Origin of the sequence: Streptomyces pinistramenti, from assembly GCF_020564935.1 — a bacterium.
In the GTDB taxonomy this organism is placed as follows: Bacteria; Actinomycetota; Actinomycetes; order Streptomycetales; family Streptomycetaceae; genus Streptomyces; species Streptomyces pinistramenti.
Genome location: NZ_JAJCXB010000011.1, coordinates 1 through 112,061, shown reverse-complemented (window position 1 = coordinate 112,061; position 112,061 = coordinate 1). Strand labels below are relative to the sequence as shown.

The 112,061-nt window shown below is 71.0% G+C and carries 111 protein-coding genes, 3 tRNA genes and 2 pseudogenes (1 of these 116 running past the window's edge); 37 read left to right on the top strand and 79 right to left on the bottom strand.

Going from position 1 to position 112,061, the window contains the following annotated elements:
- Positions 1-489, top strand: partial view of an adenosine deaminase gene (locus LIU39_RS11100; protein WP_227046471.1) — the final stretch only. Its footprint begins 531 nt before the window's first position; the window shows 489 of its 1,020 coding nt (coding positions 532-1,020); the start codon falls outside the window, past its left edge; its stop codon occupies positions 487-489.
- Positions 490-549: 60 nt separating this feature from the next.
- Here LIU39_RS11100 and LIU39_RS11095 read toward each other — a convergent pair whose 3' ends face one another.
- From LIU39_RS11095 to LIU39_RS11070, 6 genes are all read right to left on the bottom strand, one after another.
- Positions 550-1,605 carry a UDP-N-acetylmuramate dehydrogenase gene (locus tag LIU39_RS11095; RefSeq protein ID WP_227046470.1) on the bottom strand — a complete coding sequence of 352 codons (1,056 nt, stop codon included), beginning with the start codon at positions 1,603-1,605 and terminating at the stop codon, positions 550-552.
- Between the two features lie 61 nt (positions 1,606-1,666).
- The gene (locus LIU39_RS11090; RefSeq protein WP_227046469.1) at positions 1,667-2,101 is read right to left on the bottom strand and encodes a MaoC family dehydratase; all 435 of its coding nucleotides are present in this window, start codon (positions 2,099-2,101) and stop codon (positions 1,667-1,669) included.
- A gap of 1 nt (position 2,102) precedes the next feature.
- Positions 2,103-2,558 (bottom strand): MaoC family dehydratase N-terminal domain-containing protein, encoded by a 456-nt coding sequence (locus LIU39_RS11085; protein WP_227046468.1) that lies wholly within the window; start codon positions 2,556-2,558, stop codon positions 2,103-2,105.
- An 86-nt stretch (positions 2,559-2,644) separates the two neighbouring features.
- The gene (gene rpmG / locus LIU39_RS11080) at positions 2,645-2,809 is read right to left on the bottom strand and encodes a 50S ribosomal protein L33 (protein WP_006604855.1); all 165 of its coding nucleotides are present in this window, start codon (positions 2,807-2,809) and stop codon (positions 2,645-2,647) included.
- Positions 2,810-2,897: 88 nt separating this feature from the next.
- Positions 2,898-2,970: transfer RNA gene (locus LIU39_RS11075), tRNA-Met, on the bottom strand.
- A gap of 48 nt (positions 2,971-3,018) precedes the next feature.
- Positions 3,019-3,091: transfer RNA gene (locus LIU39_RS11070), tRNA-Thr, on the bottom strand.
- A gap of 181 nt (positions 3,092-3,272) precedes the next feature.
- On the opposite strand from LIU39_RS11070, the gene LIU39_RS11065 reads away from it, so the two are divergent.
- Positions 3,273-4,538, top strand: a complete 1,266-nt coding sequence (locus tag LIU39_RS11065; RefSeq protein ID WP_227046467.1) for an amidohydrolase family protein — start codon at positions 3,273-3,275, stop codon at positions 4,536-4,538.
- Positions 4,539-4,627: 89 nt separating this feature from the next.
- Positions 4,628-5,290, top strand: a complete 663-nt coding sequence (locus LIU39_RS11060; RefSeq protein ID WP_227046466.1) for an NAD(P)H-binding protein — start codon at positions 4,628-4,630, stop codon at positions 5,288-5,290.
- A 29-nt stretch (positions 5,291-5,319) separates the two neighbouring features.
- Here LIU39_RS11060 and xylB read toward each other — a convergent pair whose 3' ends face one another.
- The 4 genes from xylB to LIU39_RS11040 all read right to left on the bottom strand — a co-directional run bounded on the left by xylB (position 5,320) and on the right by LIU39_RS11040 (position 8,882).
- Positions 5,320-6,723 (bottom strand): xylulokinase, encoded by a 1,404-nt coding sequence (gene xylB, locus LIU39_RS11055; protein ID WP_227046465.1) that lies wholly within the window; start codon positions 6,721-6,723, stop codon positions 5,320-5,322.
- Between the two features lie 41 nt (positions 6,724-6,764).
- Complete coding sequence (locus LIU39_RS11050) at positions 6,765-7,766, bottom strand: zinc-dependent alcohol dehydrogenase family protein (RefSeq protein WP_227046464.1); 1,002 nt, start codon at positions 7,764-7,766, stop codon at positions 6,765-6,767.
- Between the two features lie 43 nt (positions 7,767-7,809).
- Entirely contained in the window at positions 7,810-8,619 is an 810-nt protein-coding gene (locus LIU39_RS11045) for a DeoR/GlpR family DNA-binding transcription regulator (RefSeq protein ID WP_227046463.1), read from the bottom strand.
- A gap of 181 nt (positions 8,620-8,800) precedes the next feature.
- Positions 8,801-8,882 (bottom strand) — tRNA-Tyr (locus tag LIU39_RS11040).
- Between the two features lie 199 nt (positions 8,883-9,081).
- Here LIU39_RS11040 and LIU39_RS11035 point away from each other — a divergent pair.
- Positions 9,082-9,570, top strand: coding sequence for a YajQ family cyclic di-GMP-binding protein (locus LIU39_RS11035; protein ID WP_227046462.1), 489 nt, complete (start codon positions 9,082-9,084; stop codon positions 9,568-9,570).
- Between the two features lie 118 nt (positions 9,571-9,688).
- Here LIU39_RS11035 and LIU39_RS11030 read toward each other — a convergent pair whose 3' ends face one another.
- The 22 genes from LIU39_RS11030 to LIU39_RS10925 form a co-directional block, all read right to left on the bottom strand.
- The gene (locus LIU39_RS11030) at positions 9,689-10,081 is read right to left on the bottom strand and encodes a YccF domain-containing protein (protein ID WP_227046461.1); all 393 of its coding nucleotides are present in this window, start codon (positions 10,079-10,081) and stop codon (positions 9,689-9,691) included.
- Positions 10,082-10,165: 84 nt separating this feature from the next.
- Complete coding sequence (gene htpX, locus LIU39_RS11025; RefSeq protein ID WP_227046460.1) at positions 10,166-11,032, bottom strand: zinc metalloprotease HtpX; 867 nt, start codon at positions 11,030-11,032, stop codon at positions 10,166-10,168.
- Positions 11,033-11,226: 194 nt separating this feature from the next.
- On the bottom strand, positions 11,227-12,885 hold the full coding sequence (locus LIU39_RS11020) for an NADH-quinone oxidoreductase subunit N (protein WP_227046518.1): 1,659 nt from the start codon (positions 12,883-12,885) through the stop codon (positions 11,227-11,229).
- Between the two features lie 8 nt (positions 12,886-12,893).
- Positions 12,894-14,579: a complex I subunit 4 family protein gene (locus LIU39_RS11015; RefSeq protein ID WP_227046459.1), complete on the bottom strand. Its 1,686-nt coding sequence runs from the start codon at positions 14,577-14,579 to the stop codon at positions 12,894-12,896.
- A 3-nt stretch (positions 14,580-14,582) separates the two neighbouring features.
- Entirely contained in the window at positions 14,583-16,499 is a 1,917-nt protein-coding gene (locus LIU39_RS11010; RefSeq protein ID WP_227046458.1) for an NADH-quinone oxidoreductase subunit 5 family protein, read from the bottom strand.
- Positions 16,496-16,870 (bottom strand): NADH-quinone oxidoreductase subunit NuoK, encoded by a 375-nt coding sequence (nuoK, locus tag LIU39_RS11005; protein ID WP_227046457.1) that lies wholly within the window; start codon positions 16,868-16,870, stop codon positions 16,496-16,498. Before nuoK (LIU39_RS11005) ends, LIU39_RS11010 begins: the two co-directional genes overlap by 4 nt.
- On the bottom strand, positions 16,870-17,472 hold the full coding sequence (locus LIU39_RS11000; protein ID WP_227046456.1) for an NADH-quinone oxidoreductase subunit J family protein: 603 nt from the start codon (positions 17,470-17,472) through the stop codon (positions 16,870-16,872). Before LIU39_RS11000 ends, nuoK (LIU39_RS11005) begins: the two co-directional genes overlap by 1 nt.
- Entirely contained in the window at positions 17,469-18,062 is a 594-nt protein-coding gene (locus LIU39_RS10995; protein ID WP_227046455.1) for a NuoI/complex I 23 kDa subunit family protein, read from the bottom strand. Before LIU39_RS10995 ends, LIU39_RS11000 begins: the two co-directional genes overlap by 4 nt.
- The gene (gene nuoH, locus LIU39_RS10990; protein ID WP_227046454.1) at positions 18,062-19,024 is read right to left on the bottom strand and encodes an NADH-quinone oxidoreductase subunit NuoH; all 963 of its coding nucleotides are present in this window, start codon (positions 19,022-19,024) and stop codon (positions 18,062-18,064) included. Before nuoH (LIU39_RS10990) ends, LIU39_RS10995 begins: the two co-directional genes overlap by 1 nt.
- Complete coding sequence (locus LIU39_RS10985; RefSeq protein WP_227046453.1) at positions 19,021-20,214, bottom strand: NADH-quinone oxidoreductase subunit C; 1,194 nt, start codon at positions 20,212-20,214, stop codon at positions 19,021-19,023. Before LIU39_RS10985 ends, nuoH (LIU39_RS10990) begins: the two co-directional genes overlap by 4 nt.
- Complete coding sequence (locus LIU39_RS10980; RefSeq protein ID WP_227046452.1) at positions 20,211-20,870, bottom strand: NADH-quinone oxidoreductase subunit B; 660 nt, start codon at positions 20,868-20,870, stop codon at positions 20,211-20,213. Before LIU39_RS10980 ends, LIU39_RS10985 begins: the two co-directional genes overlap by 4 nt.
- Complete coding sequence (locus LIU39_RS10975) at positions 20,861-21,265, bottom strand: NADH-quinone oxidoreductase subunit A (protein WP_227046451.1); 405 nt, start codon at positions 21,263-21,265, stop codon at positions 20,861-20,863. Before LIU39_RS10975 ends, LIU39_RS10980 begins: the two co-directional genes overlap by 10 nt.
- Positions 21,266-21,419: 154 nt before the next feature.
- Positions 21,420-22,922, bottom strand: coding sequence for a DUF6177 family protein (locus LIU39_RS10970; RefSeq protein ID WP_227046450.1), 1,503 nt, complete (start codon positions 22,920-22,922; stop codon positions 21,420-21,422).
- Positions 22,919-27,058, bottom strand: coding sequence for a type VII secretion protein EccCa (gene eccCa, locus LIU39_RS10965; RefSeq protein WP_227046449.1), 4,140 nt, complete (start codon positions 27,056-27,058; stop codon positions 22,919-22,921). Before eccCa ends, LIU39_RS10970 begins: the two co-directional genes overlap by 4 nt.
- Entirely contained in the window at positions 27,055-28,203 is a 1,149-nt protein-coding gene (locus LIU39_RS10960) for a hypothetical protein (RefSeq protein ID WP_227046448.1), read from the bottom strand. Before LIU39_RS10960 ends, eccCa begins: the two co-directional genes overlap by 4 nt.
- 737 nt (positions 28,204-28,940) lie before the next feature.
- Complete coding sequence (gene eccD / locus LIU39_RS10955; RefSeq protein ID WP_227046447.1) at positions 28,941-30,293, bottom strand: type VII secretion integral membrane protein EccD; 1,353 nt, start codon at positions 30,291-30,293, stop codon at positions 28,941-28,943.
- Positions 30,287-30,577 (bottom strand): hypothetical protein, encoded by a 291-nt coding sequence (locus LIU39_RS10950; protein ID WP_227046446.1) that lies wholly within the window; start codon positions 30,575-30,577, stop codon positions 30,287-30,289. Before LIU39_RS10950 ends, eccD begins: the two co-directional genes overlap by 7 nt.
- Before the next feature lie 503 nt (positions 30,578-31,080).
- The gene (locus LIU39_RS10945) at positions 31,081-31,368 is read right to left on the bottom strand and encodes a hypothetical protein (RefSeq protein ID WP_227046445.1); all 288 of its coding nucleotides are present in this window, start codon (positions 31,366-31,368) and stop codon (positions 31,081-31,083) included.
- Positions 31,369-31,382: 14 nt separating this feature from the next.
- Positions 31,383-33,773 carry a hypothetical protein gene (locus tag LIU39_RS10940; protein WP_227046444.1) on the bottom strand — a complete coding sequence of 797 codons (2,391 nt, stop codon included), beginning with the start codon at positions 33,771-33,773 and terminating at the stop codon, positions 31,383-31,385.
- A gap of 18 nt (positions 33,774-33,791) precedes the next feature.
- On the bottom strand, positions 33,792-34,256 hold the full coding sequence (locus LIU39_RS10935; RefSeq protein ID WP_227046443.1) for a DUF6507 family protein: 465 nt from the start codon (positions 34,254-34,256) through the stop codon (positions 33,792-33,794).
- A gap of 73 nt (positions 34,257-34,329) precedes the next feature.
- The gene (locus LIU39_RS10930; RefSeq protein ID WP_227046442.1) at positions 34,330-34,641 is read right to left on the bottom strand and encodes a pore-forming ESAT-6 family protein; all 312 of its coding nucleotides are present in this window, start codon (positions 34,639-34,641) and stop codon (positions 34,330-34,332) included.
- A 97-nt stretch (positions 34,642-34,738) separates the two neighbouring features.
- On the bottom strand, positions 34,739-35,071 hold the full coding sequence (locus LIU39_RS10925; protein WP_227046517.1) for a hypothetical protein: 333 nt from the start codon (positions 35,069-35,071) through the stop codon (positions 34,739-34,741).
- A gap of 161 nt (positions 35,072-35,232) precedes the next feature.
- Between LIU39_RS10925 and LIU39_RS10920 the strand changes: the two genes are divergently transcribed.
- From LIU39_RS10920 to rarD, 6 genes are all read left to right on the top strand, one after another.
- Positions 35,233-36,414 (top strand): sensor histidine kinase, encoded by a 1,182-nt coding sequence (locus LIU39_RS10920; RefSeq protein ID WP_227046441.1) that lies wholly within the window; start codon positions 35,233-35,235, stop codon positions 36,412-36,414.
- A 201-nt stretch (positions 36,415-36,615) separates the two neighbouring features.
- Positions 36,616-37,929 carry a sensor histidine kinase gene (locus tag LIU39_RS10915; protein ID WP_227046440.1) on the top strand — a complete coding sequence of 438 codons (1,314 nt, stop codon included), beginning with the start codon at positions 36,616-36,618 and terminating at the stop codon, positions 37,927-37,929.
- Positions 37,930-38,151: 222 nt separating this feature from the next.
- Positions 38,152-38,811, top strand: coding sequence for a response regulator transcription factor (locus LIU39_RS10910; RefSeq protein ID WP_227046516.1), 660 nt, complete (start codon positions 38,152-38,154; stop codon positions 38,809-38,811).
- A gap of 295 nt (positions 38,812-39,106) precedes the next feature.
- Complete coding sequence (locus LIU39_RS10905) at positions 39,107-41,059, top strand: 2-oxoacid:acceptor oxidoreductase subunit alpha (protein ID WP_227046439.1); 1,953 nt, start codon at positions 39,107-39,109, stop codon at positions 41,057-41,059.
- Complete coding sequence (locus tag LIU39_RS10900) at positions 41,052-42,146, top strand: 2-oxoacid:ferredoxin oxidoreductase subunit beta (RefSeq protein ID WP_227046438.1); 1,095 nt, start codon at positions 41,052-41,054, stop codon at positions 42,144-42,146. The genes LIU39_RS10905 and LIU39_RS10900 overlap by 8 nt, the downstream gene beginning before the upstream one ends.
- A gap of 126 nt (positions 42,147-42,272) precedes the next feature.
- Complete coding sequence (rarD, locus tag LIU39_RS10895; protein WP_372463841.1) at positions 42,273-43,304, top strand: EamA family transporter RarD; 1,032 nt, start codon at positions 42,273-42,275, stop codon at positions 43,302-43,304.
- Between the two features lie 124 nt (positions 43,305-43,428).
- On the opposite strand, the gene LIU39_RS10890 is transcribed toward rarD, so the two are convergent.
- The gene (locus tag LIU39_RS10890) at positions 43,429-44,667 is read right to left on the bottom strand and encodes a LolA family protein (RefSeq protein ID WP_227046436.1); all 1,239 of its coding nucleotides are present in this window, start codon (positions 44,665-44,667) and stop codon (positions 43,429-43,431) included.
- 273 nt (positions 44,668-44,940) lie between these two features.
- Complete coding sequence (locus tag LIU39_RS10885) at positions 44,941-45,954, bottom strand: polyprenyl synthetase family protein (protein WP_227046435.1); 1,014 nt, start codon at positions 45,952-45,954, stop codon at positions 44,941-44,943.
- Between the two features lie 238 nt (positions 45,955-46,192).
- Between LIU39_RS10885 and LIU39_RS10880 the strand changes: the two genes are divergently transcribed.
- From LIU39_RS10880 to LIU39_RS10855, 6 genes are all read left to right on the top strand, one after another.
- Positions 46,193-47,665 (top strand): peptide MFS transporter, encoded by a 1,473-nt coding sequence (locus tag LIU39_RS10880; protein WP_227046434.1) that lies wholly within the window; start codon positions 46,193-46,195, stop codon positions 47,663-47,665.
- Between the two features lie 90 nt (positions 47,666-47,755).
- Positions 47,756-49,768 carry a CocE/NonD family hydrolase gene (locus tag LIU39_RS10875; RefSeq protein WP_227046433.1) on the top strand — a complete coding sequence of 671 codons (2,013 nt, stop codon included), beginning with the start codon at positions 47,756-47,758 and terminating at the stop codon, positions 49,766-49,768.
- 168 nt (positions 49,769-49,936) lie between these two features.
- Positions 49,937-51,148, top strand: coding sequence for a fumarylacetoacetase (fahA, locus tag LIU39_RS10870; protein ID WP_227046432.1), 1,212 nt, complete (start codon positions 49,937-49,939; stop codon positions 51,146-51,148).
- On the top strand, positions 51,145-51,870 hold the full coding sequence (locus LIU39_RS10865; RefSeq protein ID WP_227046431.1) for a GOLPH3/VPS74 family protein: 726 nt from the start codon (positions 51,145-51,147) through the stop codon (positions 51,868-51,870). Before fahA ends, LIU39_RS10865 begins: the two co-directional genes overlap by 4 nt.
- A gap of 236 nt (positions 51,871-52,106) precedes the next feature.
- On the top strand, positions 52,107-52,826 hold the full coding sequence (locus tag LIU39_RS10860; protein WP_227046430.1) for a DUF4232 domain-containing protein: 720 nt from the start codon (positions 52,107-52,109) through the stop codon (positions 52,824-52,826).
- A 148-nt stretch (positions 52,827-52,974) separates the two neighbouring features.
- Positions 52,975-53,466: a hypothetical protein gene (locus LIU39_RS10855; RefSeq protein WP_227046429.1), complete on the top strand. Its 492-nt coding sequence runs from the start codon at positions 52,975-52,977 to the stop codon at positions 53,464-53,466.
- Positions 53,467-53,563: 97 nt separating this feature from the next.
- On the opposite strand, the gene nuoN is transcribed toward LIU39_RS10855, so the two are convergent.
- From nuoN to LIU39_RS10785, 14 genes are read right to left on the bottom strand one after another with little or no spacing between them, the layout of a single operon-like run.
- Positions 53,564-55,216, bottom strand: coding sequence for an NADH-quinone oxidoreductase subunit NuoN (nuoN, locus tag LIU39_RS10850; RefSeq protein ID WP_227046428.1), 1,653 nt, complete (start codon positions 55,214-55,216; stop codon positions 53,564-53,566).
- Complete coding sequence (locus LIU39_RS10845) at positions 55,213-56,871, bottom strand: NADH-quinone oxidoreductase subunit M (RefSeq protein ID WP_227046427.1); 1,659 nt, start codon at positions 56,869-56,871, stop codon at positions 55,213-55,215. Before LIU39_RS10845 ends, nuoN begins: the two co-directional genes overlap by 4 nt.
- 3 nt (positions 56,872-56,874) lie before the next feature.
- Complete coding sequence (gene nuoL / locus LIU39_RS10840; RefSeq protein WP_227046426.1) at positions 56,875-58,758, bottom strand: NADH-quinone oxidoreductase subunit L; 1,884 nt, start codon at positions 58,756-58,758, stop codon at positions 56,875-56,877.
- Between the two features lie 13 nt (positions 58,759-58,771).
- Positions 58,772-59,071 (bottom strand): NADH-quinone oxidoreductase subunit NuoK, encoded by a 300-nt coding sequence (gene nuoK, locus LIU39_RS10835; protein WP_227046425.1) that lies wholly within the window; start codon positions 59,069-59,071, stop codon positions 58,772-58,774.
- Positions 59,068-59,925: an NADH-quinone oxidoreductase subunit J gene (locus LIU39_RS10830; RefSeq protein ID WP_227046424.1), complete on the bottom strand. Its 858-nt coding sequence runs from the start codon at positions 59,923-59,925 to the stop codon at positions 59,068-59,070. The genes nuoK (LIU39_RS10835) and LIU39_RS10830 overlap by 4 nt, the downstream gene beginning before the upstream one ends.
- On the bottom strand, positions 59,922-60,539 hold the full coding sequence (gene nuoI, locus LIU39_RS10825; protein ID WP_308409365.1) for an NADH-quinone oxidoreductase subunit NuoI: 618 nt from the start codon (positions 60,537-60,539) through the stop codon (positions 59,922-59,924). Before nuoI ends, LIU39_RS10830 begins: the two co-directional genes overlap by 4 nt.
- On the bottom strand, positions 60,532-61,929 hold the full coding sequence (nuoH, locus tag LIU39_RS10820) for an NADH-quinone oxidoreductase subunit NuoH (RefSeq protein ID WP_227046422.1): 1,398 nt from the start codon (positions 61,927-61,929) through the stop codon (positions 60,532-60,534). Before nuoH (LIU39_RS10820) ends, nuoI begins: the two co-directional genes overlap by 8 nt.
- Positions 61,926-64,433 (bottom strand): NADH-quinone oxidoreductase subunit G, encoded by a 2,508-nt coding sequence (locus LIU39_RS10815; RefSeq protein ID WP_227046421.1) that lies wholly within the window; start codon positions 64,431-64,433, stop codon positions 61,926-61,928. Before LIU39_RS10815 ends, nuoH (LIU39_RS10820) begins: the two co-directional genes overlap by 4 nt.
- A complete protein-coding gene (nuoF, locus tag LIU39_RS10810) occupies positions 64,430-65,785 on the bottom strand; it encodes an NADH-quinone oxidoreductase subunit NuoF (protein ID WP_227046420.1) in 1,356 nt (451 codons plus the stop codon). Before nuoF ends, LIU39_RS10815 begins: the two co-directional genes overlap by 4 nt.
- Positions 65,785-66,714 carry an NADH-quinone oxidoreductase subunit NuoE gene (gene nuoE / locus LIU39_RS10805; protein ID WP_227046515.1) on the bottom strand — a complete coding sequence of 310 codons (930 nt, stop codon included), beginning with the start codon at positions 66,712-66,714 and terminating at the stop codon, positions 65,785-65,787. Before nuoE ends, nuoF begins: the two co-directional genes overlap by 1 nt.
- A 26-nt stretch (positions 66,715-66,740) precedes the next feature.
- Positions 66,741-68,099, bottom strand: a complete 1,359-nt coding sequence (locus LIU39_RS10800) for an NADH-quinone oxidoreductase subunit D (RefSeq protein ID WP_227046419.1) — start codon at positions 68,097-68,099, stop codon at positions 66,741-66,743.
- Positions 68,099-68,821, bottom strand: a complete 723-nt coding sequence (locus tag LIU39_RS10795) for an NADH-quinone oxidoreductase subunit C (RefSeq protein WP_227046418.1) — start codon at positions 68,819-68,821, stop codon at positions 68,099-68,101. The genes LIU39_RS10800 and LIU39_RS10795 overlap by 1 nt, the downstream gene beginning before the upstream one ends.
- A complete protein-coding gene (locus LIU39_RS10790) occupies positions 68,818-69,372 on the bottom strand; it encodes a NuoB/complex I 20 kDa subunit family protein (protein ID WP_227046417.1) in 555 nt (184 codons plus the stop codon). Before LIU39_RS10790 ends, LIU39_RS10795 begins: the two co-directional genes overlap by 4 nt.
- Positions 69,373-69,381: 9 nt before the next feature.
- Positions 69,382-69,741 carry an NADH-quinone oxidoreductase subunit A gene (locus LIU39_RS10785; RefSeq protein ID WP_030262580.1) on the bottom strand — a complete coding sequence of 120 codons (360 nt, stop codon included), beginning with the start codon at positions 69,739-69,741 and terminating at the stop codon, positions 69,382-69,384.
- A gap of 722 nt (positions 69,742-70,463) precedes the next feature.
- Here LIU39_RS10785 and LIU39_RS10780 point away from each other — a divergent pair.
- The 3 genes and pseudogenes from LIU39_RS10780 to LIU39_RS35240 form a co-directional block, all read left to right on the top strand.
- Entirely contained in the window at positions 70,464-71,285 is an 822-nt protein-coding gene (locus tag LIU39_RS10780) for a C40 family peptidase (RefSeq protein ID WP_227046416.1), read from the top strand.
- Positions 71,286-71,628: 343 nt separating this feature from the next.
- The gene (locus tag LIU39_RS10775) at positions 71,629-72,450 is read left to right on the top strand and encodes an ATP nucleotide 3'-pyrophosphokinase (protein WP_227046415.1); all 822 of its coding nucleotides are present in this window, start codon (positions 71,629-71,631) and stop codon (positions 72,448-72,450) included.
- A 199-nt stretch (positions 72,451-72,649) separates the two neighbouring features.
- Positions 72,650-73,393, top strand: a pseudogene (locus LIU39_RS35240) (Scr1 family TA system antitoxin-like transcriptional regulator); the annotation flags it as partial.
- A gap of 107 nt (positions 73,394-73,500) precedes the next feature.
- On the opposite strand, the gene LIU39_RS10765 reads toward LIU39_RS35240, so the two are convergent.
- On the bottom strand, positions 73,501-74,784 hold the full coding sequence (locus tag LIU39_RS10765; protein WP_227046514.1) for a geranylgeranyl reductase family protein: 1,284 nt from the start codon (positions 74,782-74,784) through the stop codon (positions 73,501-73,503).
- Between the two features lie 145 nt (positions 74,785-74,929).
- Between LIU39_RS10765 and LIU39_RS10760 the strand changes: the two genes are divergently transcribed.
- Complete coding sequence (locus tag LIU39_RS10760) at positions 74,930-75,454, top strand: GNAT family N-acetyltransferase (RefSeq protein WP_227046513.1); 525 nt, start codon at positions 74,930-74,932, stop codon at positions 75,452-75,454.
- Between the two features lie 73 nt (positions 75,455-75,527).
- Here LIU39_RS10760 and LIU39_RS10755 read toward each other — a convergent pair whose 3' ends face one another.
- The 4 genes from LIU39_RS10755 to LIU39_RS10740 all read right to left on the bottom strand — a co-directional run bounded on the left by LIU39_RS10755 (position 75,528) and on the right by LIU39_RS10740 (position 79,082).
- Positions 75,528-76,226, bottom strand: coding sequence for a demethylmenaquinone methyltransferase (locus tag LIU39_RS10755; RefSeq protein WP_227046413.1), 699 nt, complete (start codon positions 76,224-76,226; stop codon positions 75,528-75,530).
- Positions 76,227-76,279: 53 nt separating this feature from the next.
- The gene (locus tag LIU39_RS10750; RefSeq protein WP_227046412.1) at positions 76,280-76,882 is read right to left on the bottom strand and encodes an amidohydrolase family protein; all 603 of its coding nucleotides are present in this window, start codon (positions 76,880-76,882) and stop codon (positions 76,280-76,282) included.
- 4 nt (positions 76,883-76,886) lie between these two features.
- Positions 76,887-78,086, bottom strand: a complete 1,200-nt coding sequence (gene mqnC / locus LIU39_RS10745) for a cyclic dehypoxanthinyl futalosine synthase (RefSeq protein WP_227046411.1) — start codon at positions 78,084-78,086, stop codon at positions 76,887-76,889.
- 105 nt (positions 78,087-78,191) lie between these two features.
- Positions 78,192-79,082: a menaquinone biosynthetic enzyme MqnA/MqnD family protein gene (locus LIU39_RS10740; protein WP_372463840.1), complete on the bottom strand. Its 891-nt coding sequence runs from the start codon at positions 79,080-79,082 to the stop codon at positions 78,192-78,194.
- 249 nt (positions 79,083-79,331) lie between these two features.
- Between LIU39_RS10740 and LIU39_RS10735 the strand changes: the two genes are divergently transcribed.
- Positions 79,332-79,535, top strand: a complete 204-nt coding sequence (locus LIU39_RS10735) for a cold-shock protein (protein ID WP_227046410.1) — start codon at positions 79,332-79,334, stop codon at positions 79,533-79,535.
- A 208-nt stretch (positions 79,536-79,743) separates the two neighbouring features.
- Here LIU39_RS10735 and LIU39_RS10730 read toward each other — a convergent pair whose 3' ends face one another.
- Positions 79,744-80,946: a C45 family autoproteolytic acyltransferase/hydrolase gene (locus LIU39_RS10730; RefSeq protein WP_227046409.1), complete on the bottom strand. Its 1,203-nt coding sequence runs from the start codon at positions 80,944-80,946 to the stop codon at positions 79,744-79,746.
- Positions 80,947-81,056: 110 nt separating this feature from the next.
- Here LIU39_RS10730 and LIU39_RS35235 point away from each other — a divergent pair, with 110 nt between their 5' ends.
- Positions 81,057-81,248 carry a hypothetical protein gene (locus tag LIU39_RS35235; protein WP_308409364.1) on the top strand — a complete coding sequence of 64 codons (192 nt, stop codon included), beginning with the start codon at positions 81,057-81,059 and terminating at the stop codon, positions 81,246-81,248.
- 53 nt (positions 81,249-81,301) lie between these two features.
- Positions 81,302-81,520: pseudogene (locus LIU39_RS35535) on the top strand (MurR/RpiR family transcriptional regulator); the annotation flags it as partial.
- Between the two features lie 272 nt (positions 81,521-81,792).
- On the opposite strand, the gene LIU39_RS35530 reads toward LIU39_RS35535, so the two are convergent.
- Complete coding sequence (locus LIU39_RS35530; protein ID WP_372463842.1) at positions 81,793-81,894, bottom strand: hypothetical protein; 102 nt, start codon at positions 81,892-81,894, stop codon at positions 81,793-81,795.
- Between the two features lie 385 nt (positions 81,895-82,279).
- Here LIU39_RS35530 and LIU39_RS10715 point away from each other — a divergent pair, with 385 nt between their 5' ends.
- Positions 82,280-82,633, top strand: a complete 354-nt coding sequence (locus LIU39_RS10715; protein WP_227046408.1) for an SAV_915 family protein — start codon at positions 82,280-82,282, stop codon at positions 82,631-82,633.
- 14 nt (positions 82,634-82,647) lie between these two features.
- Complete coding sequence (gene lysA, locus LIU39_RS10710; protein WP_227046407.1) at positions 82,648-83,982, top strand: diaminopimelate decarboxylase; 1,335 nt, start codon at positions 82,648-82,650, stop codon at positions 83,980-83,982.
- A 94-nt stretch (positions 83,983-84,076) separates the two neighbouring features.
- Here the strand turns inward: lysA and LIU39_RS10705 are convergent, their stop codons facing one another.
- The 3 genes from LIU39_RS10705 to LIU39_RS10695 form a co-directional block, all read right to left on the bottom strand.
- On the bottom strand, positions 84,077-84,448 hold the full coding sequence (locus LIU39_RS10705) for a VOC family protein (protein WP_227046406.1): 372 nt from the start codon (positions 84,446-84,448) through the stop codon (positions 84,077-84,079).
- 211 nt (positions 84,449-84,659) lie between these two features.
- Entirely contained in the window at positions 84,660-85,091 is a 432-nt protein-coding gene (locus LIU39_RS10700) for a hypothetical protein (RefSeq protein ID WP_227046405.1), read from the bottom strand.
- Positions 85,092-85,178: 87 nt separating this feature from the next.
- The gene (locus tag LIU39_RS10695; protein ID WP_227046404.1) at positions 85,179-85,796 is read right to left on the bottom strand and encodes a TetR/AcrR family transcriptional regulator; all 618 of its coding nucleotides are present in this window, start codon (positions 85,794-85,796) and stop codon (positions 85,179-85,181) included.
- 191 nt (positions 85,797-85,987) lie between these two features.
- On the opposite strand from LIU39_RS10695, the gene LIU39_RS10690 reads away from it, so the two are divergent.
- Positions 85,988-87,211: an MFS transporter gene (locus LIU39_RS10690; protein WP_308409362.1), complete on the top strand. Its 1,224-nt coding sequence runs from the start codon at positions 85,988-85,990 to the stop codon at positions 87,209-87,211.
- Positions 87,212-87,266: 55 nt separating this feature from the next.
- On the opposite strand, the gene LIU39_RS10685 is transcribed toward LIU39_RS10690, so the two are convergent.
- The 8 genes from LIU39_RS10685 to LIU39_RS10650 all read right to left on the bottom strand — a co-directional run bounded on the left by LIU39_RS10685 (position 87,267) and on the right by LIU39_RS10650 (position 91,587).
- Positions 87,267-87,734, bottom strand: a complete 468-nt coding sequence (locus LIU39_RS10685; protein ID WP_227046403.1) for a P-loop nucleotide/nucleoside kinase family protein — start codon at positions 87,732-87,734, stop codon at positions 87,267-87,269.
- 50 nt (positions 87,735-87,784) lie between these two features.
- Positions 87,785-88,363 carry a hypothetical protein gene (locus tag LIU39_RS10680; protein ID WP_264482633.1) on the bottom strand — a complete coding sequence of 193 codons (579 nt, stop codon included), beginning with the start codon at positions 88,361-88,363 and terminating at the stop codon, positions 87,785-87,787.
- Positions 88,364-88,439: 76 nt separating this feature from the next.
- Positions 88,440-88,670: a DUF397 domain-containing protein gene (locus LIU39_RS10675; protein ID WP_227046402.1), complete on the bottom strand. Its 231-nt coding sequence runs from the start codon at positions 88,668-88,670 to the stop codon at positions 88,440-88,442.
- A 41-nt stretch (positions 88,671-88,711) separates the two neighbouring features.
- Positions 88,712-89,593, bottom strand: coding sequence for a helix-turn-helix domain-containing protein (locus tag LIU39_RS10670; protein ID WP_227046401.1), 882 nt, complete (start codon positions 89,591-89,593; stop codon positions 88,712-88,714).
- Entirely contained in the window at positions 89,566-90,096 is a 531-nt protein-coding gene (locus LIU39_RS10665; RefSeq protein WP_227046400.1) for a DUF6879 family protein, read from the bottom strand. Before LIU39_RS10665 ends, LIU39_RS10670 begins: the two co-directional genes overlap by 28 nt.
- Positions 90,080-90,226 carry a hypothetical protein gene (locus tag LIU39_RS10660; protein WP_227046399.1) on the bottom strand — a complete coding sequence of 49 codons (147 nt, stop codon included), beginning with the start codon at positions 90,224-90,226 and terminating at the stop codon, positions 90,080-90,082. The genes LIU39_RS10665 and LIU39_RS10660 overlap by 17 nt, the downstream gene beginning before the upstream one ends.
- A gap of 226 nt (positions 90,227-90,452) precedes the next feature.
- Entirely contained in the window at positions 90,453-90,749 is a 297-nt protein-coding gene (locus tag LIU39_RS10655; RefSeq protein ID WP_227046398.1) for a DUF397 domain-containing protein, read from the bottom strand.
- On the bottom strand, positions 90,730-91,587 hold the full coding sequence (locus LIU39_RS10650) for a helix-turn-helix domain-containing protein (RefSeq protein WP_227046397.1): 858 nt from the start codon (positions 91,585-91,587) through the stop codon (positions 90,730-90,732). The genes LIU39_RS10655 and LIU39_RS10650 overlap by 20 nt, the downstream gene beginning before the upstream one ends.
- A gap of 111 nt (positions 91,588-91,698) precedes the next feature.
- On the opposite strand from LIU39_RS10650, the gene LIU39_RS10645 reads away from it, so the two are divergent.
- Together LIU39_RS10645 and LIU39_RS10640 are read left to right on the top strand one after the other, a co-directional pair.
- Positions 91,699-91,920, top strand: a complete 222-nt coding sequence (locus LIU39_RS10645) for a hypothetical protein (RefSeq protein WP_227046396.1) — start codon at positions 91,699-91,701, stop codon at positions 91,918-91,920.
- Entirely contained in the window at positions 91,917-92,375 is a 459-nt protein-coding gene (locus LIU39_RS10640; protein ID WP_227046395.1) for an ATP-binding protein, read from the top strand. Before LIU39_RS10645 ends, LIU39_RS10640 begins: the two co-directional genes overlap by 4 nt.
- 110 nt (positions 92,376-92,485) lie before the next feature.
- Here LIU39_RS10640 and LIU39_RS10635 read toward each other — a convergent pair whose 3' ends face one another.
- Positions 92,486-93,202, bottom strand: a complete 717-nt coding sequence (locus tag LIU39_RS10635) for a TetR/AcrR family transcriptional regulator (RefSeq protein WP_227046394.1) — start codon at positions 93,200-93,202, stop codon at positions 92,486-92,488.
- 140 nt (positions 93,203-93,342) lie between these two features.
- Between LIU39_RS10635 and LIU39_RS10630 the strand changes: the two genes are divergently transcribed.
- Positions 93,343-94,227, top strand: coding sequence for an alpha/beta fold hydrolase (locus tag LIU39_RS10630; protein ID WP_227046393.1), 885 nt, complete (start codon positions 93,343-93,345; stop codon positions 94,225-94,227).
- Positions 94,228-94,287: 60 nt separating this feature from the next.
- Positions 94,288-94,653: a DUF6624 domain-containing protein gene (locus tag LIU39_RS10625; protein ID WP_227046392.1), complete on the top strand. Its 366-nt coding sequence runs from the start codon at positions 94,288-94,290 to the stop codon at positions 94,651-94,653.
- Between the two features lie 96 nt (positions 94,654-94,749).
- On the opposite strand, the gene LIU39_RS10620 is transcribed toward LIU39_RS10625, so the two are convergent.
- The 5 genes from LIU39_RS10620 to LIU39_RS10600 all read right to left on the bottom strand — a co-directional run bounded on the left by LIU39_RS10620 (position 94,750) and on the right by LIU39_RS10600 (position 99,316).
- The gene (locus LIU39_RS10620; protein WP_372463839.1) at positions 94,750-96,087 is read right to left on the bottom strand and encodes a dicarboxylate/amino acid:cation symporter; all 1,338 of its coding nucleotides are present in this window, start codon (positions 96,085-96,087) and stop codon (positions 94,750-94,752) included.
- A gap of 460 nt (positions 96,088-96,547) precedes the next feature.
- Complete coding sequence (locus LIU39_RS10615; protein ID WP_227046390.1) at positions 96,548-96,838, bottom strand: DUF4229 domain-containing protein; 291 nt, start codon at positions 96,836-96,838, stop codon at positions 96,548-96,550.
- Between the two features lie 106 nt (positions 96,839-96,944).
- A complete protein-coding gene (locus LIU39_RS10610) occupies positions 96,945-97,469 on the bottom strand; it encodes a GNAT family N-acetyltransferase (RefSeq protein ID WP_227046389.1) in 525 nt (174 codons plus the stop codon).
- Between the two features lie 65 nt (positions 97,470-97,534).
- Positions 97,535-98,701: an aminofutalosine synthase MqnE gene (gene mqnE / locus LIU39_RS10605; protein WP_227046508.1), complete on the bottom strand. Its 1,167-nt coding sequence runs from the start codon at positions 98,699-98,701 to the stop codon at positions 97,535-97,537.
- Between the two features lie 156 nt (positions 98,702-98,857).
- Complete coding sequence (locus LIU39_RS10600) at positions 98,858-99,316, bottom strand: Lrp/AsnC family transcriptional regulator (protein ID WP_227046388.1); 459 nt, start codon at positions 99,314-99,316, stop codon at positions 98,858-98,860.
- Positions 99,317-99,439: 123 nt separating this feature from the next.
- Here LIU39_RS10600 and LIU39_RS34875 point away from each other — a divergent pair, with 123 nt between their 5' ends.
- A complete protein-coding gene (locus LIU39_RS34875) occupies positions 99,440-99,571 on the top strand; it encodes a hypothetical protein (RefSeq protein ID WP_264482662.1) in 132 nt (43 codons plus the stop codon).
- Here LIU39_RS34875 and LIU39_RS10595 read toward each other — a convergent pair.
- Positions 99,568-100,290, bottom strand: a complete 723-nt coding sequence (locus LIU39_RS10595) for a UbiX family flavin prenyltransferase (protein ID WP_227046387.1) — start codon at positions 100,288-100,290, stop codon at positions 99,568-99,570. The two genes, LIU39_RS34875 and LIU39_RS10595, sit on opposite strands and share 4 nt — an antisense overlap.
- 113 nt (positions 100,291-100,403) lie before the next feature.
- Here LIU39_RS10595 and LIU39_RS10590 point away from each other — a divergent pair, with 113 nt between their 5' ends.
- Complete coding sequence (locus LIU39_RS10590; RefSeq protein WP_227046386.1) at positions 100,404-100,994, top strand: rhomboid family intramembrane serine protease; 591 nt, start codon at positions 100,404-100,406, stop codon at positions 100,992-100,994.
- Positions 100,995-101,072: 78 nt separating this feature from the next.
- Entirely contained in the window at positions 101,073-101,669 is a 597-nt protein-coding gene (locus LIU39_RS10585; protein WP_227046385.1) for a DUF4870 domain-containing protein, read from the top strand.
- A gap of 110 nt (positions 101,670-101,779) precedes the next feature.
- On the opposite strand, the gene mqnP is transcribed toward LIU39_RS10585, so the two are convergent.
- Both mqnP and LIU39_RS10575 read right to left on the bottom strand, forming a co-directional pair.
- A complete protein-coding gene (gene mqnP / locus LIU39_RS10580) occupies positions 101,780-102,709 on the bottom strand; it encodes a menaquinone biosynthesis prenyltransferase MqnP (RefSeq protein WP_227046384.1) in 930 nt (309 codons plus the stop codon).
- Positions 102,706-104,163: a menaquinone biosynthesis decarboxylase gene (locus LIU39_RS10575; protein ID WP_227046383.1), complete on the bottom strand. Its 1,458-nt coding sequence runs from the start codon at positions 104,161-104,163 to the stop codon at positions 102,706-102,708. Before LIU39_RS10575 ends, mqnP begins: the two co-directional genes overlap by 4 nt.
- Before the next feature lie 88 nt (positions 104,164-104,251).
- On the opposite strand from LIU39_RS10575, the gene LIU39_RS10570 reads away from it, so the two are divergent.
- The 4 genes from LIU39_RS10570 (at position 104,252) to LIU39_RS10555 (ending at position 107,564) form a co-directional block, all read left to right on the top strand.
- Complete coding sequence (locus LIU39_RS10570) at positions 104,252-104,662, top strand: PLD nuclease N-terminal domain-containing protein (protein ID WP_227046382.1); 411 nt, start codon at positions 104,252-104,254, stop codon at positions 104,660-104,662.
- Positions 104,663-104,864: 202 nt separating this feature from the next.
- Positions 104,865-105,293, top strand: coding sequence for a nucleoside deaminase (locus tag LIU39_RS10565; protein WP_227046507.1), 429 nt, complete (start codon positions 104,865-104,867; stop codon positions 105,291-105,293).
- A gap of 75 nt (positions 105,294-105,368) precedes the next feature.
- Positions 105,369-105,947: a DUF4291 domain-containing protein gene (locus tag LIU39_RS10560; protein ID WP_227046381.1), complete on the top strand. Its 579-nt coding sequence runs from the start codon at positions 105,369-105,371 to the stop codon at positions 105,945-105,947.
- A 189-nt stretch (positions 105,948-106,136) separates the two neighbouring features.
- Positions 106,137-107,564: an alkaline phosphatase family protein gene (locus LIU39_RS10555; RefSeq protein ID WP_227046380.1), complete on the top strand. Its 1,428-nt coding sequence runs from the start codon at positions 106,137-106,139 to the stop codon at positions 107,562-107,564.
- A 61-nt stretch (positions 107,565-107,625) separates the two neighbouring features.
- Here the strand turns inward: LIU39_RS10555 and ccsB are convergent, their stop codons facing one another.
- Genes ccsB through LIU39_RS10535 form a run of 4 tightly spaced genes read right to left on the bottom strand, consistent with a single transcriptional unit; the run spans position 107,626 to position 111,954 of the window.
- Positions 107,626-108,711: a c-type cytochrome biogenesis protein CcsB gene (ccsB, locus tag LIU39_RS10550; RefSeq protein WP_227046379.1), complete on the bottom strand. Its 1,086-nt coding sequence runs from the start codon at positions 108,709-108,711 to the stop codon at positions 107,626-107,628.
- On the bottom strand, positions 108,708-110,570 hold the full coding sequence (gene resB, locus LIU39_RS10545) for a cytochrome c biogenesis protein ResB (RefSeq protein ID WP_227046378.1): 1,863 nt from the start codon (positions 110,568-110,570) through the stop codon (positions 108,708-108,710). Before resB ends, ccsB begins: the two co-directional genes overlap by 4 nt.
- Before the next feature lie 3 nt (positions 110,571-110,573).
- Entirely contained in the window at positions 110,574-111,335 is a 762-nt protein-coding gene (locus tag LIU39_RS10540) for a cytochrome c biogenesis CcdA family protein (RefSeq protein WP_372463838.1), read from the bottom strand.
- Between the two features lie 4 nt (positions 111,336-111,339).
- Positions 111,340-111,954 carry a TlpA family protein disulfide reductase gene (locus tag LIU39_RS10535; protein WP_227046377.1) on the bottom strand — a complete coding sequence of 205 codons (615 nt, stop codon included), beginning with the start codon at positions 111,952-111,954 and terminating at the stop codon, positions 111,340-111,342.
- Positions 111,955-112,061 lie beyond the last annotated feature (107 nt).

Sequence of the window (112,061 nt, the reverse complement as noted above, 5' to 3'; positions counted from 1 at the left end):
GGTTTCGCACGGGACTTCGACCGCGCCTTCGCCATCGCCAGGGAGGGCGGGCTGCTGGCCGCGCCGCACGGCGGTGAGCTGTCGGGCCCGTCGAGCGTGCGGGACTGCCTGGACGACCTGCACGCCGGGCGGGTCGGGCACGGCGTACGCGCCGCGGAGGATCCGGCGCTGCTGCGGCGGCTGGCGGAGCGCGGGGTGACGTGCGAGGTGTGCCCGGCGTCGAATGTGGCGCTCGGGGTGTACGAGAAGCAGGAGGACGTGCCGCTGCGGACGCTCTTCGACGCCGGGGTGCCGATGGCGCTGAGCGCGGACGACCCGCTGCTGTTCGGCTCCCGGCTGGCCGCGCAGTACGAGATCGCGCGCGGCGCGCACGGCTTCACGGACGCCGAACTGGCCGAGCTGGCACGGCAGTCGGTGCGCGGCTCCCGGGCGCCGCAGGCGGATCAGGAGCGCCTGCTGGCGGGGATCGACGGCTGGCTGGCCGCCTGACGCTGCCGGGCGCTCCAGAGGGCCGCTGAGCGCGCTCAGCGGCCCGGGAAGCTTCGCGGTCTACAGGCTGACGCCGACCGTGACCGGTTCGTTGACGAGGGTGACGCCGAAGGCCGCGTGCACGCCGTCGCGCACCTCACGGGCCAGGGCGATCAGGTCATCGGTGGTGGCCTCGCCGCGGTTGGTGAGGGCGAGGGTGTGCTTGGTGGAGATACGGGCCGGGCCGCTGCCGTAGCCCTTGGTGAAGCCGGCCCTGTCGATGAGCCAGGCGGCGGAGGTCTTCACCAGGCCGTCGCCCGCGGGGAAGGCGGGCGGCGCGGTGTCGGGGCCGAGGCGGTCGTGCACCCGCTGGACGAAGGCGGTGTGCTCGGCCTCCGTGAGAATCGGGTTGGTGAAGAAGGATCCGGCCGACCAGGTGTCGTGGTCGTCGGCGTCCAGGACCATGCCCTTGCCCGCGCGCAGGGCGAGCACCGTCGCGCGCGCGGTGGCCGCGGGCACCCGCTCGCCGGCCTCCACGCCGAGCACCCGGGCGGTCTCCGGGTACTTCAGGGGTGCGGAGAGGCCGCCCGCGTCCTCCAGGGCGAACCTGACCCGCAGCACGACGAAGCGGTCGGGGTCCTGCTTGAACCGGCTGTGGCGGTAGGCGAAGGCGCAGTCGGCGTTGGCGAGGGTGACCGTCTCGTCCGCCCGGCGGTCGTAGGCGACGACTTCGGTGATCGTCGCGGAGACCTCCTGGCCGTACGCGCCGACGTTCTGGATCGGGGTGGCGCCGGCCGAGCCGGGGATGCCGGCCAGGCACTCGACGCCGGCCAGTCCTGCCTCGACGGTGCGGGCGACCGCGTCCGACCAGTTCTCGCCGGCGGCGAGTTCGAGGTCCGTGCCGTTCAGCGTGAAACCGCGGGTGGCGATGCGCAGCGCGGTGCCCTCGAAGCCCTTGTCGCCGATGACGAGGTTGCTGCCGCCGCCGATGACCAGCAGCGGGGTGCCCGCGGCGTCGGCTGCGCGGACGGCGGCGATCACTTCGTCGTCGGTGGTGGCCGTGACCAGGCGAGTCGCCGGGCCGCCGAGGCGGAAGGTGGTCAGCGGGGCGAGGGGGGCGTCGTGGAGTTCCTGCACGCGCCCCAGGGTACGGGGGCGGACCGACAGCGCCGGGCCGGCCGCCCCCTCGGCTGCCGTCTCAGGCGAGGCGGACCACGGCGCGGGACATGCCCAGCACCTTCTGGCCCGCGCTCATCGCGGTGAGGTCGACGCGGACCGTGCGGGCGTCGTCGTCGAGCTTGGCCGCGACCTTGCCGCTGACCTCGATCAGCGCGCCGGTCCCGTCGTTGGGGACGACGACCGGCTTGGTGAAGCGGACGCCGTACTCGGTGACGGCCGCCGGGTCGCCCGCCCAGTCGGTGACCACGCGGGCCGCCTCTGCCATCGTGAACATGCCGTGCGCGATGACGTCCGGAAGCCCGACCTCCTTGGCGAACTTCTCGTTCCAGTGGATCGGGTTGAAGTCGCCCGAAGCACCGGCGTAGCGGACGAGCGTGGCGCGGCTCACCGGGAAGGACTGCGCCGGGAGTTCGGTGCCGACCTCGACGTCGTCGTAGGAGATTTTCGCGGCCATGTCAGCCCTCCTCGGATGCGGCGCGGGCGACCAGCTTGGTGTGGGCGGTCACGACGTGCTCGCCCGCCTCGTCGTGCACTTCACCGCGGATGTCGAGAATGTCGTTGCCCGCCATGGACTTGACCGCCTCGATGGTGGAGGTGACGGTCAGCCGGTCGCCGCTGCGGACCGGGCGGGTATAGGCGAACTTCTGGTCGCCGTGTACCACGCGGCTGTAATCCAGGCCCAGTTGCGGGTCCTCGATCACCTGCCCCGCGGCCTTGAATGTGATCGCAAACACAAAAGTCGGCGGCGCGATCACATCGGGGTGCCCGAGAGCCTTGGCCGCTTCGGTGTCGGTGTAAGCGGGATTGCTGTCACCGATCGCCTCGGCGAATTCGCGGATCTTTTCCCGGCCGACCTCGTACGGATCGGTGGGCGGGTACGTACGACCCACGAATGACTGGTCGAGCGCCATGGCTCGGGACCTCCCTGTACTGCTGTGGTGATAACGCCGTGAGGCCGCCCCCAAGAAATGGGGACGGCCTCACGAACGAGCCTGTGTTATCGCGTCTCGCGGTGCGCGGTGTGCGAGTTGCAACGAGGGCAGTGCTTCTTCATCTCAAGACGGTCCGGGTCGTTACGCCGGTTCTTCTTGGTGATGTAGTTCCGCTCCTTGCACTCCACGCAGGCCAGCGTGATCTTCGGGCGGACGTCTGTGGCAGCCACGTGAGTGCTCCTTGACGGACGGGTGGACGGATGAACGCATAAAAGAGTAGCCGATCGGAGGACCGACCCCACAATCGGCTACTGTCAGTAGCGGTGACCGGACTTGAACCGGTGACACAGCGATTATGAGCCGCTTGCTCTACCGACTGAGCTACACCGCTGTGATGCGAGGGGGCCCTCGCCCGAAGACGAGGTACCTCACACATCAGAGCCCCAATACGGAATCGAACCGTAGACCTTCTCCTTACCATGGAGACGCTCTGCCGACTGAGCTATTGGGGCGAGCGATGAAGACATTACACGGCCCGCAGCCAAACGTGAAATCCGTATCCGGAGGGCGCCCCGGCGGCCTCACGCACCACACCGGTACGACTATTCCGCGCCTGCTCGAAGCACCCCGGGCCGCGCCCTAGGCTCGGACCACGCTGCGTGATCATGCACGCCCGTGCCTTCGAGGAGCGCGATGTCCGACAGCAGTTCACCGCAGCCGCCGCAGCAGCCGGGGAAGCCGGACGGCAGCCCGTCCGCGTGGTCCGAAGAGGGCGCGCTGGTCCTGTGCGGCGCCCGGCTCGCCGACGGCCGCACGGTGGACGTACGGCTCGGCGGCGGACACATCGAGGCGGTCGGCACGGCCGGGGCGCTCGTGCGGCAGGGCCCGCGCGTCGACCTCAACGGCTATCTGCTGCTCCCCGCGCCCGCCGAGCCGCACGCGCACTGCGACACGGCCCTGACGGCGGACTCCGACGGCCCCGCTTCGGACTCCCCCGACGACGTCCAGCGGCGCACCACCGAGGCGGCCCTGCTCCAGCTCGGGCACGGCGCGACCGCCTCCCGCACCCACGTCCGCGTCGGCGGGGTGCGGGGACTGCGTTCCCTGGAGGCGGTGCTCAAGGCCCGCAGGTCGCTGCGCGGGCTCGCCGACCTGGCGGCGGTCGCGGTGCCACGGGTGCTGACCGGGGCCGCCGGGGCGGACGGTCTGGCGATGTTGCGGGACGCCGTGAAGATGGGGGCTTCGGTGATCGGCGGCTGTCCGGATCTCGACCCCGATCCGGCCGGGTACGTCGAGGCCGTCCTGGAGGTCGCCGGGGAACACGGCTGCCCGGTGGACCTGCACACGGACGGGGAGGATCCGGCGCGGCTCGCGCGCTTCGCGGCGATGGCCGGCGGGCTGCGGCCCGGTGTGGCCATCGGGCCGTGCGCCGGGATGGCCCGGATGCCGCGCAGTGTGGCGGCCCGGGTCGCCGAGCAGCTCGCGGCCGCCGACGTCACGGTGATCTGCCTGCCGCAGGGCGACTGCGCCGGTCTGGAGCGGTACGGCTCCCGGGTCGCCAGGCCGGCTCCGGTACGGCTGCTGCGGGCCGCCGGGGTGCGGGTCGCGGCGGGCAGCGGTGCGCTGCGCGACGTGGCCAACCCGGTGGGGCGCGGCGATCCCCTGGAGGCCGCGTATCTGCTGGCGTCTTTGGGCGAGACCAGTCCGGAGGCGGCGTACGAGGCGGTGAGCGGGGCGGCGCGGGCGACGCTGGGGCTGCCCGAGGTGCGGGTCGAGGCGGGCTTTCCCGCGGAGTTGCTGGCCGTACGGGGCGAGCGGATCGCCGGGGTGCTGTCGCTCGCGTACAGCCGGGTCGTGGTGCACCGGGGGCGGGTGGTGGCGCGGACCAGTGCGGTGCGCGAGTACTGCGATTCGGCGGCCGCGGTGGCGCTGGAGCTGCCCCGGCAGTCGCAGCGCTGAGCCGGGCCGCGGCCCGTACGGTGGCGGCGGTGTCGCGCGGTGCACGGTCCAGCCCGTACGCCGCGGCGCCGGGGCGTACGGTCGGCACCATGCGCATTGTCATCGCAGGTGGACATGGTCAGATCGCGCTTCGGCTGGAGCGGTTGCTCGCCGGGCGCGGGGACGAGGTGGCGGGGATCATCCGCCGGCCGGAACAGGCGGGTGACCTGCTGGCGGCGGGGGCCGAACCGGTCGTGTGCGACCTGGAGTCGGCGTCGGTCGAGGACGTGGCACGGCATCTGGCGCAGGCGGACGCCGCCGTCTTCGCCGCGGGCGCGGGCCCCGGCAGCGGCGTGGAGCGCAAGGACAGCGTGGACCGCGGGGCCGCCTCGCTGTTCGCCGACGCGGCGGAGGCGGCCGGTGTGCGCCGCTTCCTGGTCGTCTCGTCGATGGGCGCGGACCGCGGGCCCACGGAGGGCACCGACCCGGTGTTCGCCGCCTACTTGCGGGCCAAGGGCGCGGCGGACGCGGACGTACGGGCCCGCGCCGGGCTCGACTGGACGGTCCTGCGTCCCGGGCGGCTGACGGACACTCCGGGGACCGGCCGCGTCCATCTCGCCGAGGCGACCGGGCGGGCCGATGTGACCCGTGACGACGTGGCGGCCACGCTGGTCGCGCTGCTCGACGAGCCGGGCACGGCGGGCCGGACGCTGGAGCTGGTCAACGGCGATACGCCGGTGGCGGATGCGGTGCGGGCGGTGGCCGGGAGCTGAGCGGTGTGCCCGGCGCGTTCCGCAGGCCGTCAGCCGTACACCGTCGTCCGCGCGCGGGCGTAGTTCTCGCGGATGCGGCGGCCGGTGCCGGGGTCGGCGGGGGCAGGGACGTGGCGGGCGGCGGCGAGCGGCCAGTGGGGCGGTTCGGGGGCGCCCGCCAGGGCCCAGGCGGCCTGCCGGGCGGCGCCGAGCGCGACGTACTCGGCGGGTTCCGGGACGGTGACCGGGGCGCCGAAGATCCCGGCGGCGATCTCCCCGACCACCGGGGCCTTGGCGGCGCCCCCGATGATCAGCACGCGGCGGGTGCCGATGCCCTGGCGGCGCAGCTCGTCCAGGGCATCGGCCATGTTGCACAGCATGCCCTCGACGGCCGCGCGGGCGAGCTGCGGCGGATGCATGTTGGACGTCCGCATGCCCAGCAGACTCCCCGCGGCCTCGGGGAGGTTGGGGGTGCGTTCGCCGCCGAGGTAGGGCAGGTGGACGAGGCCGCCGGCGCCGGGTTCGGACGCGCGGGCGAGCCGGTCGATGTCGGCGAGGCCGGTGCCCAGCAGGCCGGCGGTGGAGCTGAGGACGCGGGCGGCGTTGAGGGTGCAGACCAGGGGCAAGAACCGGCCGGTGGCGTCGGCGAAGCCGGCCACCGCGCCGCTCGGGTCGGCCACCGGGCGCTCGGAGACCGCGAAGGCCGTGCCGCTGGTGCCGAGTGAGACCACCGCGTCGCCCGGCCGCAGGCCGAGCCCGAGCGCGGCGCCCATGTTGTCGCCGGTGCCCGCCGCGACCAGCGCGCCGTGCGGGGTGCGGCCTGCGGCCTCGTACGGGCCGATTACGCGCGGCAGTTGGGGCGTGCGGCCGCCGAGGGCGAGCGCGAGCAGGTCGCGGCGGTAGTCGCCGTCGGCCGGTGACCAGTAGCCGGTGCCGGAGGCGTCGCCGCGGTCGGTGACCGGTGCGGCGGCGCCGCCGGGGCCGCCGCACAGCCGCCAGGTGAGCCAGTCGTGCGGCAGCATCACCTGGGCCGTGCGGTCGGCGGTGCGGGGTTCGTTTTCGGCCAGCCAGCGGAGTTTGGCGACGGTGAGGGCGGCGACCGGTACGGTGCCGACCGCCTGGGCCCACGCGTCCGGGCCGCCCAGCTCCGTGACGAGGTCGTCGGCGGCCCGTGCGGAGCGGGTGTCGTTCCACAACAGGGCGTCGCGCAGCGGCAGTCCGGCCTCGTCGAGCGCCACCAGGCCGTGCTGCTGACCGGCGACCGCGACGGCGTCCACGTCCGCCAGCAGGCCGCCGCCGGCCTCGCACAGGGCCTCCCACCAGGCTTGTGGTGCCACTTCGGTGCCGTCGGGGTGGGCGGCCCTGCCCTGGTGCAGGATCTCTCCGGTGGCGGCGTCGCAGACGACGACCTTGCAGGACTGGGTCGAGGAGTCCACCCCGGCGACTGTCGGCATGACGGTGTTCGCTTCCGTACGGCGGGACGAGGGGCGGGCGTTCAGGCGGCGGTGGGCCGGATCTGGATCTTGCGTCCCGTTCCGTCGCGGAAGGTCTGCAGCGCGGCGGCGAACTCGTCCAGGCCGAAACTGTGCGTGAGCATCGTGTCAGCGTCGATGACGCCCTTGGCCATCAGGTCCACGGCCCGGCCGAAGCTGTGCAGCACCGCCATCGAACCGACGATGGTGATCTCGTCGTTGTAGACCTGGAACGGCGAGAAGGACGCCTTGGCCGCGGACGGCGCGACGCCGAACTGCTGGAAGGTGCCGCCGCGGCGCACCCGCGTCAGTCCGTCCTCGATGACGGGGACGACGCCGGTGCAGTCGATGACGGTCTCCCAGCCCTGCGGCCGGTCCAGCGCGTCCGCGTCGGCACCGGTGGCGTCGGCGCCCAGCCGCTCGGCGACCTGGAGACGGTCCTGGTTGATGTCGACGACCGAGAGGGAGGCGGCGCCCGCGGCCCTGGCCAGCTGGAGCATCATCAGGCCCATCGTGCCGGCGCCGTAGATCAGGTAGTGGTCGCCCAGCCGCCGCGGCAGCACGTCGAAGCCGCGGACCGCGCAGGACAGCGGCTCGATCAGGGTGCCCTGGGCGACGTCCACGCCCGGCGGCAGCCGGTAGCAGTTGGCGGCCGGCACCTTGACGTACTCGGCCATCGCGCCGTCGACGGTGTCCCCGATCGCGCCCCAGTTCTCGCACAGGTTGCCGCGCCCGATCGCGCAGAAGTGGCAGGAGCCGCAGAACAGCGACGGGTCGACGGCGACCTGCTCGCCGGTGCGCAGCCCGGTCACCCCCTCCCCCAGCGCGACGACCTCGCCGGTGAACTCGTGGCCGGGAATGATCGGGTACGGGGTGGGCGCGAACTCGCCCTGGACGATGTGCACATCGGTCCCGCAGATGCCGACGGCGACGGGCGCGACGACGACCTCGCCGGGGCCCGGAGCGGGATCGTCGACCGTGGTGACCGAGTAGTTGCCGGGGGTTTCGATGACGACGGCGCGCATGGTTCGGGCCTTTCTCGTGGGTACGGCTCGGGGTCGCTGAGCGTCAGCTCCGCGGGGTTCGGACACCGGCTTCGCCGGTGCGGATCGCGACGCCGAGGTCCCGCACGGACCGGAGTTCGCTCTCGGGGGCGCCGGCGTCGGTGACCAGCAGGTCGTACCCGCTGACGTCACCGTAGGAATGCGTGGCGGTGCGACCGAACTTGCTGTGGTCGACGGCGAGTACGGCGCGGTCGGCGGCCTGGACATAGGCGCCCTTGTTGTCGGCGTACTCGCGCACCGGGTGGTAGAGCCGGCCGTCGCTGACCGAGGTGGCGGTGACGAAGGCGACGCCGGCCCGGAGGTGTTTCAGCTCACGGCGGGCCTGGGGGCCGGCGCAGGATGCGAAGTCCTCATAGAACCGGTCGCCGAGCAGGGTCACTTCGACCGGCGAGCCGGCCAGCAGGTACGTGACGCGCAGCGAGTTGGTGATCACCCGCAGCCCTTCGATGCCGGCCAGCCTGCGGGCGAGCGGGAAGAGCGTGGAGCCGCAGTCGATCAGGACCGTGCTGCCGGGGGTGACCTCCTCGACGAGCGCGTCGGCGATGGCCTCCTTGGCCGCCATGTTGACGTGCTCACGAAAGCGAAGGGCGCTCTCCATGGTGAGGTTGGGGAAGGCGGTGGCCACTCCCCTGCCCTTGCGCAGCAGTTGGCGTTCGTGGAGGTTGTCGAGATCGCGGTGCATGGTCATCACGCTCACGCCGAGCCGCCCGGCGAGGTCGGCGATGCGGATCTCGCCTTCCTCGGCGACATGGCGCAGCGCCGCTTGGCGGCGCTCCTCCACCTCGGCCTCGGACCCACGACTCGGTCGCCTCACCGGCCGCCCCCTTCGCTTCCCTCGGCGGCCGCGCTCACCGCCGCCCCGACGATAGAACATCACACACTTTATGTGAACCTCTGGGGAATATCTGAGAACGTTCACGGGCCAGGGATCGCTCGGCCACAACGAAAAGACCCCCGTTCTACGTTTCCGTAGAACGGGGGTCTTTCCTTACCTGTGGCGGCGCCAGGATTCGAACCTGGGAAGGCGAAGCCGGCAGATTTACAGTCTGCTCCCTTTGGCCGCTCGGGCACACCGCCAGGGTTTGCTGCCGGGAGTTCCGCTGTGGGGCGGTGCTCTGTGGCAACGACGTAAACCATACCCGATGGCTGGGGGTGCTTCGCCACTCGATTACCCCTGACGGGATCGCGGGCGGCGGGGGCGCCTCCTCTAGGCTGGCGGGGCGGTCCGGATCGGACCGCTTCCCTGACGGATCTACGTACGAGGAGCCAACTCAACATGGCCGACTCCAGTTTCGACATCGTCTCGAAGGTCGAGCGGCAGGAGGTCGACAACGCCCTCAATCAGGCCGCCAAGGAGATCTCGCAGCGCTACGACTTCAAGGGCGTGGGCGCGTCGATCGAGTGGTCCGGCGAGAAGATCGAAATGCGGGCCAACGCCGAGGAGCGGGTGAAGGCCGTACTCGACATCTTCCAGTCCAAGCTCGTCAAGCGCGGGATCTCGCTGAAGGCGCTGGACGCCGGTGAGCCGCAGGCGTCGGGCAAGGAGTACAAGATCTTCGCCTCCATCGAGGAGGGGATCTCGCAGGACAACGCGAAGAAGGTCGCCAAGATCATCCGCGATGAGGGCCCGAAGGGTGTCAAGGCGCAGGTGCAGGGCGACGAGCTGCGGGTCAGCTCGAAGAGCCGGGACGACCTGCAGTCGGTGCAGCAGCTGCTCAAGGGCAAGGACCTGGACTTCGCGATCCAGTTCGTGAACTACCGGTAGTCGTTGCCCGACAGTGGCGCACGGCCTTCGGGCCGGGCCGTCGGAGGTGTGACCGGGTGGGGCGGTGTGCCGTGGGCACACCGCCCCACCGGCGTTGGGGACGGGGTGGGGCGGTGCCTCAGCGAGTGGCGAAAGGCCGGTCGGTGGGGACGATGTCGCGGCCGAGCGGCATCAGGGATATCGGGATCATCTTGAAGTTGGCGATGCCGAACGGGATGCCGATGATCGTCACGCAGAGCGCGAGGCCGGTGACGATGTGGCCCAGGGCCAGCCACCAGCCCGCGAAGATGATCCAGATGACGTTGCCGAGCGCCGAGCCTGCGCCCGCGTCGTGTCGTTCGACGGTGGTGCGGCCGAAGGGCCACAGCGCGTAGCCGGCTATCCGGAAGGACGCGATGCCGAACGGGATCGTGATGATCAGGATGCAGCAGACGATGCCCGCGGCGACGTAACCGAGCGCCAGCCAGAGGCCGCTCAGAACCAGCCAGATGACGTTGAGGATGAACTTCATGATCGACAGCCTTCCACGGGCGGAGCGGAGAGTGGGTCCTTCCTCCTGGACGCGTGGATGGTGGTGAGACGTTGCGTGGGTGCGTCAGGGGCGGGGGCCCGCCATGCGTTCGAGACGGGCGATGCGTTCGCGCATCGGGGGGTGGGTGGAGAAGAGCTTCGCCATGCCCTCGCCCGCTCGGAAAGGGTTGGCGATCATCATGTGGCTCGCCGTCTCCAGACGCGGCTCCGGGGGGAGCGGGAGTTGCTGGGTACCTGTTTCGAGCTTACGCAGGGCCGAGGCGAGGGCCAGCGGGTCGCCGGTGAGCTGGGCGCCCGATGCGTCGGCCTGGTACTCGCGGGAGCGGCTGACGGCCAGCTGGATCAGGGAGGCGGCCAGCGGCCCCAGGATCATGATCAACAGCATTCCCACTATGCCGGGGCCCTCGTCATCGTCGTCGGAGCGGCCCACGGGGATCAGCCAGGCGAAGTTCACCAGGAACATCACCACGGACGCGAGCGCTCCCGCGACGGAGGAGATGAGGATGTCGCGGTTGTAGACGTGGCTCAGCTCGTGCCCGATGACGCCGCGCAGTTCGCGTTCGTCCAGGAGCTGGAGGATGCCGTCGGTGCAGCAGACCGCGGCGTTGCGGGGATTGCGGCCGGTGGCGAAGGCGTTCGGGGCCTGGGTCGGGGAGAGGTAGAGGCGCGGCATGGGCTGCCGGGCGGCCGTCGACAGCTCGCGGACCATGCGGTAGAGCGCGGGGGCCTCGAATTCGCTGACCGGGCGGGCGCGCATGGCCCGCAGCGCCAGCTTGTCGCTGTTCCAGTACGCGTAGGCGTTCGTTCCCAGCGCGACGAGCACGGCGATGATCAGGCCCGTACGGCCGAACAGGCTGCCGATGACGATGATGAGGGCGGACAGTCCCCCGAGGAGTACGGCGGTCCTGAGCCCGTTGTGCCGGCGGTGCACGGTACGCCCTCCAAGCGATGCGGCAGGGGATCCCTGTGCTGCGTTTCTCCACTCTCCGGTGGACCCTTACTCACTGGTCAACGCGAGATGGGGAAGGCAGGTTCCCTGGTGCCCGGGGCGCGGGCCCGGGTGGCACCGGCGTGCGGCAGGGCCGGAGGCGCTGTGCGCCGGAGAGGGCTCTGACGACACGCGCCCTAGAGGAGCGCGCCCGAGGCGAAGCGGAGGACGAGCTGCGGGGCGCCGGAGAGGGCGATGCCGAGGAGGGTGGCGAGGGCGATGGCGGCGGAGAGCGGGGCCGGGATCCTGGCGGGCTGCGGGCGGACGGGCTGTGGGGCCCCGGTGTCCGGGGCGGTCGCCGGGTCCGTGGCCGTGCGGCGGCCGCCGTCCGTGGGGATGCGGGGACCGGCGGCCGGGCCGTGGCCGGTGGCGGCTGCGGGTGCGTCCGCCGTCTCCGCGTGCTCCGTGACGCCGTGGAAGAGGACGGCGGTCCAGCGGAGGTAGTAGTAGAGCGCGATCACGACGTTGACGGCCATGATCACGGCGAGCCAGCCGAGGCCCGCGTCGACGGCCGCCGAGAAGACCGTGACCTTGGCGAACAGGCCGATGACGCCCGGCGGCAGGCCGGCCAGGCACAGGAGGAAGAAGCCGAGGGCGAGCGCCGCCAGGGGGCGCTGGGCGTACAGGCCCCGGTAGTCGGTGATCCGGTTGGCGGGGCGGGTGCGGGCCACCAGGGCGGCGACGGCGAAGGCGCCGAGGTTCACGGCCGCGTACATCAGGGCGTAGGCCACGGTCGAGCCGATGGCGTGCGCCGGGTCGTCGGCGTATCCGGCGGCCGCGATCGGCACCAGGAGGTAGCCGGCCTGGCCGACGGACGACCAGGCGAGCAGGCGGACGGCGCTGTGCGCACGGTCCGGGTTCTGGCGGAGGGCGGCGACGTTGCCGACGGTCATGGTGAGCGCGGCGAGTACGGCCAGCGCCGGGCCCCAGACGTCCGCGTACGAGGGGAAGCCCTTGACCGTGACCAGGATGAGGCCCGAGAAGCCGACGGCCTTGCCGACGACGGACAGGTAGGCGGCGATGGGGAGCGGGGCGCCCACGTAGGTGTCGGGCACCCAGAAGTGGAACGGGACGGCCGCGGTCTTGAAGGCGAAGCCGACGAGGGTGAGGGCGACGCCTGCGCTCGCGAGGGTGGCCAGGCGGGGGTCGGGGAGCGCGGAGAGAGTGTGGGCCACCCGGGACAGGTGCAGGCTGCCGGTGGCGGCGTACAGGAAGCTGACGCCGAGCAGCATCACGGCGGTGGCGGCGACCGACGAGAGGAAGAACTTGAGGGCGGCCTCGGAGGAGAGCCGGTCGTCGCGGCGCAGGCCGACCAGCGCGAAGGCGGGCAGCGAGGCGACTTCGAGGGCGATGACGAGGGTCGCGAGGTCGCGGGACGCGGGCAGCAGGGCCGCACCGGCCGCGGAGGACAGCAGCAGGAACCAGTACTCGCCTGCGGGCAGTCCGTGGTCCTTGACGGTGTCGATGGACAGCAGGGCGGTCAGCAGCGCGCCGGCGATCACCAGGAACTGGATGACCAGGGCGAACGGGTCGGCCGCGTAGCTGCACACGTCGGGGTGGCCGGTGAGGCAGAAGGTGCGGCGGTCGCCGTTCAGGAGGGGCAGCAGGGACAGCGCGGCGACGGCGAGGCCGGCCACCGCGATCCAGCCCAGCAGCGGCTTCCTGGCCGCGGGGAGGAAGAGGTCGGCGACGAGCACCACCAGGGCGACGGCCGCGGTCAGGGCGGGCGGCGCGATGGCGAGCCAGTCGACGGACTGCACCAGAGAGGCCACCGGGTCCGCGGCCAACGAGGTCATCGGGCTCATCACTTACCGCCTCCGAGGAGCTGCTGGACGGCCGGGTCGGTGAGGCCGATGAGGGCCGCGGGCCACAGTCCCGCGAGGACGGTGAGGACGGCGAGGGGGGTCCAGGCCGCGTATTCGTAGCGCGCGAGGTCGGGGATGACAGGGAGGCGCGGCGCGTCGGCGGGGCGCCCGGTGGCGGGCCGGGTGTCCGGCGCGCCCTGGTGACCGGCGGTTGCTTCGGCGTCGGTGGCGGTGCCCTCCTCGACCGCTGCGGTGGACTCCGCGACGTCCGGCGTGCCGCCCATGCAGATGCGGCGGACGACGAGCAGCAGGTAGGCGGCGGTCAGCAGGGTGCCGATGCCGGCCAGCACCATGAACGTCAGGAAGGCGGGGCGGCTGAGCCCTGCGGTCGGCCGGAAGGCGCCGAACATGGCGAGCATCTCGCCCCAGAAACCGGCCAGTCCCGGGATGCCGAGGGAGGCGACGGCGGCGAACGCGAGCAGGCCGCCGAAGCGGGGTGCCTTGCCGTAGAGGGCGGCGCCCGTGGCGCCGGCGAGGGTGTCGATGTCGGTGCTGCCGTAACGGTCCTTGAGGGCGCCGACCAGGAAGAAGAGCAGGCCGGTGATGAGGCCGTGGGCGATGTTGGCGAACAGCGCGCCGTTGACGCCGGTGGGGGTCATGCTGGCGATGCCGAGCAGGACGAAGCCCATGTGGCCGACGGAGCTGTAGGCGATCAGCCGTTTGAGGTCGCCCTTGGCGCCCTTGCGGACGAGGGCGAGGCAGGCGAGCGACCCGTAGATGATGCCGACGGCGGCGAGAGCCGCGAGGTACGGGGCGAAGGTGTGCATGCCCTCGGGAGCGATCGGCAGCGCGATCCGCACGAAGCCGTACGTGCCCATCTTCAGCAGCACACCGGCCAGCAGCACGGAGCCGACGGTGGGGGCCGCGGTGTGCGCGTCCGGCAGCCAGCTGTGCAGCGGCCACAGCGGGGATTTGACGGCCAGTCCGATGCCGATCGCGAGCACCGCGACGAGCTGGACGGTGTGGCTGAGCTGGGACTTCGGGCCGTTGTCAGTGGCGAGTGCCACCATGTCGAAGGTGCCGGATTTCACGCCGATGAGGAGGAGGCCGAGCAGCATCACGACCGAGCCGAGCAGCGTGTAGAGGATGAACTTCCAAGCCGCCGCCTGCTTCTGCGTACCGCCCCAGCGGGCGATGAGGAAGTACATCGGGATGAGGACCATCTCGAAGGCCAGGAAGAACAGGACCAGATCGAGGACGGCGAAGGTGGCGAGGGTGCCGGACTCCAGGAGAAGCAGCAGGGCGACAAATGCCTTGGGTGACGGGCCCGCAGGCATCTTGAAGTAGCTGTAGAGCGCGCAGAGGAAGGTCAGCAGCGCGGTCAGGACGACAAGGGGGAGCGAGATGCCGTCGACGCCGAGATGGATGCGGATGTCGAGCGCCGGGATCCAGCTGATGTCGGTGGTGGCCTGCATACGGGCCGGGTGGTCGTGGTCGAAGCCGATCGCCAGCGCGACGGCCGCGGCGAGGACGACGCCGGTGACGGTGACGCCGTGGCGCAGGACAGCCTGGTCGGGACCGCGGCCCCGCAGGCCGGGGGGAGCGGGCAGCAAGGCGCCTGCCGCGCCCAGGAGGGGGAGCACGATGAGGGCCGCGAGGAGGATCTGCATAGCGGTGTGATTCATGGCTCAGGCTCCCGTGCCCGTAGCGACGAGGACGGCGGCGACGGCCAGCAGGAGCGAGCCCGCGAGCAGCGCGCCTAGGTAGGTCTGCACGTTGCCGGTCTGGGCGCGGCGGACGGCGGCCCCCAGCCAGCGGGGTGCGGTCCCGGCGGCGCGGACGTAGGTGTCGACGACCTCGCGGTCGAGGAAGCGGACGAGCGTGGCGGCGGCCCGTACGGGCCGGACGAACAGCGTGGAGTAGACGGTGTCGAGGTGGAAGCCGGCGGCCGCGTGGCGGTGCAGCGGGCCGAGCAGGAGCCGGCCGGGGTCGGCGTCCGGGGCGACGGCGGCCGCGCCGACGGGGGTGCGGGCGGCCATCGCGGTGGTGTGCCGCCAGGTCGCGTAGGTGACCAGGCCGCCGACGAGGGCGAGGCCGGTGCCCAGGACGGAGGTGGTGAGGGTCGGTGCGAGGGAGCGTCCGTCGAACCAGTGGGGCAGGAAGGGGGCGGCCAGGCCGAAGGCGGCGGTGGGGACGAAGAGGACCCACAGCACGGCGTTCATGGCGAGAGGCCGAGGGCCGCGGTCCGGCGCTTCGGGGCCGCTGCCCCGGAAGGCCAGCAGCCACAGGCGGGTGGCGTAGCCGGCGGTGAGGAGGGCGGCGATCAGCCCGGAGACCAGCACCGTCCAGCCGGCGGCGCCGGGGATGCCGTGTGCTTCACCGGTGGCGGCGTGCTCGGCGGCGCCGAGCACGGCTTCCTTGGAGAAGAAGCCGGCGAACGGCGGGATGGCGGCGAGGGCGAGCAGCGCGACGGTGACGGTCCAGTAGGCGTCGGGGATGCGCCGGGCAAGGCCGCCCATGCGGGACATGGCGGCCAGCGAATTGGTGCCGGCGGCGTGGATGATCACGCCGGCGCCGAGGAAGAGCAGGGCCTTGAACGCGCCGTGCGACAGGAGGTGGAAGACGGCGGCACCGCGGTCGCCGACGGCCAGTGCGCCGGTCATGTAGCCGAGTTGGCCGACGGTCGAATAGGCCAGTACGCGCTTGATGTCGTCCTGGGCCAGCGCGGCCAGACCGGAGCCGATCATGGTGATCGCGGCCATGACGGCGAGGACCACCATCGCCGCGGCGGAGGCGGCGAAGACGGGGAGGAGGCGGGCCACGACATAGACGCCGGCGGCCACCATCGTCGCGGCGTGGATGAGCGCCGAGACGGGCGTCGGGCCGGCCATCGCGTCCGGGAGCCAGGTGTGCAGCGGGAACTGCGCCGACTTGCCGGCGACACCGGCCAGCAGCAGCAGGGCGATCAGCGTCGGGTGGTCGAGGCCGTCCCGGGCCACCGAGCTGATGATGCCGGTGATGCGGAAGGTGCCGGTGTCGGCGGCCAGCGCGAAGATGCCGAAGAGGAAGGGGACGTCGCCGAGCTTGGTGACGAGGAACGCCTTGAGGGAGGCGGCGCGGGCGGCCTCGGTCTCCCAGTAGTGGCCGACGAGGAAGTACGAGCAGATGCCCATGACTTCCCAGCCGACCAGCAGCACCATCAGGTCGCCGGTGTAGACGACCAGCAGCATCGCGGAGGTGAACAGCGAGACCAGTGCGGCGTAGGAGGGGTAGCGCGGGTCGTCGCGCAGATAGCCGGTGGAGTAGATCTGCACGCAGGTCGCGACGACCCCGACGAGGACGGCGATCAGCGCGGCGAAGCCGTCGACGTGCAGGGCCAGGTCGATCGGGACGGAGCCGGTCGGGGTGAGCCGGGTGGCGACGTCGGTGGCCGTGCCGCCGCCCTGGCCGACGGCGACGGCGATGGCGAGCGCGGCGGCGGCGAGCGTCGGCAGGACGGCCAGCGGGCGGACGAAGCCGGGGGCGCGCCGACCGAGGAGCAGGCCCGCGGCCGCCCCGAGGAACGGCAGGAGGGGGACGAGGACGGCGGTGGTCGTGAGCGTCACGCGGTGGCCTCCGCCTTGGTGTCCGGCTGCGGCTGCGGCGGAACGGCGGCGTCCGCGTCGCCGGGAGTCTCGGCGAGGTCGCGCAGCCGGTCGATGTCTGCGGTGCCGCGGTTGCGGTGTACGAGCAGCACGATCGCCAGGCCGATGCCGATCTCGGCAGCGGCGACGGCGATGGTGAAGAGGGTCAGCGCCTGGCCCGCGTGCAGGGTGTCGCGCAGCCAGACGTCGAAGGCGACGAGGTTGAGGTTGACGGCGTTGAGCATCAGCTCGACGGACATCAGCATCAGGATCGCGTTGCGGCGGGCGAGCACGCCGTACAGGCCGGTGCAGAAGAGGAGGACGGCGAGGACGGCCGGGTAGGCGAGATGCATCAGCGCTGCTCCTCTCGCGGGGCGCGGGCCGTGGCTGCGCCGGGGGCCGGGGCGGCCGGCGGCGCTTCGGGGTTCCTGCGGGACAGCACGATCGCGCCGACCAGCGCGGCGAGCAGCAGGACGGACAGCGCTTCGAAGGGCAGCACCCAGTACTGGAAGAGGGTGCGCCCGGAGGCTTCGGTGCTGCCCTGGGCGGCGCCGCCCAGGGTGATCCAGGTGGCGCGGAAGGCGTCGACGACCACCCACACCAGGGCGGCCGCGGAGGCGACGGCGACGGCGAGCGCGGCCCGGCGGTTGCCCGAATCGGCGTCCGGGGAGCGGCCGATGGGGGCCTTGGTGAGCATCAGCCCGAAGAGGAGGAGGACGACGACGGAACCGACGTAGATCAGTACCTGCACCCAGGCGATGAACTCCGCCGTCAGCAGCAGGTATTCGACGGCGATGCCGCCGAGGGCGACGACCAGCCACAGGGCGGCGTGCACCAGCTGCCGGGTGGTGACCGTGATGAGGGCCGCGCCGAACGTGACGATGCCGACGAGGACGAACGCGATCTCCACGCCGGAGGGCGTCAGGAAGCCGTGGCTTGCGGCGGCGAGCGTCACGATCCCTCCTCGGGGGGCACGGCGGCCTGTGCCGCGGCCTCCTGGGCGGCGAGTTTGTCGGCCGCCTTACGGGCGGCCGCGAGTTCCTTGGGTTCCTCGGCCGCCGGGTCGAGCGCGGGCGGTTCGGGCACGGTCCACATCCACTCGCGGAGCTTGTCGCGCTCGTGGGTCAGCTCGTGGATGTCCGTCTCGGCGTACTCGAACTCCGGTGACCAGAAGAGCGCGTCGAACGGGCAGACCTCGATGCAGATACCGCAGTACATGCAGAGCGAGAAGTCGATGGCGAAGCGGTCCAGGACGTTGCGGCTGCGCTCGCGGCCTCCGGGGGCGGCGGGCGGCACCGTCTCCTTGTGGGAGTCGATGTAGATGCACCAGTCCGGGCATTCGCGGGCGCACAGCATGCAGACCGTGCAGTTCTCCTCGAACAGCCCGATGACGCCGCGGGTGCGCGGCGCGAGGTCGGGCTGGACGTCGGGGTACTGGGCGGTGACCGTCCGCTTCGTCATCGTCCGGAGGGTGACGGCCAGGCCCTTCGCCAGACCGGAACCGGGGAATCCGGACGTGCGCTGGTGCTGCTTGTCCGCGGCCATCAGGAGATCACCACCTTGATGACGCCGGTGAGGGCGATCTGAGCGAGGGCGAGCGGGATCAGGGCGGTCCAGGCGAGCTTCTGCAACTGGTCCTCGCGCAGCCGCGGGTAGGTGACCCGCAGCCAGATGACGACGAAGGCGAGGACCACGGTCTTCAGCACCATCCACAGCCAGCCGAGGCCCGCGGCGCCGAACGGGCCGTGCCACCCGCCGAGGAAGAGGACCGAGGTCAGGGCGCAGAGCACGACGATGCCCGCGTACTCGGCGAGCAGGAAGAGCGCGAACCGCAGGCCGGTGTACTCGGTGTACGCGCCGAAGATGATCTCCGAGTCGGCAACCGGCATGTCGAACGGCGGCCGCTGCAGCTCGGCGAGACCGGCCACGAAGAAGACCACTCCGCCGACGATCTGCCACGGCACCCACCACCAGTGGAAGCCCTCCAGAATGCCGGGCAGCGAGAGCGTGCCCGCCGCCATCGCGACCGAGGCCGCGGCGAGCAGCATCGGCAGTTCGTACGCGAGCAGCTGGGCAGCCGTGCGCAGGCCGCCGAGCAGCGAGAACTTATTGGCGGACGCCCAGCCCGCCATGATCGAGCCGAGGACGCCGACACCCATCACGGCGAGCACGAAGAAGATGCCCGCGTCGAGGTCACGCCCGACGGTGTGCGGCCCGAGCGGGATGGCGGCGAGCACCAGGAGGTACGGCAGCAGGGCGACGGCCGGCGCGAGCTGGAAGACCCGCCGGTCGGCGCCCGCCGGGACGATGTCCTCCTTCTGCGCGAACTTCACGCCGTCGGCGACCAGCTGCGCCCACCCGTGGAACCCGCCCGCGTACATCGGCCCGAGCCGGCCCTGCATGTGGGCCATGACCTTGTGCTCGGTCTGCCCGATGACCAGGGGGAAGACGAGGAAGGCGACGAAGATGGCGAGCAGGCGCACCACGATGTCGAGAACGTCGCTCATGGGGTGTCACCTCCTGCTGCCGGGTTCTGGTCCTGGTCCCGGGGTGCTTCGTCTGTGGAGCCGTCGGGCCGGGGGCCGTCCTTCGGGGCCGCGTCCTCCGGAGCACGTCGCGGCTCGCTCCGTTCCGGTTCGGAGGCGTCGCCTTCCGGTTTCGCCGCGCCCCGCTCCGGTTTCGCCTCGTCGCGTTGCGGTTCGGCGGAGGCCGGGCGCGCGTGGTGCCAGGGGGCGTCCCCGGACGTCGCGTCCTTGGCCGGGGCGGGAGCCGCCTTCGGCGCGTCCGGCGTCGTCGTCGCGTCCGGCGTCGTCGGCGCGTCCGGCGTCGTCGTCGCGTCCGGCGTCGTCGTCGCGTCCGGCGTCGTCGTCGCGTCGGGTGTCGTCGCCTCGCCCGCCGCCCGCTGGCCAGCCGAGCCCGCGCTCGCCGTGCGGGTACGCCGCGCCGGGCGCTCGCCCGCGGCCGCCGCACCGGCACCGCCTGCCGCACGGGCACCACCGGCCGCGCGGGCGCCTCCCGCCGCACGCGCACCGCGTGCGGGACGGGCCGGAGCCGGCGGCAACTGGCCCTTGAGCGGGCCCCATTCGTTCGGGTCGGGGACGCCGGGCGGCAGCATCTGCCGCCGCTTCGGGCCGCCGTGCTCGGATTCGCCCGGCTCCTTGGCGCCCGGCCACGCCTTGGCCACCCGCGCCGCCAGCACGAAGTCCTTGCGCAGCGGGTGGCCCTCGAAGCTGTCCGGGAGGAGCAGCGGTACGAGGTGCGGATGGCCGGTGAAGTCCACACCGAACATCTCGTGCGTCTCGCGCTCGTGCCAGGCGGCGCCCGCGTACACGTCAATGGCGGTGGGCAGCGCGGCGGCCTCGTGCGGCACGGTCGTACGGACGAGCAGCCGGCGGACGGTTCCCGGGCGGGACACGTCCGCCACGTGTGCGCAGACGCGGAAGCCGGTGCCGGGCTCGTCGACGGCGCTCAGCCAGTCGAAGTAGCGGCAGCCGAGGTCGTCGCGGGCGGCGGTCAGCGCGGCGGTCCAGCTGTCGGCCGGGACGTCCACGGTCAGCAGGTCGTACGCCAGCTCCGCGGTGGCTCCGGCGCCGAAGATCCGGCTCGCGGGCCGCGGCAGCCAGCCGACCAGGGGCTCTTCGGGCTGCCCGGCCGTCCCGTCCTGCTCCTCCGGCACCTCGGGCTGCTGCTCACTCATCGCGGGTCCTCCCCCGGCGTGCCGTCGGCCGGCGCCGGCGGTGCCACCAGGCCGCTGCGCAGCGCGGCCGCCGACGGGCCGGTGCGCGGCGCGCCGGACCCGGTCGCGTACCGCTCGCCCAGCGACTCGCGCGCGATCTTCTCCTGAAGCTTGAGGATGCCCTGCAACAGCGCCTCCGGGCGCGGCGGGCAGCCCGGTACGTACACGTCCACCGGGATGATCTGGTCGACGCCCTTGGTGACCGAGTACGAATCCCAGTAGGGGCCGCCGCAGTTGGAGCAGGCGCCGAAGGAGATCACGTACTTCGGCTCGGGCATCTGCTCGTACAGCCGCTTGACGGCGGGCGCCATCTTGTCGGTGACCGTGCCGGAGACGACCATCAGGTCGGCCTGGCGCGGGCCCGGCGCGAACGGGATGACGCCGAGCCGGATGAAGTCGTGCCGCGCCATGGACGCGGCGATGAATTCGATGGCGCAGCAGGCGAGGCCGAAGTTGAAGACCCACAGGCTGTAGCGGCGGCCCCAGTTGAGGACCACCTTCATCGGTTCGGGCGCGAGGCGGGCCAGCGTACCCAGGCGGCGCGGCATCGGCAGGTACTCCGGGGCGGGGCCCTCGGGACCGTTCGCCGGGCCTTCGGATGCGGGGGTCACGTCCATTCCAGGACGCCCTTCTTCCATGCGTAGAGCAGGCCGACGGTGAGGAAGCCGAGGAAGACGAACATCTCCACGAGCGTGACGCCGCCGAAGCCGGGGGCGGCGAAGACCGTCGCCCAGGGGAACAGGAAGATCGAGTCGACGGCGAAGATCACGTAGAGGAAGGCGTAGACGTAGTAGCGGACCTGGGTGTGCGCCCAGCCCTCACCGACCGGGTCCACACCGCATTCGTACGTCAGCAGCTTCTCGGGGGTCGGCACCACGGGCCGCAGCAGCCGCCCCGCCCCGAATGCCACGGCAACGAAGAGGACACCGACGACGGCGACGAGGCCGACGAACGAGTACCCCTGGAAATAGTCCGCGGCGCTGATGGTGCGCACGGTCGTGTCGTCCGGCACGTCCGCCCCTCGCTCCCTGACTGCGCTTGTTCAACGATTTCGACGATCTGTATACACGGAGTCTAGACGAGCTGATGCCCTGCCCCTTGGGCCGCCCGAGGGACGGGACACCCGGTGTCCGGTCGGCGGACGCGGCCGATCGGCACCCCGGACCTCAGACCCGGCCCGCACCGCGCGGGTCCGTTCCCCGCTCCCCGGGGTGCAGATGCCGCATCAGTACGTCGAGTTCCTGCCAGGCGTCTTCGCCCAGCGGGTAGTAGAAGCCCGCGGCGGCCGCCGGGCCGAGCTGTTCCGGGCGGCCGGACAGCGGTGCCCTGCGGGCACGGACGAGCCCCGTCTCGCGAACCGCTTCGCTGCCGAGCACGAAGGCCACCGGCCGGGGCGGCGGGTCGATCCGGGCGGGCACGCTCAGATCGGAGCGGGCGCTGCGGACCTGCGCGAGCAGGGACTCCAGGCCGTGCCTGGCCACCAGGCGCGCGGCCAGCGCGGGCAACGCGTCGAGCGGAAGGCCGGATGCCGGAGGGAAGCCGAGCGCGAAGGTGAGGTCCTCCTCGACGCCTTCGGCGGTGCGCCGTGCGTGCAGGGTGGCGAGGGCGGGCCTTGTGGGGTGCCCCACGACGACGAGCCGGGTGGGCTGCGGGGCGCGGTGTCTGACCAGGGCGGTCAGCTCGTGCCGTGACCAGGGGGAGGCGGCGGGTTCAGCGGTGCCCCAGCCGGCCGGCGGCGCGCCCGTGAGCTGCTGCCAGATGTCCTCCAGTGCGCCGCCGATGAGCAGGTCGTGATCGGCGGGGTGGTGGGTGCGCAGGGAGAGCAGCAGCTGGCGGCCGGGGTCCGCCGCGCTCGCGGGCGGGGCGGAACCCGGCGTCGTACGGCCAGGATCCGGTGCCACGTCCGACCCCGGCTCCGTCTCCGGGTCGGCGGACGTGCCGCGGACGTAGGGCGCCGCGAGCGTCCCGGTCGCCTCGAACTGCCCGTCCCGCCAGCGCACTTCGGATCCCGAGAGGCCGTCGTAGTATCCGCCCCGGCCGTCCTGGACGACCCAGCGGTTCGGCAGCCCTGACAGCATCGAGCGGACCGGCAGCGTGAGCCGGGTGCCGGGTGGCGTGACGATCTGGAGGGCGCGTTCCTCCCCCGCGGTCGCCCTGAAGGCGTCCGCCAGCCAGGCGGTCATGGCGATCAGCGGACGGTCGAGGATGATCACCGCAGTCCGGTCGGTGAGGACGTCCACCGCGGGCTGCGCGGCGACCTGTCCGGTGGCGGCCACGGCGTCCGGCACGGTCGTGCCGTACGCGTCGACGGCCGCCGAGCGCGGCCACACCGCACCGCCCAGCCGACCGACCAGGCGGCCGGCGATGACCCCCGCGAGACGGTCGGCGCCGGGCGCGCCGGTGGCCGCCCGTACCTCGGTCCACCACAGCGGCCCCTCGCCGAAGCCGTCGAATCCGGGGCCGAGCAGCCGCGCCGCCTCGCCCGCCGGGTGAACGAGGACGGGTGCCTCGATGGAGGCCAGCGGCCTGCCTCCGGCGTCCGACAGCTGGAGCACGGCGCCCTCGGACCCGGTGGACACCAGGGTGTCGGGGCCGCCCGCCATGAGTCCGGCCGCCACGCTCCACACGTCCGGCATCCGCTCCGTGAGGGCGATGACATCCGTCGTCATGCGTCGGTCCGTCCCTGTCGTTGCGTGCGGGGGCGTTCCCCGCCGGTGGGCTCGTCGTCGCGGCAGGTCGACGGCGCCGGACCGGCCGCCGGTGGTGCCGCGAGCGCCGTCTGGATCAGGCGGCTGCGCTCCCCGCGGCGTACGAAGGTGCCCCGTCCGGCCGGCTGGTCCGCGGGGTGGACGCCGGGGAAGAGCTGCCCCTCGCCCCGGTCCCCCGCCATCACCAGGGCGGACGCCCCGCTCTCCCGCAGCGTCATCAGGAACGGTTCGTACAGGGCGCGGGCGGCCCCGGCGCACCGGTGGGTGACGACGAAGTGCAGTCCGATGTCCGCCGCCGACGGCAGGTAGGGCAGGAACGGGCCCAGCGGCTGCGCTCCCGCCGAGGCGAGGACGTCGTAGTCGTCGACCAGCACCACGATCCGCGGGCCGGTGACGGACGCGCCGCCCGCCGCCAGCACCTCCGGCGGTACCGAGTCGTCCGGCAGCCGCTTCTCCAGCTCCTGCGCGATGGCGGCGGACAGGCCGCCCGCCAGCCTGGCGTTGTGCGCGTAGCCGCCGCGGTACTCCTCCGGCACGAGACTGTGCAGGCCGCGCCGCGGGTCCATGACGGCGAACACCAGCTCCTCGTCGCCGTACCGCTCGATCAGCCTGTGGGTCACCTGGCGCAGCAGGTTGGTCTTGCCGCACTCCCCGTCACCGAAGACGAGCAGATGCTGGTCGGCGCCGAACAGGTCGAGCAGCACGGGCCGGAGCGCCATCTGATCGAGGCCGAGCGGGATCCGGCGGGGTTCATCGGCCGCGCTCGGCAGCCGGGCGGCTGGCAGCCTCGCCGGCAGGACCCGTACGGGTGCCGCGTCCGCTCCGCTCCAGGCCGCGCGCACCGTACGGACGGCCTGTTCGGCGGCCTCGCCGAGGTCGTCGACCGTGCCGAGGGTGTCGATACGGGGCAGCGCCGCCTGGGCGACGCGCTTGCCCTCCGTCACCGCGCGGCCCGGTTCGTCCGGGGTGAGGGTGGCGGCCAGCTTGCGGCTGATCATGGACTCGCCGGGGTCGTTCAGCCGCAGCTCGATCTTGGTGCCGAAGGCGGACTGGGCGGCGATCCGCACATCGTTCCAGCGCAGCATGCCCGCCACGACGTGGATGCCGTAGCCGCTGCCGCGCCGGAGCAGATCGGCGACGGCCTCGTCCAGCGGGCCGAACTCCTCGCGCAGCTCGCCGAATCCGTCGATGACGAGCACGATGTCGGTGGACGCCAGGCCGGGCAGCCCGGTCAGCAGGCCGCGGGCCCGCATCCGCCGCAGCGCTTCCACCGAGTCGATGCCGTGCTCGCGGAAGAGGACTTCCCGCGCGGTCAGCATGGCGTGCACTTCTTCGACGGTGCGGGTGGCCCGCTCCCGGTCGGCGCGGCCCGCGATGCCGCCGACGTGCGGCAGTCCTGCCATGCCGGGCAGTCCGCCGCCGGCCAGATCGAGGCCGTAGATGCCGACGTCCTGCGGGGTGTGGGTGAGCGCGAGGGAGAGCATCAGGGTCCGCAGCAGGGTCGTCTTACCGCTCTGCGGGCCGCCGATGACGGCGAGGTGCCCGCCCGCGGCCGTCAGGTCGACCGTCCACGGGCCCTGCCACTGCCTGCCCGGGTCGTCCAGCACGCCGAGGGGAACCCGCAACGCGCCATCGGGCCGGCGCGCGAGCCGCATCCCCCGCCTGCCGTCCGTCTCCAGCGGGCCCGCCACGGCGTCCAGGGACACCGCCGCGGGCAGTGGCGGCAGCCAGATCTGCGGCACCGGCGGCGCCGCGCCGGCCAGTTGCCCGACCATCACCGACAGGAGAGTGGGGCCCGCGGTACGGCGCGCGGGCACGGGCTGTGTGCCGTCCGGACCGCCGGGCGGCGCGAGGGAGTTGTACGCGGGGTACGGGAGGACCACCGGCCGGTCGTCGGCGTCGTCCTGGCGCGCCGGGCCGTGGTGGGGCCCGGTGACGTAGCCGGCCTTGAACCGTTCGTAGTGGCTGGTGTCGACCTTCAGGTAGCCGAAGCCGGGGATCGGCGGCAGGTGGAAGGCGTCCGGGGTGTCCAGCACGGTGCGCGATTCGTCGGGCGAGAAGGTGCGCAGGCCCAGCCGGTAGGAGAGGTAGGTGTCGAGTCCGCGCAGCTTGCCGCTCTCGATGCGCTGGCTGGACAGCAGCAGGTGCACCCCGATCGACCGCCCGATGCGGCCGATCGACAGGAACAGGTCGATGAAGTCGGGCTTCGCGGTGAGCAGTTCACCGAACTCGTCGATCACGACGAACAGGTGCGGAAGCGGCTCCAGTTCGGGGCGCAGGCGCCGGGCGGCACGGTAGCCGGAAATGTCGGGGAGGTTCCCGGCGTCCTTGAGTACCTGCTGCCGCCGCGTGACCTCACCGGCCAGGCTGGTGTGGACGCGCTCGACGAGTCCTGCCTGGTTCTCCAGGTTGGTGATGACGCCGGCGACGTGCGGCAGTCCCGAGAACGGCGCGAAGGTGGCGCCGCCCTTGTAGTCCACCAGCACCATCGCGAGGTCCTCCGGCGGATGGGCGGCCACCAGGGCGAGGACCAGCGTGCGCAGCAGCTCGCTCTTGCCGGAGCCGGTCGCCCCGACGCACAGTCCGTGCGGGCCCATGCCCAGCTCGGCGGACTCCTTCAGGTCCAGCAGCACCGGCTCGTGACGGTCGTCGAGCCCGATGGGGACACGCAGGAACGCCTGCTCGCCCCGGGGCTGCCACAACTGCCGTACGTCCAGGGCCTGCGGGTCCTCGACACCCAGCAGCTCGGTGAAGTCCACCGGTCCCGACAGCGGGGTTCCGGCGGCGGCCGACTCCGCGGAAAGACGCAGCGGCGCCAGCATCCTGGCCAGGCCCGAGGCGCCCGCGGCGGTCACCGCGGACAGCGTGCCGTGCACGGCAACGGGCGGCCCCAAGGCGGCGCCCTGCGTCCCGGCGGGCCGGGCACCGGACGCCGCCGGATCCCGCAGGTCCGTCATGGTGACCTCGCCCGGCTCCCCGTCCGACACGGTGAGGCGCAGGCCGACCTCGCCGGGCTCGTCGGTCCGCTCGGCGACCGGATGCAGCACGGTCACCCCCATGTCCCGCAGCCCCACCGCCTCGTCGGGGCACGGCAGTTCGCGGGCCGCCTCCCCGTAGGAGTCGCTGACCACGAGCAGGCGCTTGGCCAGCCCCAGCGCGTCCTTTCCGGCCAGCCCGCGGCGCACCTCCGCCGCGTACGTGGCGCGCTGCCGCAGCTCGGCCGCGAGCCGGTCGCCCAGCTCCGCGGTGCCCGGAGCGATCCGGCGGGCGCTGACCGGGCCGTCCCACTCCTCCGGGTCCAGGACGTGCGGCAGCCACTTCGCCCACTCCCAGTCGGCCAGCCGCTCCCGGGGGCAGGCGATGGCGATGGCCACGTCGTCGGGTGCGTGCGCGGCCGCCGTCTGCACCAGGAGGGTGCGCACCGCCCGCAGCGCCGCCGCCCGCCCGCCGACGACGGTGACGTTGCCGGTACGGTCCAGCGGCACGGTGAGCGGCATCTCCGGCGCGGTGGTGAACCGCTCCTGCAGGCCCGCCGCTTCGTTGAGCATGAACGGGTCGGGCGGCGTCAGCACGCTGCTGCCCTGCCGTTCCACGGTGAGGAGACGTACCGGCACGGCGCCGGTACCGATGCGGACCTCCAGGAAGTCGGTGTCCGTCCGCCGCCGCTCCCACCGCCGCGCCGGGTCGCGCACCAGGTCGTACAGCGCCTCCGGCGGCGGCGCCAGCACCCGCGCCGCCTCCCGGCGCGCACGGTCCTCAGCGCCCAGCTCCTCGCGCAGCCCTTCCAGGTATTCCAGATAGTTCTCGCGCTGGGCACGCCGCTGCCGCTGGGCACGCCCGCGCTGCGAGAAGAGCAGCAGGACACCGCCCAGCACCGCCACGACCAGCACGATCGCGCCGAGCGCGGCGAACTGGCTGTTGCGCACGACGGTCATCATCACGACCGAACTGAGCACCCCCGCCATCGGCAGCAGCGACGTCGCGGCCGAGCCGGACTTGCCCTCGGGAAGGTTGGGCGGCGCCTCGATCCGCCGCTCCCCGGGGCCGGGGAGCGGACGGGTGGTACGCGCGGGACGGTGAACGATGCGGAGGGTCACCGGGGCGGCCCGGGGGTGGGGGGAGCGGCGGGGTGTACGGGAGGGGTGGGGGCGGCCGGGGGGTGGCCGGTGTACCCCGATGGGACGGGGGTCTCGGGAGCCTGGGGACAGAAAGCCGTGACCGTCTGCGGATAGGGATACGCCGGGGAAACCGCCGAGCCCCCTTGGGGCGTCGGGCTCCCCGGGGCCGTCGGCGGGGTTCCCCCGGCCGTATCGCGCTGTCCGGGGGGCGCGGGCCGGCCGCGGGAGACCGCGCGGTTCATCACCTCACCCGCGATCCGCGCCGCCGCCCGGAGCGTCCGTTCCCCGAGGAGTGCGGTACGGATGGCGCCCCCGGCCGCGAGGTGCCGGTCGTACGGGAGCGGCAGCACCGCCGCGCCGCCGGCGCCGAGATGCTCGGCGGCCCGCCGCAGATCGAGCCCCGTATCGGGCGCGCCGTGGCTGAGCACCACGACGGTCGTCGGCAGGATCCCGCGGTGCACGCCGCCCACCCAGTCCAGTACGGCGCGCGTGGCCACCACACCCTCCGGTGTCGCCGGCGAGACCAGCACCCGGGCCTGCGTGGTCACCAGGGCCGTACGCGCCACCTCGGCGGGCAGCGTCTCGCAGTCCACGACGGTGGTCGCGAAGTACCGGCGCAGCGAGGTCATCACGATCCGGTACGTATCGAGGTCCAGCCGGGTGCCGATCGCGCCCTGACTGCCGGGCAGCAGCCAGCCGCCGCCGGGGAACGGCAGCAGATACCCCGTCAGGTCCGTGATCAGCATCGACGGATCGACGATCTGCGCCAGGTCCGTGCCCGACCAGCGGACCTCCGTCGCGCCGAGCCGGTGCGGCAGCGTGCCGAGCGCCGGGTCGGCCTCGACGGCGAGCACCGGGTCGGCACGGTAGTGCGCGTAGGTCAGCGCCAGCAGGGCGGCGACGGTGGACTTGCCCGCGCCGCCCCGGATGCTGGACACCGCGATCTGGCGGCCGGTGGTGACGGGCTGCTGAATCGCGTACGCGGTCTCGGTGGCGGCGGCCGTCTCCGCGGCCGGCGACGACGCGAGGGCCCGCCGCACGGCCCGCCCCGCCCGCTGCACGACGGACTCACCGTGCCGCGCCTTGACCCGCAACGCATCCAGATCGGGCGGCAGAAGCGGCACGGAGACGGGGGTGGGTGACGGTGCGTGGACGCGAACTCCCGGGGCGGGGCGGTATATGGGGGTTTGAGTTGCGGGGGCGGGGGGTGGCGCGTGAGTTGGGGGTGCGGCCTGGGTGGGCAGCGTGACGTGGGTGGAAGGTGGCGGCACGGCCGGGCCGGAGGGTGGGGGCTGCGGTGCGGAGGGTGGTTGGGGCATCGGGTGCTGGGCCGCTGATGGCTGCGGGGGAGGGTGCGGGGCCAACAACTGCTGCGGGGACTGGAGTTGCTGTCCGGGAGCCGGGGCGGCGGCCGCCGGGGCGGACGGCTGCGGGGCGGACGGCTGCGGGGCGGACGCCGTCACCACCGCAGGCTGCGGAACAAGCGGCCCGGCAGCCGGCTGCGGACCGGGCGGCGCAACCGGAGGCGGGTCGAAAGGCGAACGCGCCTCCTGCACCGTTGGCGTCTCCCGCCCCCTTCGCTCCTGCGCCACCCGGCCCTGCGCCTCGCCCTGCGCAGAGGCCCCGGCTCCGCCTCCCTCGACCCCTCCACCGGTTCCTCCCTCGCCGACTCCGGCCATCGCCCGGGGATCCGCTCCGGCCGTCATCGTTCCCCCGCTCAACTCCCGCAGCAGATCGCGCTGCCACTCCATCGGGCTTGCGCCGGCCGGACCCGGTACGTCCGGCACCGGCGCCTCCGGGCCTGCCGCAGGCCCGGCCGTCTCATGGCTCTCCGACATGGGTGCTCCGCCGCCCTTCCAGCTCAGAACGTGTGCAGCAGACGGCCGTAGACCCCGAACGCGCCGAGCGCGACCGGGAACAGCGCCACCACTCCGACGGACTCGACCAGGTTCATCACACGGCGCAGCCGCACCCGTATGTGCTCGGGCACCCGCACCGCGAGCACCGCCAACGGCAGCACCGCCAGGAGGCTCAGCAGCACCAGGGCACCCGTGGGATCTCCGGAACTCGCGGCCCACCGGAGCAGCAGCCCGACACCCACCGCCGTACCGGCCGCCAGCAGGGCGATGACCTCCAGCGCCAGGGGATACGCCCGCGCCCGGGAGAACAGCACCACGCACACCAGCAGCGCGGCGGCCGTCGCCCACCCGTCATCCGCGCCGGCCGCCAGGATGCCCGCCGCGCCCGCCGATACGGCCATGGCCACCGTGGCCAGCGCGAGGCCACGGTGCGTCGCGCCGAGCGCCGTTGCCACCTGATGCCGACTCACCGGGGTGCCGCCGGAACGCTGGTCGTCGAGCCGGGTCAGGCCCGCCGCCATCAGCGCGAGCCGGGGCAGATACCCCAGGGCCAGGACCGCCACCACACCGAGCGCAACTCCCGTACGGGGCACGTCGGTCACCGCGAGACCGGCCTCCCACGCGCCCACGGCGAGCCCGACCGTCGCCGCGCCGATGAGGCCGCCGCGGCCCAGTCCCGTGCAGAGGCCGAGCAGGGCGAGGGTGGCGGCGACGGTCAGTCCGACCGCGGCCAGCCGCGCCGGGCCCGTCGAGGCTGCCTGCCACGACGCGAGCGCGCCGACGGCGCCCGCCGGCACCAGCAACGCGGTCCCGAGCGCACGCCGCTTGAGCAGCCCGCACACCGCACCGGCGGCCGCCGCGAGTCCCCCGATGACGCCGAGCCAGAGCGCGGCGCGGGCCGGCCCGTACCAACCGGCCGCGCACACCCCGGCGGTCAGCGCCAGCAGCACGCTCGCGGTGCCCGCCGTCCACGTCCGGCTCCGGTCGCCCCACCGCCAGGCGCGGATGTCGAGGTCTTCCGCCACGTCATCGGTCGCGTCGTGCACCACCGGCGCGGCGGGCGTCTCGTGCTCGCGGACCAGCCGCAGCACGGCGCCGTCGGGCACCTGCGCCGACGCCAGCGAGTCGTCCTGGGCGAGCACCGAGCCGCCGGCGGTGACCAGCCGGCGCAACACCGGTGCCGTGCCCGGCCGGTCGTCGAGCAGCCGCAGGATGTCGGGCAGCAGCACACCGATCGGCTCCTGCGCCGGCAGCACGAGATCGACCCGCCGCCGCTCCCCCACCAGGGTCACCCGGCTGAGGGAGGCCCGCTGCCCCGCCCCCGCCGCGGCCGCATCCGTATGCACACTCACCATGCCGACGCCGCCCCTGTGTTGCTGCCGGAAGGCACCACGGGACGGCTGTCGCCGGGCACCACGCCCGTCGTGCCGGAACCGCCTGCCCACTTCCCCGCGATGAACGACCACCCCACACACCCGGCACACACCACGGCCGCAAGGGCGATGCTCCCGAAGACCTTCCCCAGATTCTCGTCCAGGCTCCGCCGCGTCCGCTGTCCCCCGAACATCAACGCGTCCCGCAGTCTCCGCCGCCGCACGGAAACCGACTCCAACAACTGACTGTCGTAATCCCGCGCCATCGCCCCTCCCCGTTCCCTACCGCAACACGATACGGGGCCCCTCCGACACCGCCCTCCCCCTCCATCTGCTCACCGGCCACCCTCCCCCTGCCCGCAACACCTCCAGCCGCACATACGGGGACAGACAGGGGTTTTTCCACTTACCAAGTCCATACCCGACACCTCACGGGGCCGTGCGCGGCAGCAGCCCCCACCTCCCTCCGCGCTCACGCAGCCATCGCGCCAGGGAATCCCCACCCAGTTCCCGCGGGGCACCACCCTCCACATAGCGCACGGGCCCGAATACCGCCCCGAAGACACCTAATCACTGAGGCGCTCCGCAGACGCCACCGAATCCGTAAACCGACAGGGGCCCGACACCCTGGGATGCCTGAATTCACACCCTGGCCACCTCACTGCCGATGGACACGAAAACATTCCACTAGCTCACCCGGAACAGATCACCTTAAAGTGTCCACCATCCAACCAGACAGAGACGCCAAAATCACCCACAGCACTTCGAATTAAACCGACGGGACGGGCTGATCAACATCACCAGAACAGAGGTGTCGATAAATCACAGCAAGGTACTCATACAAAGACTCCTCATTCTCGAACTCGATTGACGTGAGGCTTTCATATTCACCTACCGAAACACTGTGGTTCTTCAGCGCTTCACTGAACCCTTGAAGGATCGCTTCAATATAGTCTGGATTGAACGAATGCAGCGTCTCGTACAAACCATCCTTCGTGTCGTAAGCACCTTCAAGGTCAAGATAGGTCTCAATGAAACGCTTAGCTTGTCTATTCACTGCACACTTCCTCCTTAAGGGTGCCGACCGGGCGCATGATTAGGGTACATCGTATGCAGAAAGTAGCCGCGCCCTGCACGATACTTATACACGGCCTTGATGGTTCCACCTTCGAAATCGATGGGGAGGAACTCCCGAGGATTGCCCGGGTCTCGATAGAAGCCGGAGAGCCTCTTGTACCCGTCAGCACCCAGCACGTCAGAAATGGCAACATCATGATCCGGCGGATGGCCATTCTCAGAAATGTAATTGCGATAGTAGCGGTCGACGCTGACCATGTCTTCCGCCCTGTCGAATCGCGTCGCACAACCCCCCACCCGATGCACTCGTCCAGTAACTCCGTCCGTCGTCGTGCCAGTCAACGGATCGACATTATTCTCGGATTTCACATGCCCAACATTGGGTGACGCCGGTCCATAAAGTTTCAGTTCACCATTTGCATCCGTCTGAGCTGTACCCAGGCGCAATTTCAACTCGTCATCAGTGGCAGTGAGATGCCTGCCAGGCGCGTGCCCCTCCCCACCCTTCCTGTCATCGAGTTCGTCAATTCGATCGTCGACAGCCTGACGGTCAATGACTTTGCTGTGATCTGGCTGCCCAGGCCCCTCGCCGAGGACATCGTCCTCCGGCGGATCAAAGGCGTGCGGTGCACGCCCGCCGCCCCCGGAAGAGTGCGCATGCGCCGTGTTCTCCTCGCCGGTGGCGCCAGGGTGGCCTTGGCCCGGCCGACTGGACACCTCATGACTTCCACGGGATGAAGGAGCAGCGGCTTCGCCGATCGTGTGGTGGGACTCCTGTCCGCTCCCCTGATGATGCCCGTGACTCTCCCGAGAGAATTGCATACGGCCCCCGTGCTCGGCATCCGACGCCGCCGTCAGCCCATCCGACTGCTTGTGACCCGAGATCTCCGATTGCACACGATCAGCGCCGGCCACCACCAATTCGCGTTCCGCAGGCACCACGTTCTCGTTGTATGCCGTCGCCCGCTCATCCCCCAAACGCCCCCGGTCCTCCGCCGAAAGCTCACCCGGGGCATCGGAGTGTTTCTTCGGGGTGCCGTTCGCGTCCACCACTTCGCCGTCGTGGGTGAGGTACGTGTTCCGGTCGTACTCGACCGTGTTCGGGGGGAGTTGATCGGTGCCTTCGGGGAGGTGGACTGCGGATGTGCCGGGAGGCAGGTCGATGAGGGGGCCGTGGGGGGTCGGTGGGGCGGTGGTCGCCATGGCGTGGCGGAGGTGTTCGAGGGCGGTGCCGGCCTTGACGGAGGTGAGGGCGGTGCTGAGGGCGGTGTCCAGCTTGGTGAAGGCGGCTGCGGCGCCGACGGCTGTTGCCAGGTGGGTGGCCGGGTCGAGGATGCGGCCGGTTTTGCCGACCGTGCTCGCGATCCGGGCCGCCTTCGCCGCCGCTCCCGTGCCCGATGCGGCCGCTGCGCCGCCCGCGCCTGCGGTGGCGAACGTGGTCAAGACGCTGAAGACGGTTCCGCCGGCCGCCCGGCCGCTGTTCTTGTCCCATTCATCCCAGGCGACCAGCCCCTTGGCCATGTCGCGGAACGCCTTTTTCTGTTCGTTGTCGCCGTTGCCGCCGCCGATCGTCTGCGACAGCAGCCAGTCGAACGGCCAGACGGTGTACTGGCCCAGGCCGCCGACCGCGTTCGCCAGGCCCTTCCAGGACGCGCCGAACGCGTCGCTCCACGGGTTGAGGAGCGTGCCCAGACCGTTGAGCGTGCCCCAGATGCCGTCGACGGCGAAGCCGTCCCAGACGAATTCCTTGGTCCAGTGGGCCACCGCGCGCGGGTCGTACCAATGGCGCCTGGTCTCAACGGCCGTGCCCCAGGGGGTTTCTGCCGCGGACAGCATGGCGTCCTTGGTCAGGCCGTAGGTGTGGGCCTTCTCCGTGCCGTCGCCGAGGCTCCAGTGCGTGCCGTCGACCAGGGAGGTGATGGTGTTCGCTGCCGCCACCTCGGCCGCCCAGAACGCCTGGACCGTGGAGGAGACGTCCTGGACCAACTCCCGGTTCAGCGCCACCTTCGCGTCGTTGTACTGCCAGTCCTCGTCCGCCTTCGCGTCGGCGGCGAAAACCGCCGCCGATTCCCTGAGCCGCTTCAGCCTGGCGACCAACGGGCGTACCTCGGACGCGAATCCGTCCAGGGCCGAGCCCACTTTTTCCAGGTCGTCCGCGAAAGCGTCCGCCTTGGCCGCGACCGGTGCGGTCGTGGCGAACAGCTGATCCGCCTCCGGCGCCGTGTAATACGCCCGCAGCCCCTGGAAACCTGAGTGAATGTCCGCGCCCTTACCGCGAATCGCCCCGGCTTCCTTCTTCAGCGACGCGGCGCTTGCTTCGAGCCGCTCCAGATCTCCGGTGTACTCCGGAATACCCGACGGATCGATATGGTCGGCAGAACTCATCCGACAGCCCCCCTGTTGCTACTTCCGGTTCCCGGCGCCGCCGTCCGAGCCGTCGGCGCCGTGCCCGTCGTGGCCGTTGGCCGGCACATGGAGATCGGGCGCCCCCAGGGCCTTGTGCAGCGTCGCGTTGGCCTTCATCTCGCCGTCGCCCTCGATGTACTGACGGGCCGCATCCGCCGCGCCGTCCACGGACTTGACCGTACGGGCCACCAGGAACGTCAGATCGCGCTGCGTCTTCTGGGCGAACTCGCCCAGTGCCGCGGCCAGCAGCCCGCCGGGGGCGGGTGCGCCGTCCGGCCCCGGCTTCCCGGCGGGTGCCTCGTCGCCGGCGCCCCTGAGCGTGCCCGCCGCCTGTGCCGCCTTCAGCAGATCCCCTTCGGGGCCGCCGTACGCAGCGATCGTGTCGCCCAGTTCCCGCGCCGCCCGGCCGGTCTTGTCCAGTACGTGCTGCACGCCCGAAGGCGTGAGGTCCCACCCCGTCATACCCACCCCGTCATGCCCGCCCGCTCGCGTCCCGCCCGCTCGTGTCCCGCCCGTTCCACTGTTCCTGGACGGGTCAGCCGATGCCGTCGACGGCGGCCTTGGCCCGCTGCAACGCCGCCTGTGCCGTGCCGTCGTTCTTCTCCAGCGTCGTCCGCAGCAGATGGATGATCGAACGCACCTCACCGGCCGTCCGGTTCCATCGCTGCTCAGCGCCGTGGTACTGCTCAGCGACACCGTCCGCGGTGAAGTCCGCCATCGCCGCCTTCACCTGGCGGTCCCGCTCCCCGATCAACGATTCCAGTCGCGCGATCACCGACTGGATATTCGTCTGGGACTCTCCCGAAGCGCCGGTGTCATAGCTCCGCCGGTCCGCGCCAGCCGTCATGTGCGCCGTCCTCCCCGTGTGGCCGACGGCCGCCGGAGCAGCCACCGTGACGTTTCCAACTGCCGCCTGTGTGCGGGCAGTCCGTATGCGGTCGGGCTCAGCGGCCCGAGAATCGCGCCGCGTCGAAATTCGCCGAGGCCATCGACTGCCGGGCATTGTCGGCGGATTCGTGCTCGCCCGCGACGAAAGCCCCGTCCATTCCCTTCTGGCCGCCCAGGATCGACCGCAGTGCGCCGTTCAGCGATGCGGCGATCTCATCCGCGTTCCGCTTGAAGTCGTCGAACGCCGTCCTGCCCGCGCCGTTGAATTTCCCCTCCAACGGTTCCGCGGCCGCCACCAGTTGCCTGACCAGCGCACCGAGGTCCTCCGAAGACCCCTGCGTCTGCCCGGTCAGGGTCGACAGCGTCCGGCTGCCCATGTCGAACTTCATCCCCACGGCTGTTCCCTCCCCGTTACCGCGTTCCCGCACAGGCCCGGGGCCGCCGCGTGCCGCGCCCGGTCCACCCGATGCCCCAAAGGTAGGGAAAACCCCACCCCCGTCACCCTACGTTCCCCATGGCCCCGGAGCCCGTGGCCGGGCAGGCTGGGGGCATGAGCGACAGATCCCAGGTCAGTACCGGTGCCGATGTCCGTGAGGGCGCGTCGCCTCCGCCGCCGCGTGCGGCGCTCAGTGGGGGGACCTGGCGGGAAATCGGGTACCTGTTGGCCAATTTTCCGCTGGGGGTGTTCGCGTTCGCCGTCGTGACGGTGTGGCTGGTGCTGGGGATCGGGCTGTCGGTCACGGTGATCGGGCTGCCGCTGCTGGCCGTGGGGCTGCTGGTGTGCCGGCAGTACGGGAAGCTGGAGCGCGCGCGGGCGCGGGTGCTGCTCGGGGTGCGGGTGCCGGAGCCGAGTCCGGCGCGGGCCCGGGACGGGGGGTTCTTCCCGTGGCTGTGGATGCGGCTGACGGACCCGGTCGCCTGGCGGCACGCGCTGTTCGCGGTCGTCCGGCTGCCGTGGGCCGTCCTCACCTTCGCCGTCGTGTTCGTCTCGCTCTTCGTGGGCTGGCCGGCGCTGCCGTGGGTGGCGCGCTGGCTGTCGAACGTGGACCGGGCGATGGTGCGCGGGCTGCTGTCGCCGTCCGACGAGCTGGAGCGGCGGATCGCCGAGCTGGAGTCGGACCGGATGACGGTGACGGACACGGCGGCGGCGGATCTGCGGCGGATCGAGCGGGATCTGCACGACGGCGCGCAGGCCCGGCTCGTGGCGCTGGCCATGGGGCTCGGGCTGGCGAAGGAGAAGCTGCTGGAGGACCCGGACGCGGCGGCGGTGATGGTGGACGAGGCGCACGGTGAGGTGAAGCTGGCGCTCCAGGAGCTGCGGGATCTGGCCCGTGGCATCCATCCGGCGATCCTCACCGACCGCGGGCTCGGCCCGGCCCTGGTCTCCCTGGGCGGGCGCTGCACGGTTCCGGTCACGATCTCGGTCGAGCTGTCCGAGCGCCCGGTGGCCGCCATCGAGGGCATCGCCTATTTCACCGTCTCCGAGCTGCTGCAGAACGTCTCCAAGCACAGTGCGGCACGGTCGGCTTCGGTCGAGGTGTGGCGGTCCGGTGCGCGGCTGCTCATCCGGGTGGAGGACGACGGGCGGGGCGGTGCCCGGCTGGACGGCGGGAGCGGGATGGCCGGGCTCGCGGAGCGGCTGGAGTCGGTGGACGGGCTGTTCGTCCTGGATTCGCCCGAGGGCGGGCCGACGCGGGTGACGGCGGAGCTGCCGTGGCGCGGGAGGCCGTGAAGGGCGGGGTGCGTACCCGGGCCGTGCGCCCGTCCGTCGTCCTCCGCCGCGCCCGGCCCCGGGGCGGCAGGGCTGTCCGGGCACCGCAGGCAGTGGGGGCAGAGGAGCGTGGTCCGGCAGGTCCGGACGGCTCCGTCCGGTGACGTTTCGACGGCGCACCGGTGATCACGTAGCCGGATACGGCAGAACGGAAACGAGACGATGGATTCCGCATACGCACCACAGGCTGCTGCCTCCCGTGTGCCGATCGGGCTGCGTGCGCCGTTCTCGGGGCGCACCTGGCGGGAGTTCCTCTACCTCTTCATCAGCCTCCCGATCGCCATCGTGATGTTCACGTACGCGACGGTGGTGATCTCGCTCGGCGCCGGCCTGCTGGTGACGTTCCTGGGCATCCCGCTGTTCGCGGGCGGGCTGGCCGGCGCCCGTGCGCTGGGCGGTATGGAGCGGGCGCGGGCCCGCACGCTGCTGGGCGTGACGGTGGCCGACCCGGCACCGCCGCGCGCGGCCAAGCCCGGTCTGATGCCGTGGATCGGCGGCGTCCTCAAGAGCGGGGCCTCCTGGCGCCACCTGCTCTACTGCATGCTGCACTTCCCGTGGGCGGTGTTCGCCTTCGTCTTCTCCGTGACGTTCTGGGTGCTCGGCTGGGGGCTGCTGACCTATCCGCTGTGGCACTGGGTGTTCCCCGCCTATGCCGGCCGGCCGGGACTCCAGATGTGGGGCGACGGCGCGGGCCACGGCTTCTACCTCTCGTCGTCTGCCGGGATCTGGGGCACCAGCGGGATCGGGCTGCTGCTGGTGTTCGCCGGGCCGTGGGTGATCCACGGTCTGACGCAGCTCGACCGCGTCCTGGTCCACGGCCTGCTCGGCCCCTCCCCGCTCGCCAGCCGGGTGTCGGAGCTGGAGAGTGACCGGGGCGTGGTGGTCGACACCGCGGCCGCCGACCTGCGGCGCATCGAGCGGGATCTGCACGACGGCGCGCAGGCCCGGCTGGTGGCGCTGGCCATGGATCTGGGGCTGGCCAAGGAGAAGCTGGCCGAGGATCCGGAGGCCGCCGCGAAGATGGTGGACGAGGCGCACGGCGAGGTGAAGACGGCGCTCCAGGAGCTGCGGGATCTGGCCCGTGGCATCCATCCGGCGATCCTCACCGACCGCGGGCTCGGCCCGGCCCTGTCGGCACTCGCCGCGCGCTGCACGGTGCCGGTGACCGTGACCGTGGACCTGGACCGCCGGCCCGCCGCCGCGATCGAGGGCACCGCGTACTTCACCGTCTCCGAACTCCTGCAGAACGTGTCGAAGCACGCCCGCGCCACCAGCGCCACGGTGGACGTCTGGCACTCAGCGGACCGGATCGTCCTGCTGGTCACGGACGACGGCCGGGGCGGCGCGGGCACGGTCGCGGGCAGCGGCCTGGCCGGCCTCGCCGACCGCCTCGCCGCCGTCGACGGCCTGCTGGCCGTCGACTCGCCCAACGGCGGCCCGACCGCCATCACGGCCGAACTGCCCTGGCGGTCTTAGCCCTGCAAACAAGGCGGGCGCGCCCCCCGCGCCCGCCACACCATTCCCCCCTCGTACGCCCCACCCCGCGCTCCCTCCTCCCTCGCCTCTCCGCCCTCTCCCCTTCCGCGTCCGGATGCTGGGATGCTGGAGTCCTGGAGGACGTCCCTGACGGCGTCCCGGAGGGTGCAGAGCGCCGGGTGGGGTTCGATGATGCGGGGGGTTTCGAGCGTGGAGGACACAGTGCGGGTGGTCATCGCCGAGGATTCGGTGCTGCTCAGGGAGGGTCTGACGCGGCTGCTGACCGACCGCGGGCACGAGGTCGTGGCGGGGGTGGGGGACGCCGATGCGCTGATCAAGGTGATCGGCGAGCTGAACGATGCCGGCGAGCTGCCGGACGTGGTGGTGGCGGACGTGCGGATGCCGCCGACGCACACCGACGAGGGGGTGCGCGCCTCGATCCGGCTGCGCCGCGCGTATCCGGACCTGGGCGTGCTGGTGCTCTCGCAGTACGTCGAGGAGCAGTACGCGACGGAGCTGCTGGCCGGTTCGAGCCGGGGCATCGGCTATCTGCTGAAGGACCGGGTCGCGGAGGTGCGGGAGTTCGTCGACGCCGTGGTGCGGGTCGCCGAGGGGGGCACCGCGCTGGATCCCGAGGTGGTCGCGCAGCTGCTCGGCCGCAGCCGTAAGCAGGACGTGCTGGACCGCCTGACGCCGCGGGAGCGTGAGGTGCTGGGGCTGATGGCCGAGGGGCGGACGAATTCGGCGGTCGCCCGGCAGCTGGTGGTCAGCGACGGGGCGGTGGAGAAGCACGTCAGCAACATCTTCCTGAAGCTGGGCCTGTCGCCGAGTGACGGGGATCACCGTCGGGTGCTCGCCGTGCTGACCTATCTCAACTCCTGAGAAATCTGACGCGGCGCCGGACGCGCAGGCCGGGGCCTTTTCGGCCAGGGCCCAAGACTTTGGTCCTAGAACCTTTTGAGGAGGTCGGGAGCGCCATGGAGAAGGAGGGGTAAAGCCGCTATTCCGTGACAATCTCCACCGAAATGTCGTCTCATGAAGACGTCCATCATGTGATCGACCCAGGGAAGGCGACCCTTACCCCCGTACGATGGCGAGGGGACCACCGGTCGGCACGACACGTCCCGAGCCCTGCCGCAAGGCGGGGAGCCTTACGCCTCTAGGGAGGTCCGAAGCAGTGACCAGCCAGGTCAACAGCACAGCCGAGCAGGCCGACGGAGCACTTGTCGGGGAACAGCGCACTACCGGTGAGGGCGGCGGCGGTAAGGAAGTCCGGCGTCTGGACCGGGTGATCATCCGGTTTGCGGGCGACTCCGGCGACGGTATGCAGCTCACCGGTGACCGGTTCACGTCCGAGACCGCGTCGTTCGGTAATGACTTGTCGACGCTGCCGAATTTCCCTGCCGAAATCCGGGCACCGGCCGGCACTCTGCCCGGTGTTTCCAGTTTTCAGCTGCATTTCGCCGATCACGACATTCTTACCCCCGGGGATGCGCCGGACGTTTTGGTGGCGATGAATCCGGCGGCGCTGAAGGCGAATCTCGCCGATGTCCCGCGCGGGGCGGACATCATCGTCAACACCGATGAGTTCACCAAGCGCCCGATGGCGAAGGTCGGTTACGCGGTCAGCCCGCTGGAGGACGGGTCGCTGGAGGCGTACCACGTTCATCCGGTGCCGTTGACGACGCTGACGATCGAGGCGCTGAAGGAGTTCGGCCTGTCCCGCAAGGAGGCCGAACGCAGCAAGAACATGTTCGCGCTGGGCCTGCTGTCGTGGATGTACCACCGTCCGACGGAGGGCACCGAGAAGTTCCTGCGGGCGAAGTTCGCGAAGAAGCCGGCCATCGCCGAGGCGAATGTGGCGGCGTTCCGCGCGGGCTGGAACTTCGGCGAGACGACGGAGGACTTCGCCACGTCCTACGAGGTCGCCCCGGCGACGACGGCGTTCCCGGCCGGCACCTACCGCAACATCTCCGGCAACCTCGCACTGTCCTACGGGCTGATCGCCGCGGGCCGCCAGGCGGACCTGCCGCTGTACCTCGGCTCGTACCCGATCACGCCGGCGTCCGACATCCTGCACGAGCTGTCCAAGCACAAGAACTTCGGTGTGCGCACGTTCCAGGCGGAGGACGAGATCGCCGGGATCGGTGCGGCGCTGGGGGCCGCGTTCGGCGGTGCGCTGGCGGTGACGACGACGTCGGGCCCCGGTGTGGCGCTGAAGTCGGAGACCATCGGCCTGGCCGTCAGCCTCGAACTGCCGCTGCTGATCGTGGACATCCAGCGCGGCGGCCCCTCCACGGGCCTGCCGACCAAGACCGAGCAGGCCGACCTGCTCCAGGCGATGTACGGCCGCAACGGCGAGGCCCCGGTGCCGATCGTGGCGCCCCGCACACCGGCCGACTGCTTCGACGCGGCCCTGGACGCCGCCCGGATCGCGCTCACCTACCGCACGCCGGTCTTCCTGCTCTCCGACGGCTACCTCGCCAACGGCTCCGAGCCCTGGCGGATCCCCGACGTCGAGGACCTGCCGGACCTGAGCGTCCAGTTCGCCTCCGGGCCCAACCACCAACTGGCCGACGGCACCGAGGTGTTCTGGCCCTACAAGCGCGACGAGGCCACCCTCGCCCGCCCCTGGGCGGTGCCGGGCACGCCGGGCCTTGAGCACCGTATCGGCGGCATCGAGAAGCAGGACGGCACCGGCAACATCTCCTACGACCCCGCCAACCACGACTTCATGGTCCGCACCCGCCAGGCCAAGATCGACGGCATCGACGTCCCCGCCGTCGAGACCGACGATCTCTCCGGCGAGGCCAAGGTCCTCGTCCTGGGCTGGGGTTCGACGTACGGGCCGATCACCGCGGCCGTCCGGCGGGTGCGCAACGCGGGCGGGCACATCGCGCAGGCCCACCTGCGCCACCTCAACCCCCTCCCCGCCAACCTCGGCGAGGTCCTGGCCCGTTACGACACGGTGATCGTGCCGGAGATGAACCTCGGGCAGCTCGCCACCCTGCTGCGCGCCAAGTACCTCGTCGACGCGCGCTCGCACACCCAGGTCAGCGGAATGCCGTTCAAGGCCGAGCAGCTCGCGGAGGTCTTCCAGGAGGCCATCAAGGAGGCCGTCAATGACTGAGACGATCGCACAGGGGCCCACGCAGCCGACCGCCCTGTCGCTGGTGCCCAAGGCCGAGGCCAAGCAGTCCATGAAGGACTTCAAGTCCGACCAGGAAGTGCGCTGGTGCCCCGGCTGCGGCGACTACGCCGTCCTCGCCGCCGTCCAGGGCTTCATGCCCGAACTCGGCCTGGCGAAGGAGAACATCGTCTTCGTCTCCGGCATCGGCTGCTCCTCCCGCTTCCCGTACTACATGAACACCTACGGGATGCACTCCATCCACGGCCGCGCCCCGTCCATCGCCACCGGCCTGGCCACCTCGCGCCGCGACCTGTCCGTGTGGGTGGTCACCGGCGACGGCGACGCCCTGTCCATCGGCGGCAACCACCTCATCCACGCGCTGCGCCGCAACGTCAACCTCAAGATCCTGCTGTTCAACAACAGGATCTACGGCCTGACCAAGGGCCAGTACAGCCCCACGTCCGAGGCCGGCAAGATCACCAAGTCGACGCCGATGGGCTCACTCGACGCGCCGTTCAACCCGGTCTCGCTGGCGCTCGGCGCCGAGGCGTCCTTCGTGGCCCGCACCGTCGACTCCGACCGCAAACACCTCACCTCGGTGCTGCGCGAGGCGGCCGCCCACCCCGGTACGGCGCTGGTGGAGATCTACCAGAACTGCAACATCTTCAACGACGGCGCCTTCGAGGTCCTCAAGGACAAGGAGAAGGCCGAGGAGGCCGTCATCCGCCTGGAGCACGGGCAGCCGATCCGCTTCGGCGCCCTCGCCCCGGACGGCTTCGGCTCCAAGGGCGTGGTCCGCGACTCCGTCACCGGCGACCTCAAGGTCATCGACGTCACCGAAGAGGGCACCGGCGGCGTGCTGATCCACGACGCCCGCAACCCCTCCCCCACCACCGCCTTCGCCCTCTCCCGCCTCGCCGACCCCGACACCCTCCACCACACCCCCATCGGTGTCCTGCGCAACACCGAACGCCCCGTCTACGACACCCTCATGGCGAACCAGCTCGACGCCGCCACCGAACAGCAGGGCAAGGGCGACCTCGGCGCACTGCTCGCGGGCAACGACACCTGGACGGTTGTCGGCTGACACCCCGGCCGTCCGGCCACGGCACGGACGGCTCCACAGGCACCCTCCCGGACGCCCCGCCTGTCATGACCGTATAGCGATACGGACATGACAGGCGGGGCGTCCGGCGCTACCTTCACAGGGTCGATGCCGAGGCAGCAGCACCGGGAGGGCCGCCCTTTGGACGCTCGAAGCACGCAGCGCACCGGACTCGCCTACGGCTTCGCCGCCTACGGCATGTGGGGCCTGCTGCCGCTCTACTGGCACCTGCTGGACGCCGCTTCGCCGGCCGAGATCATGGCCCACCGCATGGCGTGGTCGCTGCCCGTCGCGCTGGTCATCCTGGCCGCGCTGCGCCGCTGGGCGTGGGTGCGGCCGCTGCTGCGGCAGCCCCGGCGGCTGGGGCTGATCCTGCTGAGCGCGGCCGTCATCTCGGTCAACTGGTACCTGTACATCTGGGCCGTCAACACCGGGCACGTCCTGGAGGCGTCGCTCGGCTACTTCATCAACCCGCTGGTCAGCATCGCGTTCGGGGTGCTGGTGCTGCGCGAGCGGCTGCGTCCGCTGCAATGGGCGGCGGTGGGTATCGGCACCCTCGCGGTCGTCGTGATGGCCGTCGCGTACGGCGCGGTGCCCTGGATCTCGCTCGTCCTGGCGTTCTCGTTCGCGACGTACGGCCTGGTCAAGAAGGGCATCAAACTCGACGGTGTGGCCGGCTTCAGCGCGGAGACGGCGATCCAGTTCCTGCCCGCGCTGGGCTTCCTGCTCGTCCTCGGTGGCCGCGGGCAGTCCGGCTTCGTCAACGACGGGACCGGCTTTGCGCTGCTGCTCGCGGGCTGCGGGATCGCGACCGCGCTGCCGCTGATCGCCTTCGGCGCGGCGGCGGTACGGCTGCCGCTGACCACACTCGGGATGATCCAGTACCTGGCGCCGACCTTCCAGTTCGTGCTGGGGCTCGTGGTCTTCCACGAGGCGATGCCGCCGGAGCGGTGGGCCGGGTTCGCGCTGGTGTGGCTGGCGCTCGTGGTGCTGACCTGGGACGCGCTGCGGACGGCGGGGAAGGCGCGGGCCGCGCTGGCCAAGGCCGGGACGCGGGCCGGCGAGGCGGCGGCCGGGGAGGCGGCGGCGCTGACGGCCGGCCAGGAGGACATCCGGCCCGCCCAGGGCAGCACCGCCTGATCCCCCGGCTGCCGGACCGCGCCGGAGCGCCGTACCGGCCGTGGTACGGCGGGTACGGCGCCCGGGGCGCGGGCGGCCGGTAGCTAGCGGTGGCGCCCCGGCGCCACGTGCGCGGGCCCGTCCTTCACTTGGCGGAGCCGGCCGCGTTGGCCGCGTTCACCAGGGCCTGCTTGTCGACGGCGCCGACGTAGACGGTGCCGTTGTCGGTCAGCAGGGCGTTGACGAGGCGGGTGCTGAAGACCCGGCCGGAACCGAAGTCGCCGGTCACCTTGTCGCCCATGCTGTCGAGGAACGACGCGGCGGCGCCGCCTTCCTTGCCGGAGGGCAGGCCGGAGCCCGAGCCCTTGACCGTGGCGATGGACGTCCAGCCCTTGCCGATGACGTGGAACCCGCCCAGGCCCCGGGAGCCCGTCGGCCCGCCCTTGGCGCCCGGGAATCCCTTGATGCCCTCGGGGAGGCCCTCGGCGTGCTGCTTGTCCCCGTCGATGACCTTCGCGCCCTTGGGCGGCGTGAAGGCGAAGGCGCCGGCGGCGGGCCTGGCGAAGTCGACCTTGGTGAAGCCCGCGTCGACGGCGGCCGCTCCGCCGCTCTTGGGCATGAGGGTGAACTTCAGCGGCACGCCGTTCTGTGCGTCCACCGCGATCCGGATCGCGCCGACCGTCGACGCGGACTGCTTCGGCTTGATCACCAGCTGGTACGCGTCCCGCCCGGCGACCTTCGCGGTGCCGTCGACGGTGACCGACGTGGTGTCACCCGCCGCCTTGAGCGCCTCCTTGGCGAGGTCCTGCGGGGTGGCGTTCTCCAGGCCCTTCGGCAGGTCCTCGGCCTTGCCGTGGTGCCGGGCCGCCTTGCCGCTCCCGTGGCCGCGGCTGTGGACGGCGGTGTTGCTGCCGCCGTCGTACGCCCAGGCCTCGTCGCCGTTGTGGATCAGGCTGTACTCGTCGCCCTTGTCGACGATCGACACCCGCTGCCGGTCCGGGCCGTCGGCGGCCACGCGCAGCGTGTGCTCGCCGGACGCCAGCTCCGTCAGCTTGCTCTGCGGGGAGGCCGACGCGGCGTCGCCCTTCGCGCCGCCGAAGCCGCTGGGCAGGGCCGGCAGTCCCAGGTCGGTGCTGACGCGGAAGGTGCCGGACAGCTGCTGGGTGTCCGATGCGGCGATCTTGGCGATGAGCTGCTGCGCCGAGATCTCCGGCAGATCGGGGGAACCGGATCCGGCGAACGCCGGGACCAGCCCGATCGTCGCCGCGGCCACCCCCGCCACCGCGACCGGCACCCCGTACCGCACCGCCTTACGGCGCTTCGCCGAGCGCCCCCCGTCCGCGTACCGGTCGTCGCTGACCTCTGTCGGTTCGTTCCGTGGCATGTGCCCTACCTCCGTCGTAAGCGGCGGTTTCCGCGCTGCGCGCTCGCCCACCCCGGGGCCTCGGTAGGGGCCCTTCCGCCGCGTTGTGGTGGGTTCCATCCCATCAAAACGGCCGGGATGACGCGTCAACCAGGGGGAGCAACTCGTCCTCCCCCTGGGGGATGACGTCCGGTCACCCCGAAAGCGGTTCCGTACACCGGGAGGGTGATCGCTCCCTAGGGGACGACGGATTGCGGGTGCCGGCCCGGAACGGTCCGCTCCGGGCGCCGCCGCTCATCCGGCGCGGTGCACCACCGCGTCGCAGAGGCTTTCCAGCGCGGTCTTGGCCATGCAGTCCGGCAGCGGCGCCAGCGCGGCGCGGGCGTCCTCGGCGTAGCGCACGGTGTCCCGGCGGGCCTGTTCGAGCGCCGGGTGGGCGCGGAGCAGGGCCAGGGCTTCGGCGTGCCGGGTGTCGTCGGTGAGGTCGCCGGCCAGCAGCTCGCACAGCGCGCGGTCATCGGCGGTGCCCGCCTCGCTCTCGGCGCGGGCCCGCAGGTGCAGCACCGGCAGGGTCGGGATGCCCTCACGCAGGTCCGTGCCGGGGGTCTTGCCCGATTCGTGCGAGTCGCTGGCGATGTCCAGGACGTCGTCGGCCAGCTGGAAGGCGGTGCCGAGCCGCTCGCCGTACTGGGTGAGGATGCTGACCGTCGACTCGTCGGCGCCCGACATCATCGCGCCGAAGCGGCAGGCGACGGCGACCAGCGAGCCGGTCTTGCCCGCGAGGACGTCCAGGTAGTGGTCGATGGGGTCGCGGCCGTCGCGCGGGCCCGCGGTCTCCAGGATCTGGCCGGTCACCAGGCGCTCGAACGCCTCGGCCTGGATCCGGACCGCCTCGGGCCCGAGGTCGGCCAGGATGTGCGAGGCACGGGCGAAGAGGAAGTCGCCGGTGAGGACGGCCAGGGAGTTGCCCCAGCGGGCGTTGGCGCTGGCCACTCCGCGGCGCACGTCTGCCTCGTCCATCACGTCGTCGTGGTAGAGCGTCGCCAGATGCGTCAGCTCCACGACGACGGCCGAAGGCACCACCCCGGGGGTGTACGGATCACCGAATTGGGCGGCCAGCATCACCAGCAGCGGCCGGAACCGCTTGCCTCCCGCACGCACGAGATGCTGCGCGGACTCGGTGATGAACGGCACGTCGCTTTTGGTGGCCTCCAGCAGGCCCTCCTCGACAGCCGCCAACCCGGCCTGGACATCGGCCTCAAGAGCCTGGTCCCGCACGCTCAGCCCGAAGGGCCCGACGACGGTCACGAGGGGTACTCCTGTCTGCTGACGATCAAACGGAATGTCGATCTGTCGCTGTCTCCACCGTTGGCCAGCGTATCCGGTCTCAGTTCGATCACCGTGAGCGGCCGTCCCCCGAACCACCCCGGAAGTCGGCCGACCCTCCGCCCGGTATGTTCTTGATCACCCTTTGTGAAGGTTTTGCTAGGGGGCGGACGGGAGAGCAGCAGCACGCGCACCCCCAAGAGCCCCAGGAGCAACGCCCGTGACCGGAGAACGCCACACCCGCGAGGACCACGCGTTCTTCGGCCATCCTCGCGGACTGCTCACCCTCTTCGGCCTGGAGATGTGGGAACGCTTCTCCTTCCTGGGCATGCAGGCCATTCTGGTCCTCTTCTTCTCCGACCGGACCGCCAACGGCGGCCTGGGCCTCGCCCAGAACACCTCGGCCTCGCTCACCGCCGCCTACGGCACCCTCGTCTACCTCGTCTCCGTCGCCGGCGGCTGGCTCGCCGACCGGATGCTCGGCAGCTACCGCGCCGTCCTGTGGGGCGGCGTCCTCATCGCCTGCGGCCACTACGCGATGGCCGTGCCCACCGCCACCATGACGTGGATCGGCCTCGGCCTGATCATCATCGGCACCGGCCTGCTCAAGCCGAACGTCTCCACCATGGTCGGCAAGCTCTACGCCACCGACGACGACCGCCGCGACGCCGGCTTCGCGCTGTACTACATGGGCATCAACATCGGCGCCTTCCTCGGTCCGCTGGTCACCGGCTGGCTCGGCCAGAAGGAAGGCTGGCACCTCGGATTCTCGGCGGCCGCCGTCGGGATGACGCTCGGTCTGGTCCAGTACGTGGCCGGCCGGCGCGGATTGGCGGGCCGTCAGCACAGCGCCGCATTCGCGCTGCCGCCGGCCGCCATGCGGCGCGCCCTGTGGCTGATAGTCGCCGGCACCGCCGTGGTCGCCCTCCTCGCCACCGGCCTCGCGCTGGCCGGCTGGCTCACCCTGGACCGCACCGTCGACGCGCTCACCGCCCTCTCGGTGATCGCGCCGGTCGTCTACTTCACGGTGATGTTCAAGAGCCCGCGGGTCTCGGCGGCCGAGCGCGGCCGGCTGCGCCCGTACATCGTGCTCTTCGCCGCCTCGGTGGTCTTCAACTTCATCCTCTTCCAGTCGTATTCGACGATGACGCTGCTGGCCGCCGACCACGCCCGCACCGGCGTCTTCGGCTGGCAGTTCCCCTCGACCTGGTACAACTCCGTGCTCGGCGTGGCCGAGGTGCTGCTCGCGCCGGTCGTCGCCGCCGTCTGGGTCAGGATGGGCCGCCGCCAGCCGCACGCCTCCCGCAAGATCGCCTACGGCGTGCTCCTCAGCGGCCTGTCGTTCCTGGTCATGGTCCCGGCCACCACCGGGCGCAGCGGCGACTGGAAGATGGCCGCCTGGTGGCTGGTCGCCTCGTACGTCCTGCTCGGGCTCGGCGACATCCTGCTGGAGACCACCGGCATGTCCGCGACGACCAAGCTCGCGCCCGCCGCGTTCGCCAGCCAGACGATGGCCCTGTGGTTCCTCTCCCTCGCGCTCGCCAACGGCATCCAGGCGCAGGCGGTGAAGCTGTTCGGTGAGATCGCCGACAACCTCTACTTCGGGCTCAACGGTGCGGTCGCCGTCGTCGCGGGCCTGGCGGTGATCGCCGTCGGGCCGTGGCTGCGGCGCACGATGCATCCGGTGCACTGAACACCCGCGCCCCCTCTGGCCCCACCAGTCCTGTCGCCCACCGACGTCCCGTCCGAACCGCCCGCCCGCTGACGCACCTGGGAACGCCTCATGCACCTCCGTACCGACTTCCCCCACCAGACCTTCCGCGAGGACGTCCGCATCCCGCTGCCGGACGGCACCCGGCTCTACGCCCGCATCTGGCGCCCCTACGGCAGCCGCCCGGTACCCGTCCTCCTGGAATACCTGCCGTACCGGCTGAGCGACTGGACGGCGCCCCGCGACGCCCAGCGCCACCCCTGGTACGCCGGGCACGGCTACGCCTCCGTACGCGTCGACGTGCGCGGCCACGGCAACTCCGACGGCCTGCCGACCGACGAGTACTCCGAGACCGAACTGGCCGACGGACTCGCCGTCATCGAGTGGCTGGCCGCACAGCCGTGGTCCACCGGGAACGTCGGCATGTTCGGCATCTCCTGGGGCGGCTTCAACAGCCTCCAGCTCGCCGCCCGCGCCCCCGAGGCCCTGAAGGCGATCGTCACGGTCTGCTCCGCCGACGACCGCTACGACAACGACGTGCACTACATGGGCGGTTCGGTGCTCGCCGTCGACATGCACGCCTGGGCCGCGACGATGCTCGCCTTCGTCTCCCGGCCGCCGGACCCGGCGCAGGTCGGCGACGCCTGGCGGGAGACCTGGCGGGAGCGCCTGGAAGCCGTCGAGCCGCTGATCCACACCTGGCTGGCCCACCAGTCCCGCGACACCTACTGGCAGCACGGCAGCGCCTGCGAGGACTACTCCGCCGTCAAGGCCGCCGTCCTGGCCGTCGGCGGCTGGCACGATCCGTACCGGGACACCGTCCTGCGGCTGATCGAGCACCTGGACGCGCCGGTGCGCGGCATCATCGGCCCCTGGTCACACCAGTACCCCGACCGTGGGCTGCCGCCGGGGCCCGCCATCGGCTTCCTCCAGGAGACGCTGCGCTGGTGGGACCGCTGGCTGAAGCCGGACGCCGACCGGCCGGCCGGTGAGCGTGACGTCATGGACGAACCGCTGCTGCGGGCCTGGATCAGCGAGTCGCACCCGCCGGCCACCGTCTACCAGGAGCTGCCCGGCCGGTGGGTCGGCGACGCCGCCTGGCCGTCGCCCCGGGTGACCCCGACCGTGTACCCGCTGCCCGGCGACCGCCCCCGGCCGGTGTGCTCGCCGCAGCACACCGGGGTCGACGCGGGCCGCTTCTTCCCGTTCGGCAACGACGCGGACCTGCCGCCCGACCAGCGCGAGGAGGACGGCCGCTCGGTCTGCTTCGACCTGCCCGAACTCACCGAGCGGACCGAGATCCTCGGCCGTCCCCGGGTCCGGCTGCGGCTCACCTCGCAGGCGACGCGCGGCCAGGTCATCGCCCGGGTCTGCGACGTCGCCCCGGACGGCTCGTCGACGCTGGTCACCCGCGGGGTCCTCAACCTCGTCGCCCGGCACGGACGGGACCGCGCCGTGGACTGGGAACCGGGCGCCACGGAGGACGTCACCTTCGAACTGAACGGCATCGGGCACGCCTTCCCGCCCGGCCACCGCATCCGCCTCGCGCTGTCCTCCGCGTACTGGCCGTGGATCTGGCCGCACCCGGACGGCTCGGGCTGGACCGTCGATCCGGCCGCCTCGTCGCTCGAACTGCCGGTGCGGGGCACCGGGTCCGACGGCGGGCCGATCGCCTTCGAGGCGCCGGAGCAGGCGGCGCCGCTGGGCGTGGAGTACCCGCAGTCCGGCGAAGTGCGGCCGGAGCGGCGGGTGGTGCGCGACGTGGCGGCGCAGGAATGGGTCCTGGAGGTCGATCCGCGGTACGGCGGCACCCGGGTGTACCCGGACGGGCTGGAGTTCACCGAGGACGCGCTGGAGACGTACCGGATCAGGTCGGGGGATCCGACCAGTGCGCGTACCCGCTCCGACTGGTCGGTCCGGTTGCGCCGGCCGGAGATCGGCTGGGATGTGCGGGTGGCCACCCGGTCCGAAATCAGGGCGGACGCCGGGGAGTTCGTGGCCGTGAACGAGGTGGTGTGCCATGACGGGGAGGAGGAGATCTTCCGGCGTCGGTGGCAGCGGGGGATTCCGCGGACTGCGGGGTGACCGGCCGCATCGGCGGCCGCCGGCCGGTGGTCCCCTTCCCGCATCCCGCCTCGCCCTTCTGTGCGGGCGGGGGTTTTCCACAGGCCGCACGTGGGGTGGCGGGGCGGTCGTACTCTGTGCGGCGGGGGCCCACCGGCCCGTCGGTTACGTAGAACGCGAGGAGCTGTCATGACCGAGCAGAGCCCGTTCGACCTGGCGGAAGGCGATCCCTTCGGCCCGCACACCCTGCCCTACGGCGTCTTCAGCACCGCTGCGGCGCCCGCGCTGCGCCGGATCGGGGTCCGGTACGGCCGCCATGTGCTGGACCTGAGCGCGTTGCCCGATGCCGTACGGCCCGAGCATGCCGATGTCCTTCAGGCGCCGACGCTCAACCCGCTGCTGGCCGCGGGGCGTTCGGTGTGGCAGGAGGTCCGTGCGGCCGTACGGGCTGCGGTGACCGATCCCGCGCACCGCAGCGCGATCACGCCGCTGCTGCATCCGCTGGACGAGGTGACGCTGCACCTCCCGTTCGAGGTCGCGGACTACGTCGACTTCTACGCCAGCGAACATCACGCCACCAACGTCGGCAAGATCTTCCGCCCCAACGACGCCGCCCTGCCCCCGAACTGGAAGCATCTGCCGATCGGTTACCACGGCCGGGCCGGCACCATCGTCGTCAGCGGCACGCCGGTGGTGCGTCCCCACGGGCAGCGCAAGGCTCCCGCGGATGCCGTTCCGTCGTTCGGGCCTTCGGTCCGGCTCGACATCGAGGCGGAGGTCGGCTTCGTGGTCGGCGCCCCCTCCACGCTGCACGAGCCGGTCGCCCTGGGCGCCTTCCGTGACCACGTCTTCGGCGTCTGCCTGCTCAACGACTGGTCGGCGCGGGACATCCAGGCGTGGGAGTACGTCCCGCTCGGCCCGTTCCTCGGCAAGTCCTTCGCCACGTCCGTCTCCGCCTGGATCACGCCCCTCGACGCCCTGGACGACGCCCGTACCGCCCCGCCCGCCCGGGAACTGCCGCTGCTGCCGTACCTCGATGACGCGGCGGCCGAACCGGGCGGCATCGATCTGCGCATCGAGGTGCGCATCAACGGCGAGACGGTCTCCCGCCCGCCGTTCTCGACGATGTACTGGACGGCCGCCCAGCAGCTGACCCATATGACGGTCAACGGCGCCTCGCTGCGTACCGGCGACCTCTACGCGTCCGGCACGGTCTCCGGCCCCGAACCGGACCAGCTCGGCTGCCTGCTCGAACTCACCCAGGGCAAGGGGCCGTACCTCCAGGACGGCGACGAGGTCACCCTCACGGCCTGGGCGCCGGGCCCGGAGGGCGCCCGGATCGGCCTGGGCGAGGTCACCGGCCGCATCCTGCCCGCACGGGACACCGACCCCGGGGCATGAACGGGCCGCCGGACACACTCACCCTCGCCGAGGAACTGCTGCTGCTCGCCCTGGATCCGGTGCGCGGCCGGATGGCGGTCAAGCCCTCCTTCCTCCGGTACGGCACAGCGGGCGCGGCGCTCGCCGACCTGGAGGCGGCGGGGCGGATCGCCGTCGAGCGCGGTGACCGGGTGGTGGTGGTCAATCCGCTGCCGCTGGGCGATCCGGTGCTGGACGGCGCGCTGGCCCTGCTGCCGGCGCCCGGGAAGGGCAACGGGGGCGCGCCTGCGCACCGTTGGGTGTGCTCCGCGGGCCGATCGCTCATCGGGCTGTGCCTGCGGCGGCTGGAGGAGCGTGGCGCGGTCCGCAGGGAGTCCCGGCGGGTGCTGGGGATCCTTCCCTACGAGCGGTTCCCCGCGGGGCCGGTGGACCTGGGCGGCCCGGTACGGGCGCGCTTCGCCGCACGGGCACAGGCAGGGGCGCTGGCCAGGGAGCAGGCACGGGCCGGGGGCGGGCGGGAGGCCGCCGCGGCCGTGGCCCGGGTGTACGCCGAGCCCCGCGCCCGGATGCTCGGGGCGCATGCGTCGGCGGTCACCCTGGACGCGAAGCTGCTGCGGGACGGCGTATACCGGCCGCTGCGGCGGGAGTTGCGCGCGATGGCCAAGGCGGAGTGGACGTCGCGGGCCGCACTGCGCGCCGTCCAGCGGGACCGGAACGCGGCGAATGCGGGGGCCGGTGGCTAGGCGGCTTCGCCAGGTGGGGGCGTCGTGCCCCTGACCTCGCTGACGTGCAGGGTTGTCGTCACATCACGGATCTCCAACCTCTGCGTAACGGCCATGTATGCAGGGTTTGCAAGGGGGATGCGGGGCCGTAGCGTCACTGTCCGCGTGATCAAAAAATCTTGCTCGTGACGCTCTTGAGGCTGGGGAGGCTTGGGGGTTGCCGGCAGGGGCAGCAACCTTTACCTGGAGGCATAGCGATGCGCGTTCAGAAAATGCCGGTACTCGCCGTGGCTGTGGTCGCGGCCGGTCTCTCGCTCACGGCGTGTGACGGCGGCGGCAGCAAGGACGCGTCTTCGGCCGCGAGCGCGGCTCCCTCGCAGAGCGCGGCGGACGGTGGCACAGCGACACCTGAAGGCGGATCGCCCTCGGCCTCGCCCAAGGAGTCGACGTCGGCTTCCCCCAAGGAGTCGGCTTCGGCCTCGGGTTCGCCGGAGACGTCGGCTCCGGCGAAGAAGCCGGCTTCGGACTCCCATTCCGCGAAGGTGACGAAGCCTGCTGCCGAGGCGAGCGCGCCACGGCAGTCGGCGCCCACCGGCTGCAAGACCTCCCATCTGAAGCTGAGCGCCTCCGGCGGGAAGGCTGAGGGGCAGGTTCTGATACATCTCAAGAACACGGGCTCCGCGACGTGTTCGATGCAGGGTTTCCCCGGTGTCGACCTCAAGTCGCAGTTCGGCAGCTACAGCGCGGAGCGCACCACATCCGCCGCGCCGCGCGTGACGCTGCGGACGGGGCAGGACACCCGGTTCACGCTGCGCTTCCCGCCGAACCACTCGGGCGGCAGCGGGCTGACCTTCACCAGCATGGTGGTCACCCCGCCCAACGAGACCCACTCCCGCACCCTGAAGCTCTACATCAACGTTCCTGCCACCGACTCCGCCATGCACATCACCGTGAGCCCGGTCGGCGCCGACAAGTAGCCCCCGGTGGCCCACCGCGCAGGCCGGCACTACCGGGAGGCAGGGGCGGATGCGGGATCTCCCGCCCGTCTCCGGACACCCGCTCCCGGTGGCCGGCCGGCTGCTAGCCTCACGTCTCCCTGTTCCACCACCGACCGAGGAGACGTACGTGCGCAAGGCAGCGCAGATCGCCGGAGCGGCCGCCCTCGCCGCGATACTGCTCAGCGGCTGCGGCAGCAGCGGCGACAGCAACTCCGGGAACAAGGACGGCAAGCAGCCGGAGCCGACGGCTCCCACAGCGCCGGACGGCGCGGGCAAGCCCGCCGACGGCGGCTCTCTCGACGGTGCCTGGCAGACGGAGTCGGCGGGCGATCCGCTCATCCTGGCCATCAGCAACGGGACGGTGGCGCTCAGCCAGGGCCACAAGACCGCCTGCCTGGGCAAGGTCGAGAAGATGGGCGGCATGGCCGTGGCCGCGCTCAAGTGCACCACCAAAGACGACACCCGCACGATGGGCACGCTCACGCCCGGCTCCGACGGCACGTCCCTGACCGTCAGCTGGAAGGGCGGCCCCACCGAGAAGTACGCCCGGTCGACCGACGGCAAGGTGAAGATTCCCGACCTGCCGGAGCTGCCCAGCGGCGTGCCCAACGGCAGCTGAGGGCGACGAACACGGGCGACGCACGAACGGCCGCCGCCCGGCACCTGAAGTCGGTGCCGGGCGGCGGCCGTTCGTGTCTGGGACGGGCGGTGCGGGATCAGCGGACGAAGACGCTCGCCTGGCCCGCCAGATCGAGGAAGTACTGCGGTGCCACGCCGAGTACGACGGTGACGGCGACGCCGATCGCGATGGCCGTCGTGGTCAGCGGGCTGGGCACCGCGACCGTCGGGCCGTCGGCCTTCGGCTCGCTGAAGAACATCAGCACGATCACCCGGATGTAGAAGAACGCGGCGATGGCCGACGAGAGCACACCGATGACGACCAGCCAGCCGGCGCCGCTCTGCGCCGCGGCCTTGAACACCGCGAATTTTCCGGCGAAACCTGAGGTCAGCGGGATGCCCGCGAAGGCCAGCAGGAAGACCGCGAAGACCGCGGCCACCAGCGGCGAACGCCGCCCGAGACCCGCCCACTTGGACAGGTGCGTCGCCTCGCCGCCGGCGTCGCGCACCAGGGTGACGACGGCGAAGGCGCCGAGCGTCACGAAGGAGTACGCGGCAAGGTAGAAGAGCACCGAGGAGATGCCGTCCTCGCTGGTGGCGAGGACACCGGCCAGGATGAAGCCGGCGTGCGCGATGGAGGAGTAGGCCAGCAGCCGCTTGATGTCGGTCTGGGTGATGGCCACGATCGCACCGGCCAGCATGGTGATGATCGCGACGCCCCACATCACCGGCCGCCAGTCCCACCGCAGCCCAGGCAACACCACGTACAACAACCGCAGCAGCGCTCCAAAGGCGGCGACCTTCGTGGCGGCAGCCATGAAGCCGGTGACCGGCGTGGGGGCACCCTGGTAGACGTCCGGCGTCCACATGTGGAACGGGACGGCGCCGACCTTGAACAGCAGGCCCATCAGCACCAGCGCGGCGCCGATCAGCAGCAACGCGTCGTTGCCCATGGTGCCGGCCAGTGCCGGGTCGATCTGCTTCGCGCCGTCGGCGACGACCTCGGCGATGCCGGCGTAGGTGACCGTCCCGGCGTAGCCGTAGAGCAGGGCGATGCCGAACAGGAGGAACGCCGAGGAGAACGCGCCGAGCAGGAAGTACTTGAGCGCGGCTTCCTGCGACAGCAGCCGCTGGCGGCGGGCCAGCGTGCACAGGATGTAGAGCGGGAGGGAGAAGACCTCCAGGGCGATGAAAAGGGTCAGCAGGTCGTTGGCGGCGGGGAAGACGAGCATGCCGCCGACCGCGAACAGCACGATCGGGAAGACCTCGGTGGTGGTGAACCCGGCTTTGACGGCTTCCTGTTCGGCCTTGCCGCCGGGCACCGCCGCGGCCTGCGCGGCGAAGGAGTCGACCCGCTTGCCGTGCGACGCCGGGTCGAGCCTGCGCTCGGCGAAGGTGAACACGGCGACCAGCGAGACCAGCAGAATGGTGCCCTGGAGGAAGAGCGCGGGGCCGTCGACGGCAATCGCGCCCATGGCCGCGACATGCGCCTTCGACGTGCCGAAGCCGCCGGCCGCCAGGCCGATCACCGCGGCGAACGCGGCGGCCAGCGCCACCACGGACAGCAGCAGCTGGGTGTGATAGCGGCTGCGGCGCGGCAGGAACGCCTCGACGAGGATGCCGAGGACCGCGGCGCCGAGGACGATCAGGGTCGGGGAGAGCTGGGCGTACTCGATGTGCGGCCCCGGGATCCTGCCGGGCGCATCGGCCGCCGTCATCCACAGGCTGTGGACAGTCGCCACGGAACTCACTTCGCGGCCTCCGCATCGTCACCGTGCGTGGCATGGCCGGGCCGGCTGCCGCCGGTGGTGGCGTCCACGTGTACGTCGGGCTTGGGGTCCTGCTTGTCCACGACGGAGAGGGTGTGCTCGACCGCCGGGTTGACGAGGTCGGTCAGCGGCTTCGGGTACACCCCGAGGAAGAGCAGCAGCGCGATCAGCGGTGCCACCACCACCAGCTCCCGCACCCGGAGGTCCGGCATCTTCCGGACCTCGGCCTTCACCGGTCCTGTCATCGTCCGCTGGTAGAGGACGAGGACGTAGAGCGCGGCGAGGACGATGGCGGCGCTGGCGATGATGCCGATCACCGGATAGCGGCTGAACGTGCCGACCAGTACCAGGAATTCACTGACGAACGGGGCGAGGCCGGGCAGCGAGAGGGTGGCCAGGCCGCCGATCAGGAACGTGCCGGCGAGGACGGGGGCGACCTTCTGCACCCCGCCGTAGTCCGCGATCAGGCGCGAGCCGCGGCGGCTGATCAGGAATCCGGCGACCAGCATCAGCGCGGCGGTCGAGATGCCGTGGTTGACCATGTAGAGGGTGGCGCCGCCCTGGCCCTGGGAGGTCATCGCGAAGATGCCCAGGATGATGAAGCCGAAGTGGGAGATCGAGGCGTAGGCGATCAGGCGCTTGATGTCCCGCTGGCCGACCGCGAGCAGCGCGCCGTAGAGCACGCTGATCAGGGCGAGGATCAGGATGACCGGGGTGGCCCACTTGCTGGCTTCGGGGAAGAGCTGGATGCAGAAGCGGAGCATCGCGAACGTGCCGACCTTGTCGACGACTGCGGTGATCAGCACGGCGACCGGCGATGTCGACTCGCCCATGGCGTTGGGCAGCCAGGTGTGCAGCGGCCACAGCGGCGCCTTCACCGCGAAGGCGAAGAAGAAGCCGAGGAAGAGCAGGCGTTCGGTGCCGGCGCCGAGGTGCAGGTGCCCGGCGGCCCGTGCCTCGACGATCTGCGGCAAGGAGAAGGTGCCGGCGCCGAGTTGGTCGGCGGTGGCGGCGTACAGCCCGATGACGGCGGCCAGCATGATCAGGCCGCCGGCGAGGTTGTAGAGCAGGAACTTCACCGCGGCGTAGGACCGTTGGGTGGCGGCCTGCTCCTCGCCGTGCTCCCCCGCGCCGTCCCCGAAGCCGCCGATGAGGAAGTACATCGGGATCAGCATGGCTTCGAAGAAGAGGTAGAAGAGGAAGACGTCGGTGGCCTCGAAGGAGATGACCACCATCGCCTCGACGGCCAGGATCAGCGCGAAGAAGCCCTGGGTGGGGCGCCAGCGACGGTTGGGGCGTGTCTCTTCCAGGGGGTCGGCGTCGTGCCAGCCCGCCAGGATGACGAACGGGATCAGCAGGGCGGTGAGCGCGATCAGGGCGACGGCGATGCCGTCCACGCCGAGTTCGTAGCGGACGCCGAAGTCGGCGATCCAGGCGTGCGATTCGGTCAGCTGGAAGGGGCCCTTGGCGCCCGGTGTGAAGCGGATCGCGATCACGAGGGCCAGCACGAAGGTGGCCAGCGAGAAGGACAGCGCCACCCACTTGGCGGCGGTGCGCTTGGCCGCGGGCAGCGCGGCGGTGGCGACGGCACCGACCGCCGGCACCACGGCGGTGGCCGTCAGTAGGGGAAACGACATGGCTCAGACACCCCTCATCAGCAGGGTCGCGGCGACGAGCACGGCCGCCCCGCCCAACATCTGGACTGCGTACGAGCGGACGAAGCCGCTCTGCAACTGGCGCAGCCGGCCGGAGAGTCCGCCCATCGTGGCCGCGGTGCCGTTGACCGCGCCATCCACCAGCGAGTGGTCGAGGTAGACCAAAGTGCGGGTGAGGTGTTCGCCGCCGCGCACCAGGACGACGTGGTTGAAGTCGTCCTGGAGGAGGTCGCGGCGGGCGGCGCGGGTGAGCAGCGAGCCGCGCGGGGCGACGGCGGGGACGGGCTTGCGGCCGTACATCAGCCAGGCGAGGCCGGCACCGACGAGCAGCACCACGATGGTGGCGGTGGTGGTGGCCGTCGCGCTGAGCGGTGAGTGGCCGTGCTCGAAGGAGGTGACCGGTTCCAGCCAGCTGACGAACGCGTCGTTGATGCTGAACAGGCCGCCGGCGAAGACCGATCCGACGGCGAGCACGATCATCGGAATCGTCATGGTTTTGGGCGACTCGTGCGGGTGGACCTCCTGCGGATCCCAGCGCTTCTCGCCGAAGAACGTCATCAGCATCACGCGCGTCATGTAGAACGCGGTGATCGCGGCGCCCAGCAGGGCCGCTCCGCCGAGGATCCAGCCCTCGGTGCCGCCCTTGGCGAAGGCCGCTTCGATGATCTTGTCCTTGGAGAAGAAGCCGGACAGGCCGGGGAAGCCGATGATCGCGAGGTATCCGAGGCCGAAGGTGATGAAGGTGACCGGCATGTACCTGCGGAGGCCGCCGTAACGGCGCATGTCCACTTCGTCGTTCATGCCGTGCATCACGGATCCGGCGCCGAGGAAGAGGCCCGCCTTGAAGAAGCCGTGAGTGACCAGGTGCATGATCGCGAAGGCGTAGCCGATCGGGCCGAGGCCGGCCGCCAGAATCATGTAGCCGATCTGCGACATCGTCGAACCGGCCAGCGCCTTCTTGATGTCGTCCTTGGCGCAACCGACGATCGCACCGAAGAGGAGCGTGACGGCGCCGACCACGACGACGGCCATCTGGGCGTCCGGAGCGGCGTTGAAGATCGCCCCGGAGCGGGTGATGAGGTACACGCCGGCGGTGACCATGGTGGCGGCGTGGATCAGGGCCGAGACCGGGGTCGGGCCCTCCATCGCGTCGCCCAGCCAGGACTGCAGCGGCACCTGGGCGGACTTGCCGCAGGCGGCCAGCAGCAGCATCAGGCCGATGGCGGTCAGCTTGCCCTCTCCGGTGTCACCGGTCGCGGCGAGCACCGGGCCGAAGGCGAAGGTCCCGAACGTGGTGAACATCAGCATGATCGCGATGGACAGGCCGACGTCACCGACGCGGTTGACGAGGAACGCCTTCTTGGCTGCGGTGGCGGCGCTGGGCTTGTGCTGCCAGAACCCGATGAGGAGGTACGAGGCGAGGCCGACGCCCTCCCAGCCGACGTACAGCAGAAGGTAGTTGTCGGCGAGGACGAGCAGCAGCATCGCCGCGAGGAAGAGGTTGAGGTAGCCGAAGAAGCGGCGGCGCCGCTCGTCGTGCTCCATGTAGCCGATCGAGTAGATGTGGATCAGCGATCCGACACCGGTGATCAGCAGGACGAAGGTCATCGACAGCTGGTCGAGCTGGAAGGCGAGGTCGGCGCGGAAGCCGCCGACCGGGATCCAGCTGAACAGGTGCTGGTGCAGGGCGCGGTCCCCGGCGCTCTTGCCGAGCATGTCGGCGAAGAGCACCGCGGCGACGGCGAACGAGGCCACCGCCAGGAGCGTGCCGATCCAGTGGCCTGCGCGGTCGAGCCGTTTTCCGCCGCACAGCAGCAGGGCCGCACCGACCAGCGGTGCCGCGACAAGCAGCGCGATCAAGTTCTCCACTTTGTGCGACCCCTTACAGCTTCATCAGGCTGGCGTCGTCGACCGAGGCCGTATGACGGGTGCGGAAGATCGTCACGATGATCGCCAGGCCGACCACGACCTCGGCCGCGGCGACGACCATCGTGAAGAAGGCGATGATCTGGCCGTCGAGATTGCCGTGCATCCGCGAGAAGGTGACGAAGGCGAGGTTGCAGGCGTTGAGCATCAGCTCGATGCACATGAACACCACGATGGCGTTCCGCCTGATCAGCACCCCGGCCGCGCCGATGGTGAACAACAGGGCGGCGAGATAGAGGTAGTAGACCGGGTTCATTTGCTGGCCTCCTCCTTCGGCTCCGCCGGCGTGGGCGACTGCGCGGCCGGAGGCTTCGGCTCCGTCTCGCGGCCCAGCCATTCCGTGGACCGCTGTTCCAGTGCCTTCAGTTCGGCCAGCGCCTCCCCGGAGACGTCCCGGATCTGGCCGCGGCCGCGCAGCGTGGGGTTGACGGTCAGTTCGGACGGGCTGCCGTCGGGCAGCAGGCCGGGGATGTCCACGGCGTTGTGCCGGGCGTAGACGCCGGGGGCGGGCAGCGGCGGCACCTGCTTGCCCGCGCGGACCCGCGCCTGGGACTGCTCGCGCTGGGATGCGGGGCGTTCCGTGCGCTCCCGGTGGGTGAGCACCATCGCGCCGACGGCGGCGGTGATCAGCAGGGCGCCGGTGATCTCGAAGGCGAAGACGTACTTCGTGAAGATGAGGGCGGCCAGGCCCTGGACGTTGCCTCCGGCGTTGGCCTCGCCCAGGCCGTTGAACTCCTTGAGCGAGGCGTTGCCGATCCCGGCGATGAGCAGGATGCCGAAGCCGATGCCGAGGCCCGCGGCGAGCCAGCGCTGGCCCTTGAGCGTCTCCTTGAGGGAGTCGGCCGCGGTGACACCGACCAGCATGACGACGAACAGGAACAGCATCATGATCGCGCCGGTGTAGACGACGACCTGGACGACGCCGAGGAAGTACGCGCCGTTGGCGAGGTAGAACACCGCAAGGACGATCATGGTCCCGGCGAGCGACAGGGCGCTGTGCACGGCCCGCTTCATCAGGATCGTGCACAGCGCGCCGGTGACCGCGACGGTGCCCAGGATCCAGAACTGCACGGCCTCGCCCGTGGAGGCCGCGGCGGCGAGGGAGTTCATCGTTCGATCACCTCCGGCGATGCGGGCTCGTTGTCCCCTGCCGTGTGGGCCGCCTCCTGGGGCATCTCGCCCTTGGTGCGCGCGACCTGCCGAACGGTGCCCGGGGCCGCCTCGCTCACCAGGCCGTTGTAGTAGTCCTTCTCCGTCATCCCGGGGAAGATCGCGTGCGGCGTGTCGACCATGGTGTCCTCCAGGCCGGCGAGCAGCTCTTCCTTGGTGTAGATGAGCGATTCGCGGGACCTGTCGGCGAGTTCGTACTCGTTGGTCATGGTCAGGGCGCGGGTCGGGCACGCCTCGATGCACAGGCCGCACAGGATGCAGCGCAGGTAGTTGATCTGGTAGACGCGGCCGTAGCGCTCCCCGGGGGAGTAGCGCTCCTCGGGGGTGTTGTCCGCGCCCTCGACGTAGATCGCGTCCGCCGGGCAGGCCCAGGCGCAGAGCTCGCAGCCGATGCACTTCTCCAGGCCGTCGGGATGGCGGTTGAGCTGATGGCGGCCGTGGAAACGCGGCGCCGTCGGTTTCTTCTCCTCCGGGTACTGCTCGGTCAGCCGCTTCTTGAACATGGCCTTGAAGGTCACGCCGAAGCCGGCCACAGGGTTCTGGAACTCAGGCACCGTCGCCCCCCTTTCCGTCGATTCCGTTTCCGTCACTGACAGTGTCCACCCCACCACTGACAATCAACTCGCGCTCCTGGCTCGGCCGTCGGCGCGGCGCGGGCGGCAACTCCTGTCCTGGCAGCGGCGGCACGGGGAAACCACCGGCCATCGGGTCGAACGCGCCGTCGGCCCCGTCGCCCTCACCGGCCGGCTCCGCCTCCTTCTCGCCCCGCCGGAAGAAGTCCACGACGAGGGAGATGAGCAGCAGGGCGACCGCGGCCCCGGCGACGTAGAGGACGATCTGCTGGAAGGCGTAGCCCTCGTTCTTCAGTGCGCGGACGGTCGCCACCAGCATCAGCCAGAGCAGCGAAACCGGGATGAGGACCTTCCAGCCCAGCTTCATGAACTGGTCGTAGCGCACGCGCGGCAGCGTGCCGCGCAGCCAGATGAAGAAGAACAGCAGCAGCTGCACCTTGATGACGAACCAGAGCAGCGGCCACCAGCCGTGGTTCGCGCCCTCCCAGAACGTCGAGATGGGCCAGGGTGCCTTCCAGCCGCCCAGGAAGAGGGTGATCGCGACCGCCGACACGGTGACCATGTTGATGTACTCGGCGAGCATGAACATCGCGAACTTGATGGACGAGTACTCGGTGTTGAAGCCGCCGACGAGGTCGCCCTCGGACTCCGGCATGTCGAACGGCGCGCGGTTGGTCTCGCCCACCATCGCGACGATGTAGATGAGGAAGGAGACCGGCAGCAGCAGGACGTACCACCTGCTCTGCTGCGCCTCCACGATCGTCGACGTCGACATCGACCCGGAGTAGAGGAAGACCGCGGCGAACGACATGCCCATCGCGATCTCGTAGGAGATCATCTGGGCGCACGAGCGGAGCCCGCCGAGCAGCGGGTACGTCGAGCCCGACGACCAGCCCGCCAGGACGATGCCGTAGATGCCGACCGAGGCCGTGGCCAGGATGTAGAGGATGCCGATCGGCAGGTCGGTCAGCTGCATCGGGGTGCGCTGGCCGAAGATCGAGATCTCGTTGTCCGCGGGGCCGAAGGGGATCACCGCGATGGCCATGAAGGCGGGGATCGCGGCGACGACCGGCGCCAGGATGTAGACCGCCTTGTCGGCCCGCTTGACGACCAGGTCCTCCTTCAGCATCAGCTTGATGCCGTCGGCGAGCGACTGGAGCATGCCCCAGGGGCCGTGCCGGTTGGGGCCGATGCGCAGCTGCATCCAGGCGACGACCTTGCGTTCCCAGACGATCGAGAACAGCACGGTCACCATCAGGAACGCGAAGCAGAAGACCGCCTTGATGACGATCAGCCACCACGGGTCGCGGCCGAACATCGACAGGTCTTCCTGCGCCAGCGCGCCGCCGCCGAGGGCGAGTTGCTGCATCATGCGTCCACCTCCTTGGCCGGCCCCGGCGCACCGGGGACGGCGGAGACCTTCACCAACTCACCGGGGAGCGCCCCGGTGTCGGCCGCCACGCCGCCGCCCACGGAGTTCAGCGGCAGCCACACCACCCGGTCGGGCATCGGCGTGACCTGCAACGGGAGGTGGACCGCGCCCGCGGGGCCGGTGACCGCCAGGAGGTCGCCGTCCTTGACGCCGGTCTCCTGGGCGGTGGCCCGCGACAGCCGGGCCACGGCCGCGTGCCGGGTACCGGCCAGCGCCTCGTCGCCCTCCTGGAGCTTTCCCTGGTCCAGCAGCAGCCGGTGCCCTGCGAGCACCGCCTCGCCGGCCTGGGGGCGGTGCGCCGGCTGCCCGCTCTCCAGCGGCTCCGGCGCGTACGGCCCGCTCCGGCCGCCGAGCCGGTCCAGCTCGCGGCGTACGGCGTGGAGGTCCGGCAGCGCCAGGTGCACGTCGAGGGCGTCGGCGAGCATGTGCAGGACCCGGGCGTCCGGCAGCAGGTGCCTGCGGGTCATCTGGTCCGGTTTGAGCGCGGCGTCGAACATCCGCGCCCTGCCCTCCCAGTTGAGGAAGGTGCCGGCCTTCTCCACGACGGCCGCCACCGGGAGGACCACGTCCGCGCGTTCGGTCACATCGGACGGCCGCAGTTCCAGGCTGACCAGGAAGCCGACCTCGTCCAGCGCGGTCCTGGCGCGGGCCGGGTCGGGCAGGTCCGCGAGTTCCACGCCGCCGACCAGGAGGGCGCCGAGTTCGCCGGTCGCCGCGGCCTCGATGATCTGGCCGGTGTCCCGTCCGTGCCGGCTGGGGAGCTGGGCCACGCCCCAGACGGCGGCGACCTCGTCGCGCGCCCTCGGGTCGGTGGCCGGCCGGCCGCCGGGCAGCAGGCCGGGCAGCGCGCCCGCCTCGACGGCGCCGCGTTCACCGGCCCGCCGCGGGATCCAGACCAGGTGGGCCCCGGTGGCGGTGGCGGCGCGGACCGCCGCGGTGAGCGCCCCCGGTACCGTCGCGAGCCGCTCGCCGGCCAGGATGACGGCGCCCTCGGCCCGCAGCGCCTCGGCTGCCGCATGGCCCTCGCCCTCCAGGCCGACGCCGCCCGCGAGCGCGTCCAGCCATTCGGTCTCGGTGCCCGGTGCGGCCGGCAGCAGGGTGCCGCCCGCCTTGATCAGGCCCCGCGAGGCGTGGGTGGCGAGGCCATAGGTGCGCTGGCCGTGCTTGCGGTGCGCCTTGCGCAGCCGCAGGAAGACGCCGGGCGCCTCCTCTTCCGCCTCGATCCCGGCGAGCAGGACGGCTGGCGCCTTCTCCAGGGCGGTGTACGTGACCCCGCTGCCGTCCAGGTCGCGGCCGCGCCCGGCGACCCTGGCCGCCAGGAAGTCGGCCTCTTCCGCGCTGTGCGCGCGGGCCCGGAAGTCGACGTCGTGGGTGTCCAGGGCGATCCGGGCGAACTTGGCGTAGGCGTACGCGTCCTCGACGGTCAGCCGGCCGCCGGTCAGGACGCCGGCGCGGCCCTTGGCCGCCGCCAGTCCGCGGGCCGCCGCTTCCAGGGCCTCGGGCCAGCTGGCCGGCTCCAGGGCGCCGGATTCCGCGTTGCGCACCAGCGGGGTCTCCAGCCGGTCACGCTGCTGCGCGTACCGGAAGCCGAACCTGCCCTTGTCGCAGATCCACTCCTCGTTGACCTCGGGGTCGTCGGCGGCCAGCCGCCGCATCACCTTGCCGCGCCGGTGGTCCGTACGGGTCGCGCAGCCGCCCGCGCAGTGTTCGCACACGCTCGGCGACGACACCAGGTCGAAGGGGCGGGAGCGGAAGCGGTAGGCGGCGGAGGTGAGCGCGCCGACCGGGCAGATCTGGATGGTGTTGCCGGAGAAGTACGACTCGAACGGGTCGCCTTCACCCGTGCCGACCTGCTGGAGGGCGCCGCGTTCGAGCAGCTCGATCATCGGGTCGCCGGCGATCTGGTTGCTGAAGCGGGTGCAGCGCGCGCACAGCACGCACCGCTCGCGGTCCAGCAGCACCTGGGTGGAGATCGGCACCGGCTTCTCGAACGTCCGCTTCTTGCCGTCGAAGCGGCTGTCCGGGGCACCGACCTGCATCGCCTGGTTCTGCAGCGGGCATTCGCCGCCCTTGTCGCAGACCGGGCAGTCCAACGGGTGGTTGATCAGCAGCAGTTCCATCACTCCGCGCTGGGCCTTCTTGGCCACCGGGGAGGTGAGCTGCGACTTGACGACCATGCCGTCGGTGCAGGTGATGGTGCAGGAGGCCATCGGCTTGCGCTGGCCCTCGACCTCGACGATGCACTGGCGGCAGGCGCCTGCCGGGTCCAGCAGCGGGTGGTCGCAGAAGCGCGGGATCTCGATGCCGAGGAGTTCGGCGGCGCGGATGACCAGCGTCCCCTTGGGGACCGAGATCTCGATGCCGTCGATCGTCAGGGAGACGAGGTCTTCCGGCGGTTTCGCCGCCTCGCCGCCCCCGTTGGGAGCATTGGTCGTGACGGTCATGCATTCACCCCCAGGTGAGCGTCGTTGTCGGCCCAGACGGTCGACTTGGCGGGGTCGAAGGGGCAGCCCTTGCCGGTGATGTGCTGCTCGTACTCCTCGCGGAAGTACTTCAGCGAGGAGAAGATCGGCGAGGCGGCGCCGTCGCCGAGGGCGCAGAAGGACTTGCCGTTGATGGTGTCGGCGATGTCGTTCAGCTTGTCGAGGTCGTCCCTCACGCCCTTGCCGGCCTCGATGTCGCGCAGCAACTGCACCAGCCAGTAGGTGCCTTCGCGGCAGGGTGTGCACTTTCCGCAGGACTCGTGCGCGTAGAACTCGGTCCAGCGGGTCACCGCGCGGACGACGCAGGTGGTCTCGTCGAAGCACTGGAGCGCTTTGGTGCCGAGCATCGAGCCGGCCGCGCCGACGCCTTCGTAGTCGAGCGGGACGTCGAGGTGCTCGTCGGTGAACATCGGGGTCGAAGAGCCGCCCGGTGTCCAGAACTTCAGCCGGTGGCCGCGCCGGATACCGCCGCTCATGTCGAGCAGCTGGCGCAGCGTGACGCCCAACGGGGCTTCGTACTGGCCGGGGTTGGTGACGTGGCCGCTGAGCGAGTACAGCGTGAAGCCCGGGGACTTCTCGCTGCCCATCGACCTGAACCAGTCTTTCCCCTTGTTCATGATGGCGGGAACCGACGCGATGGATTCGACGTTGTTCACGACAGTGGGGCAGGCGTACAGGCCCGCCACCGCAGGGAAGGGAGGACGCAGCCGGGGCTGTCCGCGACGGCCCTCCAGTGAGTCGAGCAGCGCGGTTTCCTCACCGCAGATGTACGCGCCGGCGCCCGCGTGCACGATCACGTCCAGGTCGAGGCCCGACCCGAGGATGTCCTTTCCGAGGAAGCCCGCCGCGTACGCCTCACGCACCGCCTCGTGCAGCCGCCGCAGGACGGGCACGACCTCACCACGCAGGTAGATGAAGGCATGGTTCGACCGGATCGCGTGAGCGGCGATGACGATCCCCTCGATGAGGGAATGCGGGTTCGCGAAGAGGAGGGGGATGTCCTTGCAGGTCCCGGGCTCCGACTCGTCGGCGTTGACCACCAGATAGTGCGGTTTGCCGTCGCCCTGCGGGATGAACTGCCATTTCATGCCGGTCGGGAAGCCGGCGCCGCCGCGGCCGCGCAGTCCGGCGTCCTTGACGTACGCGATGACGTCGTCCGGGGCCATGGCGAGGGCCTTGCGCATGCCCTCGTAGCCCTCGTGCCGCCGGTAGGTCTCCAGGGTCCAGGAGTCGGGCTGGTCCCAGAAGGCGGACAGGACCGGCGCGAGGATCTTCTCCGGGCTGGTCTCGTTGATCTCGGCTGCCACCGTCATCACTCCCCCTCCTCGACTGCGGGCCCGGCCGTTTCGTCTCCGCGGGGCGTGGCCCCTCCCTCCGGGGTGGCGGGAGAGGGGCCGGCCTGGTCGGACGCCGAAGTCTGCTGTGGCGCGTCGTGCGAGCTGGGGTGCCCGCCCGGCGCTTCGTCGGACGGGCGGCCGGACGGCGGTTCGCCCGTGGTCGGTGCATCGGCGCGCGGCGCGTCCGGGGTTCCGTCCGCCGTGGCGCGTGGCGCGATGACGTGGTCGGGGCCGCGTCCGGCGACGGGCTCGCCCTTGGCCAGTCGCAGGCCGACCAGGGAGGCGGGGCCCGCGCCGCCGGTGGCCTCGACGGCTCCGGGGCGCCGGTCGGGGAAGCCGGCCAGCATCCGCGCCGTCTCCTTGAAGGTGCACAGCGGCGCACCCCGGGTGGGCTCGACGGTGCGTCCTGCCCGGAGGTCGTCGACCAGCTGCTTGGCGGACTGCGGCGTCTGGTTGTCGAAGAACTCCCAGTTCACCATCACGACGGGCGCGAAGTCGCAGGCCGCGTTGCACTCGATGTGTTCGAGGGTGACGGCGCCGTCCTCGGTGGTTTCGCCGTTGCCGACGCCGAGGTGTTCCTTGAGTTCGTCGAAGATGGCGTCGCCGCCCATCACGGCGCAGAGCGTGTTGGTGCAGACCCCGACCTGGTAGTCGCCGCTCGCCCGGCGGCGGTACATGGTGTAGAAGGTCACGACCGCGGTGACTTCGGCGGTGGTCAGGTCGAGCTGTTCGGCGCAGAAGCGGATGCCGGTCCGGGTGACGTGCCCTTCCTCGGCCTGTACGAGGTGCAGCAGCGGCAGCAGCGCCGAACGCGGGCCGGGATAGCGGGCGATCACCTCCCTGGCGTCGGCGTCGAGCCGGGCCCGTACGTCGGCCGGGTAGTCGGGGGCGGGGAGCTGAGGCATGCCCAGGCTCGTCGCAGTGGTCTCGGTCACCGGTCGACGCCTCCCATCACGGGGTCGATGGATGCGACGGCGACGATGACGTCGGCGACCTGGCCGCCTTCGCACATCGCTGCCATGGCCTGCAGGTTGGTGAAGGACGGGTCGCGGAAGTGCACCCGGTAGGGGCGGGTGCCGCCGTCGCTGACGGCGTGCACCCCCAGCTCGCCCTTGGGGGATTCCACGGCGGCGTACGCCTGTCCCGCCGGCACCCGGAAGCCCTCCGTCACCAGCTTGAAGTGGTGGATGAGGGCCTCCATCGAGGTGCCCATGATCTTCTTGATGTGGTCGAGGGAGTTGCCGAGTCCGTCCGGGCCCAGGGCCAGTTGGGCGGGCCAGGCGATCTTCTTGTCCGCGACCATGACAGGACCCGGCTCCAGCCGGTCCAGGCACTGCTCGACGATCCGCAGCGACTGGCGCATCTCCTCCAGGCGGATGAGGAACCGCCCGTAGGCGTCGCAGGTGTCGGCGGTCGGCACCTCGAAGTCGTAGTTCTCGTAGCCGCAGTAGGGCTGCGACTTGCGCAGGTCGTGCGGCAGGCCGGCGGAGCGGACGAGGGGGCCGGTGGCACCGGTGGCCATGCAGCCGGCCAGGTCGAGGTAGCCGATGCCCTCCATGCGGCCCTTGAAGACGGGGTTGCCACTGGCGAGCTTGTCGTACTCGGGGAGGTTCTTGCGCATCTTCTTGATCAGGGCGCGCACCTGGTCGACGGCGCCCGGCGGCAGGTCCTGGGCGAGCCCGCCGGGCCGGATGTAGGCGTGGTTCATCCGCAGGCCGGTGATCAACTCGTAGACGTCGAGGATGAGTTCACGGTCGCGGAAGCCGTAGATCATGATCGTGGTGGCGCCCAGCTCCATGCCGCCGGTGGCGATGGCCACGAGGTGGGAGGAGAGCCGGTTCAGCTCCATCAGCAGGACGCGGATGACCGAGGCGCGGTCCGGGATCTGGTCGGTGATGCCGAGCAGCTTCTCCACGGCCAGGCAGTACGCCGTCTCGTTGAAGAACGGCGTGAGGTAGTCCATCCGCGTGACGAACGTGGTGCCCTGGGTCCAGGTCCGGTATTCGAGGTTCTTCTCGATGCCGGTGTGGAGGTAGCCGATGCCGCAGCGGGCCTCGGTGACGGTCTCGCCGTCGATCTCCAGGATGAGCCGCAGCACGCCGTGCGTGGAGGGGTGCTGGGGGCCCATGTTGACGATGATGCGCTCGTCGTCCGACTTCGCGGCCGCCGTCGCGACCTCGTCCCAGTCGCCGCCGGTGACGGTGTAGACGGTGCCCTCGGTCGTCTCGCGGGGCGGCGCCTGCGACGCGGACGGCGCTTCGGGCGTCGGGGAGGTGGGGGAAGAAGACATCAGCTGTACGACCTCCGCTGGTCGGGAGCCGGGATCTGGGCGCCCTTGTACTCGACGGGGATGCCGCCGAGCGGGTAGTCCTTGCGCTGCGGAAAGCCCTGCCAGTCGTCGGGCATCATGATCCGCGTCAGCGCCGGATGGCCGTCGAAGATGAGACCGAAGAAGTCGTAGGTCTCGCGCTCGTGCCAGTCGTTGGTGGGATAGACCTCCACGAGCGAGGGCACGTGCGGATCCGTGTCGGGGGCGGAGACCTCCAGCCGGATCAGCCGGTTGTGGGTGATCGAGCGCAGGTGGTAGACGGCATGCAGCTCGCGGCCCTTGTCGCCGGGGAAGTGCACGCCGCTCACGCCGGTGCACAGCTCGAAGCGCAGCGCCGGGTCGTCGCGCAGCGTCCTGGCGACGGTGGGGAGGTACTCCCGCTCGATGTGGAAGGTCAGCTCGTCCCGGTCGACGACGGTCTTGTCGATGACGTTCTCGGGGACCAGGCCCTGTTCCTCCAGGGCGCCTTCCAGTTCGTCGGCGACCTCGTCGAACCAGCCGCCGTACGGCCGGCCGCTCGCGCCGGGCAGCCGGACGGTGCGTACGAGGCCGCCGTATCCGGAGGTGTCGGCACCGCCCGCGGCACCGAACATGCCGTGGCGGGTGGCGATGAGGTCGCCGGCGTCGTCGCGCTGCGCCGGGACATTCTGGCCGGGTGCGTTCGGGTCGTCCTGCTCGCTCACCGCAGCAGCCCCTTCAGCTCGATCGTCGGGAGCGCCTTGAGTGCGGCTTCCTCCGCCTCGCGGGCCGCCTGCTGCTGATTGACCCCGAGCTTGGTCTCCTGGATCTTCTGGTGCAGCTTGAGGATGGCGTCCAGCAGCATTTCGGGACGTGGCGGGCAGCCCGGCAAATAGATGTCAACCGGGACAATGTGGTCGACGCCCTGAACAATCGCGTAATTATTGAACATTCCGCCCGATGAAGCGCAAACCCCCATGGAAATCACCCACTTCGGGTTCGGCATCTGGTCGTAGACCTGCCGCAGAACGGGCGCCATCTTCTGGCTCACCCGGCCGGCCACGATCATCAGGTCCGCCTGTCGCGGCGAACCGCGGAAGACCTCCATGCCGAAGCGCGCCAGGTCGTACCGCCCGGCGCCGGTCGTCATCATCTCGATGGCGCAGCAGGCGAGCCCGAAGGTCGCGGGGAAGACCGATGACTTGCGCACCCAGCCCGCGGCCTGCTCGACAGTGGTCAGCAAAAAGCCGCTGGGCAGCTTCTCTTCAAGTCCCATTGGTGGCCCCTAGTCCCATTCCAGGCCGCCACGACGCCAGACATAGGCGTAGGCGACGAAGACGGTGAGCGCGAAGAGGAGCATCTCGACGAGCCCGAACAGCCCCAGGGCGTCGAAGGTGACGGCCCAGGGGTAGAGGAAGACGATCTCGATGTCGAAGACGATGAACAGCATCGCCGTCAGGTAGTACTTGATCGGAAAGCGACCGCCGCCGGACGGCTGCGGGGTCGGCTCGATTCCACATTCGTACGCTTCGAGCTTGGCCCGGTTGTAGCGCCTGGGTCCGACGAGCGTGGCCATCACGACAGAGAAGATCGCAAAGCCTGCCCCGAGGGCACCCAGTACGAGGATGGGCGCATAGGCGTTCACCGTCCTCGCTCCCTTCAGTCGACGATGACTGGATGGCGGTCCGCCCGGACTCGATCTTCACCTCATGGAGATCGCGCGCATGTGAGGCAGTTCACAAGCCCGAACCGCCTGCATCTTATGCCCGACGGTCTGTGATCTGCGACACGGGGTGCACCAACGTCTTTGTGATCTCCACCACCTGACGAAGGATCATGAAGCCGGATGAGCGGTGATCTTCATACGTGAAGCGCGCGAGTGATCACGAGAGGTGACATTCACGCGGGTTACCGCTGGTCAGGCGGCATTGCCCCTATCAAGACATGGCCGATACAAGCAAATTGGCGCTGGACACCGTCAACTGCTATATGCCGCACACCCGCAGGCGTGACCCGCTCGTGACCCCGCCGTGATCGTCCGTACGTGCGCGCATTCACGAGCGCGCACCGCAGAGAGGTCACGGGAACATAACGGACACTCAGGAGTGAGCTATCCCACCCGGCTTCGCGCCATAAATCCTTGACTCGCGGGAAGCCTTGGCGTGGCGCCTGGAGAGGTGATAGGCGCCTCCGGACCCCCGCACCGGCTGCAAATGCCGTGCGTAGGAACATGATCACGAATTTCGGGCATCGCACCGCCGAACCGACGGGCAGTCAAAAGTCCGTTTTGTTCATCGCGTACGCGTCAAGTGTGGTGCAGGCCACCTTTGTTGGCAGCAACCTGTGGCTCCTGATAGCCGTGGTGCCATGTCCCCGAACGCACTCATACCCAGCCACCGGAAGCCCCGCCGTTCCGCGTCCTCGCGGGCACTGCGTGCGGGAGTGACCGGTGGCATCCTCACCCTCGCGGTGGCCGGCGCCGGTGTGCCCGCCAACGCCGCCGAGAAGCCGGTCTCCGAAACCCAGGAGATACCGACCATCACCACGGCGCTCGCCGCCGACCTTGCCGAGAGCGCCGACACCACCCAGCAGGTCGCACTCTCCTACGAGCGTCAGGCCGCGCAGGACAGCGCGCTGACGACGGCTGCCAAGACCGCGAAGAAGGACCAGGCAGAGGCGGAGAAGAAGGCCGAGGCCAAGAAGAAGGCCAAGGCCGAGGCCGAGCGGAAGGCCAAGGAGGCGGCGCAGACCCGCGCTTCGCGCTCCTCCGAGCGCACCACCCTCGTCGGCGCCTCCACCCCGGCCGCCGACGAGACGCCGGCACCGGTCTCCAGCGGCAGCACCTCCGCCCTGGTCTCCTTCCTGCGCGCCCAGATCGGCAAGGCGTACGTGATGGGCGCCACCGGCCCCTCGGCGTACGACTGCTCCGGCCTCACCCAGGCCGCGTTCCGCCAGGTCGGCATCAGCCTGCCGCGCGTCTCACAGTCCCAGTCGACCGCCGGCACCCAGGTCGGCCTGGACAACCTCCAGGTCGGCGACCTCCTTTACTGGGGCAGCGCGGGCAGCGCGTACCACGTGGGTGTCTACGTCGGTAACGGCAACTTCATCGGCGCCCAGAACTCCAGCACGGGCATCGTCGAGCGCCCGCTGAGCTACGACCAGCCCACGGGCGCCGTCCGCGTCCTCTGAGCCGCCCTGAGTGCCATGAGCCCCTGCGGCGCGTGGCACCGGCACGCTCCGGCGACAACTCACGGGCACGAGCGGTGCGTTATGCCGCTCATGTCCCCTAGCGCCTGAAAAGGGCCGCCCCTCCCCCGCTCGGGAGGGGCGGCCCTTCGCCTGTCCGCTGCACGGAACGGCCCGCTTCTGCGGCGAGTTCACGCCGCACGGCGCCACGATCCGGTCATGTACACCCCCATGGCCGCGCGCCCGCTACCGATGGGCCGGACGGACCGTTGCACCTCTCGCCACCCGCCGCACACCTGCCTCCACGGCACCGTGCGGCACTCGCAGAGAGGGACACCGCACTCCGATGAACACCCATCGCACCGTCAGCCGGGCCGTCACCGGCGCCGCCCTTGCCGCCGCCCTCGGCCTGGGCGCCGTCCACACCGCCACCGCCGCCCCGACGGGCACCACGAAGGCCGCCAAGTCCGCCCACACCACCGGCCAGGACACCGGCACCGACGGCGGCTGGCACCAGGACGGCCTGAACCTGAACGCCTCCGACAACGCCGCCGTCGACGCCTTCGCCGCCCGCGCCCGGCAGGCCGAACGTTCCATCAGCCCGCAGATCCGGGCCGCCGCGCAGCTCAGCCACGCCGAGCTGGTCGGCTTCGACCAGCGGCTGAAGTCCCCGGACTCGCTCAAGCGCAAGGTCGCGACCTGGATGCAGGAGACACCGGGCCAGACCGTCAACGCATCGCTCGCGCAGATCAACGACTCGGTCCGCTACACCCTCCAGTGGCCCTCCGGCCGCTACAGCGCCGGCGTCGCCACCGCCGCGGGACTGCTGTCCTCCTGGGGCAACGACAGCGCCCGCTGGGCCAACACCTGGAAGCGCGAGTCCGGCTACAAGGCCATCAACTCCGCCTGGCGCGCGCCCCGTTCGGGCCAGCTCTTCGAGGTCCAGTTCCACACCCCCGAGAGCAAAGCCGCCCAGCTGGAGACCCACAAGCTGTACGAGGAGCAGCGCCTGCCCGGCACCCCGCCCGAGCGCGTACGCGAACTCCAGGCCCAGCAGAACGCCATCTTCGCCGCCGTGCCCGTCCCGGCGGGCGCCGGGGAGCTGACGGCTCCGGAGCCCCGCAGGTCCGCGCCGGCGACGGTCCCTTCGGGCGTCCCGGCCTCCTGACGGATCACCGGCGATCCGGCCGACGCCGGGAATTCCCCCTGCAACCCCCAACGCCATTACACATAACGGTAATTGGGCCACTTTGGATAGCGGGAAAGCCTTGAGCGCGCGTTCATTACAGCGCACGAGGCGACGCCGTACGGCCGTTGTTCCCGGCCGTACGGCGTTACTGCCACGCCTGCTACGAAGGGGGCGGAACATGCCGCCACGACGAGCGATCACGGGCCGGAGCCAGGAGCCCGCAAACGGTTCGCCGAAGAGCTGCGGTTACTCCGGGCACAGAGGGGCGAGAGCCTGCGTCAGCTCGGCGAAGCTCTCGGCTGGGACGCGTCGTTGTTCGTTCCCCACCTTGTGGGAGCCGGCGATGGCCGACCGGAGCCAATTCCTTGAGCAATACCGCTATTACATGACGCCGGAGTCCGAAGCGGTCAGCCAGTGGCACTACGGGGTGAGCACGATCCACGGCCTGTTGCAGACGGAGAAGTGCGCCCAGGCACTGCTGTCCGCGGGTGGCCTCGACGGCGAAGAGCTGTCCCGGCAGGTGGAAGCGCGTATTGGGCGCAGCGAGCTGCTGGAACGTAAGGAACCGCCACACTTCCGCACGATCCTGTCGGAGGCCGTGCTGCGTACTCCCCTGCCCGATCGCGCCGCCTGGTGCCAGCAGCTGGAGCTCCTGCTGGAGATGAGCGAGCGGCGGAACATCACGATCCAGGCCGTGCCGTTCGCCGTCGGACCCCACGCCCTGAAGAACAGCGACACCATGTTCCTGCGGTCTCCGGACGGCAGCACGGTGGCATGGCGCAAGAGCTCGTACAGCAACCAGAACGGCGGCGCGTGCGTCGAGGTCGCCGACGGCTTCCCCGGCGTCGTCCCCGTCCACGACAGCAAGACACCCGACGGGCCCGCCGTGGTCTTCGAGGCAGCCGCCTGGTCCTCGTTCGTCGGCGGCGTCCGGGGCGAGGCGTTCAGGGGCTGACCCTCGCAGCAGGCTCACAGCACGCGGCCCCCGCCGGATGACAGGGGCCGCTGCCGTACCTCCTGGCGGGCGGCTCACGCCTTCGGCGCCACCTTGCTCAGGCCGTTGATGATGCGGTCCATCGCGTCGCCGCCGGTGGGGTCCGTGAGGTTGGCGAGCATTTTGAGGGTGAAGCGCATGAGGAGCGGGTGGGTCAGGCCGCGCTGAGTGGCGATCTTCATGACCTTCGGGTTGCCGATGAGCTTCACGAAGGCGCGGCCCAGCGAGTAGTAGCCGCCGTAGGTCTCCTTGAGGACCTTCGGGTAGCCCTGGAGGGCCAGTTCGCGCTGTGCGTAGGTGGCGCGGGCATGCGCCTGGACGATGACCTCGGCGGCGATGGCGCCGGACTCCATGGCGTACGCGATGCCCTCGCCGTTGAAGGGGTTCACCAGGCCGCCGGCGTCGCCGACCAGGAGGAGGCCCTTGGTGTAGTGCGGCTGGCGGTTGAAGGCCATCGGGAGGGCGGCGCCGCGGATCGGGCCCGTCATGTTCTCCGGGGTGTAGCCCCAGTCCGCCGGCATGGAGGCGCACCACGCCTTGAGGATCTCGCGCCAGTCAAGTTCCTTGAAGGCGGAGCTGGAGTTGAGGATGCCGAGGCCGACGTTGCTGGTGCCGTCGCCCATGCCGAAGATCCAGCCGTAGCCGGGCAGCAGCCGGTCCTGGGCGCCGCGGCGGTCCCACAGCTCCAGCCAGGACTCCAGGTAGTCGTCGTCGTGGCGCGGTGAGGTGAAGTAGGTGCGGACCGCGACGCCCATGGGGCGGTCCTCGCGGCGGTGCAGGCCCATCGCCAGGGACAGCCGGGTGGAGTTGCCGTCGGCGGCGACGACCACGGGCGCGTGGAAGGTGACCGGGGTCTTCTCCTCGCCGAGCTTGGCGTGCACGCCGGTGATGCGGCCCGTCAGGTCGTCGATGATCGGGGCGCCGACGTTGCAGCGCTCGTGCAGCCGGACGCCGGCCTTCTGCGCCTGGCGGGCGAGCTGTTCGTCGAAGTCGTCCCGCTTGCGGACCAGGCCGTAGTCGGGGAAGGACGCGAGATCCGGCCAGTCGAGCTGGAGACGGGAGCCGCCGCCGATGATGCGCAGGCCCTTGTTGCGCAGCCAGCCCGCTTCCTCGGAGATGTCGATGCCCATCGAGATGAGCTGCTTGGTGGCACGCGGGGTGAGGCCGTCGCCGCAGACCTTCTCCCGGGGGAAGGCGGTCTTCTCCAGGAGGAGCACGTCCAGGCCGGACTTGGCCAGGTGGTAGGCGGTGGTCGAGCCGGCAGGACCGGCACCGACGACGATCACATCCGCGCTGTTCTCCGAGCGGGGTGTGGTCACGGACTCGGTCAAGGACTCGGTCACGGGGGGTCTCCCGGAAGTCGATATCGGGGTATCTGCATATGTGGGTGCCGAAGGGCACCGGGCAGGGGCAGTCTATGGGTGCCTTGGTGATCACCTCCTGAAGGGTTGGCCCGTGAAGCCGATGACGAAGACCACCGACAGGCCGCTCCCGGCCGTCGAGCTGCGGGTGCCCACGGACGAGGACGCACTGCACTGGCACCGCGCCTTCCGGCACCCCGATGTCATGGAATTCCACGGCGGCGCACCGGCCGAATTGTCGGTGTACGACGAGCTGACCGCCCGCCAGCGCCGGCATCACGCCGAACGCGGCTTCTGCTTCTACACGCTGCTCGCCCCGGACGACGGCGCGGTACTGGGCTTCACCGGGGCCCAGCCGTGGCCGTACGACGACTGGGGTCCTGCGGGCGAGATAGAGATCGGCTGGCGGCTGGGCCGCGAGCACTGGGGAAAGGGCTACGCGACGGCGGCGGCCGAGGCCGCGCTGGATGCCGTACGGGCGGGCGGCGTACGGCACGTCGTCGCGATGATCGACGCGCGCAACGAGCGGTCCCTGGCGGTGGCCGGGCGGCTGGGGATGCGGCGGGCGGAGACGGTGAGCACGCCGGGGTCGCAGCGGGAGGGGCACTGCTACCGGCTGGATCTTTGACCGGGGCCCAACGGGTGGGCGGGTGGCCGCGGTTCACCGGGCGGACGGTCCGGTGGGCGCGGCCCGTACCCCGTCAGACGGCCGGCCTGGTCCCCCGGTGCAGGGCGACCACGCCGCCCGTCAGGTTGCGCCAGGCGACCTTCGTCCAGCCCACGCCCTGCATCCGGGCGGCCAGTTCGGGCTGGTTGGGCCAGCTGCGGATGGACTCGGCGAGGTAGACGTACGCGTCGGGGTTGCTGCTGACCGCGCGGGCGACCGGCGGCAGTGCGCGCATCAGGTACTCGGTGTAGACGGTGCGGAACGGCGCCCAGACCGGCTCGCTGAACTCGCAGATCACCACCCGGCCGCCGGGCTTGGTCACGCGGTACAGCTCGGCGAGCGCCGCGTCGGTGTCCTGGATGTTGCGCAGGCCGAAGGAGATGGTGACGGCGTCGAAGACCGCGTCCGCGAACGGCAGGCGGGTGCCGTCGCCTGCGGTGAACGGCAGCCAGGAGTGCCGCTTCTTGCCTTCCGCCAGCATGCCGACGGAGAAGTCGCAGGGCACGACGTAGGCGCCGGTCGCGGCGAAGGGCAGCGAGGACGTGCCGGTGCCGGCCGCGAGGTCGAGCACCCGCTCGGCGGGCCGTGCGGCCACCGCCCGGTCCACCTCCTTGCGCCAGCGTCGGGCCTGGCCCAGCGAGAGCACGTCGTTGGTGAGGTCGTAGCGCGCCGCCACGTCGTCGAACATCGCGGCGACTTCGTGCGGCTGCTTGTCCAGGGATGCGCGGGTCACGCGTCCATTGTGGCAGGACGCCCACGGGCCCGGTCCGCAGGGCGGCGGTCGGGTCAGCGGCGGCGGTGGACCAGGCGTCCGTCGATGACCGTGGCGACGCAGGTGGCGGCGCCGAGCCTGACCAGCGCGGCCCGGTCCGGCACGTCGAACACGGCGAACCTGGCGGGGCCGCCCGGCTTCAGCGGCGGCAGCAGGACGAGCGGGACCGGCGAGAAGGACGCCGGGCCCGGCAGGCTCTCCGGGCGCCGCCCGACCGCGAGCCCGGCCCTGCGCACCGCGTCCACGGCGGCCCGGCCACGCAGCTCCCCTGCGATGGCGACCGTGCCGTGCGCCAGCATCCGCTGCACCCCGCGCCGTGCGCTGGCGCCGTGGCGTGACGGGTCGGCGCGGAAGAGGGCCCGCGCGCGTGCGCCGGTGATCGGCTCGGTGCCGAACTCGTCGGCCTCGCGCGGGTCCGGGTGATAGGTGTCTTCGAGCAGCTCGGGCCCGTACGGGTTGAGCAGCCCCGGGGTGAGGATGCCGGGCCACCGCCGCACCCGCGCTCCGGGGCGGACGGCGGCCAGGTCCTCGTACGGGCCGACGGCCGCGATGGACGCGCCGTCGACGAGCACCGCGGCCTCCGGGGAGGACTCGGCGACGTGAAGTGTCAGCGCCACGGGCTCAGTTGGCGTCGATCAGCTTGAGTTCGGGGTGGGCGGTGCCGCCCTCGATGGCCGTCGAGGAGATGTGCGAGGCGACACGGTCGTCGACGGGGTCGTTGGCCGGGTCGTCGTGCACGACGAGGTGCTCGTAGGTGGTCGCGCGCTGGGCCGGCACCCGTCCTGCCGTGCGGATCAGCTCGATGATCTCCATGCGGTTGGAGCGGTGCTTGGCACCCGCCGAGGAGACGACGTTCTCCTCCAGCATGATCGAACCGAGGTCGTCGGCACCGTAGTGCAGCGACAGCTGGCCGACCTCCTTGCCGGTGGTCAGCCAGGAGCCCTGGATGTGTGCGACGTTGTCGAGGAAGATCCGGGCGATGGCGATCATCCGCAGGTACTCGAAGAGGGTGGCCTGCGTCTGGCCCTTCAGGTGGTTGTTCTCCGGCTGGTAGGTGTACGGGATGAAGGCGCGGAAGCCGCCCGTACGGTCCTGGACGTCACGGATCATGCGCAGGTGCTCGATGCGTTCGGCGTTGGTCTCGCCGGTGCCCATGAGCATGGTGGAGGTGGACTCGACGCCCAGCCGGTGCGCGGTCTCCATGATCTCCAGCCAGCGCTCGCCGGACTCCTTGAGCGGGGCGATGGCCTTGCGCGGGCGGGCCGGGAGGAGTTCGGCGCCGGCACCGGCGAAGGAGTCAAGGCCGGCGGCGTGGATGCGGCGGATCGCCTCTTCCGGCGTCACCTTGGAGATCCGGGCCATGTGCTCGATCTCGGAGGCGCCGAGGGAGTGGATGACCAGCTGCGGGAACGCCTTCTTGATCGCCGAGAAGTGCTCTTCGTAGTACTCGACGCCGTAGTCCGGGTGGTGGCCGCCCTGGAACATGATCTGGGTGCCGCCCAGTTCGACGGTCTCCGCACAGCGGCGCAGGATGTCGTCGAGGTCGCGGCTCCAGCCCTTGGCGGTGTCCTTGGGCGCGGCGTAGAAGGCGCAGAACTTGCAGGCCGTCACGCAGACGTTGGTGTAGTTGATGTTCCGCTCGATGATGTACGTCGCGATGTGCTCGGTGCCGGCGTAGCGGCGGCGGCGTACGGCGTCGGCCGCCCGGCCGAGGGCGTGCAGCGGCGCGGAGCGGTACAGGTCGAGCGCTTCCTCCGGCGTGATGCGGCCGCCCTGTGCGGCGCGGTCGAGTACGGACTGGAGGTCGGCGTTCTCGGTCACCGGGGCGTCCCTTTCGGAGGGGTATTGACGGACCGGTCCAGCGTACGCCAGGGGTTTTCGCCCCTCCGGCCGCCTCCCGCCGTGGGGTGGGAGGCGGGCGGCCGGTCAGTGGCCCAGCAGGTCGACCTTCACGTCGGCGGGGAAGCCGGTGGACGGGCCGACCCGGCGGGCGAACTCGGTGACGCCGCGCAGCTGGTCGGGTCCGAAGCGGAAGTCCAGGGTGGTGAAGTACCGCTCCAGGAGCTGCTCGTCGAAGGTCTCCCAGCGCGCCGCCTGCTCGGCGACCTTGGTGACCTCTTCCAGCGACACGTCACGGGAGGCCAGGAACGCCTCGTGGACCTTCTCCACGACCAGCGGCTCGCGCTCCAGGTAGTCGCGCCGGGCGGCCCAGACGGCGAAGACGAACGGCAGGCCCGTCCAGTCCTTCCACATCTGCCCGAGGTCGTGCACCTCCAGGCCGAGCCGGGGCCCGTCGTGCAGGTTGGCGCGCAGCGCGGCATCGCCGATGAGGACGGCGGCGTCCGCCTCCTGCATCATCAGGCCCAGGTCGGGCGGGCAGGTGAAGTAGTCGGGACGGACCCCGATCTTCTCGGCGAGCAGCAGCTGGGCGAGCCGTACGGAGGTGCGCGAGGTCGACCCGAGGGCCACCCGTGCTCCGTCCAGCTGGTCCAGCGGCTTCTGCGAGACGATCACGCAGGACATCACCGGGCCGTCGCAGCCGACCGCGAGGTCGGGGAAGGCCACGAGGTCGTCGGCGGCGCGCAGGAACTCCACGAGGGTGATCGGCGCGATGTCGAGATCGCCGCGGACCAGCTGTTCGCTGAGCTTCTCCGGGGTGTCCTTGGTGAGTTCGAGATCGAGCAGGGTGCCCGTGCGGGCGAGGCCCCAGTAGAGGGGCAGGCAGTTCAGGAACTGGATGTGGCCCACCCGCGGCCGGCTGCGACGGATGTCGGCAGCGGCGTCTTCGGGCGCGTCTCCAAAGGTTGAATTGTCCACATGCGGAGGCTAGACCTGTGGGGAGTACGCCAGCACGGCGGGGGCGCACATGGCCGGTACGCCCGTCGGGTAAACGTGATCTTTGGCTCTTCCGCCTCACGAGCGCCCCATGCTACGCTCAGCGCAAGTTGCAGTTTGGTTTCCCTTGCAGTACAGAGCCTGCGGAGCATGTGACCCGCAGGCTTTTGTAGTTTTCAGACTTGTTTGCAGGTTCTGGAGCAGGGCAACCCTTTGGCCCAAGGAGGGCTTATGGCTACCGGAACCGTCAAGTGGTTCAACGCTGAAAAGGGCTTCGGCTTCATCGCCCAGGACGGCGGCGGCCCGGATGTCTTCGTCCACTACTCGGCGATCAACGCCTCTGGCTTCCGCTCTCTGGAGGAGAACCAGCAGGTGAACTTCGACGTCACGCAGGGTCCGAAGGGCCCGCAGGCGGAGAACGTTTCGCCGGTCTGAGTTGCCCGGTCCGACCTGAAAGCCTTTAGGTCGAGCTAACGCAGTACCCAAGGAGCCCCGCTCCTCCACTTCGGTGGGGAGAGGGGCTCCTGCCTTTTGCGGGGCGGGGCCTTCCGCCGACCGGTCGCTTCCACCGGCCGGGGCCCCTTCGCCGGCCGCTTCCCTTGCCCGTGTACGTCCGGTCCTTTGCCCGAACGGTCACCCGGCGTCATCGGCGGGCTCCCGTGTCCCGGCGGCGGTCCGCGGGTGCGCCGGGGCCGTCGTAGAGATTCCACGGCAGGCGCTGGTAGGGGTGATCGCAGGGGGTGCCGGCCGTGGCGTGGTAGTCGCCGGTGGTCAGGTCGACGCAGGAGGAGACCAGCGTGGCCCAGCGTTTGAGCGGGGGTGTGCGGGGATCGGGGTGGGTGCACAGCGATGCGGGGTGGCCGAGGTGGTCCGACATCGCCTCCCGGATGATCCGGCGGGAGTCGTCGGGCCCGGTGGAGGTGCGCAGCGCGCGCAGTCCGGCCTCGGCGCGCGGCACCCGTACCAGCGAGCCGGACGCCATCGGGCGGTATCCGGCGGCGAGCGCGGCCGGGATGCCCGCCTGGTAGTGGTTGCCGTGCACCAGCAGACCGTCGGTGGGGTACATCCAGCCGTGCCCCGCCGGGGTGGTCTCCAGGTCGATGGCGAAGCCTTCGCGGCAGGTCAGCAGGGCGTTGCTGGCGATGTGCGCGCGGGTGCGGCACAGCACGTCGAGGGCGTCGGTGATGCTGTGCCGGTCCAGGGCGCTGCGCCGTACGACGGTCTGCGGCAGTCCGATCGCGTCGTCGAAGCGGCCGCCGAGACCGTTGGCGTTCAGGGCGATACCGGCGGAGTTGGCGCCCTGGCGGCCGATCTGCCCGGCCTCGACCTGCATGATCAGGGTCGGTTTCGGCGGCTGCACGATCCGGAGCAGGACGACGGTGTCGGCGACACCGGCCCGCCAGTCCCAGTTCTGCCCGGCCCAGACGTGCCCGTCGCCGCCGGCCTCGCCGAACGCGGCGAAGGAGGTGCAGCCTTCGGCGGGCTCACCGGCGTCGGCGGTGCCCGGGTGCGCGCCGCCGTCCGTGGCCATCGCGGTGAACGATTTGTCGTAGATGATCTCGCCGCGGGCGTTGAGGGCGAGGATGTCGAGCAGGCCGACCCCGGCGCCGTCGGCGATGCCCTGCATCTCCTCGACCAGGTGCGGGGCGAAGTCGCGGACCGGTGCCAGCCAGCGGGCGGCGCGGGCGGTGACCTGTTCCCAGGTCAGGCCGCTGGAGGCGCCGAAGGCGGCTTCGTAGTAGGCGGTCGCGGCGTGGATGCGCTCGCGCACCGCCTCGCCGTACCGGCGGCCGCGCTCGGCCGGCGGGCCGGAGATCTCGATGACCGGAAGGGTGCGCTGTGCCATGTGTCTCCCTGCGCAGGGCCCGCTGCCGTAACGTCGATTTCCGTGAGTGGCTCTCTTGAAATGCGTCGCCCAGGAGAGTAACGGCGGTCACGCGGAAGTCAATGGCGGTGATGGAGACTCCAGAAACGTCGCGGGCCGGACCCGCGGGACGGCCCGCGGACGACGTCACCGGCCGCACGCGCGGCCTGGCCGCCGAGGTCCGGCTGCGGCAGCGCATCGCCCACGTCGGCCAGGACCTGCGGGCATCTGGGACGACGTCTTCGACGAGGCGGAGGAACGCATCGGGTGCGCCCGGCGGCTGACCGGAACCGCGTCCTTCCAGCGCACGGCGGCCGCCCTCGCACCGGCCGGCGAGGTGTTCTGCTACGGCGTCGCCGCCTCCGAACTCGCCGCCCGCCGCCTCGCGTTGATGCTCGCCAGAACCGGCCGCCGGGCCCTTTTCCTGGGCGCCACCGGCTTCGCGCTCGCCGACGCGCTGCTGCCGCTGGGCCGCGGCGACACGGTGGTGGTCTTCCCGCCGGGGCGCCCGCTGGACGAGTTCACGGTGCTGGTGGAGCGGGCCCGCGCGGTCGGCGCCAAGGCCGTCTTCGTCACCGACGTGCTGGGGGAAACCTTGGGGGCCGCGCCGCACACCCCCACCGGCGTCACCGCCGGATCACCGGCCGGCCTGGTGGTCACGGATGCCCTGCTGCTCGCTCCGACGACACTGGACGAGACCCGCGCAGGGGAGACCCCGCATCACCTCACGGCGCTCCGCGAGCAGTTGCTCGCTCCGCAGCCGAAGTCGCGGGGGACGCGGGGAGACGCCGTAGGGCACTCCCGCGGCGGCGCGGGCCCGCCCCGTGCTCACGCCGCCTGCTGCCGGACCCGCGTCTTCCGCGTGGCCAGGAACAGCGCCACCAGCCAGCCCACGAACGTGGCCCCGAACAGCACGTTGATGACCAGCACCAGCCACCGGTTGTCGATGCGCCGGTAGAACCCGATGTAGGACGGCAGGAAGTACACCACCAGCACCACTATCCCGAGCAGCACCGCTCCCACGGACCCCAGCTCTCCCAGCACCACGCACCACTCTCCCGATTCCGCGCCGATGACCGGCTTCCGCCGCTCGCCGCAACGGTACCCACCCGCCACACCCGGCCCTGCGCACGTCGGACGCGCCCCCCGTCAACGATCCGCCGTCAGTGATCCGCAAGGGCCGGGACGGCAGCCGTCAAGGTCCCGTCATGAGAGTGCGGTAGCCGCCGCACAGCGGGGATACCTTCGGTGCGCGCCACGGGCTTGCCTCCCCGCATCCCGGGCGCACCATCCGTGATCCCGCAGGGAGACCGCCATGTGCCTGTACGAGTACGACGACGACCCCGAGCCGGAAGAACCGGTCCCGGCCGGACCCCTGTACGTGCCCGTCCGGCCGGGAGGAGTGGGGGTGGCGGTACGCATGTTCCGTACCCCGCTGGGCACCCACACCGCCGTCGCCTTCACCAGCCGGGAACGCCTGGCCGCCACGCTCGGCACCGACCAGCCCTGGGTCCGGCTCTCCGGACCCGTCCTGCGCGCGATGACCAGGCCGCTGGGAATGCGGCTGCTGACCGTCGACCCGACGTTCACCGCCGCCCAGGTCGCGGCCGCGCCCGCCGCCTCACGCACGTCATCGCCCGACGGCCGGCGCGCGGCCAGGACCGCCTGAAGGGGCCTCATTCCATGACCACAGCAGTTCTCCCCCAACTCCCCGCCGACGCCGACGACCTGTCCGTCTGGCCGGCCTCCACCACCCGCCTCCCCGACGGCGGCCTGGCCGTCGCCGGGGTCGCTCTGGCCGAGACGGCCGAACGCTTCGGCACCCCCGTCTACCTCCTGGACGAGGGCGAGATCCGGGCCCGCTGCCGGATGTACCGCGACGCCTTCCCCGACGCCGACGTGCTCTACGCGGCCAAGGCGTTCCTCTCCCGGGCCATGGTGCGCTGGGTCGACGAGGAAGGGCTCGGGCTCGACGTGTGCTCGGCCGGCGAGCTGGAACTCGCGGTGACGGCCGGCTTCCCGCCGGATCAGATCGTGCTGCACGGCAACGCCAAGTCGCCGCACGACATGGAGGCCGCGCTGCGGCTCGGCGTGGGCCGGATCGTCATCGACAGCCCGTCCGAGATCGCCCGGCTGGCCTCCGCGGTCGGGCCCAAGGGCCACCAGAAGGTGATGGTCCGCGTCGTCCCCGGCATCTCCGCGGGCGGCCACGAGAAGATCCGTACCGGAACGGACGGGCAGAAGTTCGGCCTGTCCCTCACCGACGGCTCCGCGCAGCACGCCATCGCCAGGATCATCGGCCAGCCGCAGCTCCAACTGACCGGCCTGCACTGCCACATCGGCTCCCAGATCACCAGCGTCAAGCCGTACCTCGCGGCGCTGCGCAGGGTCGTGGGCCTGATGGCCCGCATCCGCGACACGCACGGCGTCGTGCTGCCCGAGCTGGACATGGGCGGCGGCCACGGCATCGCCTACCGGCCGGGCGAGCCCGCCCTCGACCTCACGGCACTGGCCCGCAGGCTGCGCACCGAACTCATCGAGAGCTGCGCGGCGGCCGGCCTGACCGTGCCCCGCCTGATCATCGAGCCCGGTCGCGCGGTGGCAGGCCCGGCCGGCATCGCGCTGTACCGGGTGCTGGCCGTCAAGCGCACCGGAGGCCAGGTGTTCGTCGCGGTCGACGGCGGGATGAGCGACAACCCGCGCCCGGCCCTCTACGGAGTGCGCTACGCACCGCGCCTGATCGGCCGCCGCCCGGACACCGCGACGTGCCGGGCGACGGTCGTCGGACGGCACTGCGAGGCGGGCGACATCCTCGCATCCGACGTGCCGCTGCCCGCCGACGTCCGGCCCGGCGACCTGCTGGCGGTGCCGGTGGCCGGCGCGTACCAGCTGTCGATGGCCTCGGGCTACAACCTGGTGGGACGCCCCCCGGTGGTGGCCGTCCACGAAGGCCGGGCCCGGCTGCTCGTACGGCGGGAATCGCTGGACGACTTCCGCAGCCGGGACGTGGGGTTCTGAGCCAGCGCGGGTCCGTGAAGCCCTGCCGCGAGCCGGACAGGACTTCACGGACCCGTCGCGCGCACCCGCATGCGTTCCGCCGTCCCCGTGTCGGTCAGCTGTGGCCGGTGTCGATGACGCAGAAGCGGTTGCCCTCGGGGTCGGCGAGCACGACGAAGTCGGCGTCATCCGGATACGCATCCCAGTCGACGCGTCCAGCGCCCAGGGACATCAGTCGCGCCACTTCGGCTTCCTGATCGGCGGCGCCGCCGGCATAGAGGTCGAGGTGGACTCTCGGGTGTTCCTGCACGGGCGTCGTACTGAGGCCGAGGGCCAGTGCGGCACCGGAACCGTCGGCCGGCACCAGGACCGCCCAGTCGTCCTCCACCTCGCCGTCGCGAGGGACGTAGCCCAGTGCCCGGCTCCAGAACTCCGCGGCCCGCCGCACATCAGCAGCCCCCATCACGATCGTTCCGATGCTCAGCATCCGCCGATGATGGCAGAGATCAACAGCCCCACGGCGTTTGAGGCACGTCCCCCACTGCGCGGCGGACGTCGCCTGATACGTCACCAGGCTGTGTCGTCGGCCTCGCCGCCCAGCAGCGCATCACCCGCCTCCACGCGGGCGGAGCGGTCAGGTCCGTGGGCCGGAACACGCCCTGAAACTCCCGGAGTTCCGCCGCGCCGCCCGCCCACGGTCAGGCAGCCCGGTCCCCCACCGGCCGCCGCCACCGCACCACCGCCGCGACCGGCAACGCCACGCACGCCACCACCGCGAGCACCCCCAGCCCCGCCAGCACCGGATTCACCCAGCCAGGAACGATCTCCACACCCCCGCTGCACACCGTGCTGAGCGGAAAGTAGCTGTACGAGGACGGGTGCGCCCGCACCCCCATCCGCCACATACAGGTCTTGTCCCCGTAAAACCCCGGCGAGTAGGCCCCCTCCGCATACGCGAACACCAAAAACGCCCCGGCCACCGCAAGACCGCACACCAACGCCCACGGCTTGGGACTGGCCAGCCGCACTCCGCCCCCGCCCCGCAGCCGCCTCCTGGCATGACCGGCCAGCAGCAGGGTCAGCGCGAGGAGTACCACCACGGCGGGTAGCCCGAAAAGCACAAGAAGCATGCGGAATGCTTGCATGCTTGCGCCGGGTGGCCGTCAGGGTTGTCGCGTGGGGGGACGGGGGGCAGCATCCGGCCCCGCCCCCGGCACTCACACCGGATGCAAAGCCGAAGCCATGCCGTCCCACACCCGCATCACGTGCGTCACGGACGCGTCGAGGTCCGCTGCCGGGACGCCGTCGCGTGCCTGGGTGGAGAGCCCCAGCAGAAAACTGTGGAATACGGCTGCGAGCGCCTTCGGGTCCGTGCCGGGCGGGAGTTCACCGCGGGTGACGGCGCGTTCGACGCAGGCCGTCATGTTCCGGCGGTCCCAGGCCCTGCGGTCGGCGAGCAGGTCGCGGACCCGCTGGTTCCCGGATGCGCAGGTCGATTCGGCCAGCACCACCAGGCAGCCGCTGGGGTGCGACGGGTCGGTCTGCATGCGGACGGAGCGGCGGAGTGTCTGCTCGATCGCCTCGCGCGGGGCGAGCGCTTCGTCGGCGGCGACGGCGGTGACCTGCCCGTAGGTGGACAGATAGCGCTGCACGACCGCTTCGAAGAGCTGCTCCTTCGACGAGAACGCGGCGTAGAAGCTGGCGGACGAGATACCCATCGCCTCCCGCAGTTGCGCCAGCGAGGTCGACTCGTAGCCGTACTGCCAAAAGAGCGCCAGCGCCGCGTCGACGGCCTGCCCGGTGTCGAACCCCCGGGGCCTTCCCGTTCGCGCCATCGGCTCCGCGCCCCTTCCTGGTCGGTCGACACGTCCGAGCCGGCGGATCGAGCCCCTGCGCCGAAGCCCGGGCCCCGAAGCCGCCGACTTACAGAATAGTCGATCCAGAAAGTTCTTGACGAGGGACACCCCGGGCGTGGTCTAGTTACGGATCAATCGATCCATAACTAGCCCGACCCGAGGGGACCACCGTGAGCAGCACGCATGACGCACCGCCCGTCCACGACGAGCGCGAGGCGGCGCCGCCGGGCCAACGCCTGCCGTGGGCCGCGCTGTTGGCGATGGCCTGGACCGGATTCGTCGTCATCATGACCGAGACGCTCCCCGCCGGCCTGCTCCCGGAGATCGCCCGCGGGCTCGACGTGACCGCGTCCGGAGCCGGCCAGCTGGTGAGCGCCTACGCGGCGGGAACGGTGCTGGCCGCGATCCCGGCCACCGCCCTCACCAGGGGCATACGCCGCAAGCCCCTGCTGCTCACCGGCATCATCGGGTTCGCCGCCACCAACGCCGTGACGGCACTGTCGGGCGACTACACGACCGCCCTCGTCGCACGGTTCACGGCAGGCGCGTTCTCCGGGCTGCTGTGGGCGATGCTGGCCGGGTACGCACGCAGCATCGCGCCGCCGGGGCAGAAGGGGAAGGCGCTCGCCGTCGCGATGGCCGGCACACCGGTGGCACTGTCGATCGGCACACCGCTGGGCGCGTTCGCCGGTTCCCTCGTCGGCTGGCGCTGGGCCTTCGGCGCCATGACGGTCTTCTCGGTCGCCCTGTCCCTCTTCGCGCTGGCGAAGGTCCCCGACGTGCCGGGGCAGGCCGCCGGCAGCCGTACCCCCCTGCTGCGCGTGCTGCTGGCCCCGGGAATCCCGCCGATTCTGGCGGTGGTGTTCAGCTGGATGCTCGCGCACAACATCCTCTACACCTACATCGCCCCCTTCACCTCCTACGCCGGCGTCGGCCTCCGCGTGGACATCGCCCTGCTGCTGTTCGGGCTCGCCGCGCTGGCCGGAATCTGGGTGACCGGCGTCCTCGTCGACCGCGCACTGCGGGTGCTGACGCTGGGCAGCGTGGCCGCGTTCGGCCTGGCCGCCCTCGCCTTCGCCCTCGTGGCGCGCCACCCGGTGGCCTTCTGCCTGGCCGTCCTGGTGTGGGGCTTCGCCTTCGGCGGATCGGCCACCCAGCTCCAGACGGCATCGGCGGACGCGGCGGGCAACGACACGGACGTCGCCAACGCCATGCTCACCACCTCGTTCAATCTCGCCATCTTCGGCGGCGGCGCCTTCGGCGGGATGCTGCTCCAGTCCTCGGGGCCCGGCGTGTTCCCGTGGGTACTGCTGGCGCTGGCCGCCGTCGCGCTGGCGATCGTCACGACCGCTCGGCGGCACGGCTTCGCACCGGGGGTGCGGCGGGAGGGGTGAGCGAGCCCACGGGCGGGACCGGCGCGGGGCCCCCGTTCAGGGCGCCAACGGCTCGTCATAGAGGGCGAGTTCGGCACAAGCCCGGAGCCTGGAAGAGGCCCGCGTACGCGTCGAGCATCTCGCGGGCGACCGGGACCGCGCCGAACGCGCCCTCCCCATTACGGGCGTGGAGGCGGCGGTGCAGTTCGTCGAGCGGCGCCGCCAGGTAGCGCAGTTCGACCGGGACGCCGAGCGCCCGCGCACCGAGCCGCTTCTCGTCCCGCTCCGAGCGCGCCCAGAAGCCGAACTCCAGAATCACGGTCTGGCCCCGCCGCAGCAGAACCTGGGCATGGACCCAGAACCGCCCCTCCAGCCGCTCGCGCGTCTCCTCGTCCTCGAACCCGATGCCGAGATCGGCCAGCCACTCGTCCGGACACAGCCGCACGGCCGGAATCTCACCGGCAAGCCGCCTGGCCGGCGTCGTCTTCCCCGCACCGGGCAGGCCGCAGAGCAGGATCAGGCGGGGTCCTGGACGTGCCACCACGCTTGCCTCCATGGCCTTTTGCCGGTGTCGCTACCTGCTGCCGTACCTGCTCATACTCCGGTGGACGGCGCCGCCACCGGCCACGCCCCCGCCCTCTGCCCGGCGCGCCCCAAGGGACAGCCCAGTTCAGCACGCACACGGTTCGGCGAACAGGTCACCACTCCCAGCGACAGGAACAGCGGGCGCCCGAGGTAGAACCCGTACACCACGTCCTGCCCGCGAGCGAGCCGGTCGGCGGCCGCGGCGGCCTTCAGCGACAGCCGGACGGCTTCGCGGTCCTGCTCGGATGCGAACCGGGCGGCGTGGAGGGCAAGTTGTTCGGTGAGCCAGGCCGCGGCGCCCTCCGGATCCTGCCAGGTTCCCCGGATCGCCGTGGCCGGTTTTGTGAGCCACAGCGCCACCTCGATCGGCGGCACCTCGCTCGTACGCCACTCGATCGCGGCCCGCCGGTACCGCTCGATCACATCCGGCGGACTCGTCGCGGCCGGTTCCGTCGCGGGCGGCGGCCGACGGATGCCCTCCCGGTCGAAGTGGACGCCGTCCACCCCGCCGCCGTCCGGCCCGTACGGCCGCGCCCCTCGCTCCGGGAGCCGCTTCGGCCCCACCCAGAGGTATCCATGGTGATGCAACGAGCCGCCTTTCCAAGGGAGTTGACGGCAACCCCGCCCGGCCTCCAGGGCGGGGTTGCCGACGGACGGGCGACCGTCAGGCCGAAAGCCCGAAACGGGCCGGGTCGATGCCGGCCGCCGCCAGCTCCCCGGTGGTGAACCGCAGCGGCTCGGCACCGGGCCGCTTGCTGTCCGCCACCGCCCACACCCCGGGCCTGATACGGGCGAGGGTGACGCAGGATTCACCGTCGGGGTGCGTGTTGCCGCCGCACGCCTTGGTGAATTCCACTCCGTCGAGCGACAGGTCGTACAGGTCGGTCTCGCGCATGATGAACCTTCCTCATTCCTCGGAGGACGAGTTTTCCCGGTTCATCTTCCGCCCAAATCCGGCCTGCTCGCGCCGATTTCCTGTTCCCGCAAGAAGTCGTCCCGGATGCGCGCCACGAAACCTCGCATCGCCTCTCCGGAAAGAGCCACCTGCTCGAACCGGGTGAACTTGGCCGCGTACACCTCGACATCACGCAGTTCACTGGTCGTGATTTCGGCGTGCGGGATCTCCACGATCACGAGGCGGGCATCGAACATCACGAAGGACGAGGTCGGGAGGTCGGGCATCTCGGTACCCAGCGGGATCACGCCGAGGTGAACGTTCGGCATTCGCGACACGGAGATCAGCTTGTCGAGCTGGGCGGCCATCATCCCGACCGGCACCATCTGCCAGCGCAGCACGGATTCCGTGACGAGAAAGCGGAAGGAGCGCTCGCGGTCGAAGAGGATTTCCTGTCGGCGGAGCCGGGCTCCCACCATCTTCTCCAGACCTTCATCGGTACCCGCTGATCGCTGCCGGAGCCGCCGGACGTATTCCGGGGTTTGCAGCAGTCCAGGAATGCACGACGGCTGGAACGTACGGTGCAGCGTGGTCTGCGCTTCTATCGCGCGGATGTCTTCCTGGTGCTTGTGCAGCCCGGTGCGGCGGTATATCCGCCACGCCGTCGCCTCGGTCGCCACTCGGCGGGCCGCTTCGGAGAGCCGGGCTTTCACGTCGTCCGGTACGTCCAGGGCCGCCAGGACCCGCTCGACGTCGATCACGCTCGGCGCCAGTACGCCGTTCTCGATCTTGCTGAGCTTGCTCGGAGACATGGCAGCGCCACGGGCGACCACCTTGGCCTGCTTCCCGCCGGCCTCGCGTAGTTCCCGCAGCGCCTTGCCGATGCCCGGACCGCTCACTCCGTCCCGTACCGGTCCCACCACTCGGCGAACGGTACGGCGTGACGCAGGGCCACGTCCCGGCGCTCCATCCACTGCGCCGCCTCGCCCGCGGGCCGGAGTTCCGCTCCCAGGAATTTCCCGGCGTCGTCATAGCTCATGCACGCCACGGAACGTTCATCGAACGCCCAGAAGTCCGGCACGCCGCGCAACGGGTTTTCCTGCTCAGTGGTGTCGAGGATGAAGAACTCTTCACCGGCCGTCATGTTCCGTCGATATCCCCAGGACAGCTCGTACTGGAGATACTTGGTCAGCGGCCGGGCAAGGATGTGCACCCGGTACATCCGCTTCCCGGCATCAGTCGCACGCCGTACCTTCTCCGTCCACGGCGCCGACTCATAGCCTTCCGGCCGAGGCTTTCCGGCCAGAAAATCCTGGTAGGCTTCCACGCCGCCGGACTGACCGTAGTCGTCCAATGTCTCCAGCCGGAAAGCCTCTTGCTGGAATCCGGCAAAGAGCTTTCCGAAGTCCTCAGGAGAGATGGTCACGGGCAACCTTCCTCAGTAGCGCCAAAGGGATGCGAACGGCCGTCTCCGTTTCCGGTAATTGCATGGTGGCCAACGCTTGGGCATCGTCCACTTTGAAGCCCTGAACCAGAATGTTCTCCGTGCCTTCCACGGCCCACACAGTAGGGCACGGCCCGTCGTCACAGTCACTGGCAAGCTGCCTGAGCTTCATCGACTTCCCCCCTCGGATTGACGTCTCTTCGATCCTTGCGGTCCCCTCAACCAGCCGTCAAGCGGCACCTGTTGAGAGAACGGGAAACCGACTCGCGGGTCAATTAAATACGCAAAGACCCCCGTGGCCGTAGCCGGTCGGGGGCCGTCGCGTCGCCGGGACTCGCCTACGCCGTGAGGCCGTCCGCCTTGACCGCCGTGACGAAGTGGTGCCAGGCGCCCGCCGGGATCATGAGCGCCGGACCGCCGGGAGCCGCCTTGGAGTCGCGGACGGGGACGAGGCCGGGGAGGTTGTCGGCGATCTCGATGCAGTCGCCACCATCGCCGTTGCTGTAGCTGCTCTTACGCCAGTGGGCCGCGCCGATGAACTCCTCGGCCACTTCGATGCAGTTGCCGCCGTCGCCGTTGCTGTAGCTGCTCTTGCGCCAGAAGGCTGTGCTCAAGTCAGTCTCGGTGCTTGCCATTTCCGTAGTCCTCTGCTGCTTCGTCGATCAAGGCGAGGGACGCCTCCGGGGACAGTGCGGCGGCCCTGAGCCGATCGTATGCCTTGCGGTACTGCTTCACGAGGGCCGGATCGTCGACGATCTGGCCGTGGTACGGCGCCTCCGTGTACATGAACGGCGGCTCGTCGCTGAACTCCATGAACGTCAACGACAGCGCCATGAAGGGCCGGGTAGCCGCATTCCACGGCAGGACCTGTGTCGGCACCCGACCTGATCGCGCCAAGGACGCGATATGGCTCAGCTGTTCCGCCATCTCCGACGATGGCAACATCGGGTCGGGGTCCTGCACCAGGGACGCGTGCAGGATGACCCAATACTCTGGCCTTTTCGGGTCGTTGAAGAGTTCCGCTCGCTCCATTCGGGCGCGAACCTTCGCGTCGGCCTCCTCTCTCAGGTCCAGCGGATGAGTGGAACGGATGACGGCCCGCGCGTACGCCTCGGTTTGCAGCAATCCAGGAATGAACGCGCTACTCCACTCCTCGATCACCCGCGCCCGCTTCTCCGACTCCGCGATCGGCGCGAAGTAACTCGCATGCGCCCCCTGGCGCGCCTTGCGTACGTCCTCGCAGCGTCGTTCGAAGAAGCCGTCCGTCTCCAGGAAGCGGTCGACGTGGCGGGCCAGTTCCAGCGGCATGCGGCGGGTGCCGCGTTCGATTTCGCTCAGATAGCTCGGCGCGAAGAAGCTGCCGTCGACGGTCCCTTGGAGAGTGCGGCCCGCCGCCTCCCGCTTCCAGCGCAACTCCTTGCCGTAGAAGGCAGGGACGCTGGACGACCCGTCAATGTTCTTAGGTGCAGGCATGGTTCACCGTTCCACGGTATGCGCAGTGGGGCCTGAATTCCTTTTCACGCTACTCCCCGTGACGGCACGCTGTGACCGGTTCATCACGATGCGCACAGGAAGGCGTACGCCATGTCCGAGCACCACCACCGCCCCTCCCCCGATGACGTGCACGAGTGCACCGAGGCGCTGCGTAGCGCGCTACGGGAGAACGGGATCACCCTGCCGTCGCTCGGGGTCGAGCTGCCGGCGTTCGCGGGGGCCTATCACGCGCCGCTCGTCGCGCTCGGTAACTGCAATGCGGCGACGGCTCTGCGGCTGGCCGATGCGCTGCGGAAGGCAGCGGTGCGGTGAGGACGACGCTGGTCATCGAACTGCTGGCGGTTCCGGGGGCGGTCCGTGGCGTGCGGCGGGCGCTGCGGCGGCACCTCGGGGACGCGGGCGGGGCGGCGCAGCTGTGCGTCAGTGAGCTGCTGAGCAACGTGATCCTGCACGTCGGGGAGGGGGCACCGGTCACGGTGCGGGTGTGCGGGGAGGGGGACGGGCGGACCCGGATCGAGGTGACGGATCCGGATCCGTACGGGATGCCGGTGCGGCGGTCGGCCGCGCGGGACGAGGAGGGCGGGCGCGGGACAGCGCTGCTGGAGGCCGTTTCGCTGGGGTGGGGTGTGTGGCCTGCGGCGGGGTGCAAGACCGTGTGGTGCGAGGTCGCGGTGGCGGAGCGGGCGGCCGGGGAGCAATCCCCGGGCGGAGAGAAGTCGTCCCCGTGCCACCTCCCCCACAGAGGTGACACGGGGCTCCCAGTCTGACGCGCCGCGGAGCCCGGCTCCAGAGGAGGGAACGGGTTTCTTACGCCGGAGTCAGGTGTGGTGGGGCCGGTGCGGCTCCTGGGGCGGCCGGGGTGCGCCGCGGCCGCGCGCTACGACGCCGCCGCGTCCGCTCCCGGCTCCCCGTCCGGCCCCGGCCCCCCGGGGGCCCAGCGTTCGCCGCCCATCAGGCGGCCGAGGCCGGCCCAGGCGAAGTTCATCAGAGTGGCCGCGGTCTCCTGCGCCGACGGCCGCTCCCGCTCCCCCGCGCCGTCGGTATCCGTGTCCGGGGACACATTGGCCCACTCCGCCAGCGACTCGGCCGCGCCGACCAGTGCGTGCGCCAGGCTCGCCACCTCGCGTTCGGCCAACTCGCCGTCGCAGCCCGCCTCTTGGGCTGCGGCGCTGATGAGTCCGGTCACGAAATCGGCGATCTCGGCCCGCATCACGGCCACTTCGCGCACGAACGGCTCGCCCTGGGTACGCGCCTGCTGGTGCAGCACCGCCCAGCCGTCCGGATGCTCGGCGGTGTGCGCGAAGAAGCCCTTCAGGCCGCTCCACAGCTGCCGGTCGGCCGCCACATCCGGCTCGACGGCCGCGGTGACGGCCTCGACCAGCGCCGCCGACTCGCGCCGGATGACCGCGCTGAACAGCTCTTCCTTGGAGTTCAGGTAGAGGTAGACCAAGGGCTTGGAGACGCCGGCAAGTTCGGCGATCTCGTCCATCGAGGCGGCCCGGTATCCGCGTCGCGCGAAGGTGGCCACCGCCGCATCCATCATCTGCTGCTCGCGCACCGCTCGCGGTACGCGTTTGCCCTTCACCGCACCCACGCCGAACGCCCTTCCGTTCCACCCCTCCACCCGCAAGGGAAGTTTACGATCTTCCGCCCGCACACCCCTTCCCTTGACGTGCCGTCCAGCCATACGAGACGATACGTCTCGTTACGTTGCGACGGTCCAGGAGGCCACCCATGCAGCAGTTCATCGAAGCCGCCCCCGGTGTCCGCCTGTGGACCGAACAGTCCGGCGCCCCCGACGCGCCCCCGCTGCTGCTGGTCATGGGCGCCCAGGCGTCCGGCCTCGGCTGGCCCGACCCGTTCGTCGAAGCGCTCGCCGCACGGCACCGCGTGATCCGCTACGACCACCGCGACACCGGGCGCTCCACCTGGTCGTTCGCCGACAACCCGTACCGCATCGCCGACCTCGCCCAGGACGTCATCACCATCCTGGACGCACTCGGCATCGACCGGGCCCACGTCGCCGGCATGTCCCTGGGCGGCATGCTGACGCAGATGGCACTCGCCGACCGTCCCGAACGGTTCCTCAGCGCCACCCTCATGTGCACCATGGCCCTGAGCACCCGCCCGTACACCGCCCCGGACGGCACCGAGATACCCGTCGCCGACCTCCCCGGCATCGCGCCCGAGGTGCTGGAGATGTGGGCCGGACCCGTCGAGGACCACGGCCTGGAGGCCGAACTGGACCGCCGCACCCAGCACTGGCGGGTCCTCAGCGGCAACCAACTCCCCTTCGACGCCGCGTACTTCCGCGCCCAGGAACGCCGGATCATCGAACACACCGGCCGCTACGACACTTCGGCCGCCCCCGGCGCCGCCGACGACTCCGGCATGCTGCGCACCGAAGCCCTGGCCGCCAACCGCGTCCCCACCCTCGTCATCTCCGCCCCCGCCGAACCGGTCTTCCCGCCCCCGCACCCGCAGCACATCGCCCAGTCCCTCAACGCCACCCACCTCACCGAAATCCCCGGCATGGGCCACGCCCTCCCCCCGGCCGTACACGCCCCTCTCGCGGCAGCCGTCCTGGAGCACACGGGGGCGGTGGTGGCGGGGAATTGAGGGGCGCGGGCCGGTCGGGCGCGGGGGGCTGCGGCCGCGCTGACGGATGAGCTTGTGCGGATGGCCGCGGCGGACCAGCGGGCCTCGGTGCACGCGAACGGGGAGGAACCGGCCGGGCAATTGGCGTGGCGTCGGCTGACCGCGCAGCACGCCGACCGGCAGCTCGATGTGCAGCGGCGCGCGCTCCGGATGATGGCGCGGGCGGTGGCTGCGGGTTCGGCCGACCCTCGTGAGCTGGCCTTTCTGTGCGACCGCACGCTGGTCAACGAGGGGCGCAAGCAGGTCTACGGCACCCAGATCGCCGGCGTGCGGGACGGCTCGCCCCTGCCGTGGCCCTGCGAGGAACCCGAGCGCATGGACGCACTGCGGGCCGAGGTGGGCATCGAGCCCTTCGACGCGTACGTCGCCAAGTTCTCGACGGTCTGACGTACCCCGCCGGCCCACCGGTGCGACCGGGCATACGGATGCGCCCCGGTCCTTGCCGCTGAAGGATCGGGGCGCGTGCGTACCGCAGGCTCTGAACTACGCGGCGGCCGCCGCCGGTACGGGGACCTGCTCGTCCGCGCTGTCGGCGGCCTCGTCCTCCAGCCGGCTGCCGTGTGCCCGTGCGTAGGCGTCGCGGTCCAGGATCTTTTCCTTGGCGGAGACCAGGATCGGGATCACCGACTGGCCCGCCACGTTGGTGGCGGTGCGCATCATGTCGAGGATCGGGTCGATGGCCATCAGCAGGCCGACGCCCTCCAGGGGCAGGCCCAGGGTGGAGAGGGTCAGGGTCAGCATGACGGTCGCGCCGGTGAGCCCTGCGGTGGCGGCGGAGCCGATGACCGAGACGAAGGCGATCAGGACGTAGTCGCCGATGCCCAGCGGGACGTCGAAGATCTGGGCGATGAAGATCGCGGCGATTGCCGGGTAGATCGAGGCGCAGCCGTCCATCTTGGTCGTCGAGCCGAACGGCACCGCGAAGGAGGCGTACTCCTTCGGCACGCCGAGGCGCTCGGTGACCTTCTGGGTGACCGGCATGGTGCCGACCGACGAGCGGGAGACGAAGGCCAGCTGGATGGCGGGCCAGGCGCCCTTGAAGAACTGGAGCGGGTTGACCTTGGCGACCGTCGAGAGCAGCAGCGGGTAGACGCCGAAGAGGACGAGGGCGCAGCCGACGTAGATGTCGACGGTGAAGGTCGCGTACTTGCCGATGAGGTTCCAGCCGTACGTCGCGATGGCGTGACCGATGAGGCCGACGGTGCCGATCGGGGCGAGGCGGATGACCCACCACAGGGCCTTCTGGAGCAGTTCGAGGGCGGACCGGCTGATCTTGAGGACCGGTTCGGCCTTGTCGCCGAGCTGGAGGGCGGCGATACCGACGACGGCGGCCATGAAGACGATCTGCATGACCTGGAGTTCGGTGAACGGCGTGATGATGTCGGTCGGCACGATGCCGGTGAGGAAGTCGATCCAGGAGCCGGCGTGTTCGGGGGCCTTGCCGTCCTTGGGGGTCAGGCCGGTGCCCGAGCCGGGGTTGGTCAGCAGGCCGATGGCCAGGCCGATGGCGACCGCGATCAGCGACGTGGCCATGAACCACAGCAGGGTGCGGGTGGCGAGCCGGGCGGCGTTGTTGACCTGCCGCAGGTTGGTGATCGACACCAGAATCGCGAAGAAGACCAGCGGGGCGACGGCCAGCTTCAGGAGCTGGATGAAGAGGTCGCCGATGTGCTCAAGGGTGGACGTCAGCCAGCCGACGTCGCCGCTCTTGGCGATCCAGCCGAGCAGCACGCCCAGGACGAGGCCGGCCAGGATCTGGACCCAGAACGGAATCTTCGGTATTCGGGAGGACTTGGATGTCTTGGGAGCCTCTTCGGACACAGCGGACTCAGACGTGGACAACGGACACACTCCGGGGACAGGTCAGGCGTCGGGAAAACGGCGGAAGAGCGCCAGGAGGTCCGTTACGCGGATCTCCGGCCGCGGCGAGCAAGGTCAGCGGCGGCAACAGGCCGCGGACAGACAGCGGCAAAGATCGACGTGCAGGCGCGCCACGAGCGGGACGCTCATGGGGAACGAGGGCGCGGCTGCTGTCTTCATGACAAGTACGTTAACACTCGAACTTTGGGGAACTCAAAGAAAATCTTTGGGCAGGCCACTACCGAGCGGGACGAAAACGGCAGGCGCCCCACCGCGGAGGGGAAACTCCACGGTGGGGCGCCTGTGTTGGTGCGTGCGGTGTGAGGAGGCCGACACCGGACCCGTCAGCAGGAAGGGCGGCAGCCGCCCCTCGTCCGCCCGGTCCGGCCGCCCGGTTCCGGCGCGGCGTGCGGGGACCGGGTCAGAGGAGGCCGTCCTCCTGGCTGCGGTTGGCGGCGAGGCGCTCGCGCTGGCGGTCGACCTTGTCGACGATCTGCACGGACATCGCGTCCCGCTGCTTGCGCAGCAGCACGAAGCTGAGCGGCGCGGAGATCACGATGGCGAGCAGCAGCAGCCAGACGGCGTTCGCGCTGCCGACGCCGAGCGGGATGATCCGGAAGTAGGCCAGCACCCACACCAGCGCGAAGCAGGCGCTGAAAAGGCCGATGCGAAGTGCGGTGTAGCGGAGTGTGGCGAACTTGGGGCTGCTCACGGGGCGGAACCTTCTTCTCAACGGCAACCAAAGGGTCGCCAACCAGTCAAGCACAGCGCCACTGGCGATCTTCCGTCCCCCCGGCGGCTGTTCACCGCGGGCCCGGTCAGTGCAGCTCACGCCACATCGTGATGTCGTCGCGGACGTCGTCGTCGGCGACCTTGATCGCGCCCGGCACCCGGCCGACCTCCTTGTAGCCGCACGCGGCGTAGAAGCGCGATATGCCGGTGCCGCCGCGGCAGGTGAGGCGGATGCCGGTGATGCCGTCGATGCTCCGGGCGGCGTCGTCGACCGCGTCCATCAGCGCGCGGCCCGCGCCCTGCCCCTGGAGGGAGGGGTGGACCATCACGGTGTAGACCCACAGCCAGTGGCGCATCAGGCGGTGGGAGTTGAGGGCCAGGAACGCCGTGGCCACCGCCCTGCCGTCCGCGTCGCGGCCCACCACCAGGCGCTCGCGGCCCTCGGCCATCGCCGTCAGATGCGTCAGCAGATCGGGGCGTATCTCCTCGGGCGTCACCGGCGGGACGAAGCCGACCGCACCGCCGGCGTTGGAGACGTCCGCCCACAGGGTGAGCAGTCCGTCGCGCAGTTCCGGGGTGACAGAAGGGTCCAGGTCGAAGCGCACGCTCATGACCTGGACCCTAACGCCGACCACTGACAGCGCCCCCGGCCGGGACCGGGGCGCAGGTCAGCAGGTCACACGCGCATCGCCTGCGGCGACTCGCGGCGGTCCGGGTCGGGGCCCGGGTACTCGCGGATCGCCTCGTAGCGGGTGTTGCGCTCGACGGGACGGAATCCGGCGTCGCGGATCAGGTCGAGCAGGTCCTCGCGGGTGAGCTTGTTCGGCGTGCCGTAGTTGTCGGCGTCGTGCGTGATCTTGTACTCGACGACCGAGCCGTCCATGTCGTCCGCGCCGTGCTGGAGGGCGAGTTGCGTGGTCTGGAGGCCGTGCATCACCCAGAAGCACTTGACGTGCGGGACGTTGTCGAAGAGGAGGCGGGAGACCGCGAAGGTCTTCAGCGCCTCGGCACCGCTGGCCATCGTCGTGCGCGCCTGGAGCCGGTTGCGGACCTTGCCGTCCTGCATGTCCACGAAGTCGTGCTGGTAGCGCAGCGGGATGAAGACCTGGAAGCCGCCGGTCTCGTCCTGGAGTTCGCGCAGGCGCAGGACGTGGTCGACGCGGTGGCGGTGCTCCTCGATGTGCCCGTAGAGCATCGTGCTCGGGGTCTTGAGGCCCTTTTCGTGCGCGAGGCGGTGGATCCGCGACCAGTCCTCCCAGTGGGTGGCGTGGTCGACGATGTGCTGCCGCACCTCCCAGTCGAAGATCTCGGCGCCGCCGCCGGTCAGCGACTCCAGGCCCGCGTCGATCAGCTCGTCGAGGATCTCGGATGCCGACAGGCCGGAGATGGTCTCGAAGTGGTGGATCTCGGTGGCGGTGAACGCCTTGAGGGAGACCGTGTCGGGCAGCGCCTCCTTGAGGGCGCTGAGCGACCGCGGGTAGTAGCGCCACGGCAGCGTCGGGTGCAGGCCGTTGACGATGTGCAGCTCGGTGAGGTTCTCGCCCTCCATCGCCTTGGCGAGGCGGACGGCCTCCTCGATGCGCATGGTGTACGCGTCCTTCTCGCCCGGCTTGCGCTGGAACGAGCAGTAGGCGCACGACGCGGTGCACACGTTGGTCATGTTGAGGTGACGGTTGACGTTGAAGTGGACGACGTCGCCGTTCTTGCGGGTGCGCACCTCGTGCGCGAGGCCGCCCAGCCATGCCAGGTCGTCGGACTCGTAGAGGGCGATGCCGTCCTCGCGGGTCAGCCGCTCCCCGGCGTGGACCTTCGCTTCCAGCTCGCGCTTGAGGCCCACATCCATCGACGCAGCCATCCGGTCGCCTCCCAGTCTCTGCCGTATCTGCCCCGTTTCGGTGCCGGAAACGGGCCTGCCCGAGCCTACTCCCCCGTCAGCTGAGCGGGCGGGGCCCCCTGCGGGGCCCCGCCCCTCGCAGCCCCGGCCAGGGGGTGGCGGCCGCTACTCGACCTCCTCGGGAAGCTCGCCGACGCGGTTCTCCCACTTGGTGGAGAGCACGATGGTGGTGCGTGTACGGGAGACGCCCTTGGTGCCGGACAGCCGCCTGATGGTCGTCTCCAGGCCGTCCACGTCACCGACCCGCACCTTGAGCATGTACGAGTCGTCGCCGGCGATGAACCAGCAGTCCTCGATCTCGGCGAGGTCGCGCAGCCTGCGTGCGACGTCCTCGTGGTCGGCGGCGTCCGAGAGGGAGATGCCGACCAGTGCCGTGACGCCGAGCCCGAGGGACTTGGCGTCGACCGTCGCGCGGTACCCGGTGATCACGCCGGCCGCTTCGAGGCGGTTGATCCGGTCCGTGACGCTGGGCCCGGAGAGGCCGACGAGGCGGCCGAGCTCCGCGTACGAGGCCCTCCCGTTCTCGCGAAGTGCCTGGATGAGCTGCCTATCCACCGCGTCCATGCCCTCTAGCCTTCCAATCTTTACGCAAATTCGAGTTCTACATGTAGAATCTAAGGCACACAGGGCTCGACGCCCTGTGATTCTTCCAAATGATCAACGACGATCTTCACAGGAGTTGTCACCGTGTACTCGATCGAGATGGCCTACGCCCGCATGCGCGAGCTGCAGGACCAGGCCAATCGTTCACGTGCCCACCAGCCCGCGGCCCCGCGGGCCCGGCGCCGCCTCGGGCGCGCCGCCACCAAGAAGCGCTAGGGCGCAGCGGGGGGCTCCCCCAGGGAGCCACCCCCCAGTTCCCCCTCCCAGCGCCGGTACAGACCGTGCGGCACATCCGCCGCATCGAGCACCCGGCCCGCGACGAAATCCACCAGATCCTGGATATGTCTCGCGCCCGCGTAGAACGCAGGAGAGGCGGGCAGCACCACGGCGCCCGCCTCGTCCAGCGACACCAGATGCTTCAGCGTCGGCCCGTTCAGCGGGGTCTCCCGCACCGCGACCACCAGCGGCCTGCGCTCCTTGAGCGTCACGCTCGCCACCCGCTGGAGCAGGTCCTTCGAGAGTCCGAGCGCCACCCCGGCGACACATGCCGTGCTCGCCGGGACGATCAGCATTCCCTTCGCCGGATACGACCCGGACGAAGGACCCGCCGCCAGATCACCGGCCGGCCAGTACCGCACATCGGCCAGCTCCGCCTCGCGCACCGCGAACGTCTCCGGCTTCCCGTCCGCGCCACGCGCCAGCCACTCCCGCAGATCCGGCCGCCAGTGCGCGTCACGGAACGCGATCCCGGTCTCGTCGAGCAGGGTCAGCCGGGACGCCCGGCTCACGACCAGGTCCACCGCCTCCCCCGCCGCGAGCAGCCCGCGCAGCACGGACGCGGCATACGGCGTCCCGGACGCGCCGGAGATCCCGACGACCCACGGGCGGCGCCGACCGGGGTCCTGCTGACTGGTGTCGATGGGCGAAGGCTCCACGACATCGAGCCTAGCCGCCGGAACCGCCGGCCCGTCACGGCCGTTCTCCCTCATGAACCCGCTCGCCCGCCACACCCGGAAGACGCCGGAAAGAAGCAGAGGAAGGCCAGAAGATGAGCCGCGCCAAGCCCGCGATCTTCCTGATGCTGGGCTGGATCGGGCTGCTCTGGCTGCTGGAGGGTGTCGACACCGTCAGCGGGCACGCCCTGGACACCTTCGGCATCCAGCCGCGGGATCTCGGCGAGCTGGCCGACGTGATACCCGCCGCCTTCCTCCACTTCGGCTTCGGCCACCTCGCCGCCAACACCCTGCCGCTGCTGCTGCTCGGCTTCATCGCCGCGCTGCGCAGCGGGGTGCGCCGCTTCCTGGGCGTCGTCCTGCTGATCATCCTCACCAGCGGCCTGGGCGTCTGGCTGACCGCGGCCCCGCACAGCAACACCGCGGGCGCGTCCGGCGTCGTCTTCGGCCTCTTCGGCTACCTCCTCGTCCGCGGCTTCATCGACCGCAAGATCCTCGACATCGGCATCGGCGCGGCAGTCGCGGTCCTCTACGGCTCGATCGTCTGGGGCGCGCTGCCGACCGACAGCGGGATCAGCTGGCAGGGCCACCTGTTCGGGCTGCTGGGCGGCGTGCTGGCCGCCTTCGCGTTCCGGAGCAGGCCCCGGGCCGACGCGGCCGGCGCCGCTGTCGGACCCGTCCCGTAATCTCTGGGGAACGGGAGCCGCAGGGCCGCTGAGGCGGCGCCACGGCGGGCACTACGCAGCGCACACGGGGTGAGCAGGATGTCGGATTACCAGCAGCCGGGATACGGATACGGGCCGCAGCAGCCGTACGGCGGCGGTCCGGGATGGCAGAGCGGCCCGCCCCCGAACGGCTACGGCTACCCGTCGGCCCCCGCGTACGGCACGGACCCCGGCTACGGCACCCAGCCGCCCCCGCCGTCGACGAGCGCCGCGATGTGGGCGCACCTCGGCGCGCTGCTGACGGTCACCGCGGGCTCGATGATGTGCTGCGGCCTCGGCGCGTTCGCCGGCTGGATCGCCCCGATGTCGGTGCGCGGCGGCGAGCGCAACAAGCACGACAGGTACGTCCGCCACCACGCCACCGAGGCCCTGAACTTCGGCATCACCCAGGCCCTCGTGGCGGCACTCGGCACACTGCTGTACTTCGGCACGATGCTCGTCTACGGGCTCGCGGCGAACGAGGCACAGCGCGCATCGGCCGGCCTCGCGATCCCGATGCTGACGGTGATCGCGATGATGGGCGTCTACGGCATAACGGGCGTGGTCTGCGCGATCATCGGCACGGTGAAGGCGACCCGCGGCGAGTGGTGGACCTATCCGCGGCTGATCGCCTGGCCGATGGTCAAGGCGGCCTGAGAGCCTGCTGTCCGAGCCTCGCCCGGCCGCCGCGTACGTGCCCCGGGCCCGGCCCACGGGAAAGGGCGGGGCCGCGCGGCCCCGCCCTTGGTGTCACGGATAACGGCCCGTCAGACCGTCAGCCCACGGACCAGCAGATCGGCCAGCGCGCAGACGAACAGCGCGATGCCGATGAAGCCGTTGACGCTGAAGAAGGCCCGGTTGAGCCGGGACAGGTCGTGCGGCCGGACGATCGTGTGCTCGTAGAGGAAGGCCCCGGCGACGATCACCAGGCCGATCCAGAAGCACACCCCCGCATCGGTGGCCAGCGCGTACCAGACCAGCAGTGCGGTGGTGACGGCATGGCAGGCGCGGGCACCGTGCAGCGCCGCCGGGATGCCGAAGCGGGCCGGCACGGACTTCACGCCGTGCGCGCGGTCGGCCTGCACGTCCTGGCAGCCGAAGATCAGGTCGAAGCCGCCGATCCAGACGCCGACCGCGAGGCCCAGGATGACCGCGTCCCACGACCAGCTGCCGCTGATCGCGATCCACGCGCCGACCGGGCCGATCGCCTGGGCGAGACCCAGGATCGCGTGCGGGAAGTTCGTGAACCGCTTGCCGTACGGATAGACCACCATCGGGATCACCGCGACCGGCGCCAGCGCCAGGCACAGCGGGTTGAGCAGCGCGGCGGCGGCGAGGAAGACGACGACGGCGATCAGCGCGCCGGTCCACGCGGACTTCACCGAGACCGCGCCGGTGACCAGTTCGCGACCGGCCGTGCGCGGGTTACGGGCGTCGATCTCGCGGTCGATGATGCGGTTGGCGGCCATCGCGAACGTCCGCAGCCCGACCATCGCCACGGTCACCAGCAGCAGCCGGCCCCAGTGGATGGTGCGGTCCCACTGGTACATCGCGGTCAGCGAGGCGATGTAGGCGAACGGCAGGGCGAAGACCGAGTGCTCGATCATCACCAGGCGGAGGAACGCCGACACCCCTCCGCGTACGCGCGGGGCGGGTGGGTTCGCGCCGCCCTCCACGGGGATCGCTTCGCCGCTCACAGGCCGTACTCCTTCCAGCGCTTGGTCACCCGGTCACGGACGGCCGGGTCCGACTCGACCATGTCCGGCCAGCCGCCGTCTCGCGTATACCCCTCTTCGGGCCACTTCTCCGTCGCGTCGATGCCCGCCTTGCCGCCCCAGAACTGCTGGTAGGAGGCGTGGTCGAGATGGTCGACGGGGCCCTCGACGACGGTCAGGTCCCGGGCGTAGTCGGTGTTGCCGAGCGCCCGCCAGGACACCTCGTGGAGGTTGTGGACGTCGCAGTCCGCGTCAACCACCACGATCAGTTTGGTCAGCGACATCATGTGCGCGCCCCAGATGGCGTGCATGACCTTCTGCGCGTGCTTGGGGTACTTCTTGTCGATCGAGACGATCGCGCAGTTGTGGAAGCCGCCGGACTCGGGGAGGTGGTAGTCCACGATGTCCGGGACGATGATCTTGAGGAGCGGCAGGAAGAAGCGTTCTGTCGCCCGGCCCAGCGGCCCGTCCTCGGTCGGCGGGCGGCCCACCACGATGGACTGGAGCAGCGGCCGCTTGCGCATCGTGACGCAGTCGATGGTCAGCGCGGGGAACGGTTCCTGCGGCGTGTAGAAGCCGGTGTGGTCGCCGAACGGGCCCTCGGGCAGCATCTCGCCGGGTTCGAGCCAGCCCTCGATGACGACCTCGGCCTGGGCCGGGACCTGGAGCGGGACGGTCTTGCAGTCCACCATCTCGATCCGCTTGCCCTGGAGGAAGCCCGCGAAGAGGTACTCGTCGATGTCACCGGGCAGCGGAGCGGTGGACGCGTAGGTCACGGCCGGGGGGCAGCCGAAGGCGATGGCGACCGGCAGGTTCTCGCCCCGCTTGGCCGCGACCTGGTAGTGGTTGCGGCTGTCCTTGTGGATCTGCCAGTGCATGCCGATGGTGCGCTTGTCGTGGCGCTGGAGGCGGTAGAGGCCGAGGTTGCGGACACCCGTTTCGGGGTGCTTGGTGTGCGTGAGGCCGAGGTTGAAGAACGAGCCGCCGTCCTTCGGCCAGGTGAACAGCGCCGGGAGCAGGTCCAGGTCGACCTCGTCGCCCTTGAGCACGACCTCCTGGACGGCCGCGTCCTCGCCCTTCACCTTCTTCGGCGGGACGTGCGTCATGCCGGCCAGCTTGCCGAACGCCTCCCGCATCCCGACGAAGCCCTGCGGCAGCTCGGGCTTGAGCAGGCCGCCGATCCGGTCGCTGATGTCGCTGTACTCCTTGAGGCCGAGTGCCTTCAGGAGCCGGCGGTCGGTGCCGTAGACGTTCATGGCCAGCGGCATCGCCGAGCCCTTGACGTTCTCGAAGAGCAGGGCCGGGCCGCCCGCCTTCTGCACCCGGTCAACGATCTCGCCGACCTCCAGATAAGGGTCGACCTCGGCCTTGATGCGCTTGAGGTCGCCCTCCCGGTCGAGCGCGCGCAGGAACGAGCGAAGATCGTCATAAGCCATACGTCCCAGTATCGGGTACGCACTACCCTGGACGGGTCACCGGGCCCCGCAGCGGGCCCGCCACCGCGTCCAGGGGGATCTTCACGCCATGCTCAGGTATCTGCCCTTCCTCTTGGTGCTGGCGCTGTGGATCTACGCGTTCATCGACTGCGTCAACACCCCCGAGTCCCAGGTCCGCGGGCTGCCCAAGGTCGTCTGGGTGCTCATCATCCTGCTCTTCGGCGAGGTGCTGGTCGGACCGATCGTCTGGCTGGTCGCCGGCAAGGTCCGGCAGCCCGCCGACGGCAGCGGCACCCCGCACCGCAACCACCGCACCAGGTGGGTGGCGCCCGACGACAACCCCGAGTTCCTCAAGTCGCTCAAGGACGAGAACAAGAAGGACGAGTCGCTGCTCAAGGACTGGGAAGCCGACCTGCGCCGCCGCGAGGACGAGCTGCGCCGCAAGGAGGGCGGCTCCCCGAACGGTCCCGAGGAGACGCCGCCGCCCACCCAGAGCTGACCGGCGGCACAAGGGGCGTCCGGCCGCCCGTCGGCCGCCCGTCGGTGCGCACCTCTGAGAGGCTTGCGCCATGGACCAGGGACCGGAGCACGGACGGCAGGGCATGGCGCAGGACCGCGACGCCCTGCGGCTGCACGGCGACGACGGCCGCGCACCGGACCTGCCGGGCGACCCGCGGCACCTCCAGGAGCACTCCCGCACGATGCTGGCGACGGCACTCGCCGAAGCACGCGCCGGACTCGGCGAAGGCGGCATCCCGGTCGGCGCCGCCCTCTACGGCCCGGACGGCACCCTGCTCGGCCGTGGCCGCAACCGCCGGGTCCAGGACGGCGATCCGTCCGCGCACGCCGAGACCGCGGCCTTCCGCGCGGCAGGACGGCAGCGCAGCTACCGCGGCACGACGATGGTCACCACGCTCTCGCCCTGCTGGTACTGCAGCGGCCTGGTACGGCAGTTCGGCATCTCCCGGCTGGTCGTCGGCGAGGCCAGGACGTTCCACGGCGGACACGACTGGCTCGCCCGGCACGGCGTACGGATCGTGGTGCTGGACGATCCGGAGTGCGCGGCGATGATGCGGGACTTCATCGGCGCGCATCCGGCGCTGTGGAACGAGGACATCGGCGCCGAGTGAGCCGGCGCCGCCGGAGCGCCGGGCGCGCGCAATCCGGTGGCCCGCACCCGCCGCGCTGCGGCAGGCTGATCCGCCATGTCCCCTGATCACACCCCACCGGCCACCGAACCCGTGCGCCGCGTCCGTGCCCTGCACACCACCAGGACCGTCACCGTCCATCAGGCGTACGCGCCCGAACTTGGCGTTCCCGCCGCCCGCGACGGGCGCTTCCCCGCGGCCTGGAAGCGGGAGCGGATGACCTGGATCAAACCGTCGTTCCTGTGGATGATGTACCGCTCCGGCTGGGGCACCAAGCCCGGCCAGGAGACCGTGCTCGCCATCGAGATCGACCGGGCCGGCTTCGACACCGCGCTGCGCACGTCCTGCCTCTCGCGCTACGACCCCGACGTGCACACCGACCGCGCCACCTGGCAGCGGCAGGTGAAAAAGTCGCCGGTACGGGTGCAGTGGGATCCCGAACGGGACCTGCTGCTGCGGCCGTTGGGCCACCGCTCGCTGCAACTCGGCCTGTCCGGGGACGCGTCCGGGCGCTACGCCGACGAATGGACGACCGGCATCACGGACGTGACGCCGCTGGCCCACGAGATCCACGCCCTGGTGCGGGCCGGTAACACAGCGGCCGCCGCCGCGCTGCTGCCCGACGAGCGTCCCTAACCTGCGCCACCCGAAACTCCCGCACTGCACCAATCGGCGTACATGTCGTAGCTTTTCCCAGCCAACTGGCGCCTGTTCATAGCCATTTGACACATAGTTCAGCCATCTCCCCCTGCCCGTGCAACCCACCCGCCGAGACAGTCGGGTCGTCCCACTGCGGTCTCACGCGACACAGGGAGAGTGCCACCTATGCCCGATATGACCCGACGCAGACTCCTCGGTTCCGCCGCCGGCGCGATCGGCGGCGCCACGGCGCTGTCGCTGCTGCCTCCGAGCGTCCAGAAGGCCGTGGCCGCAGGGCCGCCCCGGCACGGCGGGCTGGGCGACATCGAACACGTCGTCCTCCTCATGCAGGAGAACCGGTCCTTCGACCACTACTTCGGCACCCTGCGCGGCGTCCGGGGCTTCGCCGACCCGGACGCGCTCACGCTCTCCGACGGCCGTTCCGTCTTCCACCAGCCGGACGCGGTGAACCCGGACGGCTACCTGCTGCCGTTCCGCCTCAACACCCACACCTCCAGCGCCCAGGCCATCCCGTCCACCAGCCACGCCTGGTCGGTCCAGCACGAGGCATGGAACGGCGGCAAGATGGACCGCTGGCTGCCCGCGCACCGCAAGGCCGACGGCGTCAACGGGCCGTACGTGATGGGCTACCACAACCGCCAGGACATCCCCTTCCAGTTCGCCCTCGCCGAGGCTTTCACGCTCTGCGACAACTACTTCTGCTCGGTCTTCGGGCCGACCTGGCCCAACCGGCTGTACTGGATGACCGGCACCCTCGACCCGGGCGGCAGGCACGGCGGCCCGATCCTCAACAACACCGCGCCGAAGCCGTACCGCTGGACGACGTACGCCGAGCGCCTGGAGGCGGCCAAGGTCAGCTGGAAGGTCTACCAGGAGGAGGACGACTACGGCTGCAACCTCCTGGAGCAGTTCCAGAACTTCCGGAACGCCAAGCCCGGTGAGGCGCTGTACGAGAAGGGGGTGCGGCCGCAGCCGGCCGGCACGTTCGAGGACGACGCCCGCAACGACCGGCTGCCGGCGGTGTCCTGGCTGATCCCCACCAGCCACCAGTCCGAGCACCCGGACTACCTGCCGGCCGCCGGCGCCGACTTCGTCGCCAAGAAGATCGAGGCCATCGCGTCCAACCCCAAGGTCTGGCGCAAGACCGCCTTCATCCTCAACTACGACGAGAACGACGGGCTCTTCGACCACGTGCCGCCGCCCACCCCGCCGGCCGGCACTCCGGACGAGTTCGTCGGCGGCCTGCCCATCGGCGGCGGCTTCCGCGTGCCCTGCATGATCATCTCGCCGTGGACGGTCGGCGGCTGGGCGGCGGGCGACCCGTTCGACCACACCTCCGTGCTCCAGTTCCTGGAGCGCTTCACCGGTGTCCACGAGCCCAACATCAGCAACTGGCGGCGGTCCACCTTCGGCGACCTGACCTCGGCGTTCGGCTTCCGGAACGCGGCGCACCGGCCGCCGCGGCTGCCGCACGACACCGCGCGGCAGCTGGCCGAGGCCCAGTGGGACGTGGCGCATCTGCCCAAGCCGGCGCTGCCGGGCGGCGGCCAGCACCCGCCGCGCCAGGAACGCGGCGGGCGCAAGCGCCGCTGACCCCTGGAAACGCGTCGGAGGCGGCCCGTCCGCGGGCCGCCTCCGGTGTACCGACGGGGGATCAGACTCCGGCGTAGGAGTGCAGACCGGTGACGAAGATGTTCACGCCGTAGTAGTTGAAGAGGTAGCAGCAGAACGCGATCAGGCCCAGCCAGGCGGCCTTGCGGCCCTTCCAGCCGGCGGTGGCGCGGGCGTGCAGGTAGCAGGCGTAGGCGACCCAGGTGATGAAGGACCAGACCTCCTTGGGATCCCAGCCCCAGTAGCGGCCCCAGGCGGCCCCGGCCCAGATGGCGCCCGCGATGATGGTGAACGTCCACAGCGGGAAGACCGTGGCGTTGACGCGGTAGGCGAACTTGTCGAGCGAGGAGGCGGCGGGCAGCCGCTCCAGCACCGAGGTCGCGAACGCGCCCGGCTGCTTGCCCGTCGGGTCGGCGAGCTTGGCTTCGTAGCGGTCGCGGAAGAGGAAGAGCAGCGTCGCGACGGCACCGAGGTAGAGCACCGCGCCGGAGATGATCGCGCAGCTGACGTGGATCCACAGCCAGTACGAGTGCAGCGCGGGCACCAGCTGGTCGCTGGCGGTGTAGAGCACGGACACGGCCAGGCCCAGGTCCAGCAGCACCGTGGTGACCAGCGGCAGGCCGATCCAGCGGACGTTCTTCTTGAGCGCCAGCAGGATCAGGTACGCGCTGACCGCGACCGCCGCGAAGGTCGTGGAGAACTCGTACATGTTGCCCCAGGGGGCCCGCTGTACGGACAGCGCGCGGGTGACCACACCGCCGACGTGCAGCGCCCAGGCCAGGACGGTCAGCGAGATGGCGATCCGGCCGTAGAGGTCGCCCTTCTCGGTGCCGCCGGCCGCGCCGGGCCCGTCCGGGACGTCGCGGCTGCCGGGCGCCGAGCGGGTGATGACCTTCGGCCGCTCCAGCACCGCCGTGCCGCCCTTGGCCGCCGTCCGTACGGCCACCGCGGCGGGCGCCTTCGCCTGGCCGGTCAGCGCAGCGGCGGTGCGGCCCACCTTGCTGCGGCTGCCGAACACCCACTCTGCCATGTGCGCGAGGAAGGCCAGGGTGTAGACAGCCATCGCCGAATAGACCAGCAGATTGCTGTTGTGCGCCAGTGTCTCGTTGGCTGCGGCCGCGATGTTCACGCGCGCGCTCCTTCGGAGGGATCAGCAGGTTCGGCGGAGTCGGTGGGCTGCGCCGGGACTTCGGGTTCGGGGCCTGCGGAGGGGTGCGCCCCGGAGCCGCCGTCGGTGCCGGGGGCGGCGTCCGGTCCGGCGTCCGCCGCCGTCTCCGTCTCCGTCTCCGTCTCCGTCTCAGGCTCCGGATCCGGCACCGCGGGGGCGTCGGGTGCCAGCGCCACGGCCAGGTCGGCGATCTCCTCCGGCAGCCGGGCCGACTCGCTGCGGCCCAGGCCCGCGATCTCGACGACGGTGACGCCGTCGGCGCCGCGTACCGCACGGACCCAGACCCTGCGGCGCTGGATGAACAGCGAGCCCGCCAGGCCCAGCAGGACCGCCACCGCCCCGCCCAGCGCGAGCCCGTTGCCCGGCTGGTGGGTGATCTTGAAGCTGGCCCAGGTCTTGACACCCTTGAAGGTGATCGACCCGTCGCCGTCGGGCAGCTTCATCGTCTCGCCCGGCAGCATCATCTTCGCCAGCTTCTTGCCCTTGGCGGAGTACTGCTTGAGGTTCTTCTGGTCGAGCTGGTAGACGCTCTGCGGCAGCCCGGAGTCCAGGCCGAGGTCGCCGTGGTAGGCGGTGAGCGTCAGCACCGGATAGTCCAGCGCGGGGAACTGCGAGAACATCGACCCGGAGCCCTTGCCGCCGAACGTCGGCACGAAGAAGCCCTGGAAGCCCAGCTGGTTGCGCTTGCCGTCCTTCGTCTCCGCGCCCGGCACCTTCACCACACCGGTCGAGGTGAAGTTCTTCGGGTCCTGCGTCAGGAAGGGCACCGCACCGTCGTAGACGACCTTGCCGCGGCCGTCCTTGACGCTGACCTCCGGCGCATAGCCGTGGCTGAGCAGGTAGATCTTGGAGCCCGCGATCTCAAGCGGCTCGTTCACCTCGATCGAGGTCCTGTGCTCCTTGCCGTCCGCGCCGGTGTAGTACGTGACGTTGGCCCGGAAGGTGCGCGGGGTGCCGCGTTCGGGACCGGTCCGCTCGTACGTCGCGTCGAACTTGTCGAGCGTGAAGCCGTACGGCTCCATCGTGTCCGTGTCGAAGAACGGCCCGGACTTGAAGTCGTCGTACTGGGTGAGGCTGTTGGCGAAGCCGTCGCCCTCGGTGACCAGCTTGCCGCCCTCGGACTTCCACAGGCTGCCGACGGCGAACGCGACCAGCAGCACGATCAGCGCGAGGTGGAAGACGAGGTTGCCGACCTCGCGCAGGTAGCCCTTCTCGGCCGCCACCGCCGTACCGGCACGGTCGGCCCGGAACCGGCGCTTCTTCAGCAGCCTGTGGGCCGCGCCGAGCACCGCGTCGGGGTCGGCCTCGGTGCGCCAGGTCGTGTACGCGGGCAGCCGGGTCAGGCGGCTGGGCGCGCCCGGCGGGCGGGCGCGCAGCTGCCCGACGAACTGCCAGGTGCGGGGCACGATGCAGCCGATGAGGGAGATGAACAGCAGCAGGTAGATCGCGGAGAACCACACCGAGCTGTAGACGTGGAACATCCCCAGCTTGTCGTAGATCCCGGAGAGCGTCGGATGGTCGGCCTTGAAGGAGTCGACCTTGACCGGGTCGATGCTGGTCTGCGGAATCAGCGAGCCGGGGATCGCCCCGATCGAGAGCAGGAAGAGCAGCAGCAGCGCGACCCGCATCGAGGTGAGCTGCCGCCAGAACCACCGCGCCCAGCCGACCGGGCCGAGCGAGGGGAAGCTGATCTCTTCCTTGGGTGCGGTGGAGAGCTGGGATCCGGCCGCGCCGAGATCCGTGCCCGCGTCCCCCGCCGGCTGCGCGCCGGTCTCCGGGCCCGAGCCCGGGTCGCGGGGGGTGTCGGTCTTGGTGGACATCAATCAGATCCCAACGGTGAAGCTTTGCGTCCAGCTCTGCAGCTCGGACATCAGGCTGTCCCAGACGCCGGTGACCAGGAGGATGCCGAGCGCGACCATCATGCCGCCGCCGGCCCGCATCACCCACACGTAGTGGCGCTTGACCCAGCCGAACGCGCCGAGCGCCCGCCGGAACGCCAGCGCCACGAACACGAACGGCAGGCCGAGGCCCAGGCAGTAGACGACGGTCAGCAGGGCGCCGCGGCCCGCGCTGGCCTGGTTGAACGCGAGGGTGTTGACGGCGGTGAGGGTGGGGCCCAGGCACGGCGTCCAGCCGACGCCGAAGAGCACCCCGAGCACCGGCGCGCCGACCAGACCCATCGTGGGTTTCCTGTGGAAACGCAGCTCGCGCTGGCCGAAGCGCTTGAGCACACCGGCGAAGGCCAGCCCGAGCAGGATCATCAGGCCGCCCAGGACACGGGAGATGATCTCCTTGTTGTCCTGGAGCCGCTGCCCGAAGAACCCGAAGAGCGCGCCGCCGGAGACGAAGACGGCGGTGAAGCCGAGGACGAACAGCAGGGCGCCGGCCAGCATCCGGCCGCGCTTGGCCTCGGCGAGGTCGGTGCCCGTGACACCCGTGACGTAGGACATGTAGCCCGGTACGAGCGGCAGTACGCAGGGCGAGAAGAAGGAGACCAGGCCGCCGAGCAGCGCGACGGGCACGGCGGCCAGCAGGGCGCCGGTCAGGACGGTCTGGTTCTGCGTGGCGGCGGCGAGCGCGATCACTGGATCACTTCTCGGCGATCAGCGGCTTGATCATCTTGCGCAGGTCGTCCTCGGCCAGCGGACCGATGGACCGCGCGGCGATCCTGCCGTGCCGGTCGATGGCGATCGTGGAGGGAATCGACTGCGGGTTGAGACTGCCCTTCGGGAAACGCAGCATCAGCTTCCCGGTCGGGTCGAAAAGGCTCGGATACGGCATCTTGTGCTGATCCTCGAAGCTCGTCGCCTGGGACTTCTCGGAATCCCGGGTGTTGATCCCGACGAACTGGACGCCCTTGCCCTTGGTGTCGTTGGCGACCTCGGCGAAATTCGGCGCCTCGGCGATGCACGGCCCGCACCACGATCCCCAGACATTGAGGACGACGACCTTGCCGCGGTAATCCGCGATGTCCAGCTGCTTTCCTCTGGTGGTCTCACCGGAGATGTCGGGCGCTTTCTGCCGGTCGCCCGCAGCGACCGTGGCGACGCCGTTCTTTCCCTGGACGAACCGGGTCTGCGCCGAACCGCCCGACGTGCCGTCCCCGCAGGCGGTCAGCGTCAGCGACGCGAGCGCGGTCCCCGCGGCGAGCAGGGTGATGCGACGGCGGCCGGTGAGGCGGCGAGGGGCGCGGCAGGCACTCATGTGAAAAGTTTCGCATGGGCGGATTCCGGATCTTCCGCACCCCCCTCGCCCCGACAGGTTCCCCGCAAAGCGCCATGTCACAGCGGTGGGGGGGCGGGGGGCCCGCC

Excerpts from the sequence above, each read along its gene's own strand:
- LIU39_RS11090 (WP_227046469.1), bottom strand. The coding sequence starts at position 2,101 with ATGGCCGCGAAAATCTCCTACGACGACGTCGAGGTCGGCACCGAACTC.
- LIU39_RS11085 (WP_227046468.1), bottom strand. The coding sequence starts at position 2,558 with ATGGCGCTCGACCAGTCATTCGTGGGTCGTACGTACCCGCCCACCGAT.
- LIU39_RS11065 (WP_227046467.1), top strand. The coding sequence starts at position 3,273 with ATGTCCGACAGCAGTTCACCGCAGCCGCCGCAGCAGCCGGGGAAGCCG.
- LIU39_RS11060 (WP_227046466.1), top strand. The coding sequence starts at position 4,628 with ATGCGCATTGTCATCGCAGGTGGACATGGTCAGATCGCGCTTCGGCTG.
- xylB (WP_227046465.1), bottom strand. The coding sequence starts at position 6,723 with ATGCCGACAGTCGCCGGGGTGGACTCCTCGACCCAGTCCTGCAAGGTC.
- LIU39_RS11050 (WP_227046464.1), bottom strand. The coding sequence starts at position 7,766 with ATGCGCGCCGTCGTCATCGAAACCCCCGGCAACTACTCGGTCACCACG.
- LIU39_RS11035 (WP_227046462.1), top strand. The coding sequence starts at position 9,082 with ATGGCCGACTCCAGTTTCGACATCGTCTCGAAGGTCGAGCGGCAGGAG.
- LIU39_RS11030 (WP_227046461.1), bottom strand. The coding sequence starts at position 10,081 with ATGAAGTTCATCCTCAACGTCATCTGGCTGGTTCTGAGCGGCCTCTGG.
- LIU39_RS11020 (WP_227046518.1), bottom strand. The coding sequence starts at position 12,885 with ATGACCTCGTTGGCCGCGGACCCGGTGGCCTCTCTGGTGCAGTCCGTC.
- LIU39_RS11015 (WP_227046459.1), bottom strand. The coding sequence starts at position 14,579 with ATGAATCACACCGCTATGCAGATCCTCCTCGCGGCCCTCATCGTGCTC.
- nuoK (WP_227046457.1), bottom strand. The coding sequence starts at position 16,870 with ATGCATCTCGCCTACCCGGCCGTCCTCGCCGTCCTCCTCTTCTGCACC.
- LIU39_RS10995 (WP_227046455.1), bottom strand. The coding sequence starts at position 18,062 with ATGGCCGCGGACAAGCAGCACCAGCGCACGTCCGGATTCCCCGGTTCC.
- nuoH (WP_227046454.1), bottom strand. The coding sequence starts at position 19,024 with ATGAGCGACGTTCTCGACATCGTGGTGCGCCTGCTCGCCATCTTCGTC.
- LIU39_RS10985 (WP_227046453.1), bottom strand. The coding sequence starts at position 20,214 with ATGAGTGAGCAGCAGCCCGAGGTGCCGGAGGAGCAGGACGGGACGGCC.
- LIU39_RS10980 (WP_227046452.1), bottom strand. The coding sequence starts at position 20,870 with ATGGACGTGACCCCCGCATCCGAAGGCCCGGCGAACGGTCCCGAGGGC.
- LIU39_RS10970 (WP_227046450.1), bottom strand. The coding sequence starts at position 22,922 with ATGACGACGGATGTCATCGCCCTCACGGAGCGGATGCCGGACGTGTGG.
- eccD (WP_227046447.1), bottom strand. The coding sequence starts at position 30,293 with ATGGTGAGTGTGCATACGGATGCGGCCGCGGCGGGGGCGGGGCAGCGG.
- LIU39_RS10950 (WP_227046446.1), bottom strand. The coding sequence starts at position 30,577 with ATGGCGCGGGATTACGACAGTCAGTTGTTGGAGTCGGTTTCCGTGCGG.
- LIU39_RS10940 (WP_227046444.1), bottom strand. The coding sequence starts at position 33,773 with ATGAGTTCTGCCGACCATATCGATCCGTCGGGTATTCCGGAGTACACC.
- LIU39_RS10935 (WP_227046443.1), bottom strand. The coding sequence starts at position 34,256 with ATGACGGGGTGGGACCTCACGCCTTCGGGCGTGCAGCACGTACTGGAC.
- LIU39_RS10930 (WP_227046442.1), bottom strand. The coding sequence starts at position 34,641 with ATGACGGCTGGCGCGGACCGGCGGAGCTATGACACCGGCGCTTCGGGA.
- LIU39_RS10925 (WP_227046517.1), bottom strand. The coding sequence starts at position 35,071 with ATGAAGTTCGACATGGGCAGCCGGACGCTGTCGACCCTGACCGGGCAG.
- LIU39_RS10920 (WP_227046441.1), top strand. The coding sequence starts at position 35,233 with ATGAGCGACAGATCCCAGGTCAGTACCGGTGCCGATGTCCGTGAGGGC.
- LIU39_RS10915 (WP_227046440.1), top strand. The coding sequence starts at position 36,616 with ATGGATTCCGCATACGCACCACAGGCTGCTGCCTCCCGTGTGCCGATC.
- LIU39_RS10900 (WP_227046438.1), top strand. The coding sequence starts at position 41,052 with ATGACTGAGACGATCGCACAGGGGCCCACGCAGCCGACCGCCCTGTCG.
- rarD (WP_372463841.1), top strand. The coding sequence starts at position 42,273 with ATGCCGAGGCAGCAGCACCGGGAGGGCCGCCCTTTGGACGCTCGAAGC.
- LIU39_RS10890 (WP_227046436.1), bottom strand. The coding sequence starts at position 44,667 with ATGCCACGGAACGAACCGACAGAGGTCAGCGACGACCGGTACGCGGAC.
- LIU39_RS10875 (WP_227046433.1), top strand. The coding sequence starts at position 47,756 with ATGCACCTCCGTACCGACTTCCCCCACCAGACCTTCCGCGAGGACGTC.
- fahA (WP_227046432.1), top strand. The coding sequence starts at position 49,937 with ATGACCGAGCAGAGCCCGTTCGACCTGGCGGAAGGCGATCCCTTCGGC.
- LIU39_RS10865 (WP_227046431.1), top strand. The coding sequence starts at position 51,145 with ATGAACGGGCCGCCGGACACACTCACCCTCGCCGAGGAACTGCTGCTG.
- LIU39_RS10860 (WP_227046430.1), top strand. The coding sequence starts at position 52,107 with ATGCGCGTTCAGAAAATGCCGGTACTCGCCGTGGCTGTGGTCGCGGCC.
- LIU39_RS10845 (WP_227046427.1), bottom strand. The coding sequence starts at position 56,871 with ATGTCGTTTCCCCTACTGACGGCCACCGCCGTGGTGCCGGCGGTCGGT.
- nuoK (WP_227046425.1), bottom strand. The coding sequence starts at position 59,071 with ATGAACCCGGTCTACTACCTCTATCTCGCCGCCCTGTTGTTCACCATC.
- LIU39_RS10830 (WP_227046424.1), bottom strand. The coding sequence starts at position 59,925 with ATGAACTCCCTCGCCGCCGCGGCCTCCACGGGCGAGGCCGTGCAGTTC.
- nuoH (WP_227046422.1), bottom strand. The coding sequence starts at position 61,929 with ATGATGCAGCAACTCGCCCTCGGCGGCGGCGCGCTGGCGCAGGAAGAC.
- LIU39_RS10815 (WP_227046421.1), bottom strand. The coding sequence starts at position 64,433 with ATGACCGTCACGACCAATGCTCCCAACGGGGGCGGCGAGGCGGCGAAA.
- nuoF (WP_227046420.1), bottom strand. The coding sequence starts at position 65,785 with ATGACGGTGGCAGCCGAGATCAACGAGACCAGCCCGGAGAAGATCCTC.
- nuoE (WP_227046515.1), bottom strand. The coding sequence starts at position 66,714 with ATGCCTCAGCTCCCCGCCCCCGACTACCCGGCCGACGTACGGGCCCGG.
- LIU39_RS10800 (WP_227046419.1), bottom strand. The coding sequence starts at position 68,099 with ATGTCTTCTTCCCCCACCTCCCCGACGCCCGAAGCGCCGTCCGCGTCG.
- LIU39_RS10790 (WP_227046417.1), bottom strand. The coding sequence starts at position 69,372 with ATGGGACTTGAAGAGAAGCTGCCCAGCGGCTTTTTGCTGACCACTGTC.
- LIU39_RS10780 (WP_227046416.1), top strand. The coding sequence starts at position 70,464 with ATGTCCCCGAACGCACTCATACCCAGCCACCGGAAGCCCCGCCGTTCC.
- LIU39_RS10775 (WP_227046415.1), top strand. The coding sequence starts at position 71,629 with ATGAACACCCATCGCACCGTCAGCCGGGCCGTCACCGGCGCCGCCCTT.
- LIU39_RS10760 (WP_227046513.1), top strand. The coding sequence starts at position 74,930 with ATGACGAAGACCACCGACAGGCCGCTCCCGGCCGTCGAGCTGCGGGTG.
- LIU39_RS10735 (WP_227046410.1), top strand. The coding sequence starts at position 79,332 with ATGGCTACCGGAACCGTCAAGTGGTTCAACGCTGAAAAGGGCTTCGGC.
- LIU39_RS10730 (WP_227046409.1), bottom strand. The coding sequence starts at position 80,946 with ATGGCACAGCGCACCCTTCCGGTCATCGAGATCTCCGGCCCGCCGGCC.
- LIU39_RS35235 (WP_308409364.1), top strand. The coding sequence starts at position 81,057 with ATGGAGACTCCAGAAACGTCGCGGGCCGGACCCGCGGGACGGCCCGCG.
- LIU39_RS10715 (WP_227046408.1), top strand. The coding sequence starts at position 82,280 with ATGTGCCTGTACGAGTACGACGACGACCCCGAGCCGGAAGAACCGGTC.
- lysA (WP_227046407.1), top strand. The coding sequence starts at position 82,648 with ATGACCACAGCAGTTCTCCCCCAACTCCCCGCCGACGCCGACGACCTG.
- LIU39_RS10705 (WP_227046406.1), bottom strand. The coding sequence starts at position 84,448 with ATGCTGAGCATCGGAACGATCGTGATGGGGGCTGCTGATGTGCGGCGG.
- LIU39_RS10700 (WP_227046405.1), bottom strand. The coding sequence starts at position 85,091 with ATGCTTCTTGTGCTTTTCGGGCTACCCGCCGTGGTGGTACTCCTCGCG.
- LIU39_RS10695 (WP_227046404.1), bottom strand. The coding sequence starts at position 85,796 with ATGGCGCGAACGGGAAGGCCCCGGGGGTTCGACACCGGGCAGGCCGTC.
- LIU39_RS10675 (WP_227046402.1), bottom strand. The coding sequence starts at position 88,670 with ATGCGCGAGACCGACCTGTACGACCTGTCGCTCGACGGAGTGGAATTC.
- LIU39_RS10655 (WP_227046398.1), bottom strand. The coding sequence starts at position 90,749 with ATGGCAAGCACCGAGACTGACTTGAGCACAGCCTTCTGGCGCAAGAGC.
- LIU39_RS10650 (WP_227046397.1), bottom strand. The coding sequence starts at position 91,587 with ATGCCTGCACCTAAGAACATTGACGGGTCGTCCAGCGTCCCTGCCTTC.
- LIU39_RS10645 (WP_227046396.1), top strand. The coding sequence starts at position 91,699 with ATGTCCGAGCACCACCACCGCCCCTCCCCCGATGACGTGCACGAGTGC.
- LIU39_RS10630 (WP_227046393.1), top strand. The coding sequence starts at position 93,343 with ATGCAGCAGTTCATCGAAGCCGCCCCCGGTGTCCGCCTGTGGACCGAA.
- LIU39_RS10625 (WP_227046392.1), top strand. The coding sequence starts at position 94,288 with ATGGCCGCGGCGGACCAGCGGGCCTCGGTGCACGCGAACGGGGAGGAA.
- LIU39_RS10610 (WP_227046389.1), bottom strand. The coding sequence starts at position 97,469 with ATGAGCGTGCGCTTCGACCTGGACCCTTCTGTCACCCCGGAACTGCGC.
- mqnE (WP_227046508.1), bottom strand. The coding sequence starts at position 98,701 with ATGGATGTGGGCCTCAAGCGCGAGCTGGAAGCGAAGGTCCACGCCGGG.
- LIU39_RS10600 (WP_227046388.1), bottom strand. The coding sequence starts at position 99,316 with ATGGACGCGGTGGATAGGCAGCTCATCCAGGCACTTCGCGAGAACGGG.
- LIU39_RS10590 (WP_227046386.1), top strand. The coding sequence starts at position 100,404 with ATGAGCCGCGCCAAGCCCGCGATCTTCCTGATGCTGGGCTGGATCGGG.
- LIU39_RS10585 (WP_227046385.1), top strand. The coding sequence starts at position 101,073 with ATGTCGGATTACCAGCAGCCGGGATACGGATACGGGCCGCAGCAGCCG.
- LIU39_RS10575 (WP_227046383.1), bottom strand. The coding sequence starts at position 104,163 with ATGGCTTATGACGATCTTCGCTCGTTCCTGCGCGCGCTCGACCGGGAG.
- LIU39_RS10570 (WP_227046382.1), top strand. The coding sequence starts at position 104,252 with ATGCTCAGGTATCTGCCCTTCCTCTTGGTGCTGGCGCTGTGGATCTAC.
- LIU39_RS10565 (WP_227046507.1), top strand. The coding sequence starts at position 104,865 with ATGCTGGCGACGGCACTCGCCGAAGCACGCGCCGGACTCGGCGAAGGC.
- LIU39_RS10560 (WP_227046381.1), top strand. The coding sequence starts at position 105,369 with ATGTCCCCTGATCACACCCCACCGGCCACCGAACCCGTGCGCCGCGTC.
- LIU39_RS10555 (WP_227046380.1), top strand. The coding sequence starts at position 106,137 with ATGCCCGATATGACCCGACGCAGACTCCTCGGTTCCGCCGCCGGCGCG.
- resB (WP_227046378.1), bottom strand. The coding sequence starts at position 110,570 with ATGTCCACCAAGACCGACACCCCCCGCGACCCGGGCTCGGGCCCGGAG.
- LIU39_RS10535 (WP_227046377.1), bottom strand. The coding sequence starts at position 111,954 with ATGAGTGCCTGCCGCGCCCCTCGCCGCCTCACCGGCCGCCGTCGCATC.